87 protein-coding genes and 1 other RNA gene (1 of these 88 running past the window's edge) are annotated in these 115,343 nt (G+C 42.0%); 39 read left to right on the forward strand and 49 right to left on the reverse strand.

The features are described from left to right. Both C2869_RS22515 and C2869_RS18010 read right to left on the reverse strand, forming a co-directional pair. Positions 1-2,032, reverse strand: the 5' portion of a protein-coding gene (locus C2869_RS22515; protein ID WP_159084226.1) for a PKD domain-containing protein. 734 nt of this gene lie to the left of the window's left edge; the window shows 2,032 of its 2,766 coding nt (coding positions 1-2,032); its start codon is at positions 2,030-2,032; its stop codon lies beyond the left edge, outside the window. A gap of 23 nt (positions 2,033-2,055) precedes the next feature. Then, positions 2,056-2,313, reverse strand: coding sequence for a YheU family protein (locus tag C2869_RS18010; RefSeq protein ID WP_108604253.1), 258 nt, complete (start codon positions 2,311-2,313; stop codon positions 2,056-2,058). Positions 2,314-2,573: 260 nt separating this feature from the next. Here C2869_RS18010 and C2869_RS18015 point away from each other — a divergent pair, with 260 nt between their 5' ends. Beyond that, positions 2,574-3,182 carry a protein-methionine-sulfoxide reductase heme-binding subunit MsrQ gene (locus tag C2869_RS18015; RefSeq protein WP_108604254.1) on the forward strand — a complete coding sequence of 203 codons (609 nt, stop codon included), beginning with the start codon at positions 2,574-2,576 and terminating at the stop codon, positions 3,180-3,182. 184 nt (positions 3,183-3,366) lie between these two features. Here C2869_RS18015 and C2869_RS18020 read toward each other — a convergent pair whose 3' ends face one another. The 4 genes from C2869_RS18020 to hrcA form a co-directional block, all read right to left on the reverse strand. Continuing rightward, positions 3,367-3,609, reverse strand: coding sequence for a hypothetical protein (locus tag C2869_RS18020; RefSeq protein ID WP_108604255.1), 243 nt, complete (start codon positions 3,607-3,609; stop codon positions 3,367-3,369). A 168-nt stretch (positions 3,610-3,777) separates the two neighbouring features. After that, entirely contained in the window at positions 3,778-4,425 is a 648-nt protein-coding gene (pdxH, locus tag C2869_RS18025) for a pyridoxamine 5'-phosphate oxidase (RefSeq protein ID WP_108604256.1), read from the reverse strand. A 315-nt stretch (positions 4,426-4,740) separates the two neighbouring features. Next, positions 4,741-5,367, reverse strand: coding sequence for a nucleotide exchange factor GrpE (gene grpE / locus C2869_RS18030; protein WP_108604257.1), 627 nt, complete (start codon positions 5,365-5,367; stop codon positions 4,741-4,743). An 80-nt stretch (positions 5,368-5,447) separates the two neighbouring features. Then, positions 5,448-6,455 carry a heat-inducible transcriptional repressor HrcA gene (hrcA, locus tag C2869_RS18035; RefSeq protein WP_108604258.1) on the reverse strand — a complete coding sequence of 336 codons (1,008 nt, stop codon included), beginning with the start codon at positions 6,453-6,455 and terminating at the stop codon, positions 5,448-5,450. 125 nt (positions 6,456-6,580) lie between these two features. On the opposite strand from hrcA, the gene nadK reads away from it, so the two are divergent. From nadK to C2869_RS18055, 4 genes are all read left to right on the forward strand, one after another. After that, complete coding sequence (gene nadK, locus C2869_RS18040) at positions 6,581-7,447, forward strand: NAD(+) kinase (RefSeq protein ID WP_108604259.1); 867 nt, start codon at positions 6,581-6,583, stop codon at positions 7,445-7,447. 156 nt (positions 7,448-7,603) lie between these two features. Beyond that, positions 7,604-9,268 (forward strand): DNA repair protein RecN, encoded by a 1,665-nt coding sequence (recN, locus tag C2869_RS18045; RefSeq protein WP_108604260.1) that lies wholly within the window; start codon positions 7,604-7,606, stop codon positions 9,266-9,268. 312 nt (positions 9,269-9,580) lie between these two features. Further along, positions 9,581-10,357, forward strand: a complete 777-nt coding sequence (yaaA, locus tag C2869_RS18050; RefSeq protein WP_108604261.1) for a peroxide stress protein YaaA — start codon at positions 9,581-9,583, stop codon at positions 10,355-10,357. 354 nt (positions 10,358-10,711) lie between these two features. Continuing rightward, positions 10,712-11,086 (forward strand): response regulator, encoded by a 375-nt coding sequence (locus tag C2869_RS18055; RefSeq protein ID WP_108604262.1) that lies wholly within the window; start codon positions 10,712-10,714, stop codon positions 11,084-11,086. 38 nt (positions 11,087-11,124) lie between these two features. Here C2869_RS18055 and srmB read toward each other — a convergent pair whose 3' ends face one another. The 3 genes from srmB to tal form a co-directional block, all read right to left on the reverse strand. After that, positions 11,125-12,378, reverse strand: coding sequence for an ATP-dependent RNA helicase SrmB (srmB, locus tag C2869_RS18060; RefSeq protein WP_108604263.1), 1,254 nt, complete (start codon positions 12,376-12,378; stop codon positions 11,125-11,127). A gap of 119 nt (positions 12,379-12,497) precedes the next feature. Then, positions 12,498-14,135, reverse strand: coding sequence for a glucose-6-phosphate isomerase (gene pgi, locus C2869_RS18065; protein ID WP_108604264.1), 1,638 nt, complete (start codon positions 14,133-14,135; stop codon positions 12,498-12,500). Between the two features lie 194 nt (positions 14,136-14,329). Then, complete coding sequence (gene tal, locus C2869_RS18070) at positions 14,330-15,286, reverse strand: transaldolase (RefSeq protein WP_108604265.1); 957 nt, start codon at positions 15,284-15,286, stop codon at positions 14,330-14,332. Between the two features lie 400 nt (positions 15,287-15,686). Here tal and C2869_RS18075 point away from each other — a divergent pair, with 400 nt between their 5' ends. The 5 genes from C2869_RS18075 to C2869_RS18095 all read left to right on the forward strand — a co-directional run bounded on the left by C2869_RS18075 (position 15,687) and on the right by C2869_RS18095 (position 20,141). Continuing rightward, positions 15,687-17,336 (forward strand): response regulator, encoded by a 1,650-nt coding sequence (locus C2869_RS18075; protein ID WP_108604266.1) that lies wholly within the window; start codon positions 15,687-15,689, stop codon positions 17,334-17,336. A gap of 84 nt (positions 17,337-17,420) precedes the next feature. Beyond that, positions 17,421-17,978 carry an elongation factor P hydroxylase gene (locus tag C2869_RS18080; RefSeq protein WP_199915593.1) on the forward strand — a complete coding sequence of 186 codons (558 nt, stop codon included), beginning with the start codon at positions 17,421-17,423 and terminating at the stop codon, positions 17,976-17,978. Beyond that, positions 17,978-19,117 (forward strand): ATP-NAD kinase family protein, encoded by a 1,140-nt coding sequence (locus tag C2869_RS18085; RefSeq protein ID WP_108604268.1) that lies wholly within the window; start codon positions 17,978-17,980, stop codon positions 19,115-19,117. The genes C2869_RS18080 and C2869_RS18085 overlap by 1 nt, the downstream gene beginning before the upstream one ends. A gap of 19 nt (positions 19,118-19,136) precedes the next feature. Then, complete coding sequence (locus C2869_RS18090; RefSeq protein WP_108604269.1) at positions 19,137-19,403, forward strand: YfcL family protein; 267 nt, start codon at positions 19,137-19,139, stop codon at positions 19,401-19,403. Positions 19,404-19,670: 267 nt separating this feature from the next. Next, positions 19,671-20,141 (forward strand): hypothetical protein, encoded by a 471-nt coding sequence (locus tag C2869_RS18095; RefSeq protein WP_159084228.1) that lies wholly within the window; start codon positions 19,671-19,673, stop codon positions 20,139-20,141. Between the two features lie 163 nt (positions 20,142-20,304). Here the strand turns inward: C2869_RS18095 and ffs are convergent. After that, positions 20,305-20,401: signal recognition particle sRNA small type (gene ffs, locus C2869_RS18100), an RNA gene on the reverse strand. Between the two features lie 226 nt (positions 20,402-20,627). Between ffs and aroA the strand changes: the two genes are divergently transcribed. Next, on the forward strand, positions 20,628-21,914 hold the full coding sequence (gene aroA, locus C2869_RS18105; protein ID WP_108604271.1) for a 3-phosphoshikimate 1-carboxyvinyltransferase: 1,287 nt from the start codon (positions 20,628-20,630) through the stop codon (positions 21,912-21,914). A gap of 80 nt (positions 21,915-21,994) precedes the next feature. Here aroA and C2869_RS18110 read toward each other — a convergent pair whose 3' ends face one another. The 5 genes from C2869_RS18110 to C2869_RS18130 form a co-directional block, all read right to left on the reverse strand. Beyond that, the gene (locus C2869_RS18110) at positions 21,995-22,291 is read right to left on the reverse strand and encodes a DUF6482 family protein (RefSeq protein ID WP_108604272.1); all 297 of its coding nucleotides are present in this window, start codon (positions 22,289-22,291) and stop codon (positions 21,995-21,997) included. A gap of 346 nt (positions 22,292-22,637) precedes the next feature. Further along, complete coding sequence (gene der / locus C2869_RS18115) at positions 22,638-24,137, reverse strand: ribosome biogenesis GTPase Der (RefSeq protein ID WP_108604273.1); 1,500 nt, start codon at positions 24,135-24,137, stop codon at positions 22,638-22,640. A gap of 154 nt (positions 24,138-24,291) precedes the next feature. After that, positions 24,292-25,692 (reverse strand): S41 family peptidase, encoded by a 1,401-nt coding sequence (locus C2869_RS18120; RefSeq protein WP_108604274.1) that lies wholly within the window; start codon positions 25,690-25,692, stop codon positions 24,292-24,294. A gap of 148 nt (positions 25,693-25,840) precedes the next feature. Beyond that, the gene (locus tag C2869_RS18125) at positions 25,841-31,474 is read right to left on the reverse strand and encodes a hypothetical protein (RefSeq protein ID WP_108604275.1); all 5,634 of its coding nucleotides are present in this window, start codon (positions 31,472-31,474) and stop codon (positions 25,841-25,843) included. Positions 31,475-31,499: 25 nt separating this feature from the next. Further along, positions 31,500-36,188 carry a carboxypeptidase regulatory-like domain-containing protein gene (locus C2869_RS18130; protein WP_108604276.1) on the reverse strand — a complete coding sequence of 1,563 codons (4,689 nt, stop codon included), beginning with the start codon at positions 36,186-36,188 and terminating at the stop codon, positions 31,500-31,502. A 680-nt stretch (positions 36,189-36,868) separates the two neighbouring features. Between C2869_RS18130 and C2869_RS18135 the strand changes: the two genes are divergently transcribed. Continuing rightward, positions 36,869-37,858, forward strand: a complete 990-nt coding sequence (locus C2869_RS18135; RefSeq protein WP_108604277.1) for a hypothetical protein — start codon at positions 36,869-36,871, stop codon at positions 37,856-37,858. Between the two features lie 78 nt (positions 37,859-37,936). Here the strand turns inward: C2869_RS18135 and bamB are convergent, their stop codons facing one another. The 8 genes from bamB to ndk all read right to left on the reverse strand — a co-directional run bounded on the left by bamB (position 37,937) and on the right by ndk (position 45,915). Beyond that, positions 37,937-39,250, reverse strand: coding sequence for an outer membrane protein assembly factor BamB (bamB, locus tag C2869_RS18140; RefSeq protein ID WP_108604278.1), 1,314 nt, complete (start codon positions 39,248-39,250; stop codon positions 37,937-37,939). Beyond that, positions 39,250-39,882, reverse strand: coding sequence for a YfgM family protein (locus C2869_RS18145; protein WP_108604279.1), 633 nt, complete (start codon positions 39,880-39,882; stop codon positions 39,250-39,252). The genes bamB and C2869_RS18145 overlap by 1 nt, the downstream gene beginning before the upstream one ends. A gap of 3 nt (positions 39,883-39,885) precedes the next feature. After that, positions 39,886-41,166 (reverse strand): histidine--tRNA ligase, encoded by a 1,281-nt coding sequence (gene hisS, locus C2869_RS18150; protein ID WP_108605117.1) that lies wholly within the window; start codon positions 41,164-41,166, stop codon positions 39,886-39,888. 105 nt (positions 41,167-41,271) lie between these two features. Further along, positions 41,272-42,387 (reverse strand): flavodoxin-dependent (E)-4-hydroxy-3-methylbut-2-enyl-diphosphate synthase, encoded by a 1,116-nt coding sequence (gene ispG, locus C2869_RS18155; protein WP_108604280.1) that lies wholly within the window; start codon positions 42,385-42,387, stop codon positions 41,272-41,274. A gap of 41 nt (positions 42,388-42,428) precedes the next feature. Continuing rightward, positions 42,429-43,427 (reverse strand): RodZ domain-containing protein, encoded by a 999-nt coding sequence (locus C2869_RS18160; RefSeq protein ID WP_108604281.1) that lies wholly within the window; start codon positions 43,425-43,427, stop codon positions 42,429-42,431. Then, on the reverse strand, positions 43,424-44,209 hold the full coding sequence (gene pilW, locus C2869_RS18165; RefSeq protein ID WP_108604282.1) for a type IV pilus biogenesis/stability protein PilW: 786 nt from the start codon (positions 44,207-44,209) through the stop codon (positions 43,424-43,426). The genes C2869_RS18160 and pilW overlap by 4 nt, the downstream gene beginning before the upstream one ends. Before the next feature lie 11 nt (positions 44,210-44,220). Then, positions 44,221-45,345: a bifunctional tRNA (adenosine(37)-C2)-methyltransferase TrmG/ribosomal RNA large subunit methyltransferase RlmN gene (locus tag C2869_RS18170; RefSeq protein WP_108604283.1), complete on the reverse strand. Its 1,125-nt coding sequence runs from the start codon at positions 45,343-45,345 to the stop codon at positions 44,221-44,223. Between the two features lie 132 nt (positions 45,346-45,477). Continuing rightward, the gene (gene ndk / locus C2869_RS18175; protein WP_108604284.1) at positions 45,478-45,915 is read right to left on the reverse strand and encodes a nucleoside-diphosphate kinase; all 438 of its coding nucleotides are present in this window, start codon (positions 45,913-45,915) and stop codon (positions 45,478-45,480) included. 525 nt (positions 45,916-46,440) lie between these two features. On the opposite strand from ndk, the gene C2869_RS18180 reads away from it, so the two are divergent. Next, positions 46,441-47,259: a mechanosensitive ion channel family protein gene (locus C2869_RS18180; protein WP_108604285.1), complete on the forward strand. Its 819-nt coding sequence runs from the start codon at positions 46,441-46,443 to the stop codon at positions 47,257-47,259. Positions 47,260-47,357: 98 nt separating this feature from the next. Then, positions 47,358-48,131, forward strand: coding sequence for a DUF481 domain-containing protein (locus C2869_RS18185; protein WP_108604286.1), 774 nt, complete (start codon positions 47,358-47,360; stop codon positions 48,129-48,131). Between the two features lie 346 nt (positions 48,132-48,477). Here the strand turns inward: C2869_RS18185 and C2869_RS18190 are convergent, their stop codons facing one another. The 3 genes from C2869_RS18190 to C2869_RS18200 form a co-directional block, all read right to left on the reverse strand. Beyond that, positions 48,478-49,167, reverse strand: a complete 690-nt coding sequence (locus C2869_RS18190; protein ID WP_108604287.1) for a hypothetical protein — start codon at positions 49,165-49,167, stop codon at positions 48,478-48,480. 63 nt (positions 49,168-49,230) lie between these two features. Beyond that, positions 49,231-51,384 (reverse strand): phosphate acetyltransferase, encoded by a 2,154-nt coding sequence (pta, locus tag C2869_RS18195; RefSeq protein WP_108604288.1) that lies wholly within the window; start codon positions 51,382-51,384, stop codon positions 49,231-49,233. A gap of 12 nt (positions 51,385-51,396) precedes the next feature. Then, a complete protein-coding gene (locus tag C2869_RS18200) occupies positions 51,397-52,656 on the reverse strand; it encodes an acetate kinase (protein ID WP_108604289.1) in 1,260 nt (419 codons plus the stop codon). 272 nt (positions 52,657-52,928) lie between these two features. Here C2869_RS18200 and C2869_RS18205 point away from each other — a divergent pair, with 272 nt between their 5' ends. Further along, the gene (locus C2869_RS18205) at positions 52,929-54,008 is read left to right on the forward strand and encodes a peptidylprolyl isomerase (RefSeq protein WP_159084229.1); all 1,080 of its coding nucleotides are present in this window, start codon (positions 52,929-52,931) and stop codon (positions 54,006-54,008) included. Between the two features lie 161 nt (positions 54,009-54,169). On the opposite strand, the gene C2869_RS18210 is transcribed toward C2869_RS18205, so the two are convergent. Next, a complete protein-coding gene (locus C2869_RS18210; protein WP_108604291.1) occupies positions 54,170-54,697 on the reverse strand; it encodes a protease complex subunit PrcB family protein in 528 nt (175 codons plus the stop codon). 185 nt (positions 54,698-54,882) lie between these two features. Between C2869_RS18210 and C2869_RS18215 the strand changes: the two genes are divergently transcribed. Beyond that, positions 54,883-55,569 carry a glycine-rich domain-containing protein gene (locus tag C2869_RS18215; protein ID WP_108604292.1) on the forward strand — a complete coding sequence of 229 codons (687 nt, stop codon included), beginning with the start codon at positions 54,883-54,885 and terminating at the stop codon, positions 55,567-55,569. A gap of 74 nt (positions 55,570-55,643) precedes the next feature. On the opposite strand, the gene C2869_RS18220 is transcribed toward C2869_RS18215, so the two are convergent. Beyond that, complete coding sequence (locus tag C2869_RS18220; protein ID WP_108604293.1) at positions 55,644-58,592, reverse strand: TolB family protein; 2,949 nt, start codon at positions 58,590-58,592, stop codon at positions 55,644-55,646. Positions 58,593-58,788: 196 nt separating this feature from the next. Here C2869_RS18220 and htpX point away from each other — a divergent pair, with 196 nt between their 5' ends. Then, positions 58,789-59,664: a protease HtpX gene (gene htpX / locus C2869_RS18225; protein WP_108604294.1), complete on the forward strand. Its 876-nt coding sequence runs from the start codon at positions 58,789-58,791 to the stop codon at positions 59,662-59,664. Positions 59,665-59,708: 44 nt separating this feature from the next. On the opposite strand, the gene C2869_RS18230 is transcribed toward htpX, so the two are convergent. Continuing rightward, on the reverse strand, positions 59,709-59,969 hold the full coding sequence (locus C2869_RS18230) for a DUF5062 family protein (RefSeq protein WP_108604295.1): 261 nt from the start codon (positions 59,967-59,969) through the stop codon (positions 59,709-59,711). Positions 59,970-59,988: 19 nt separating this feature from the next. Continuing rightward, positions 59,989-60,435 carry an FKBP-type peptidyl-prolyl cis-trans isomerase gene (locus tag C2869_RS18235; protein WP_329604278.1) on the reverse strand — a complete coding sequence of 149 codons (447 nt, stop codon included), beginning with the start codon at positions 60,433-60,435 and terminating at the stop codon, positions 59,989-59,991. Between the two features lie 185 nt (positions 60,436-60,620). Between C2869_RS18235 and C2869_RS18240 the strand changes: the two genes are divergently transcribed. Further along, the gene (locus tag C2869_RS18240) at positions 60,621-61,619 is read left to right on the forward strand and encodes an aldo/keto reductase (protein ID WP_108604296.1); all 999 of its coding nucleotides are present in this window, start codon (positions 60,621-60,623) and stop codon (positions 61,617-61,619) included. Between the two features lie 70 nt (positions 61,620-61,689). Here the strand turns inward: C2869_RS18240 and C2869_RS18245 are convergent, their stop codons facing one another. Then, positions 61,690-62,937 carry a glycoside hydrolase family 117 protein gene (locus tag C2869_RS18245; protein WP_108604297.1) on the reverse strand — a complete coding sequence of 416 codons (1,248 nt, stop codon included), beginning with the start codon at positions 62,935-62,937 and terminating at the stop codon, positions 61,690-61,692. 271 nt (positions 62,938-63,208) lie between these two features. On the opposite strand from C2869_RS18245, the gene C2869_RS18250 reads away from it, so the two are divergent. From C2869_RS18250 to C2869_RS18275, 6 genes are all read left to right on the forward strand, one after another. After that, a complete protein-coding gene (locus C2869_RS18250) occupies positions 63,209-65,827 on the forward strand; it encodes a glycoside hydrolase family 2 TIM barrel-domain containing protein (RefSeq protein ID WP_108604298.1) in 2,619 nt (872 codons plus the stop codon). Between the two features lie 103 nt (positions 65,828-65,930). Next, a complete protein-coding gene (locus tag C2869_RS18255; RefSeq protein WP_108604299.1) occupies positions 65,931-68,240 on the forward strand; it encodes a hypothetical protein in 2,310 nt (769 codons plus the stop codon). A 271-nt stretch (positions 68,241-68,511) separates the two neighbouring features. Beyond that, positions 68,512-69,168, forward strand: coding sequence for a hypothetical protein (locus tag C2869_RS18260; protein WP_108604300.1), 657 nt, complete (start codon positions 68,512-68,514; stop codon positions 69,166-69,168). 686 nt (positions 69,169-69,854) lie between these two features. Continuing rightward, entirely contained in the window at positions 69,855-71,804 is a 1,950-nt protein-coding gene (locus C2869_RS18265) for a flavin monoamine oxidase family protein (protein WP_108604301.1), read from the forward strand. Between the two features lie 61 nt (positions 71,805-71,865). Further along, positions 71,866-73,662: an alpha-keto acid decarboxylase family protein gene (locus tag C2869_RS18270; protein WP_108604302.1), complete on the forward strand. Its 1,797-nt coding sequence runs from the start codon at positions 71,866-71,868 to the stop codon at positions 73,660-73,662. Positions 73,663-74,209: 547 nt separating this feature from the next. After that, positions 74,210-75,076, forward strand: a complete 867-nt coding sequence (locus C2869_RS18275; RefSeq protein WP_228710702.1) for a family 16 glycosylhydrolase — start codon at positions 74,210-74,212, stop codon at positions 75,074-75,076. Between the two features lie 106 nt (positions 75,077-75,182). Here the strand turns inward: C2869_RS18275 and C2869_RS18280 are convergent, their stop codons facing one another. Then, a complete protein-coding gene (locus C2869_RS18280) occupies positions 75,183-76,703 on the reverse strand; it encodes a sulfatase family protein (protein WP_108604303.1) in 1,521 nt (506 codons plus the stop codon). A gap of 384 nt (positions 76,704-77,087) precedes the next feature. Here C2869_RS18280 and C2869_RS18285 point away from each other — a divergent pair, with 384 nt between their 5' ends. The 3 genes from C2869_RS18285 to C2869_RS18295 all read left to right on the forward strand — a co-directional run bounded on the left by C2869_RS18285 (position 77,088) and on the right by C2869_RS18295 (position 81,213). Then, a complete protein-coding gene (locus C2869_RS18285; RefSeq protein ID WP_108604304.1) occupies positions 77,088-77,741 on the forward strand; it encodes a hypothetical protein in 654 nt (217 codons plus the stop codon). 317 nt (positions 77,742-78,058) lie between these two features. Beyond that, a complete protein-coding gene (locus C2869_RS18290; RefSeq protein WP_108604305.1) occupies positions 78,059-79,951 on the forward strand; it encodes a carbohydrate binding domain-containing protein in 1,893 nt (630 codons plus the stop codon). 32 nt (positions 79,952-79,983) lie between these two features. Further along, a complete protein-coding gene (locus C2869_RS18295; RefSeq protein WP_108605120.1) occupies positions 79,984-81,213 on the forward strand; it encodes a nucleoside recognition domain-containing protein in 1,230 nt (409 codons plus the stop codon). 71 nt (positions 81,214-81,284) lie between these two features. Here C2869_RS18295 and lptG read toward each other — a convergent pair whose 3' ends face one another. Both lptG and lptF read right to left on the reverse strand, forming a co-directional pair. Further along, positions 81,285-82,343, reverse strand: coding sequence for an LPS export ABC transporter permease LptG (gene lptG, locus C2869_RS18300; RefSeq protein ID WP_199915697.1), 1,059 nt, complete (start codon positions 82,341-82,343; stop codon positions 81,285-81,287). Further along, positions 82,343-83,461: an LPS export ABC transporter permease LptF gene (gene lptF, locus C2869_RS18305; protein ID WP_108604307.1), complete on the reverse strand. Its 1,119-nt coding sequence runs from the start codon at positions 83,459-83,461 to the stop codon at positions 82,343-82,345. Before lptF ends, lptG begins: the two co-directional genes overlap by 1 nt. A 303-nt stretch (positions 83,462-83,764) precedes the next feature. Between lptF and pepA the strand changes: the two genes are divergently transcribed. Genes pepA through C2869_RS18320 form a run of 3 tightly spaced genes read left to right on the forward strand, consistent with a single transcriptional unit; the run spans position 83,765 to position 88,641 of the window. Next, entirely contained in the window at positions 83,765-85,270 is a 1,506-nt protein-coding gene (gene pepA, locus C2869_RS18310) for a leucyl aminopeptidase (protein WP_108604308.1), read from the forward strand. Next, positions 85,270-85,731: a DNA polymerase III subunit chi gene (locus C2869_RS18315; RefSeq protein ID WP_108604309.1), complete on the forward strand. Its 462-nt coding sequence runs from the start codon at positions 85,270-85,272 to the stop codon at positions 85,729-85,731. The genes pepA and C2869_RS18315 overlap by 1 nt, the downstream gene beginning before the upstream one ends. Positions 85,732-85,770: 39 nt before the next feature. After that, positions 85,771-88,641, forward strand: a complete 2,871-nt coding sequence (locus tag C2869_RS18320; RefSeq protein WP_108604310.1) for a valine--tRNA ligase — start codon at positions 85,771-85,773, stop codon at positions 88,639-88,641. Between the two features lie 392 nt (positions 88,642-89,033). On the opposite strand, the gene C2869_RS18325 is transcribed toward C2869_RS18320, so the two are convergent. After that, positions 89,034-89,243, reverse strand: coding sequence for a hypothetical protein (locus C2869_RS18325; RefSeq protein WP_108604311.1), 210 nt, complete (start codon positions 89,241-89,243; stop codon positions 89,034-89,036). A 296-nt stretch (positions 89,244-89,539) separates the two neighbouring features. Here C2869_RS18325 and C2869_RS18330 point away from each other — a divergent pair, with 296 nt between their 5' ends. Beyond that, positions 89,540-90,217, forward strand: coding sequence for a 2OG-Fe(II) oxygenase (locus tag C2869_RS18330; protein WP_408011900.1), 678 nt, complete (start codon positions 89,540-89,542; stop codon positions 90,215-90,217). A gap of 65 nt (positions 90,218-90,282) precedes the next feature. Here C2869_RS18330 and C2869_RS18335 read toward each other — a convergent pair whose 3' ends face one another. Then, positions 90,283-90,984, reverse strand: a complete 702-nt coding sequence (locus C2869_RS18335) for a hypothetical protein (RefSeq protein WP_108604313.1) — start codon at positions 90,982-90,984, stop codon at positions 90,283-90,285. 249 nt (positions 90,985-91,233) lie between these two features. Between C2869_RS18335 and dbpA the strand changes: the two genes are divergently transcribed. The 3 genes from dbpA to C2869_RS18350 all read left to right on the forward strand — a co-directional run bounded on the left by dbpA (position 91,234) and on the right by C2869_RS18350 (position 95,619). After that, positions 91,234-92,619 carry an ATP-dependent RNA helicase DbpA gene (dbpA, locus tag C2869_RS18340; protein WP_108604314.1) on the forward strand — a complete coding sequence of 462 codons (1,386 nt, stop codon included), beginning with the start codon at positions 91,234-91,236 and terminating at the stop codon, positions 92,617-92,619. 264 nt (positions 92,620-92,883) lie between these two features. Next, the gene (locus C2869_RS18345) at positions 92,884-93,756 is read left to right on the forward strand and encodes a hypothetical protein (RefSeq protein ID WP_108604315.1); all 873 of its coding nucleotides are present in this window, start codon (positions 92,884-92,886) and stop codon (positions 93,754-93,756) included. 420 nt (positions 93,757-94,176) lie between these two features. Then, positions 94,177-95,619 carry a DUF4403 family protein gene (locus C2869_RS18350; protein WP_159084230.1) on the forward strand — a complete coding sequence of 481 codons (1,443 nt, stop codon included), beginning with the start codon at positions 94,177-94,179 and terminating at the stop codon, positions 95,617-95,619. Positions 95,620-95,709: 90 nt separating this feature from the next. On the opposite strand, the gene C2869_RS18355 is transcribed toward C2869_RS18350, so the two are convergent. The 5 genes from C2869_RS18355 to C2869_RS18375 form a co-directional block, all read right to left on the reverse strand. Then, entirely contained in the window at positions 95,710-96,972 is a 1,263-nt protein-coding gene (locus C2869_RS18355; RefSeq protein ID WP_108604317.1) for a hypothetical protein, read from the reverse strand. Between the two features lie 462 nt (positions 96,973-97,434). Further along, entirely contained in the window at positions 97,435-98,196 is a 762-nt protein-coding gene (locus C2869_RS18360) for a glycosyltransferase family 2 protein (RefSeq protein ID WP_108604318.1), read from the reverse strand. Between the two features lie 2 nt (positions 98,197-98,198). Beyond that, positions 98,199-98,987: a glycosyltransferase family 2 protein gene (locus C2869_RS18365; protein WP_108604319.1), complete on the reverse strand. Its 789-nt coding sequence runs from the start codon at positions 98,985-98,987 to the stop codon at positions 98,199-98,201. Between the two features lie 235 nt (positions 98,988-99,222). Beyond that, a complete protein-coding gene (locus tag C2869_RS18370; protein WP_108604320.1) occupies positions 99,223-100,335 on the reverse strand; it encodes a glycosyltransferase in 1,113 nt (370 codons plus the stop codon). Positions 100,336-100,337: 2 nt separating this feature from the next. Further along, positions 100,338-101,393: a glycosyltransferase family 9 protein gene (locus C2869_RS18375; protein WP_159084231.1), complete on the reverse strand. Its 1,056-nt coding sequence runs from the start codon at positions 101,391-101,393 to the stop codon at positions 100,338-100,340. A gap of 170 nt (positions 101,394-101,563) precedes the next feature. Between C2869_RS18375 and waaA the strand changes: the two genes are divergently transcribed. Continuing rightward, positions 101,564-102,898, forward strand: a complete 1,335-nt coding sequence (gene waaA / locus C2869_RS18380; protein WP_108604322.1) for a lipid IV(A) 3-deoxy-D-manno-octulosonic acid transferase — start codon at positions 101,564-101,566, stop codon at positions 102,896-102,898. Here waaA and C2869_RS18385 read toward each other — a convergent pair. Continuing rightward, the gene (locus C2869_RS18385) at positions 102,845-103,732 is read right to left on the reverse strand and encodes a LysR family transcriptional regulator (protein ID WP_108604323.1); all 888 of its coding nucleotides are present in this window, start codon (positions 103,730-103,732) and stop codon (positions 102,845-102,847) included. The genes waaA and C2869_RS18385 overlap by 54 nt on opposite strands. Before the next feature lie 131 nt (positions 103,733-103,863). Further along, positions 103,864-105,354 (reverse strand): glycosyl hydrolase family 79 N-terminal domain-containing protein, encoded by a 1,491-nt coding sequence (locus C2869_RS18390; protein ID WP_108604324.1) that lies wholly within the window; start codon positions 105,352-105,354, stop codon positions 103,864-103,866. Between the two features lie 182 nt (positions 105,355-105,536). On the opposite strand from C2869_RS18390, the gene C2869_RS18395 reads away from it, so the two are divergent. Beyond that, complete coding sequence (locus C2869_RS18395; RefSeq protein ID WP_108604325.1) at positions 105,537-106,655, forward strand: lactonase family protein; 1,119 nt, start codon at positions 105,537-105,539, stop codon at positions 106,653-106,655. Between the two features lie 12 nt (positions 106,656-106,667). Here C2869_RS18395 and C2869_RS18400 read toward each other — a convergent pair whose 3' ends face one another. Beyond that, positions 106,668-107,555 (reverse strand): WYL domain-containing protein, encoded by an 888-nt coding sequence (locus tag C2869_RS18400; RefSeq protein ID WP_108604326.1) that lies wholly within the window; start codon positions 107,553-107,555, stop codon positions 106,668-106,670. Between the two features lie 210 nt (positions 107,556-107,765). Here C2869_RS18400 and C2869_RS18405 point away from each other — a divergent pair, with 210 nt between their 5' ends. Next, positions 107,766-108,263 (forward strand): hypothetical protein, encoded by a 498-nt coding sequence (locus C2869_RS18405; RefSeq protein ID WP_108604327.1) that lies wholly within the window; start codon positions 107,766-107,768, stop codon positions 108,261-108,263. 34 nt (positions 108,264-108,297) lie between these two features. On the opposite strand, the gene C2869_RS18410 is transcribed toward C2869_RS18405, so the two are convergent. After that, positions 108,298-108,864 carry a hypothetical protein gene (locus C2869_RS18410; protein ID WP_108604328.1) on the reverse strand — a complete coding sequence of 189 codons (567 nt, stop codon included), beginning with the start codon at positions 108,862-108,864 and terminating at the stop codon, positions 108,298-108,300. Between the two features lie 261 nt (positions 108,865-109,125). On the opposite strand from C2869_RS18410, the gene C2869_RS18415 reads away from it, so the two are divergent. Then, on the forward strand, positions 109,126-110,295 hold the full coding sequence (locus C2869_RS18415) for a conjugal transfer protein TraF (RefSeq protein WP_108604329.1): 1,170 nt from the start codon (positions 109,126-109,128) through the stop codon (positions 110,293-110,295). A 75-nt stretch (positions 110,296-110,370) separates the two neighbouring features. Here C2869_RS18415 and C2869_RS18420 read toward each other — a convergent pair whose 3' ends face one another. The 3 genes from C2869_RS18420 to C2869_RS18430 are packed head-to-tail and all read right to left on the reverse strand — an operon-like array spanning position 110,371 to position 112,193. Then, positions 110,371-110,940, reverse strand: coding sequence for a CC0125/CC1285 family lipoprotein (locus tag C2869_RS18420; RefSeq protein WP_108604330.1), 570 nt, complete (start codon positions 110,938-110,940; stop codon positions 110,371-110,373). A 28-nt stretch (positions 110,941-110,968) separates the two neighbouring features. Further along, on the reverse strand, positions 110,969-111,706 hold the full coding sequence (locus C2869_RS18425) for a hypothetical protein (protein WP_108604331.1): 738 nt from the start codon (positions 111,704-111,706) through the stop codon (positions 110,969-110,971). Next, positions 111,699-112,193 carry an RNA polymerase sigma factor gene (locus C2869_RS18430; RefSeq protein WP_108604332.1) on the reverse strand — a complete coding sequence of 165 codons (495 nt, stop codon included), beginning with the start codon at positions 112,191-112,193 and terminating at the stop codon, positions 111,699-111,701. Before C2869_RS18430 ends, C2869_RS18425 begins: the two co-directional genes overlap by 8 nt. A 136-nt stretch (positions 112,194-112,329) precedes the next feature. Between C2869_RS18430 and C2869_RS18435 the strand changes: the two genes are divergently transcribed. After that, positions 112,330-113,679, forward strand: coding sequence for a S8 family serine peptidase (locus C2869_RS18435; protein WP_108604333.1), 1,350 nt, complete (start codon positions 112,330-112,332; stop codon positions 113,677-113,679). A gap of 665 nt (positions 113,680-114,344) precedes the next feature. Here C2869_RS18435 and C2869_RS18440 read toward each other — a convergent pair. Beyond that, complete coding sequence (locus tag C2869_RS18440) at positions 114,345-115,253, reverse strand: surface lipoprotein assembly modifier (RefSeq protein ID WP_108604334.1); 909 nt, start codon at positions 115,251-115,253, stop codon at positions 114,345-114,347. Between the last annotated feature and the right edge of the window lie 90 nt (positions 115,254-115,343).

The following is a 115,343-nucleotide window of genomic DNA, read 5'->3' on the forward strand; positions in this document are numbered from 1 at the left end:
CGCCGTTGGCAAAGGTGGCTGAGTTGTCATTAAAATTATGATTGGGAATGGCGTTTGACTCGATCACACAAGAATCTGCGTTTTCTGTCATCGTTACGTGTCCAGCGAAGTCAAGATTACGTTGCTCATCTTTAACATTTGAAGAAAAGCTACCCAAATAATCAACACAGCTCACACTGCGGTTAACAAAGGTCATATTGGTAATATCGACAGCCCCATTACTAGCCACCACTGAAACAACGGCCGCATCGCTCACCAATTCACCGTCACTAACGGCTAGGCTAATTTGATACGTACCCGCCATGTCAGGATTAAACTGCGATGTCTCGCTGGTACTCGAACGTAATTCGACTTGGCTAAACTCAGGCCGTTCAATAATTTGCCAGTGATAAATTAAGGTGTCATTTTCCGGATCAAAACTTGCACTACCATCCAGTAATACTGTTGCTCCTGTATTAACGGTTTGATTGCTTCCCGCGTTAGCAACGGGTGGCTGATTGATCACCACGGCAACCGCGGTTACCTTAATACGTGTGGTTGGGCTATTCGCTTTGCCATCATTGACTTGCAACCACACTTGGTAGTCTCCCACTATATCAGTGGTGAACTGACTAGTAACACTCTGCGTTTGACTAAGCACGGCTTGGCTATTATTCGGTGGCGTCAAACGCCAAGAATAAGATAATGAGTCGTTATTGCGATCATAACTTGCAGCACCGTCGACAAGGACAACATCCCCCACGGTAACTTGGCTTACGCTAGTGATCACTGCCGTTGGCAAAATATTGCGAGCATTGATAATGGCTTGAGCCGTGGCGCTGTTGTCGATACCGTCGCTCACCATTAAGCTTATTGTATAATCACCATCCACATCTGGCGTAAACTGCGGATTAACTATATTCGCATCAGATAACTCGGCTGAGCTGCCATTTGGGGCGCTCAAAAGCCAAGAGTAACTCAAAGGCTGCTGATCCAAATCGACACTTTGACTACCATCAAGTTGCACGACATGCCCTGTTAACACATTTCGATCTTCGCCCACATCGGCTATCGGTTTATTATTTACGGTAGCTGGGGTAACCGAAATACGCAGCGAATCAACAGAGCTAGTATTAACACCATCGCTCACGCTTAAACTAATGTCATAGTCTCCAACAACATCTGGCAAAAACGTAGTTGTTACTTGTGAATCGTTAGATAACACAGCTTGGCTGCCACTCGGTGAGGTTAATTGCCAAAGGTAAGTGAGTTTATCGCCTTCAGGATCTGAACTTTTTCCCGCATCCAACTGCACGGTTTGCCCTAATGTAACTAACGTATTAGTAACGCGATCTAAACCCACAACCGCTGTCGGCGCTTGGTTTACCGAACTGGCAATGGCCGTTACCAGCAGAGTATCGACAGCTTGTTGTCCATTACTGTCAATCACTGTTAGCTTAAGTTGATAAATACCGCTAACGTCAGGTGTAAAAACGCAACTGATTTCCTTGCTACTCGATAACCTCGCTTGACTACCCTGTGGCACGGTTAACGACCATAAATAGCTAACCTGTGTATTAGAACCAGACTCGGCTGACAGTGTCACAAGCTCACCGACTCGCACAGTCTGGTCAAGTCCCAAATTAGCCACCGGCTTTTGATTAGGGCTTAATACCTCAATGTTTAAACTATCAACATCACTTGTTAGTAAGCCATCACTTACTGTTAAACTCACTTGATAAATACCAGCAACATCAGGTGTAAATTGACTAAGCATTTGCGTAAAGCGTGTAGTGGCAAGTTGACTCGACGGCGGTGGCGTAACTAACCAAGTGTAAGTGCTAATAGTACCGTCGCTGTCATAACTCGAGCTGGCATTAAGTGTAACGGCCTGACCTAAATCAAGCGTTTGTGAACTACCCGCAACCGCAACTGGAGCTCGATTAAGCTCAGGGGTACTATCTTCACCTGAACCACCACAAGCTAACAGCAAAAAAGCGCCAGCTAAAAACCAGTAACGCCACAAACCAAAAACAAAGCCGCTACAACTCACAACACCCCCTAGATCACAAACGGTTAAACAGAAAAGTTAATTTGCCGAGGAGTAAGATTAAAATCACCACATGGGCGAATATCGAGTCGCGCCTCTTGATCCATCTCATCATCGTTAGAAAATGTGATAACTAGCTCTTTGTTAAATAATGCCTGAACAACCTGCTCGGCTTGTTCGGTTTGGTTAGTGTAAGAAGAATCAAAATCATGGCGGCGACTTAACCATTCTTTCGCCATGTTAATTAGGGTATCGCGATCAATAAGTTTAGGATCGATAAACATATAAATAGTGGAATAATTGCAAGCTAATTTCGCCTATGGTACTAAATCAACAAGCAGTCAGTTATTATAGTTTCTTCCACTACATTCGATAATACGCTTAAAGCACTATAGATATAGTCAAAGCGATCAGGTTTTAGGGGAAGCCGTCAAGCTTCGAGACCCCATGAGCATATGCTCTACTATGTGATTGGGGTGAGTAAGCGCTGACAATGAACCATAAGGCCTGAGCGAGAAGACTATAGAATGACAAAAAATACAGCATGAAAGATAACCACAAGATATTACTGACAAAATTCTTAATCCATTGTTTAGCCTTAATCCCTTTTATTCAAACTTATTATCTAGCTATAACGGATTTGTCTATTACCGATCCTGTCGAAATGGTTATCCACTTCACAGGCGAAGGCGCAATACAACTACTTATTTACACTCTGTGTATCGCTCCTGCGGCCAAAAAATTTAAACTCAGTTGGCTTATGCAAACCCGTCGCTTAATCGGGTTATATGTTTTCTTTTATGCCTTAGCTCATATTCTCAGTTTTTGGTGGTTTGAGTTAAACATGCAAGTCAGCTTATTTATACAAGAGTTGCTAGAGCGCCCTTATATTTGGGTGGGCTTAGGCGCATTTATTATATTAACCGCCTTAGCTGTCACCTCGCCCAATAGCATTCGCGCCAAAATGGGCAGAAAGTGGCAATCCTTACATAACTGGGTTTATTTAAGTTTAGTGCTGGCTTGGGTTCACTTTTATTGGGCGGTAAAAGCCACACCCAGCGAGCCCTTAGCTTTTTTAGCTGGCGTAATATTTGTATTTGCCATTCGTTGGCCAATGCTTAAAAAATGGCTGAAGGGTTTAAGAAAATTTTAGCGGTTACAGAAAAGAAAAAGCCTCAGCGACGACAAATCTGCTGAGGCAAACAGGTGCAAGTTAAGTCCATTTAATGAAACACAACAACACTAACAACAAAGAGACAACACACATTTAAACTCTAAGTCAGCCCACACACTAAGCCACTCCGAGGTCAAATTCTTTACATTAATAAGCTTTACGCTTACTTGACATTAAGACCCGTTAAATGCCCCGCTTTTACGGCTTGCTTTAACTTATCTAAATCAGTATTTAACTCGTCTAACGTCTGTTTTAGTTGCGGTAGCTGGCCTAAATCTTGTTCAGTCGCCGCTAACGCATCTTCAAATTTATGAGCGATACTCGCTAAGTTTGGTGGATTTAACGCATCATCTTCCATCGCACAAAAACCTTTATTTAAGCTTGATTTGTACTGCTGGTACTCCATGTTTTGTACCAACTCGCCAAGCTCTTTAACATGGTTTTAGTATCGTCAATAGATTGAAATTTCGCTAGGTTGTTAACGCCTTATTTACTGTGAGATATAACGTACAATCGTTAACAATTCACCACAAGAAATGACATTTTTATTACAGTTAGTTATAAAAACGTTTTTCTATGGCTGCAAGCGAGTGATTTGCCAGCGCTGTGCTTGAGGGTCAAGCTCATAAATAAACCGATCATGAATGCGATTTTCACCACCTTGCCAAAACTCAATTGACGTTGGCTTGACTCGGTACCCTCCCCAATGTGGCGGACGCGGCACGGGCTTGTCTTGATAAAACGCCATCAACTCATGAAATTTGGCTTCTAACGTTTCGCGGCTATCAACAGGTTGTGATTGTTGCGAAACAACGGCAGCGACTTGACTACTAATAGGGCGCGAAGCAAAGTAATTGTCGCTTTCATCATCACTGACCTTTTCAGCAACACCATTAACAATAATTTGCCGCTCCATAGCAAGCCAAGGAAACATCAAACACACCTGATTATTGTTGGCTATGTGTTGGCCTTTACGACTATGTTGGTTGGTGTAAAACACAAAACCTTGTTCATCGAACGATTTCATCAATACTGTGCGCTGATAAGGTTTATGTTGCTGATCAACCGTTGCGACAATCATGGCTGTGGTATCTTTAACAACCTTAGCTGCGACTAATTCATCGTACCAAAGTTGAAACAATCCGTAGGGCGACTCGGTTAGTGCCTGCTCGTTTAAGTGAGTTAGATCATACTCACGACGCACTTCATAAAAAATAGACATAATGGTTCACGAATTAAAAAAATCACTATATAGTCTTCTCGCTCAGGTCTTATGGTTCATTGTCAGCGCTTACTCGCCCCAATCACATAATAGAGCATATGCTCATGGGGTCTCGAAGCTTGACGGCTTTGCTTACATGGATGTAAGTACTTAGGTTTCGTCTGGAACTAGAAACCTGCCCCTAAAACCAGATCGCTTTGACTATAGATAATTGCGGTTTAGGTTAATTTTACCCTTTAAAATACAATTAACGAAAAAATACCCAAAAAAAAGCCCAGCAATATATAGCTGGGCTTTTTAACAATAACTGTAAAATTAGGCTTGCGTATCTACACTCGCGGCTGTCGAAACCATAACCATGGCCGGACGAATTAAACGCCCATTTAACTCGTAACCTTTTTGCATTACCGCAATGACCGTATTCGGCGCCACATCTGGGTTAGGCACCATAGACATCGCTTGATGAAACTCGGGATTAAAGGGTTCGCCCTCTGGGTTTACCTCCTTAACACCATGCTTTTCAAGTGCGCCTGTTAAACTTTTCAGTGTTAGCTCAACCCCTTCAATCATAGGTTTAAGCACTTCATTGTCTTTATCAGCGGCTTGCAAAGCACGTTCTAGGTTATCCGCAACATCAAGTAAATCTGAGCTGAATTTTTCTAACGCAAATTTACGGGCTTTTTCAACATCTTGAGCCGCACGGCGACGCATGTTGTCGACTTCCGCTTTTGCACGTAATACTGAATCTTGTTGATCAGCCACTTTGCGCTCGCTTGCTGCTAATTGCTCACTTAACTCTTTAATTTTCGCCTGCTCTTCCGTTAATACGTCTTCGCTATTTTCTACTTCAGGCGTTGTTTGGCCTTCAGCGCTTTCAACAGTTTGCTCTTTTTGTTCTTCTGCCGGAACTTCGCTATTGATATCTTGCTGATTGTCACTCATTTAAAAAAACTCCACTCAAATTCAATTCGCAAATACAGGGTAACCAAGCTTAAACTCAGTATTTTAGCTCTATGTGGGGATTAATCTGTTTGATTCAAGGCAGAACTTAACATTCTTGCCGTAATATCCACAATTGGGATCACCTTGTTGTAATTCATCCTAGTTGGGCCTATTACTGCTAAGCGACCGACCACTTCACCTTTGTTATGATAAGGCGCACTGATCACACTGCAATCTTGTAGTAAATCGATACCTGACTCTTCACCTATAAAAATTTTAACACCATCGGCACCTGAGCATTTTTCCATGATATCCATCACCAAATGTTTATCAGAAACCGCTTCAAACAGCGCTCTTAGTCGTTGCAACTCAGAACTAATATTCTCATCCAATAAGCGACTTTGCCCTGTGAGTAATACTTGATTTTCATCTTGACTGGTAAATGACAACGCAGCGGATGAAAGTTGAGCAACGTCTTTATTGGTTTGCTGAATGAGTTCGCGCATTTTTTGTAAGCCAGCATCCAAAGACTTGCCAACCATAGCTAAATTCATCACCTGAATTGTTTGCTGTAAAACCGTATCTGAAACGTTTTGTCGAGTTTCGATCACTCTATTTTGCACTTCACCGTCATGCATAACGATGACACAAATCAGTCGAGTTGGGGTTAACTTAAATAATTCAATTTTATCAATTTTGACTTTATTCAGTTTGGGTACGGTCACAATCCCTGTCATCGCAGTTAATTCTGACAGTAAACCTGAAGCATGCGCACATAATTCGGTTGATGAGGCTTGACAGCCTAACGCCTGCTGCATTTGTTGTTGAATATGTTGTTCAATGGGTGAGACTGTTAGTAACTGTTCAACAAAAAAACGTAAACCCGAAGCCGTTGGGATCCGCCCTGCCGACGTATGAGGAGACGCCAACAACCCCATTTTTTCAAGGTTCATCATCACATTACGCACTGTCGCAGGACTAGCACCAATTGCCGCTGAATGAGCCAAATACTTCGACGATACCGGTTGGCCGTCTCGTAAATAATGCTCTACTAACATTTTCATAATTTGAAGGTTGCGATCATTCATATATTGCGTAAATTTTGACCCTACTCAAATGAGTTATATGTTTAAAAATATAAAATTCAATGATTTAAAAAAATTACTGTACACTTGCTGTACACTTGCAATATCAATGTCATTTGTGAATATTCATGAACTCTAAATTTTCCACTGTCGGCCTCGTTGGCAAAGCAAATCAAGCCAGCTCAGAAACCTATATGCGCTTGCGTGAATTTTTGACGCAACGCGGTATCGAAGTGAAGGTTGCTCCCGGTCGTCAGTGTGATGACGAGCAAGCACGTCAGGAACAACTTATCGAATTAGGTCAGGCTTGTGATTTAGTCATTGTCGTTGGCGGCGATGGCAATATGTTGGGCGCAGCCCGCGCATTCTCTAAGTCACAAACCCCAGTTATTGGTGTTAATCGTGGTAACCTAGGTTTTTTAACTGATCTCAATCCCGATGCATTTGAAACCACATTAAGTCGAGTTTTGATGGGCGACTATCGCTCAGAAAAACGTTTCTTATTAGATGTCACCTGTAAAAGTGCCAACGGCTTTGTTAGCAGTAGCGCTGTCAACGAAGCTGTTTTGCATTCTGGTCAAGTTGCACAGATGATTGAGTTCGAAGTCTATATAAATGACAACTTTATGTTTAGCCAACGGGCTGACGGCTTAATAGTATGTACACCAACAGGTTCAACCGCCTATTCATTATCGGCTGGTGGTCCAATACTCACGCCAGACCTTGAAGTACTGTGTTTACAACCTATGTTTCCGCATTCGTTGTCTCACCGACCGATTGTCGTAGATGCGAACTCTTGCATTCGCCTAGTTATTTCCAAGCCGCAAAACTCAATGACAGTAACCTGTGACGGCCATAACGCCATGCCGTTGGCAAAAGGTGATGAGATCCGAATTAAAAAGCAAGAAGAGAAACTCACGTTACTGCACCCTAAAGATTACAGTTACTACAATGTTATCCGCCGTAAACTGAACTGGGGCAGCAAACTTTATTAACTTGTATTTACGTTGGCATCCTTAATTTTAAAAGATGCCAACTTTCCTCTAATTCTTGTCGATATTTCCTTTTTACGCTCTTGACCATACAGTATTTATACAGTATAAAACAACTGTAATTTCAACCAGTATAACTAAACACAAAGGCGCTTGAGAATGTTAACGCAACTGTTTGTTAAAGACTTTGCTATCGTTGAGAACCTTGATATTGAATTTCAACCTGGCATGACCACCATTACAGGAGAAACCGGAGCCGGTAAATCCATCTCTATCGATGCTTTAGGTTTATGCTTAGGCGACAGAGCCGAAGCCGGCATGGTACGCAATGGCGCAAATAAAACAGAAATAGCCGCCACTTTTAATATTCAAAATATCAGCGCAGCCCAACAGTGGCTGGTTGAAAATGAACTACTGGATGAAGGCGAGTACGAATGTATTATTCGCCGCACCGTGAGTGCTGAAGGCCGTTCGCGCGCTTATGTCAATGGTGCGCCAGTTGCCGCCCAACAACTTAAAAGTTTAGCTCGCCACTTGGTGAATATTCATGGTCAACATGCCCATCAACTACTGGTTAAACCTGAATACCAACTCAGTTTACTTGATGATTTTTCGGGGCATACTCAATTATTAGAAAACAGCCTTAACAGCTATCAGTATTGGGCCATGCAACGTAATGAGTTAGCCAAATTAAAAGAGCAAGAACAGCAACGAGCAGACAGATTGCAGCTTATTGAATATCAAGTAGCAGAACTCGATGAATTTGCCTTAGTGGAAGGTGAGTTTGAACAAATTGAAGCTGAGCATAAACGCTTATCCAATGCGGTCAATTTACTTAATGAAAGTCAAATGGCCATGACCATGCTCTATGATAGTGATGAACACAGTGCGTGTGGCTTGGTGCAAAGTATCGCCAACAAATTGAGTAACCTAGCGTCAACAGACGCGGCGATTAATGGCGTTGTGTCTATGCTCAGTGAAGCCAGTATCAACCTGCAAGAAGCCAGCAACGAATTACGCCACTATGTAGACGGTATTGAACCTGATCCAGAGCGCTTAATGCAGCTAGAAGATCGCATGTCTACCGCCATGGAATTATCACGTAAACACAGGATCGCCCCTGAACTACTTTATCAAGAACATGAAAAACTCAGTGCAGAATTACTAGAGCTAAAATCATTTGGTGAACTAGGTGAAACGTTAGCGCTAGAAGTCGAAAAAGCCGAACAACGCTATTGGCAAGCGGCGGATGAATTACATGCGAGTCGCTGTGCCGCTGCACAAAAGCTATCTAGCCTGATCACTGCCAGTATGCAAGAGCTCAATATGGCACAGGCAGAATTTAAAATCCAAGTCGATAAAACCACAACGCCCAGTAAACTTGGCTCAGACAATATCGAGTTTTTAGTTTGCGCTAATTTAGGTCAAAGCCTGCAACCTATTAGTAAAGTTGCCTCAGGTGGTGAACTATCGCGCATAAGTTTAGCTATTCAAGTGATAACCGCTGAAAAAGTCGATACCCCTACCTTAATATTTGACGAGGTCGATGTCGGGATAAGTGGTGCAACGGCCGCTGTTGTTGGTCAAATGCTACGCCGTATTGGTGATAATACCCAAGTGGTTTGTGTCACTCATTTACCGCAAGTTGCCGCTTGTGGTCATAACCAAATGCAAGTGAGCAAACATAACGAAGCCGACCGCACCCATACTAAAATGTTTACCTTAGATAATGATTCCCGAGTGGTTGAACTGGCTAGGTTACTTGGTGGTGACAAATTAACCGACACCGCCATTGCCAATGCGAGAGATTTATTGGCCGGTTAAGACTTAATAATGTCTATTTGATAGGGTTAACGCAGTAACATGGTCGGGTTGTGGTTTGCAGCTTCAAGACGACCGACGGCAAATTTATTTCAAGTTCTGTAATGTCTATTTGATCGGCTTAAACCTGCAATAGGGTCGTGTTGCGATTCGCTGCGCTCAAGGCAACCTACGGGTAACTTTTTCAAATCAGTTTATGTCCGCTCTTTAACCGATTAACTATATTCCCTAGCGAGTTGAGGTTTTATCCTTTTCCGGCTTTCGGTATAGTTTCGGCCATTGTGATTAAAACTCGACTTTTTGGACACTCACCCTATGTTAATGCTTGTTTCTCCAGCCAAAAACCTTGATTTCGATACCCCTGCACCAACCCAAGTTTTCAGCCAACCTGAATTACTTGAGCATAGCCAAGAGCTAATTGAGGTGTGTAAGCAACTTGCTCCGCAAGAAATAGGTTCGCTAATGAAAATTAGCGACAAACTAGCCGGATTAAACGCAGCACGGTTTGCTGAATGGTCACAACCATTTAATCAAGACAATGCCAAGCAAGCGGTATTTGCCTTTAACGGCGATGTTTATACTGGGTTAGATGCTAATAGTCTTTCTGCCACTAAAATTGAATTTTGCCAACAGCATTTGCGCATTTTGTCGGGGCTATATGGTTTATTAAAACCACTTGATTTAATGCAAGCCTATCGTTTAGAAATGGGTACTAAGTTGGCAAACGACCGTGGTGCAAACTTGTACCAATTTTGGGGTGAAGAGATCACCAATAAACTTAACCAAACTTTGACTGAACTTAACAGTGAAACGCTAATTAACTTGGCTTCGAATGAATACTTTAAGTCAGTAAAACCTAAATTACTCAACGCAAAAATTATCACGCCACAATTTAAAGATTGGAAAAATGGCCAATATAAGATGATTAGCTTTTTTGCCAAAAAAGCCCGTGGCATGATGGTGCGTTATATTATCGATAATCAAATCACAGATATCGAGGGTATATTAAAATTTGATATTGCTGGCTATCAATATAATGCCGAGCTATCAAAGCCTGACGCGCCTGTATTTACAAGGAAAGAAGCCGAGTAACTCTGGCCATGCTAAGGGCTACCTAAAAGAAGGGTAGTCCGACAACTTAACCCTCTGCTCTTTATCTTTGCACTCCCCACTACAAAAATCACCAACACAAAAACCAAGCATATAAATAGTTAGATCGATAATTAATAAAAACCACTTATTTAATACAAAAATAACTAACAATTTCTGCCATTCTTCTATTAATTATAGATTTAATTTAAATTATGCGATAAAAAGCTAGTTTACCCTTGATTGTAAACACAAATTATTTTCAGTCGGCCAAAAATTATTTGGCAATTTTGCGTAATGTCATGTTTTAAACAATAATTAATTAAATGCGCCCGCAAACCTAGTAGGAGTAGTGTAATGGCAAAAATCTTAGCAGTAGACGACCAACTTGTTATGCGACAAATGGTGAGTGTGGTACTTGAAAAAGCAGGCCATACGGTGACTACGGCTGAAGATGGTGTGCAAGGATTAGCTGCGGCAAGAAAAGAACATTTTGATTTAATTATTAGCGACGTCAATATGCCAAACATGGGTGGCATTAGTTTTGTTGGTAAAATTAAACGTATGGAAGCATACCAATACGTACCAATTTTAATGTTAACCACAGAAAGCAGTCAGTACCGTAAAGACAAGGCTCGACAAAGTGGGGCTAGTGGCTGGTTAACTAAACCTTTTGATCCACCTAGATTAGAAAATGCGGTTAATCGACTCATCTCGAAAACCGCGCATTAATAGTTCATCCCTTAAGGCAGCTATTTGAGCTAATTGTATTAGCGTCTTTTAGCTGCTTTTTTTTGCTTGCCTTTAATCACTCGATTACGTGTAACGCCTGGTTTAGATTTAGGCTTTTTCTTCTTGGCTGGGGGTTTAGCTTCTTTATTTTTTGGCTCCAACCCTTCAACAGCACGACGCTTTAATTTTTGTTGAGTATAGCGCTCTACTTTGCCAAGGATTTCAGCTTCGTGAGCTTCAACAAAAGAAATAGCCGTGCCTTTTTTCCCTGCTCGCCCTGTTCGGCCAATCCGATGAACATAAACATCAGCGGTTCGTGGCATATCAAAATTGAACACATGGCTAATATCATCAACATCAATCCCGCGCGCTGCCACATCGGTCGCTACTAAGGTTTTAACTTTATTGTTATTAAACTTATCAATTGATTGTAAGCGTTTATCCTGCGGCATATCACCTTGCAACCAACAGCAAGACAATTGAGCTGCACCAAGTAAACCCACCAATTCATTTACCCGTTCACGGGTTTTAACAAATACAACTGCCTTAGTTACGTTAGGATCGCGTAACCAATGCGTTAAAATAGCTAGCTTATGCTCACGACTATCGGCAAGGTGGATCCATTGATGAATTTTATTACTTTCTTTACGCGGAGGCTTGGCTTCTAGTTTAATCGGATCATTTAATACATCATTTGCAAACTTGATAACCCCACCACCTTCTAACGTCGCAGAAAACAGCATAGTTTGTTTACGATTAATCGACTCATCTGCCACACGCTGCATAGTGCCACGAAAGCCCATATCTAACATGCGATCGGCTTCGTCTAAAATTAACCATTCAATGTCACGGCAGTCAAATTTTTCTTCTTCAATATATTCCAGTAACCTGCCAGGAGTCGCGACTAATAAATCGACCTTAGTTTCCAGCAATTCTTTATGCGAACCATAGTTGATCCCACCGGTTACTAAGCCACATTTGAACTCGGTATATTTACTATACAGCAAGGCGTTATCGTATATTTGCACCGCCAGTTCACGAGTGGGTGCCATAATTAACACTCTAACACCCAAGGCATTTTTACTGCGTGGAAAATCTAGCAAGTGCTGCAATGCAGGTAATAAAAAAGCGGCTGTTTTTCCAGTTCCTGTCGGCGCACTACCCAGTATATCCTGTGCTTCCATGGCATGTGGGATCACCATTTTTTGAATTGTGGTTGGTGCTTTATACCCAGCTTCAGATACTGCTTGAATGATGGATTCATCTAATTCTAATTGTTCGAAACTGGTCATGTTTATCTCCTACAGAAAAGTGCGCGTATTCTAACGATAAGCCAGATACAAAAAAAGCCCGATGGCATCAACCAACGAGCTTTTTATCATTTATCTGCTTATTCACGCAGATTAGCTGGTTATCTATTGCGGAATTTCTCAATTAACGCATTAGTTGAGCTGTCACCATCTAAAGCAATAGAGCTGTCTTCAAGTTTAGCTAGTACATCATTACCTAATACTTTGCCTAACTCTACACCCCATTGGTCAAATGAGTTTATGCCCCAAACAATACCTTGTACAAACACTTTATGCTCATAAAGCGCAATTAAGTTACCTAAGGTTTTAGGCGTTAACTTGCTGAACAATAATGTATTGCTTGGCTTGTTACCTTCAAACACACGCTGAGGAATTTCTTTAGCAATCGCCTCTTCGCTAACGCCTTTAGCTAATAATTCGGCGCGCACTTCGTCTTCTGTCTTACCTTGCATTAACGCTTGAGTTTGACCAAAGCAGTTTGATGCTAACATAGCATGATGATTTGAGACTTCATGTTGCGAATGCAATGGCAACATAAAGTCGGCAGGAATAAGTACTTTACCTTGATGAATTAACTGATGGAAAGCATGCTGACCATTAGTCCCTTCGCCACCCCAAATAACAGGGCCAGTTTCATAATCTAAGTACTCACCGCTTGGCGTTGCTGACTTACCATTAGATTCCATATCTAACTGCTGAACATAAGCAGGGAATGCACGTAAATAATGGTCGTATGGCAACAATACGTGGCTTTGCGCACCAAAGAAGTTAATGTACCAAACGCCTAACAAGCCAAGAATAGCAGGCAAGTTTTCTTCTAATGGCGCGGTTTTAAAGTGGACATCCATTTCATAAGCACCTGATAACAATTCTTCAAAGTTATCAAAACCTAATGACAAGGCGATTGGTAAACCAATGGCTGACCATAATGAATAACGACCGCCAACCCAGTCCCACATAGGAAAGATGTTGTCTTCTGCAATACCAAACTCTGTTGCTTTAGCAATGTTTGAAGACACACAGACGAAATGCTTAGCGATATCATCAAATTTACCGCCGCTTTGTAAAAACCACTCACGGGCTGTTTCGGTATTTTTTAATGTCTCTTGTGTACCAAACGACTTAGATGACATAACCACTAAAGTACTTTCAGCCGGTAACGTTGCTAACACGTCATGAATGTGCGCACCATCCACGTTTGCCACAAAGTGAACTTTAATACCCGCTTGACGATAGGGTTTAAGCGCCTCGGTCATCACTTTAGGACCAAGGAAGGAACCACCAATACCAATGGCTAATACGTCGGTAAACGCTTTGCCCGTATAACCTTTACGCGTACCATCGTGTATTTCATTAACGAAAGACTTAATCTTAGCTAAAGTTGCTTTAACTTCAGGCATTACGTCTTGGCCTTCAACCATAACTGGCTCGCCAGATAAATTACGTAACGCTGTGTGCAATACTGCACGGTCTTCACTGGTGTTAATACGATCGCCAGCGAACATACCATCACGCTTAGCTTCTACTTGCGCTTCGCGGGCTAAGTCAAATAACTTAACCATGGTTTGTTCAGTAATACGGTTTTTTGAATAATCTAACTCAATATCACATGCTTTGGCAGAGAACTTATTAAAGCGCTCAGGATCTTGTGCAAACAGATCACGCATATGTAACGATTCGACTTCAGAGTAGTGTGTTTGTAAAGCTTGGTAGCTTTTGCTTTTATTAAATAGAGCCATAAAATATCTGCTTTGTTTATGTGGTCGGGGGGAACGAGCTGATTCTTGTTTTTAGTATGCTCAGCACTATTAAATTTTCAAATTGTTGAAAAAGGATGACAACAGGGAAAAAATATGTCTTTTTCTCAACAATCACTGCCCTTGTTGCAGCAACATAAAGAACATCAGGCCGCGAGAGCGGCCTGATAAAACCATTAAGCTAATTGAGCGCGTAAAGTCGCTTCAAGCTTAAGTTGGTCTTTAGCGAAGTTGCGAATACCTTCAGCTAACTTTTCAGTCGCCATTGCATCTTCGTTGTGCTCCCAACGGAACTCAGCTTCAGTCATTGGCTCTGGGCGAGCTTTAACTTCACCGTTGAATGCCAATTTAACAGGCACTTCACCTTGGGTATCAGCTAATTGGTCTAATAAACCAGGGCCAATCGTTAAACGGTCACAACCGGCTAACTCTGTAATTTCATCTGTATTACGGAAGCTTGCGCCCATAACAACAGTTTCGTAACCGTGCTCTTTGTAGTAGTTGTAAATTTTAGTCACAGACACAACACCTGGATCTTCAGACGGAGCGTAAGCGTCTTTACCTTCTGCTTTTTTGTACCAATCTAAAATACGGCCAACAAAAGGAGAAATTAAGTAAGCACCCGCTTCAGCACACGCACGAGCTTGAGCAAAGCTAAATAATAGAGTTAGGTTACAGTTGATACCTTCTTTTTCAAGGATCTCAGCTGCACGAATACCTTCCCAAGTTGAAGCTAATTTGATTAATACACGATCATTACTGATACCTGCATCGTTATATAACTTCATTAATTTACGCGCTTTAGCTAAAGAACCTTCTTTATCAAAAGATAAACGCGCATCAACTTCAGTTGAGATACGGCCTGGGACAATTTTTAAAATTTCTAAACCGATGTTAACAGAAAGCTTATCACCTGCATCAATCACTTGCTGCTCAAGGTCATCTGATTGGGTTTTAGCCCAAGCAATAGCTTCATCGATAAGTGGTTGGTATTCAGGAATTTCAGATGCTTTTAATAAAAGACTAGGGTTAGTCGTTGCATCTTGAGGTTGAAATTTTTTGATCGCTTCAATATCGCCAGTATCAGCTACAACTGTCGTTACAGCGCGTAATTGTTCTAATTGAGTTGTCATGTTTACTTACAATCCCGATTGTTAGTGTGTTTAGTTTCGACTAGAAATGTAGGCGCATTATACAGGAAACAAGCGAAAAATCAGTCTTGTGCATAGAATCGATTTTTATTAAATAGCGCATTTATTTTAATTAAATTTACAGTTAGGTGTAACATTTACTATTTTGCATATACAAATATCTAAATTGTCGGCCGACATTCAAAAAGACACTTACACTATAGATTAGTGCCCTGTTCACTTAGTATTGTGAACACTTAATTCTTGGTTGAATTTGGGTTGTCGATGATTAAAAAGCCACGACTTTTCTTGCTGCGATATTTCCCTTTTGTGAAATAAATGTTAACTTGTTTAAAAAGCAGGCAGGGTAGCCTGGATGTCGCCATATACACAGTAAACGCCTATGATTTTGCAAAGCAAATTTTATGCAAAGAAGAAAGTACTAGTTGTTGATGACTGCGAGCCAATTCGCTCTGCGGTTAAAGGTATGCTGCAAAAAATTGGCTTTGTTAATATTCAATCGGCGATCAATGGCCCTCAAGCACTGCAAAAAGCACAAGAAGTTCGCTGGGATTTTATCCTTGTTGATTTTAACTTAGGCGATGGCAAGGACGGTTACCAACTCTTTGAAGAGCTTAAGTTTAAAAATTACCTAGCACCTCATTGCTGTTTCTTTATTATTTCAGCTGAAAACCGTCGCCCCCATGTACACGGCTTAGTTGAATTACAACCCGATGATTTTTTGCTTAAACCATTTACCTATCAAGGTATCGAAAAACGTTTTGCGCGCGCTCTTGCCAAAAAACGCACACTAACTCGGGTTTATGAAGCCATTGGCGAAAAAGATTTACAAAAAGCCATTTCAGCATGCAATGATATAATCAAAAACGATCCCAAAAACTCCATGGTGGCGTTGCGAGCTAAAGCAGAACTGCTAATTCAAGCCAATGAATTCCCTAAAGCCTTAAAAATTTACGAGAGTGTTTTAGAAAAGCGTACAACGACTTGGGCATTACTAGGCAGAGCAATCTGTAAAGTTAAACTGGAAGACTACTTTGAAGCTGAAGCGCAATTATTTGAATTGCTCGAAAGGCCAGACACCCAGCTAGAAGCATACGATTGGCTGGGTCGCATGAATATATACCGCAAAGACACAGTCACTGCTTTTGAAATGTTTATTGAAGCTGGCAAAGTTTCACCGCGTAATATTAATCGCCAACGCGCCATTGCCAATTTAGCGATTGCCAATGGCGAAACTGATGAAGCCGTAAGAGCCTACGGGCGAATTTTAGCCAACAGCCGCTATTCTGTTTTTGATACGCCTGAAAACTACTTAAATTTTGCTCGCTGTCTGTTAGATTTGTGTAGTGATGCCAATAAATTAGATGTTGCCAAGCAAATATCAAAATGCACTGAGTTAATGCAAGATATTGATAAGCGCTTTTATATAGACACGGTGCAATCGCAAGAACATGTTTTACGCGCGCGAATAGACGTATTGCGTGGCAATATGGAAAACGCACGAAAACTACTCGAAGAAAGCGAAAAGCATGATTCCCCCTACGACAGTGTTGACGATAGATTAGATAAAGCCAAAGCTTATTTCGCGACAGGAAACCTATCACGCAGTGATGAGATTATGGAATCGCTGAGCGATGTCGCCGATAAAGACGATATTGTATCGGCGACCTTACAAGTGCTAATCGATAAAGAAAAAGAGGGGCATGAAGAGTTACGAGAGCGCATTCGAGTACTCAATAGCGAAGGTCTTAAAATGTACCAAGAAGGCCAATACCCCCAAGCAGTTGAGCAATTCGTTGAGGCCTATAGTTATATGCCAAGCAATGCCAGTTTAGCGCTCAACTTAGTCCAGTCGATAACTAAAGTCGGCACCTTTTTGACCCAAGGTCATAGCCCAAAAGAAATGAAAAGCATGTGTAATAATTGCGTAAGTATTATTGAGCAGTCAGACCTGTCAGAAAACAATATGCGCCGTTACCATTCATTAAAGCCTGAACTCATGCAATTGTTATCTGCTAAAGAAGTCGCCTAAGCAAAAAAGTCAAACTCAAGGCGGCTGACATCGACCCCGCAATGCCTTACAATACGCCACTTTTTCAGCCTTTAATTTATTGCCGTGCATCGTTATCAAGATCTTATCAAACTCTTCGATTCAACCTTTTATCAAACTTATAACACGCGTCTAATTAAAGGTGATGAAGAGCCAATTTACATTCCCGCAAACCAAACTTGTGACTACAACCAAATAGTTTTCGCTCATGGTTATTTTGCCAGTGGTTTACATGAAATTGCCCACTGGTGTGTTGCAGGCAAACAACGACGTCAATTAGAAGATTATGGTTATTGGTACCTTCCTGACGGGCGCGACAATCAACAGCAGGCCGATTTCGAAAAAGTCGAGATCCGCCCACAAGCCTACGAATGGATTTTAAGCGAAGCCGCGCAATTTAATTACCGTGTTAGCTGCGACAACTTAAATGGTAGTGCTGAACCTGATCGCCATGCATTTAGACAGAAAATAAGAAACGAAGTGGCAATCATACTTGAACAAGGCTTACCGCCACGAGTTGCAGCATTGGTCGACAGCTTGGCTAAGTTTTATAACACTCAATTACCACTAAAAATAGAACAGTTTGCTAAACAAGAAAGTACAATGAATAGTAAGGCAGCCTAATGGTTAATTTAAGAATAGGATTAATCATAAACCCCTACGCAGGTATTGGCGGAGCAGTCGCATTAAAAGGCAGCGATGGTGAACAAACACGCGACAAAGCGTTAGCCAGCGGTGCAATACCCCAGGCACAAAATAGAGTCCTAACCGCATTACAGAACTTAACCCAGTTTAGCCAACATTTGCATTTTATCACCGCAAGTGGCGACATGGGTGAAAGCTGCTTACAAACACTAGGATTGAGTTACAATGTTGCGTATCAAGTGACTAATCACCCCAGCCTAGCAGAAGATACAGAAAACGCGGTTACAGCCATTTTAGCGCAACAAGTGGATATTCTGGTATTTGCTGGCGGCGATGGCACAGCTCGCAATATATATAACCAGCTTGACGAGTCTACTCCTGTTTTAGGGATCCCAGCTGGGTGTAAAATTCACTCTGGCGTTTACACCATAACACCAAAAGCTGCAGGCCAATTATTAGAAAAAATGCTGCAAGGACAAGTTATCTCGCTTGGCGAAGCTGACGTAATGGACATTGACGAAGCCTTATTTCGCCAAGGCCGAGTCAATGCTAAACGATATGGCGAAATGCAAATTCCTATGGATTTACGCTACGTGCAAGCGGTTAAATCAGGTGGAAAAGAAAACGAAGAACTGGTGCTCGACGACATAGCCGCTGAAATAATTGACCAAATGGCAGACAATCCTGATACGCTTTACTTAATCGGCTCAGGCTCTACTACCCAAGCCATAATGCAAAATTTAGGGCAAGCCAATACCTTACTCGGTGTTGATGCGGTAGTGGATCAGGCCGTAATAAACACAGATTTAACCGCCAATGACATTACACAACTGTTAAGCCAATATGATAAAGTTAAACTGGTTATCACCTTAATTGGTGGGCAAGGGCATCTCTTTGGCCGAGGTAATCAGCAATTAAATGCCGAAAATATCAAAAAGATTGGCCGAGATAACATTATTGTGGTTGCAACCAAAAGCAAAATCTCTAAACTGAATGGTCAACCACTTATTGTCGATACCAATGATACTCATTTGGATCAACAATTAGCTGGGCCTATAAAAATAATAACTGGGTATCACGACACTGTAATTTATCCGATTGCAGAACCAATTCGCTAACACATATTACGGAACACTTATGTCAGAACCTATCTATGTACAAAAAATTTTAGATCAATTAGACACCATGATGGAGTCAGAAGACGCTGACGCCCTATTTATTAGCGGTTATTTACGCGGTCAAGTGACTTACGTTGTCGGCCAGCTAGAAATCAATCAGCAACTGACAGAAAATACATTTATTAAAGAAGTAAATAAAGCGTTAGTCACGGCAAGACAATCGGGAGAGTTATCATCGCAAGATGCCGAGTTTGTCGAACAGGCTTGGGCGACACTACTAAAGTAAAACAACACAAAAGTTTCCTCTTAATACCTTCTAGCCAATCGAACAATACAGACAGAGTTGTGATCGAGGTCTAACCTCGCCAATCTCGTCTGGACTCAGGGCACAAAAATCGTTATCGTTGATTCGTGATTGAGTCAATGAAGACAAAAAGTTTTGGGTCAAATAAAAATCAATACCTACACCGCAACCATGGCCGCTATCATAGCTTGCATTATGTTAGCTACCCCCTCACCTGTTCTTGCAAAAAATAAATCGAGCCAATGTAAAATGGCTGAATCGCAATTAAAGCGCGTACAAGCCTTGCTAAAAGAAGGCACGCAAACAAAATGGGGACGCGACCTAGTTACCTACCAATCAGAGTTATTTGAACAAGTCGATTTACACTGTTACCCACAAACAGGTGTTAATGCCCATAACAAAACGCGAAAAGTGATTCGAAAAGGCAGTCAAGACAAACACCTTCTCACCTCTAGACCACAAGTTAAAAAAAATTTAGCCTCGATAAAAAAGCATGAACTGCAAGAACATCAAATTGCAGAAATTGGCCCAGCACGCAAACTAGAGCGAATATTAAAAAAATCGAAAACCTCCAAAAAATCTAAAGCTTGGCAAGCTTGGTATTCAGCACCACCTGAGTGTAAAGGCAAACTAGATATGGATATGTTTGTTTGGTGTAATAAAGTTGAACGGGCCAACAAAGCAAAATTCGACAAACTGTGGGATAAACGAAGTCAGTAAAATTAAATCACTGAACTGCACTTGCCTTGAGCGTAAAAATGGTTTGTTACAAGGTATTATATTGGCAGATAGTTAAGTTTGAAATCAATAACCCATAGACTGCTATAGTTTATAAGTTCTGGGTAACAATGAAGAACAAAAAGAAAGTAAATTTAGGTGGCAACCTCGCCAGCTACACCCCGGCACATGAGTCACTTGCTGTGGCTGCTCCCTTCCGGGCCTGACCAGATTAACAAGCTATCATTGCGAGAGAACCGACAAGGTCACCATAACGCGAAAAGCGGCGGCATTATCCATAAACCTTTAGAGATTATCAAGCCATAAATCCAAATTGTTGCGGGTTTATGGCAACAATTTAAATCCTTGCTCAAAAAACCATCGATATTAGGTTTTATATAGCTTAGCAGCGATTTTTATAGGCTAAGTTGCCGCAATTCTGCTACCCTTAGCGCCAATTAATTTTGACCTAATTTTGTTGAAGATCTGATGGAAAGCTTAACTATTCAGCCGATCACTTCTTGTGCTGGTGAAGTGACTATTCCAGGTTCTAAAAGCCTGTCTAACCGCATTTTATTGCTTGCTACGCTAGCGCAAGGCGAGACTCATGTAACCAACTTGCTTGATAGCGATGATATTCGCCATATGCTAACAGCGTTAAAGCAAATGGGGGTTGAATACTCTCTATCAGACGATAAAACCGAGTGTAAAGTACAAGGTTTAGGTGGTGCGATTAATGTTGCTGAACCTCAGGAATTATTTTTAGGTAATGCCGGTACAGCAATGCGTCCGTTGGCGGCAGCGCTTTGTTTAGGCGAAGGTGAGTTCACATTAACCGGTGAGCCACGTATGTTTGAACGCCCTATTGGTCACTTAGTTAACGCTTTACGTCAAGTCGGTGCTGATATTGAGTACTTGAAAGACGAAGACTTCCCGCCATTAAAAATCTCAGGTAAAGGTTTAACTGGTGGTCGTGTTGAAATTCAAGGCAGTATCTCTAGTCAGTTTTTAACCGCATTGTTAATGGCAGCACCATTAGCTAAAGACGATATGGAAATCGTGGTTATCGATGAGTTGGTATCTAAGCCTTATATCGAAATCACTTTACACTTAATGAAATTATTTGGTGTTGAAGTTGAAAACGATAACTTTGAAGTGTTCCGCGTAAAAGGTAACCAAACTTATGTTTCACCTGGTCGTGTATTAGTTGAAGGTGACGCCTCTTCTGCGAGTTACTTCTTGGCTGCTGCGGCAATCAAAGGCGGTACTATTCGTGTAAACGGTGTTGGCACTAAAAGTGTTCAAGGGGATGCGCGCTTCGCGGAAGTGCTTGAGCAAATGGGAGCTACGGTTAACTGGCAAGACGAATATATTGAAGTAACAGGTAACGGCAAATTAAACGCGGTTGACGTTGATCTTAACCATATTCCAGACGCAGCCATGACAATTGCCACTGCTGCATTATTTGCTGAAGGTACAACGGCCATTCGTAATATTTATAACTGGCGTGTAAAAGAGACTGATCGTTTATATGCGATGGCGACAGAACTACGTAAAGTCGGAGCAACAGTTGAAGAAGGTGAAGATTATATTGTTGTAGAGCCACCTGCTGAGTTAACTCACGCGGCAATTGATACTTACAACGATCACCGTATTGCGATGTGTTTCTCGTTGGCGGCTATGGGTAACACAGCCATTACGATTAACGACCCTAAGTGTACGGCTAAAACCTTCCCAACTTATTTTGAATTGTTTGAATCGGTGGTAGAGCACTAATTATCGAGCTATTTTGACGGTGAGCTTTAGCGTTTGCAATGCAAGACTAAAGTCTCACCCACAATAACTACCCACAATAACTAGTTTATCTGGATAGGGATCTGACTTGGTTCTTGCGCCTCTTGACTTAAGCCAATCATTTCATCGTAAGCAGTCTCGTATATCAGCACAGCGTTTGAAACATCACAACTGTGAAAACCATCTTTGATTTCTTGAATACTTCTAAAGTGCACAGGCCGTTGATGGTTATCAACCACATAACCTGACTCTCCAGCGATAATGGCTTCAACCAATAATGTGCCTCCCTCGTAAGAGTGAGCGATTAGTTGTTGAATGTTCAGTTGCTGACTGGTAATTGACTCTAATTCAAAACTCATATTTTAGCCTCGTTTGATTCGATTGCTTGATAAAGCAGGTAGCAATCAAAGTTACGTATTAAGTGTAGGCCAAGATCAAAAAAGCCGCGTTTAATCCGCGGCTTTTTGGTGAGTATTGCTAGTAGTGTTTCCAGAAAGAAATGATCAGTTGAATCACTCACATAATTTACTATCACTCGTGATGTTTTTAACCATATTTAGATTAAATAAACAACTTCAGGCTGAGCTTGTCGAAGTCTTATTACTTTCTAATTTACCGACACTTCGACTGCTTCGCGCTCAGTGTGAAAGTGATCACCAATGCTTTTAACTAATCAAAATTCAATTGAAAAGGTACTAATTAAAACTATTTATTGCGCTCTTTACTCTGATGAAATTGCATTAACTTTCTGCGCTTGCGCTGCTCACTCAAGGTCATTTTATTTGAGCGGTTTGCAAATGGGTTATCACCCTCTTTAAAGTCAATTCGAATAGGTGTGCCCATCATATCTAACGAACGACGATAATAGTTCATTATGTAGCGCTTATATGAGTCTGGCAGATCCGTTACTTGCGTACCATGAATAATAATAGTCGGTGGGTTATGTCCACCTGCATGAGCATATTTTAATTTAACACGACGGCCGCGTACCATTGGCGGCTGATGGTCGTCTACCGCCATTTTCATAATACGTGTAACAAGCGAGGTTGTGATCTTTTTATTGGCTGACACATAGGCTTCATCTATCGACTCATATAAATGGCCTACGCCCGTTCCATGTAAAGCGGAAATAAAGTGTAAGCGCGCGAAATCGATAAAACCTAAACGGCGATCAATTTCTGATTTAATATGTTCTTTGACATCATTGTCTAAGCCATCCCATTTGTTGACAACCACAACAATCGAGCGGCCAGCGTTAAGCGCAAAACCAATTAAGCTTAAGTCTTGATCACCAATACCTTCTCGGGCATCGATAACCACCAAAACAACATGGGCATCTTCAATGGCTTTTAAGGTTTTAATAACCGAAAATTTTTCGACCGTTTCGTTTACTTTTTTACGTTTACGTACACCAGCAGTATCAATAATCACATATTGTTTATCTTCCCGCTCCATCGGAATATAGATACTATCGCGCGTCGTGCCCGGCATGTCGTAAACGATAACTCTGTCTTCACCTAATATGCGGTTAGTTAGTGTTGACTTACCCACATTAGGACGACCCACAATAGCGAACTTAATTGCTCGCTTCATGAGTACTTGTTCTGCTTCTTCCTCTGGTGAAAGCACTTCATCTGGTGCGCTTTCATCTTCAGCTAACTGACTTTCTGGCTCAAATTCATCTTGCTCTGGCGGATAAATATCTGGGAATGTTTCAAGCAGGGGATCTAAAATAGTTTCAACTAAACCACTCACACCTCGGCCATGTGCCGCGGCTATTTGATAGCAATCACCTAGTGATAATGAATAAAAGTCTGCCGCATAGGAATCAGCGTCTATGCCATCGGTTTTATTAACAACTAAATAAACAGGCTTTTCTATTTTACGTAAGTGATGGGCCATCGCCTCATCACCCGTTGTGACACCCGCACGTGCATCAACCAAAAACAAAACAACATCCGCTTCTTCAATCGCCTGCAACGATTGTTGGGCCATTTTAGCATCTATGCCTTGTTCATCACCTGTGATACCACCCGTGTCAATCACAATGAAGTTGTAACCATTATATTCCGCTTGGCCATATTTGCGATCGCGCGTTAAGCCAGGAAAATTAGCCACTAAAGCATCACGGCTACGTGTTAAGCGGTTAAATAATGTAGATTTTCCGACATTCGGACGACCCACCAACGCAATAACCGGAACCATACATACCTCTCATAGCAAAACGAAACAATACCAAACCTCAATTATACGAGGCGGCTAAAAAATGGACGCGGATTATAGCAGAGGATGAACAGCAAGTAACGCCATTAACAAATCAGGGCACAAAAAAACCAGCTAAAGCTGGTTTTTTCAATTTTTAATCAAATAGATTAACCGGTGGTTGATGAAACAAGTAGGGTTCATCATTTGAAGCACTGCTTACCGTATTGCACGTGCCATCACGAATGTAATCAACTGCGCTTTGAAATAACGCATCGGTTGAGCTTGTCCAATCGCCAGCAAAGTCATGTGGGTTGGCATAACAATTAGGCATAATGCCATTTGCAAATCCACCTTCACCATCGGCATTTAAACCTTGAAAGTTAAGAGCAAATAACACAGTGTCACAAATAGGCTCTGGCACCATACCGTATGGCTTGCCACAAGTTTTGTCACCAATCAACACAACATCCATATAAGGTTTTAACCCGTTAATCACCCCTTCACTTGCCGAGCAAGTCGCATTAGATGACAATACAATAACCCGTTGTATTGAAAGTGTTTCGTTTAAAGTCGGAAAATAAAATGTTTTATCATATTCGCGAGTATGATTATTGCCGACTAATTGCTGATAAATTTGATTCTCTACTTTGCTGCCACCTATATGTGATGCCATTTGGGCTGAGGTACTCACATAGCCACCACCATTGTATCTTAAGTCTAAAATCAACTCCTGCACCTGATGTGTGGACAGCTCTGCAAAAACGGCCGGCATTTGCTCAGTTAATAACTGATTAAAGTCACTTACGGCAAGATAACCCACTTTCTTTTGGCCAGAAGCTGTCGCTACATTAACCACGCGGCTATCGTAAACCGGCTCTATCGAAATCGACTGCAAAGGTATATTTGTGAAGGAGGCAATATCACCATCAAGCTCGTAAAGCTCCATGTTATAGGACAACATTTCAGCACTGGTGCGAACAAAAGAATCTGGAATTAAAATCTGCCCTGGCCTTTTGTCCGCCATATAAGCTAACAAGCCTGCTTCACTAATACCATTGACTAGCTTAAACCGCATGCCTCGTTTAATACCGGCTTGATAAGCCGGTGATCCTTTGCGCACTGAAGCTACCCGGATCTGATTCTGTATTTTATTGATTGAAAAAGTTATTCCGGTGGACAACTCTTCTTGTTGAACAAAAACTTTTTCAAACTGTTCTTGAGAAAAAGCAACACTAAAATTATCTTCTGGTGCTTTTACCGCATCCATAACCTGACTTATGCTTGTATAGTCTTCTTTATTAAAAGTGGAAGGTAAGGCTTCAGGCCACAAATAATTCGTCTTTAAAAAGTCAAATGCCATCTGATTTTCATCAAACGGTTCATCACAAGATAAAGGCTTTTCTACCGTCGTTGGTGTTTCTGTAGCCCCTGGTGATTCAGATCCGCTTTGAGAAAGTTGATCCGTAAGACTCGTTGTTTGTTCAGGCGCTGAGCTGCCTCCACCACAAGCGGTTAACGCAAACAATAGCGAAGCAACAAGAAATGTTTTTTTCATTTAAAATCCATTTTTTACAATTAATTAATGCGGCATACTAACTCGCGTAATAACAAGATGCAATACACTAATGAAAGCCATAAAAAAACCAGCCGAAGCTGGTTTTTTACGATCCATTAAATAAGCTAATTGTATACGATGACGAAAACTAATTAGCTCCAGTTGTACCGCCAGTGCCGCCCATAGGGTCTGAACTATCACCCAGCGCCATATACCAAGCAGTCCAATCTGTTGTACCATCGAATGCCCCAATATAGTCGGTTGCCATAAACCAACTATCTACAGTAGACATATCAGTACCTGCGCCTAACAATGGCGAATCAGCCATCGGCTGATAGCCGTCTAACATCAAATTAGAGCCATCTGTAGCAAGGCTATTCATGCTGCCAGCAGTAAACCAATCACGAGCCGACTGACTACCAATATCCGTAGGCGCCCAAATCGGCGCATCTAACTCACTCGATACAGCTGTAGAAGTAAACGAAACTTCACCACTGTCAGCCCATGCTACCACTGCGTCATCATCTAAATGGATAGCTGCCCAACCATTCGAATTATTAGCCGCAATAGCAGTATTAACAAAAGTTGACTGCGTGCCATCATACAGACCAATAGCGTTACCATCATCACTGTCAGTGATAATGGTAGCATTAACAAAAGTCGGAGCACTGGTTAAGTTAACCGCATCGGTATATTCACCACTCCAACCAGAAATGGCCTGATCCATAGAACGATTGGGGGATTCGATTAAAATGTTTTGTACGCGACCATTCCAACCGTTATTCCAAGAAACCCCTTGGTTATTAACATCAGAAATCACAACATTCATTAAATCGACTGTACCACCATCTACCTGAATACCACTGCCGTTAGTATCATCAATATAGAGATTATTAATCTGAGTTGAGTCACCAACACTATACAGTTGCACACCAACACGTGAATTAGTCAATGCTAAGTAATTGATAACACCACTATTATCATCAGGATTATCACCACCGTGAACATCACCCCAGATATTACAAATCTCATTGGCTGGACATTGACTGTTAGGAGCTGCGCCATACAGATTAAAGCCATTAATATTGTCCATCACTACTGGGTTATCAGCGGTACCGTTAATATTAATTGAACTACCGCGGCGCACCTCAAAGTTATTCCAGATACTGGATGAAGTAATATAAGTCCCAGCTTCAATGGTTAATTGCGGACCTGTAGGAATAAAACCATCAATTGCTACAAAATGCGAACCAACTAAAAAGTCAGAATCAAACTCATACAGGTTATCGCTGCTTAACATCAGGTCGTCTTGTAACTCAGTCCAACCAAAACGATATTTAGGTTTAAACTCGTCATCGCGAGGGTCTTGTGCATAGCCTTCAAAATTAGCGCCAGCTAATGCTAGTGGCCCTTCAATGCGTACCCAATCATCACGTTCGTATACAAACAATCCAGTGCCGGTAAACAACGAATCTTGAACCGGTAGTTTTGTCCAAATACGATACTCAGCAGCATCAATTAAGGTTTCGGATAAGCTTAACGCGACACGCACATGGCCAATATCAGGGTCATTAAGTATTTCAACATCAGTAATCGCTGGCCCAGCAGCACCCGTTTTATCATCAGAAATACGATAAAACGCGGCATTCTCAATTTCTACCATGTCGCCTTCACCGCCATCAAGCCACGTATCATAGAAGTCGATAACAATAGTCGGTGTACCATTGTCTCCCAATGGATCATAAGCCATATGCTCTGTATTGAAATCAGGGCTAAGGCCTTCTTCACCATAATGGAATCGTTCTTCAATATAAAGCATGCCTGGCGCTAACATGTCAGCGCCCATATCATTGACTAGGCTATCTATTTCAAGTGCAAAGCGATCATGCCAATTATATATAATGAAAGATTCTTCAGATGATATATCAAAATCGATACGCACCGCTTTGTTATCGTCACTAAAAGTCGCCCGTGCAACAACTGTAAAGTTAATCCAATCTTGATCTGGCAAACTTACAGCAAATGTTGAAGGGTCAAACCCATCTACATCAAACGGCACATCACTGCGCAGCAATATCGCTTTCCAAGTATTGTAGGTATGAATATTGGTATCTGGATCTGTGTACTCCCAAGAAAAACCTACATGATGACTGTATTCCACACTGCCTTTTGTCGCCATAAATGAGCGCGTGCTGTCAGCTTCAATGGTATATAAACCACCCCACTCAGTTAGGTTATTAACGGTTAACGCACATTCGGTTTGACCATCATACGGCAAGGTTTCTACATCCAAATACAAGGTACGTTCAGCAAAGTCTTCACTGCCCATGTAATGAACATTTAGCACATCGTAATCAACTGCTGCGGCATCACCACTGACACAACTTAAAGCATAGTTACTGACATCAGATGCAAGTGTGGCATCAAGTAACACGTCGTTAAATAACACACGTAACTGCTCTGGGCCTTCTGGTGTCACTAATAACAATTTAGGTTGTTCTAAGTTCGCATCAACTCCGGCTTCCCAAGACTCTTCACTGCTGCCAAATTCAATGTTTAATCCATCAGCATCAACCGCTGGTACAAAGGTAACTTGGCTAACTGTACCTTCACCTGTGCCTGCATCAACTTCATCCACTTGCATGCGGTATGCCGTTAACTGTGGAATTTGTACTTGAATATTGGCGAACGGCTCTGGCTTATACACGATATAATCCATATTGGCATATACTTCACCGGATACATCGTCTACATATCCAAAATCATCCATGTCTGATTGACGGCGCACAATGTCAAGCATAGGGTCAAAACTTAGCCCAGCTAACTCACTCACTTTATAGTAGTAATTAGATTGGGTGCTAATTTCCACTCGGCCTTGTTCATTATCAAACCAAACCCAAAACCCTGGCTCTGAGGTTTCTAGGTTGGCAATCGTGATAGGTTCATTTTGCTCAGGAAGAATAATCTCGGCATCCAGCACATCTTGGCAACTATAGAACAGGCCATTAAGACCGATACCATTCCAAGGATGCAACTCACAATAACGCTGAACATCCATTGGCATGACGGGTGCCAACTTCAGTGTATATTGACTAGACGGTGCTAAATCAAGGTTAACCATTCCCCAATTGAACGTAATATACGAACAATATTCTTGGTTATCTAAAGAGTCACAGTTACTAGAATACGCTTGGTCAATTGGCAATGGTGTGACTGTGCCATCTTCAGCTTCTACATAGAAATTAACCGAATCGACGTGAACAGGGAAGTTAAACCACTGCTCATAATTAAAGTGCGACGGGTTAAATTCAAATGCAGGAACATCATCTTCTGGTTCAATGTCCTGATTGTCAAAGCGACCAAAGCTCAACACTTCATCCACTTGAATATCACCGTTATCCAAGTCTAGCTCAGACATAGTGCTAAATGCAGCAATGCGGTAAGCTTTAATATCAGTCGTGACTGTGCTGTCACCATCTTGATAAATAATATTTTTATCCGCGTCGGTAGCAAAATACAGCTTGTAATGTGTATCAGGCTTAAATTCAAAGTTAACAATCAAACAATTGTTAATACCCTGCTCCTGCCAAATCATATTCACAGGACGTTCGCTATCTAACGGTTCAATAACCAATGCGCTTTCTAAGCCCATTCGCTCATCGTCATGGATCATTGAGTTAAAACACATATTCACTCTATGATCTAAATATTTATTAGCTGAATCCCAATGATTTTTATTCGGCGATACCCAACCCAATTGACGAGGTGAGGTCGAGAAATCTTCTGTGCCATCAGTTATTGCATAACCATCTGCGGTAATACCACTCCAAGTAATGGTATAAGCCGTTTCTGGCTCAAAATCGTCTGAATTGATTCTAACTTGGGTGTCATTCCAATTATCAACTTCGGCATCAACATCAAGGGTTGCACCACTATCGTCAACTATCACAAACGACGCATTACCAATATGCACAGGCACATTAAATCTCAAACGAATATCGCTCGCGGCATCAATCGGTGTACGCGTTTCGCCCACTGAACTCCAAGTTAAGCGAGGTTCAAGTGTGACAAAATTTACGCTATGCATATCGCCAACATCACCCAGTGAAGTACCTGCGATCGTTTTCGCTTTATCTAAATCAATTTTAACTACGTATTCTGTGTTGTAATCTTTTTCAAAAAAGACTTGGAAGCCTTCTTTTTTAGACCATGCATCACCATTGCCAATGTAATCAAGCTCATCGTTTGAACCACGATCGTACCAACGGATATAAAAATCAGTGATATCGTTTAATGTTTCGTCTGCATTAACAGACATAACACTAACAGCATTTTCGACCGCTGCTCGGTCAACATTAGCATTGAAATAAAACTCAGGAACGGTTTCAGGGTCAACATCCATCGCACCGGATGAAGGATAAGCATCCGAGACAAAGGCCTCGACTGACTTAAATTGATAACTATGAGGCAATTGCGAAAGTGCTACCCCACCAGTTGTATTAACAGCCGTAATTTCAAGGCTATATTCAGTACCTTTAGTGAATAGTCCACCAATATTCAAACCTCTTCTGTCTTCGGTCCACTCCAACTGCAGGCCTGGTAAGGTCGGGGTTATTGTAAACGCTAAAGAGTCTGGATCGACTGGCGTGGAAAATGTCACCCTAAAACCATCTGAATCATCATCATCAAAATAGCGAGTATCTACATCCTCGTCTTCTGAATTATTAGGCGCTAGTACTAATTCGCCAATCACAATATCCCAGAACGAGGGCTCTGCTAACGCCACGCCATTAATATTAGTTGCAGTGTTAGCTAAACTAATGGTATCGCTACCTAAAGCGGGAGCATCATCGGCAATCAACACATCAACCTGCGTATCACCGTTATACCAGTTAAAGCTTAATGTCCGACCTTGGCTAGAGGAGATCGCGCTCTCCGTTAAATCAGTGTCCATTTCTTGACTAAAATCAATCGTAAGCACGGGGGCATCATACATGGTAATAAAGCGCGGCGGCATAACATCCATGTGAACATAACTGTCAACAACCACTGGCGCTTTAGTTAAGGCATCGGTTGATCCCACTTCATTACGACCTGTATCAACCGTAATTGAGGTTTGCGACGTTGAACCATCGTCATATTCCACCATGAGTTGATAATTACCAATAGGCACATTGGTAATTTCATAGTTACCGTCTTCATCCGGCACAGCCATGTAGCTAGTACCCGGAATAAAGACAAAATACCCAGGTTTTTCATCGCCCGTGTTACCAAAAACAGAACCTGTAGCGGTCAACACAAAATCAAGCGTCGTTGTCGAGCTTGCCGCGACAACGGCTTTGGCCATGGCTTTTAACGTAGAACCACCCTGCGCTTCTATGTTGTAGGTACCTTCGGGTAAATCAAGCGCAAACTGCCCAGATGAATCTGTTGTCGTGGTAAAGACACTAGGCGTTGTACTCTCAGACGCAGCCTGCACTTGACTAGACGTTGCGTCAAACGTCGAATCACTAATTTTGGTAGCACGAACGGCCACCCCAGTGCGTGAAGCTGATTGTACGTTACCGATTTTAATTTGCCCTAGTAAGCGCCCAGTGGTGATGGTTTGCTCATTGCCGCCACTCGGCGGTGTCACCACCACTGGAGTATCGGAACTAGGATCATTTACCGCTGGTGTTTGTGTATTATCACTCCCACCATCAAAGCAGCCGCTAACTGATAGTAAAAGCGAAACCAGCAGTGCCGTTTTCGTCTGTTTAAACCTATTGTTGGCTAACATCATCTTCTCCTTTTTATTAGCTAACTACTTATTCTTGAGCTTGCTCTTGAATTTGAACTCGACTTGAACTTAACGTAAATCCGTCTCGGGTCACGACTACAAAGTAATCCCCAGCTGGAATGTCAAAGAATTGATAAAATCCGGTTACATCTGATGCGGTTTGCACATCAACACTGCGATCAACATTGTAAATCTCGATTAATGCACCCGCGATAGGTGTGCCGGATGGATCTGTTACAAAACCAGATAAACTCGCCTCTTCTTCTGGCTCGGTTGGCTGGTTATCAGCTACTGGTTCAACAATAACCGCAACACTTTGCGTGGTCTGTTTTTCACCGTCAGACACTGTGAGTTTATAAATCACGACTATTTCTGCCGTCACATCAGGCGCGACGAATTCTAGCGTTCTCGTTGTGCTCACCGTTTCATCATTAGCGTTTTGCCATAGGTAAGAAACCGTATTGCCATCAGGGTCGGAAGCGACAGCGTTTAATCGAACCTCAGTACCGCTAGTAACAGTCGTTGCAGGCGTTGTGAAGACACCTGTAATTATCGGCGCACGATTTGACTGAACAAAGTAAGTGAAACTTAAACTGTTGAAATTGGCATCGTGCTTAGCATCTTCCACTGTTAAAGTCGCTGTATATTCGCCATCAGCGGTATCAACTGGCACAACAAAGAAATAGTTATTTGAATCAGTTACCACAGTATTGCCTTGGCCGTCTTGCCAGCGATAACTAATCACATCACCGTCAATATCATAAGCTTTAGCAGATAATGTTAGCCCCTCACCCGGACGTAAAGTTTTAACATCACCGATTAACTCAATCACTGCCGGAACACTGTTAGCTTTAACAATCAATTGCACATTACGAGTCGCGCTTGGTGATGGGTCGGTAACATCTTCAGTCGCAGTGACTTTAAAGGTTTGCGTACCTTGAGTCGCTTGAGAAGTTAAGGTGACTGTCGCTTTCATTGAACCATCAGCTTGCAGTGTTTGTGACGCATGCGGAACAACCTGACCGGCAATGTTAATGGTTAATGGATCACCATCTGGGTCTTTAGCAAATACTGACACTTCAACCGATTCGTTAGTACTGACCACTTTAGGATTCAAAGCCACTGACAAAATTGAAGGCGGGTTACTGACTAAATCTAACAGCAAGTTTTTGGTGGTAGTCGAGCCGGAAGCACCTGTAGCGACGCTATCACTGCCTGCACCAAATCTTGCTTGCTGACCATTATCATCGGCATAGTCAAAGCTATAATCCAAACCGATGTTCGATGCGACAGGTGCACGTAATGTGTAAACCCCACGCTCGTTGGTCACAACGGTTTCACCTAGGCTAGTGACTATAGTGACACCGGCCAATGGCGTACTAGTATCTTTTTCACGCACGGTACCTGTCACCGTGGCTGGCAAGGTATTTTTAAAGCGTAAATTAGATAACAGTACCTCAGTCGCATCAGATGGGATCACGACTGTTGCTGTGGTTACCGTTTCTTCAACATTAATGTAGGTGTCTCTATATGTTGCACTGACATTGATTTGCTGACCAGCTGGTACACTGATCCGATATTCACCATTGTTATCTGTAGTAGCACCAATCGACAGACTTGAAACCACGTCGATACCACGCAAAGGCTTACCATTAGGATCTAATACTTTACCGATAACCGTCACCACTTGATCGACAAAGGTGATACTCCCTAAATCAATATCTTGATTAGATGGTGTTAAATCAAAACTGCGTTTAGCAACTAGGCCAGAAGGTAACGTCGCATTCACTTCAACTACAAATGCAGAAGCGGCTTCTTTACTTGGCGTAGTCACAACAAAACTGCCATCTGTAGCAGCTTTAACCACTTGACCATTTTGCGCGGTGATAACGGCATTACTTAATGGGCTTACTGTACCAAGTACATCAACACTGATAACCCCAGTAATTTCGACTGGATCCGTGATCACAGTAATATCATGGGTCACATCGATATCTTGCACGACAACTTCGGTCGACGTTGAATGACGTAACTCATTTTTAATGATACTGGCTTTAATTTTTAAGGTTAAATCAGTAGCCGTATTAACCGAGTATTTACCTTCGCTATCGGTAAATACAGTTGTACCGTTACTAAATAGTAATTTAACCCCTTCAAGCGCTTGGTCATTTTGGTCACGAACAGTACCTGATACCTCGACTGTCGCGATTTCGATATCAACTTGATTTTGGCATCCTTGGTTAACACCTTGATTTGTCACACTAACATTAATTGAACGCGTAATATCAGCAAATGTAGCCGCAACCGAAATGGTTGAAAGCTTCTTAACGCGCATCGAATAACCGCCGCTGGCATCGGTCACATCGTTGCTATTACCATTGTATGAAATACCATTTGCGATAACGTCAGCACCCAAAATAGGATTACCACTGCCATCAACAACTCGGCCACAAATTTCAGCATGAGTACTAATTGGCTTATCGACATTCCACCAACTGAAATGGGTTAAAACCGCTTCTGCGTATAATGTGCCATTAACATCAAGTAAAGTGGCTTCCGATTCCCACACCCACTCACCTGTCACTTCGTTATATGACCACCAAGGTATGGTACGAATACCGGCTTCAAACTCGGCACGGTACTGAGTTTGTAATGTCGCGGGAATTTCTAAACGAGCGGTTATTGTTTCACCATCAGGCATGGCTAACTCGTTGCCATTTTCGTCTCGCAGCGTAAAGTCAGATAACACCACCGACTCTAGGGTAATCGGCGCTTGCTCTTCATTCGCAGCTGATACATCTGATAAGTCGCGAGCTTCAAAGTTACCAGGGAAAATATCGCGTTCGTTGGTAGGGTCAATCGAGGTAATATCTAATGATATATTGCTGGCGTTAGCCGATTCAGAAGCAGCAAGTACGCCACCGCGTGCAGCACGACGTTGCTTATTCGTTGCCTGTAATACTTTATCGACAAAGCTCGGCGAAACTAACAAGCTCACACTTTGATCATTGGTTGCCACCCGCAGTTGCTCTTTACCATCTTCACTGGCGACTACCACCCCACCTAGGGTAATTTTACTCAAAGGAATCGATGATTGAACGGGCTTCAACTTCACTTTTATCGAGGTTGAAGTGGTTAAATCTGTATCATCAAACTCGATAATTTTCTGGTTCGGCGCATAATGTTGGCTAGTAAAGGTAACCGCTAAACGCTTACCAACAGGTACGTTACGTAAAATGAACTGACCATCAATATCAGATGTCGTGGCGTTGATCTCTCCTTCAATAAACACGTTAACACCAGAAACAGGCTTCTTAGTGGTTTGCTCTGTAATAACCCCCGAAATAACACCGCTAAAGCCAGGTTTTTGTTCAACTTTATTTTTCAACGCCGTTGTTACAGCCGAAGTTTGGGTTAATTGCGTCTTAAGATCAGCACTACCGGCAAATATTTTATCTAATGAAAAGTGGCCAAAATCAAAATTGGGGGAGACTTGCTTGATTTCTTCAATAACAGTAGATAACTCAAGAAAACTTCTTTGCTTTAAGTCAGAAACGCCATTAGCCAGCACGCTAGCAAAGCGGCTTTCTACTGATTGACCTACTTTAGTGCCCTCGAAGATATTTTTAGCGACAACCGAGGTTAAATCAGAAACCGTTACTGATTTACCCGACTCAAATACAAAAGAATAAGTATCTTTAGTACCTGCTGCTTTAACTAAAAGTGGGTATGTCACATCTTGCTTGGCAAAAAAGGTAAATAATCCACTGGCGTCGGTTTGCGTTGTATCATTGGCTGCACTCACTGCTGCAGCCGATTGGCTAACTAACGAAACTTCAGCACCTTGTTTGTCCCAAAATGTAATTGTCGCGTTAGCTTGTCCATAGGCGTCACCGGTAAATTGTTGGTTGACTGTGTCGGGTGCCGTTCCTAACTGATGCTCCTGAATATTGGTTAAGCCATCGTTGTCTTTATCTTGATTCGCGTCATTAACTAATGGATCAAGTTGATACTGAGTTTCAAACGTATCAGGCATGCCATCACCGTCATCGTCAGTATCGGCGACATTACCTATGCCATCTTTATCTGTATCTGTCGTCTCGTTTTTATCATCAGGAAAATCATCAAGATCGTTATTAACACCATCACCGTCACGATCAGGGTCGGCGTTATCTCCTACGCCGTCGCCATCAGTATCCTTGCTCTCATTTTTATCTTCCGGAAACGCATCTACATCGTTATTAACACCGTCGCCGTCTTTATCTGGATCACTATTATCACCTACACCGTCATTATCTAAATCATGGGTTTCGGTTGCGTCAGTTGGGAATTTATCAGCATTGTCACCAACGCCGTCGCTATCGGTATCTTTGGTTTCGGTAGGATCATCAGGAAAGGCATCAGCGTTATCATCTACGCCATCGTTATCTCGGTCTTTATCAGCATTATCGCCAATACCATCGCCATCACTGTCTTTGGTTTCATTGGGATCATCGGGAAATTTATCCGCATTGTCACCAACACCATCAGAATCGGAATCTTTTGTTTCTGTAGGGTCGTTCGGAAAAGCGTCCTGATTATCAGGTACACCATCTTTGTCCGAGTCTACTTCTGTTTGAGGGGGTTCACCGGAGCCACCGCCACCACAGCTCGCTAGCCCTAAAGCTAACACAATTGCCAGCAGTCGCATCCACCGCAAGTTATTAGAAAAGTACATTGCTTCTCCTTAGTCCTTATAGCAAATAGTGCATAGATAAGTCTATGCAGCACAACCAAATACCGATTCGGTTTAATTCCGTAACAAAGGAAGCGTGCATAAAAATCAACCTCCTTGTTACAATTAACTAACAAAACTGTATGTTAAATATCCAGATATTCAAGAAAATAAAAATAATTGTCTAAAAAGTTGATGCTTTATAATTTAAAGCCATTTAAAGCCCAATTTCCCAATGCCCTTAGCCAGAGCGAGACAAAAAAAGTGTAGGGTAACGGGCAATTTAGTAAATACACCAAATGGGGTATTTTATTGATAATCGGCTTTACCTATTCTGTGATTACCTGAATATAGTCAAAGCGAGCGGGTTTTAGGGGAAGCCGTCAAAGCTACCGCATCCGTGCTCACGCTCCTTACCTACATCCATGTAGGCAAGCTTCGAGACCCCATGAGCATATGCTCTATTATGTGATTAGGGCTGCCTAAAGGGATTTAGGTAGTAGGACGACGCAGGAGCCAAAGTCGAGAGTAAGCGCAGACAATGAACCATAAAATCTGAGCGAGAAGACTATAAAACTCGATTTTATTGAGACTTTGAGTTAGGGTTTAGTACACCCTCATTGGAATTTTTTCAACAAGCGTACGCTTGCTAAGAATCAAAAGATAAAAATAAAGGGAATCAAATGACCTTCAAACAAACCAGTATCGCAATTGCATTAGCCTGCGTTGCATCCACAGGCCTTGCTGCAAAAGAGAAAAAAAAATTACCTAATTTCAGTATGGTTGGTATCGGCTTTGAACACGTCGGCTACCAAGAATCCGTAAACAACTTTTTACAGTCTGTTGGCAAAGAAGGGGCTAACTTAAAAACGGATAGTGTGGTTATTAACCCAATCCATCGCGCTGTATCCTTTAGTAGCATTTCAGAAGACTATGGATTTTATATAGCCACATCGTCGACCTTGATTAATAACTTAGTCGACGAAGAATGGAATTTAACTGACTTTGGCGCGGTACAAAATAACCAGCTACAAGTAAGTACGGCAGAACTGGAATTAAAATTGGCTTATAATTTAGATGCCGGAAGCCAATTACTAATAGGTGGTGGTTTTAATACTTATGATTTTAGTCGCTTTGGCTTTAAGTTTGCGGGTGATGAGGCAAAAAATACTGGTGGCTACAAGTTAGATAACTTTTTAAAGGATTTTACTCGCGACCGATTAATCAATGAAGGCAAACTTACCATTCCACAAATTAATGAAGAAGTGGAAAAATCAGGCTTAAAATTAGCCCCCGGTGCAGTATCAGAATCCAATGATAATATTGAGATTTCCATCGGCTATCGCTACGACACTGAACTTGCTAACGAAGCTGGCAAATTTCATTGGTTTGCAGGCGCTGAACTAAACTTCCCATTATTTTACCGCGTAATCAACTCTGAAAATGAAGAAGTCGAACACTCAGGTTCAATCGGCGATGGTTATGGCGTACAAGGTTATGGCGGTATTCGCTACTTAGTCACTAAAAAGGTCTCGTTAGATGTGGGACTAAGAGCACAAATGAGAAATCGCGCTCGAATTGATGAAAAGTTAGATAACGGTTTAACCCAAACCTTGCCAGAAATCACTTATACCAACGTGCAATACTTTTTAGGTATTAACTGGCGTCATTAATTTCCTTATTATAAATACTGAAAAAGGGCTTAATTAAGCCCTTTTTATTGCCTGATTTTCTATTTTTGAAAAACCAAATTAGAAACGATTGTGGCCGTCGTATTGGTCTTTAGTCGGTAATATTTCTTCATTACGGCGACTGCGGCGCGGCGTAATTTCATTACCCTCTTCGTCAGTGATTTTAGCGCCAGCAAACACTAATGCACTCAGCTTGCCTGATTTTCCTTGTACATATAAACGCTCACGCTCGATATAGGGTGAACTATTTAAACCATCAATGTCGGCTAAGTATTGCGCTTCGATTTTACCTGTTTCAGCATTAAACCAATGAATAAAACCTTCAAAATCACCCACGGCGAGTTTCCCTTCATGGATAACAGGAGCGGTAATTTCACGGTTAAGTAATTCAGAGCTACTCCACTTCTCTACCCCGTTACGGCGATCTAAAGCGTAAATATTACTTTGGTTATCAACGACAAATAACTCATTACCTGACGCGACCATATCAACAAAACCGGAGTAATCACGATCCCAGACAACACGGCCATTACGCATTTCCATAGCGGTTAATTTACCACCATAAGATACGCTATAAATTAACGAACCTAATACAATAGGCGTTGCATCAACATCAACCACACGCTCTAATTCAGTAGAGCCCGCAGGTTTAGCTACTGCTTGCTCCCACGCGAGCTGCCCAGTTTCGGCTAAATATACAGAAACTTTGCCGTTAGCACCGCCAACAATCACACCACCGTTGGCATAAACGGGGGAAGCCGTACCACGAATGGTTAACACAGGCACTTCTGATTCTGTCATCCATTTTTCTTCACCGGTTTCGGCGTCTAAGGCATAAACCAAACCTGAACCGGTCTGCACAAAAACTAAACCTTTATCAACCGCCGGTTTGGCTAATACTTCACCTTTAACTTTACTGCGCCAAACAACTTTACCTGTTGCTTCATCTAACGCTATTACTTCGCCATTTTCAGTACCGAAGAATACTTTTTTGTATGAAGCTACTATGCCGCCAGCAACTTTGGCAATCTCTTCATCATCAAAACCTAAAGTAACCCAGATGCTATTTTGTTGTTTGCGAATATCACTCGCCCAAACCCAGTCACCTGAAAATTTTTCGTATGCGTAGATATCGCCCGAACGAGAAGCAATAAATACTTTGTCATAACCAACAACGGGTCTTAATACAGAATAAAATTCGTCAGTACCATCCGCATCCGTACTTAGCCAAAGTTGGCCAACCGGTTGAGGATTTTTAACTACTGGAAGAGGAGCGGGTAAACTCGCAACATCATCGCTGCTAGAGCAACCTTGTAGCGTCATCGCTACGGCTGCTGTTAGCAAAATACTTTTAAGCTTCAATCGAAGTGTCATTATAAACCAACCACCTGGCTATTAACCGCTAAGTCATCAAGTTTCATTTGTAATGCTGGGTTACCTTGTAAACCGTCACTATCCGCAGCAGCTTGATATGACTCACGTGCTTTTTCTAAGTTCCCTTGTTTTAAATAAATATCGCCTTGCAGCTCACTAATTTGTGCTGAAAACGACTCAGGGAATGTTTGGTTAGTTAATGCAAGAGCTGCATCTAATTTTTCTTGTGCAACTTGAATACGCGCTAAACGATAGTTAGCTAACGCTTTAACTTCTGGTTTGCTGGCATTTTTAACAACCCACTCTAATTGAGAGGCGGCTTTATCTAACTCACCAGCTTCAACCAGTGTTTTCGCTAACATAAGCGAGGCTAATTCAGCATAACCTGAACCTGCATTATCTTTAATAAAGCTTTCAACCTGCGTTGTGTTATCCGCACTTAAGTCTTTAACGGCCGCATCATAAGCGGTTGACGCAGCTTCTTTTTTTGCAACGACTTCACCTTGATACCATTTATAGCCACCAACGCCACCTAGGCCTGCTACGATGCCGACAATAATAGAAACACCGTTTTCTTTCCAAAACTTTTTAATCGCTTCGACTTGTTGTTCTTCAGTAGTATAGGTTTCCATTATTTACCTCTGGAATTCATTGGCTAACTCTGCCGCAACAGAGTCAATTGAAATTGTTGTTTGTTGTTTTTGACCGCGAAGGTATTTAACCGTCACTTGTTTATTTGCCACTTCATCGTCGCCCAATATTAATGCCACTTGAGCGCCGCTTTGATCGGCTTTTTTAAATTGTTTTTTAAAGTTTCCGCCACCGCAATGCAATTGGATCCGACAATCCGGCATTGCATCACGTAACGCATCAGCAAACACAGGCGCTTGTAATTCAGCTTGTTGACCAGCAACAACAATATAAGCATCGACTGCGCCACGTATATCTTCAGTAAGGCCTAAAGTCTCTAAAATCAAGACTAAACGCTCTAATCCCATTGCAAAACCGACTGCTGGGGTTGCTTTACCGCCAAGTTCAGCGACTAAACCATCATAACGACCACCCGCACATACTGTACCTTGGGCGCCTAAACAGTCAGTAACCCATTCAAACACGGTTTTATTGTAGTAATCTAAACCACGGACTAATCGCTCGTTTACGCGGTACTGAATACCTAACGCATCTAAACGCGCGCGCAATTGGGCAAAGTGCTCAGCAGACTCTTCACTTAAATAGTCAGGTAAACGCGGAGCATCAACTAACATAGCTTGCACATCAGGATTTTTGCTATCAAGCACACGTAGTGGATTGGTTTCCATACGGCGTAAGCAATCTTCATCCAGCTTATCTTGATTAGCTTGTAAAAAGCTGACTAAGGCTTCGCGATGGGCTGCACGATCTTCGCTGTTACCTAACGAGTTGATTTCTAGTGTCACCTTGTCGGCAATACCAAACGCTTGCCAAAAACGCGCTGTCATGGCGATCACTTCAGCGTCGATATCTGGGCCATTTAAGCCAAATGTCTCGACACCAAATTGATGAAATTGACGATAACGGCCTTTTTGCGGACGCTCGTGGCGGAACATAGGTCCCATATACCATAACCGCTGAGTTTGGTTATAAAGCAAACCATGTTGGTTACCAGCGCGTACACAGCTAGCGGTGCCTTCTGGGCGCAAGGTTAAACTGTCTCCGTTGCGATCATCAAAGGTATACATCTCTTTTTCAACAATATCGGTCACTTCGCCGATAGAGCGCTTAAATAACTCGGTTGCCTCAACCACAGGCATGCGAATTTCGCTATAGCCATAGCTGGCTACAACATTACGTAATACTGACTCTACCTTCTGCCAAACTGGAGTTTGACTTGGTAAACAATCGTTCATGCCGCGAATGGCTTGAATATTTTTCGACACTGAAAATAACTCTTCGCTTAAACGCAAACTCTGCTATTTACAGCAGAGTTTGAAAAAATGGGAACAAAAAAGTAGCGGGATTATAGGGTGTTTAACTCTAGGTATCTAGACCTGTTCGATATCAATACGCTTAGATTCATCTAATTTACTGGCTTTTGCCCGAATATGACGCTCTAACGTATCAACAATATCATTGTTATCGATGCGCTCTTTTTGACGCTCACCACCTAAATAAAAGCCACTTTTGCTTTTAGCACCGGCAAGGCCAACATCAGATACTAAGGCTTCACCTGGGCCGTTGACTACGCAACCAATCACTGACACCGACATCGGGGTAGTAATATCTTCTAAACGCTCTTCAAGTGCGTTCATGGTACCAATGACATCAAACTCTTGACGAGAACAACTCGGACAAGCAATGAAATTAATGCCGCGTGAACGAATACGTAATGATTTTAAAATATCAAAACCAATTTTAATCTCTTCGACAGGATCAGCCGCTAAAGATACGCGCAATGTATCACCAATGCCCTCATTCAATAGCATACCTAAACCAATTGCCGATTTAACCGCCCCTGCTCTGGCACCACCAGCTTCAGTAATACCTAAATGCAAAGGATTATCAATTTGCGCTGACAATAAACGATAGGCACCTACGGCCAAAAACACATCCGATGCTTTTACACTCACTTTAAACTGATCAAAGTTTAATCTGTCTAGTATATCTACATGGCGCATAGCCGATTCAAGCAAAGCTTCCGCTGTTGGCTCGCCGTATTTTTCTTGAATGTCACGCTCTAGTGAACCGCCGTTAACCCCGATACGAATAGGGATGTTTTTATCGCGTGCACAATCAACAACTGAGCGAATTCGCTGCTCGTTACCTATATTGCCAGGATTAATACGCAAACAGTCCGCACCGTATTCAGCCACTTGTAACGCTATGCGATAATCAAAGTGAATATCTGTTACTAGTGGAACATCCACTCGTTGTTTAATCAATTTAAACGCTTCTGCTGCCTCCATTGTCGGTACAGAAACACGCACAATATCGGCACCGGCATCAGCAATACGCTGAATTTGCGCGACAGTTGCATCAACATCTGTCGTTTCTGTATTTGTCATTGACTGAACAGAAATCGGTGCATCACCACCGACTGGTACTTTACCAACCCAAATTTTCTTGGTGGGTTTACGCTTAATTGGAGACTCGTGAAACATGCTTAACTCACTAATAAATTGGGAAAATAACTTTTACACGCTTATTCATGATCAAACGGTAAACTAAATCGTGCAACGCGTCCGGCCTTAAACTGGGTCATATCAATCGTTTTACCATCAAATGTCATACTGACATTTTCAGGTGCACCCAATACAAAACTAACCGGCGCAACGCCAGAAACAGGCATAACGTAACCTTTTTTCTTAACACCATTGGCAATTTCTCGACCGGTTGCGTCCGTGATCACCAGCCAACAATCGTCAATAAAGGTTAATTCCATTGCGACGGCACCATCTGGTGTTGCAACGTTTAATAAAGCAGTTGACTGCTGCGAGCTGTCAGCTGCAATTGTTTTCGGTGTTGGATCTTGAACCAATGGTGCAGCGGAAATGGCTGTTGAACTAGCTTGCTCTTGATTAGCTAATTCTTGTTGTGGCGTCTCATCTAGCGCAACACTGTCTAATGGCTGAGCAAGCTCATCTGTACTTGGCTCATCTGCACTTGGCTCGCCTGCACTTAGTACTTTTTGCTCATCACTCGCAGATGAAGTGGGATCAGCAGCTTGAGTGTCACTCACTTGCTCATTAACAACGTCAACCAACGAGTTAAACGTTGGTGCTTGATCGCGCTGCCACCACCATAATACAAACGACAAAATGACTATCGCAATAATGATATAAGTTGCTAACATTAAGCGACTATCGTGCGCTTCACGCGAGGTACGGCGTGAAAAGCTAGTCATTTTAACCCGTTGAACTTGCGGCGCGTCAGACATGGCATCATACAAAGCCATGACGCTTTCTTCTTCAATACCGTATAGCTTGGCGCAAGACTTTAAATAGCCACGAACAAACAAAGGTGTGCCGATATCTTTGAATTGATTTTTCTCAATTTTTTCAATGATATCAATTTTTAAATTCAAGCTATCAGCCACATCTTGGCGAGACAATTTTTGTAACTCGCGTAACTCTTGCAGCATTTGTCCCGGCGTAGGCTGACTTTCTGTAAGTTGTTCTTGTTCTATTTTTTCAGTCATCATCGAGTAAGTTCAATATAAGCTTTAGTTTGAGAAGCATTTGGATAAAAGCGTACCAAGGTACGACCATATTGTTCAGCACCCATATTATTTTTAAGCTGGCTTTCAATTTGATAGCCCAACCATAAACTGCGGGCTGAACGGCCAGATCGGGTCGCTTTTTCGTAACGCTGCAAATAATTACGCGCTTCCTGTAATTGGCGCGCATCTAAGGATAATTCGGTTAATTCCATCAATGCTTTTACATTGTAGGGGTTATGTTCAAGTGCTTTTAATAAGTAACTGTGTGCTTTTTGTTTTTGTTTATTTTCCAGCAAACAGACGCCTAAATTAACATAAGTTTGCGACTCTCTTATGTACTCATCTTGCGCAACTGCTTTTAAAAAATATTGTTCAGCTTCGACAAACCGTTCTGTTTGACACAAAAATGTGCCGTAGTTATTTAAGGCATCGCCATTATCTGGATGCAGTTGTAACACTTTCAAATAAGCTTGATTGGCGTTGTCTAACTCGTTAACGGTTTGATAATAATAAGCTAAGCTAAAATGTACCTCAGGCATTTCAGGAGCATGTTTAAGCGCTGCATCTAAATTATATTTAGCCTGCGAATAGTTGCCAGCATTGATATAACGTAAAGCCAGCGCTAGGCGCGTTTGCGCGATCTCGGTCGGGTTTTGTTCCCGCTCTATTACAGGTTTTCCACTTTCAGCATAGGTTGTTTTTGTCACACAACCCGCTATGTGAGTTGCCATACCGACTAAAAGTAACGCGCCAATTATCCGCATAAAATAATAAATTAAATAGATTTAATGCTGATATTCTCGCCTTTTTCGCGTTTTTTCAACATTCGTTTTGTTCTATCTTTTACATCGCCGACTAATTGACCACAAGCTGCGTCAATATCATCACCTCGGGTGCGCCTAACTATCGTCACTAAACCATACTCCATTAACACTTTAGCAAAGCGATCAATTCGTGAATTACTTGAGCGCGAATAAGGGCTACCCGGATAAGGATTAAACGGGATCAGATTGATTTTTGAAGGTGTGCCTTTTAACACTTTGGCCAATTCATGGGCTTGGTCCATTGAATCATTAATGCCATTTAGCATGACATATTCAATAGTGACATTTTTATTGGCTTTTGAATCTTTAATATAACGACGCGAGGCCGCTAAAAACTCTTGAATATTGTACTTTTTATTAATAGGCACAATTTCATTACGTAATTCATCATTTGGTGCATGTAACGATATAGCTAATGCCACATCAATTTGCTCTTTTAACATGTCTAACGCTGGTACCACGCCTGACGTACTCACAGTGACCCGACGTTTTGACAAAGCAAAACCTAAATCATCCATCATCAACTCAAGCGCTGGCACAAGGTTTTTTAGATTAAGCAGTGGTTCACCCATGCCCATCATGACCACATTGGTAATGGGTCGTTCGTTGTTTTCTCTTACGACACCAATATCTTTGGCTACTCGCCAAACCTGACCAATAATTTCACTCACCGACAAATTACGATTAAAACCTTGTTGCGCTGTTGAGCAAAAAGTACATTCCAGTGCACAGCCTACTTGGCTTGATACACATAAGGTGGCGCGATCGCCATCAGGGATCCAAACGCTCTCGACTTCTTGACCACCTTCCAGCACCATGGCGTACTTAATAGTGCCGTCGCTCGCCACTTGCTTTTCGCTAATTTCTGGGCCTTTAATTTCACAAAGGTCAGTTAATTTCTGACGTAACGCTTTACTGAGATTATTCATCTCAGAAAAATCATCCATGCCGTTATGATATATCCATTTCATCACCTGCTCAGCTCTAAAGCCTTTTTCGCCAATACTGACAAAAAACTCTTTTAAACCCTTACGGTCAAGATCAAGTAAATTAACTTTAGAAACAGAAGCACTCATGAACAAAAACTACCTATATAAAAATCGCGGCGAATTGTACAGTTTTTAGCCAAAAATTCAATATTGGCTTTATACAAAAAAGGCCGCGCAGTATACAACTGCGCGGCCTTTTTATAAATGGTTAAATCTATTTTATACGACTTCGCGACGCGGACAAATTTCGCTATCGGTAAAAAAGAAGGCAATTTCACGTGACGCCGTTTCAGGCGCATCAGAACCGTGACAAATATTACGATTAGTAGCCGTTGCAAAATCAGCACGAATAGTGCCACGAGCCGCTTCATCTGGGTTGGTTGTACCCATAATTTCACGGTTAGCCGCTATTGCATTTTCACCTTCTAACACTTGTACCATAACAGGACCAGCTGTCATAAACGCAATTAAACCATCATAAAAAGGTTTGCCTTTGTGCTCAGCGTAAAAGCCCTCTGCTTGCTCCGTTGTTAACTGCAACATTTTAGCAGCAACAATTTTTAAGCCAGCTGTCTCAAATCGACTGTAAATAGTACCGATTAAGTCTTTTACTACTCCATCTGGTTTGATAATAGAAAGTGTGCGTTGAATAGCCATATGAATATTTTCCGATTAGTCAAAGTAAGTCGTGAAACGAAGCTGAGAATTTTTTTAACCTTCCCTGTTAAAACGAACATATTGAATGTTAAGAAGGATAGCGCGTTGCAAAATACGCCAACTCCGTTATTGTTATCCAAGAGCATGCCATGCTCCTAGGGAAATTAACAGCCTATACTTATAACGATTTGCACAATCCTTATCTCGCTAACATATTGTTTATCAAATCATAAATATAGTCTTCTCGCTCAGGTCTTATGGTTCATTGTCTGCGCTTACTCGCCCCAATCACATAATAAAGCATATGCTCATGGGGACTCGAAGCTTGACGGCTTCCCCTAAAACCTGATCGCTTTGACTATAATCTTTAACTCAATGTCGGCGTTATAGCGTTCCATAACGTGACTAAGCCTAAATTTCATAACAAATTCACTTGCTTTGACACGCATACCTAGTTAGTTTTATAACGTTTTCTCTCACATCAATATCACTTCACATCAATCAAATTTGCATAGGAACAAGGTTATGGATCAAATAAACCAATGGTTTTCTAACAACCAAGATATGGCGGCTGATTGGGCCATTAATATCGTTATTGCAATCGCCATTTTTGTTGTTGGCCGTATTATCGCTAAATCAGTCGGAACCTATACCGCTAAAGGGTTCGCTAAAAACAATGTCGACGCCGCTGTCGCCAGTTTTATTAGCAATATTGTTTACGCACTTATTCTTGCCGCCACCGTTTTAGTTGCTTTAGGGCAATTAGGTATTGAAACAACATCATTTGTCGCCATTCTCGGTGCGGCTGGTTTAGCCGTAGGTCTCGCGTTAAAAGACTCGTTATCTAACTTTGCCTCTGGCGTTTTAATTATCATGCTACGCCCTTTTAAAGCCGGTGATTATGTCGAAGCCGGCGGTGTCGCAGGCTCTGTGCAAAAAATTGAAGTTTTTTCAACCACGCTTAAAACGCCAGATAATAAAGTAGTGATCGTACCTAACGCATCTATTACGGGTGGTTCAATCACTAACTTTTCGCGCGAAGAAACCCGTCGCATTGACCTAGTAATCGGTGTGAGTTACGACGCGGATCTAAAGCAAACTAAGCAAGTATTAATTGAACAAATCGAAGCTCAACCGCTAGTATTAAAAGAGCCTGCTTATACCGTTGCCGTTTCTGAATTAGGTGACAGCTCGGTTAACTTTGTTGTACGCCCTTGGGTTAAAACCAGTGATTTTTGGAAAGTTAAATTCGCACTGGTTGAGAATATTAAAATTGCCCTAGACGATGCCGGTATTAATATTCCTTACCCGCAAATGGACGTTCATATCAAAAAAGAAGACTAATTCATTCGCTAAATTGGTGACGGCAATTGCGCCGCCACCTACATCTATTTTTATCTATATTTTTCAAACATTTGGAATCAATCAGTAAGGATCCTCAAATGAAATCAACATTAACAATGATTGCGTTATCTGTTGTCGCATTAAACGCGGTAGCAGAAGAAGAAAAAAGCTGGCAAGCCAGCGCTGAGCTAGGTGCTATTTTCACTTCAGGTAACACAGAAACGACTTCTATCAAAGGTAAAATTGATGTCAAACAAGAACTAGAATCTTGGTCAAATCAATACATTTTTGATGCATTATTAAAAGAAGACGAAATCGAAAGTAAAGACAGTAACAATAATACCGTCAAACAAACGCAAAAAACGGCTGAAAAATACTTTTTGTCAGCGCAAGGTAACTACAAGCTTAATACCAAAGGCTCATCACTATTTGTATACGGCTCGCACACTGACGACAAATTTGGTGGTGTGACCAAATACAGCACCATATCGGCTGGTTATGGCCAACATCTTTATAAAACTTCAACTAGCTTACTAAAAGCAGACATCGGTCCGGGTTATGTTTGGAGCAAACAAGCTGATAAAACGGACGGCACTGAAGGTAAAGAAGATAATTCAGGTATCATTCGTTTATCCGCTGACTACCGCTGGAAAATAAACGAATTCGCGACCTTTACCCAAGCTGTTAGTTTTGAAGTACCAACCGACAGTGATAAAAACCGTCGTAGTAAGTCTGTTACAGGTTTTGCCGCTAAAATCAGTGAGTCTATGCAAATGAAGTTAGGCTTAACGGCAATTAATAACTCAGAAGTCGTAGAAGGCCGCGAAAAAACCGATATTGAAACAACAGTGACTGTGGTTTACAACTTCTAATTAAAACTGTTTATCGACCTAAAAAGCAGGTCTTAGACCTGCTTTTTTGTTAACTATTTAGTATCTTAACCAGCGGGTTTCCAACCATTTAGAGCTTTGATGTAGATAAGATACAAGACGAGACTTGCCTTCTGAACCCTACTTTTGGATCCTGGATGAATTGCAGGTACTTAAGATTTGTCTGGAAGTAAATTTTTAGTTTTGCTCTTTCGGACAGAAAAATATGCAGGTTCTGCAAGCATAAATGCTCGCCCACCAAGGAATTTAATACTTTAATCAACCCAAGGGGTCCCCGCCTGTTTACAAATCCTTAGCGCTGAAAATGAATTACAGGCTAAGTAAAAGACTATAACTGACAAGCTTGCCAATAAATACTGGGCTGCCAGAATTGATTACCTACCTGTAATTGCAAATTAACAGCCGATGGCGCTTGCTTTAAATCGGCTAAGCGTCCAGTGAAAGTGGTATCGGCTGAGTGCCAGCTTTTTAGTTTTAATCCTAAGGTTTGTTTGTCTTGCGACACACTTTCAACCACGGCATGTAATTGCACGCTTGAGTAATAGCGCTTATTTTTAATTTGATAATCGACATCTACATTATCTCGGCAAACTAAATCACCTAAGCTGTAGTCAGCATCCAACACCGCGGCTTGCATCACATGCGGGTTTGGTTTTACATCCGTCCCATCCGTTGTGATTGAAGTTTCTATCTCTGGCTGTTTCTCTGCCTCATTCTCGGACTTGTGTGGTTTAGCTGAAGATTGTGTTGTGGCTAACGAAGCTATTTCTGCCGGTTTAGGGCTGGCGCCTGCTAACCAACGCGGTTTATTAACCACAGCCACTTGCTCACTAAATTGCTGTTTAGCGCCTATCGGCGACACTTGCACAGTGGCGTTTTTCGCTTGAATAATTTTCGGTACGGGCTTTTGAATTTCGGACTGAGCTACCGCGTTAACTGGGGCTGGCTGTTGTGCCTGAGGAAGTAATTGACAAGCAGAAAGCGTAAAACAAGATAATAGTAAAACAGGACGAAACATCGAAGTTAACAAGCTTAAAAATGAATTTAGCTATGTTAACCCCGATTTATCAGTGCAACAAGATTAACCTTGCGTCGCTTGAATAGCCGTAAGGGCAATCGTGTAGACAATATCATCGACCAAAGCGCCGCGAGACAAGTCATTAACCGGTTTAGCAATACCTTGCAGCATAGGGCCAATACTGACTAAATTTGCACTTCTTTGCACAGCTTTATATGTGGTGTTACCCGTGTTCAGATCAGGAAAGACTAACACATTAGCTTGGCCCGCCACTTGACTGTCCGGTGCCTTTTTAGCCGCGACACTCGGCATCACTGCCGCGTCATACTGCAAAGGACCATCAATCGTTAAATCTGGACGTTTTTGCTGTGCAAGGTGGGTCGCCAAGGCAACTTTTTCTACATCAGCCCCTGCACCTGAGCTACCTGTACTATAACTCACCATTGCCACCTTAGGTTGAATGCCAAAGGCCGCTGCTGAATCAGCTGACTGGATAGCAATATCAGCCAATTGCTCAGCACTGGGATCAGGATTAATTGCACAATCACCATAAACCAATACTTGATCAGGCAACAACATAAAGAATATTGAAGAAACAAGACTAGCGTCTTTCGCCGTTTTCACTATCTGTAAAGGCGGGCGGATGGTATCCGCTGTAGAGTGCACCGCGCCAGAGACTAATCCATCCACTTTATTAGCGGCTAACATCATAGTCCCTAGCATTACATTGTCTTGTAATTGTTGGCTGGCTAATTCTGGTGTCATCCCTTTATGCTGACGCGCATCAACTAACGCTTGAATATAATCATCAGCTATCGCTTGTGGATCTACAATATCGACATAACCATTTAGCTCTACACCTTGCTGCAACGCAATGCGCTCAATCTCTTGTTGGTCGCCTAATAGCACACAACGGGCAATGCCACGTTTGCCACAAATAGCAGCCGCTTTGATTGTTCTTGGTTCATTACCTTCGGGTAACACAATGGTTTTACTCGCTTGGCGCGCTCGTTCAGTAAGCAAATAACGAAATGCCGCAGGAGATAATTTATTGCGCTGTAACCCAGATTTATTAGCCAATCCCTGCAACCAGTTTTTATCAAAACAAGATGCCAAATGGTTGTTGACCTTTTCAATGCGCTGCTCATCATCAATTGGCACTTCAAAATTAAACTGCTGTAAATTAATCGCAGTTTGCCAAGTATCTAACTCAGTTAACAGTAAAGGTAACCCTGCTTGCAAAGCTTGATCGCACAGCGACATAATTTCAGGTTGTGGCTTGATACCACCAGTTAATAATATAGCGCCAATTTTAGTCCCGTTCATCGCAGCTAAGCAGGCGGCAACAATAACGTCATTGCGATCCCCAGGGGTCACCAATAAGGTATTGGCATTAAAATGGGTCACCATATTAGCAACCGTACGCGCACAAAAGTTAATAGAGCGTAAACGTCGGTATTCCATATCGCCTTGATTAAGCACCTCGACTGGTAAGCTCGCGAGTAAATCTTTCACCCTTGGCGCAACCAAATCGAATTGCCAACCAATCGTTGCCAAAATCGGCAAACCTTTATTTTTAAACAAAGGTAACTCGCGGATGGTTTGGCTAACTTGCTGGTATTTTTCGCGAGCCTGCGCTTTCGTTTTGGCACTGTTGTCTAAAGCCAAACGCCCTTGCTGATCATCTGGCATACCGACTTTATTAAACACACACCCTAAAACGTGCTCAGCACCAACCCCACCGTAATTGCCGATGGCAATATCTATCATGTCCTGCAAATGGCAATAACTATGCTCATTTGGCGCCGCAACAAAAATGACATCCGCCCCTAATGCCGTCGCGATAAGACGATTGATACGGCTTGCATAGGCCTGACCACGTGTATGCACTAAGCCTTCGAGTACAACTAACTCATTACCTTGAAACTGCGACTCATAACGCCCGACTATTTGTTCCAGCAGTTCGTCATCATTACCCGAACTTAACCACTGCTCAGCTTGCAAAATATCAAATGGTTGGGCGGTTTTAACGACACCGCTCGCGTTAATAATAGCCGTCGACTTTTCCGGCCCCGCATCATCATCTCGAGGCTGAGCTATTGGTTTAAAAAAGCCGACATTCAGTCCTTGCTGCTCCATAGCCCGCACTAAGCCCATACTCACCGACGTTAAGCCGACATCCATTCCAACCGGCACCAACATAATTGCATGTGACATAAGAAACTCCTTTTAGTTAATTTGGCTAACACTATTTTGACGAACATTATTTTGATGAGCATTAACCTGACTAACGCGTAATGCATCACCCGCGATCACGCGTTCTTCATTGGTTGGGATCACTAAGGCAGTGGTAGACTGAGCAAGGGTAATTTGTCCAGCTTGCCCAGCCACTGTGTCTTGGTTGGCAGTTTCGTCCAGTACAAAACCCAGTAAGCAAAGTTGGTCTAATACCCGTGCGCGAATAGGTGCGGCATTTTCACCAATGCCGCCGGTAAATACCAAGGCATCTAAACGCCCTAAAGGTACGGCATGAGCCGCGATTGATTTAGCTAATTGATAACAAAACACATCCAAGGCCAGTTTGGCTAATTCATCTCCTTGCTGTTCGGCATGTAATAAAGCTCGGCAATCATTACTGTGCTGCGACAATCCTAATAAGCCACTTTTCTTATTAAGTAACTCATTAACTTGTTGGCTAGTTAACCCCAAGTTATCCGTCATAAAATGTAAAATCCCTGGGTCTATGTCGCCACAACGTGTGCCCATCACTAATCCGGCTAAAGGGGTTAACCCCATACTGGTATCAACACTCTTGCCTTCTTTAACCGAAGCCAGTGAACAGCCGTTGCCCAAATGCGCTGTCACTAAACAAAGCTTATTAGCGGGTTGCTGCAATAAATTAGCGGCTTGCTGAGCAACATATTGATGACTCGTGCCATGAAAACCATACTTACGAACTCCATGATCAGTATAGAAATTGCGGGGTAAAGCGTAAGTAAAGGCTTGCTTAGGCATGGTTTGATGAAATGCCGTGTCAAAAACGGCTACCTGAGGTAAATGCGGAAACGCCGCTTGCGCCGCATTAATACCAACCAAATTTGCCGGATTGTGTAAAGGCGCGAGTGGGTTTAACGCTTCTATTTTTAATTTAACCGCCTCATCAACTAACACAGAATCGACAAATGCTTCACCACCATGCACCACTCTATGCCCCACCGCCTTAATACTTGAACCTAGCTGTTGCTTTTCAATAATGGCGACCAATTTATCGATAGCCTTTTGATGATCCGCCACTTGATGATCAGTCACTTGGGACAAGGAACACTGGTGTTTATCACCTTGTTGACGATAAATAAAACGAGCTTCGTCAGTTAATAAACATTCAGCGAGTCCTGACAAAATCTCATTCCCCGTTTGTGGGTCGATTATTGCAAATTTGAGCGATGAGCTACCGCAATTAAGTACCAATGCATAGTTGGCGTTTAACATATTGTGTCCTATGTGTGAGAGGATTTGTTACTTTAAGTATGTTAGTAGGCTATAAGTAAAAGATGCTGATACAGATCAAGTGCGGTGATGAGAAAGTCAAATAAACCAATTTGGAAAATGTGAAAAATTGTTAACGGCAGACATATAGCACTAGTAATTTCACCATGTCTACACTAATCTAACGCCTCTTTACATTTTTGAAGTAGTTTTTACCTATGATTTACAACTCGATATCTAAATTTTTAAAATTTTCTGCTGTAGCAACAGCTGTTATGTGTGCGTCTGCCCAAGCCACTATTGTAAAAATAGAAACCAATATGGGCGATATCGAGGTTAACCTCTTTGATGAGACCACTCCGAAAACAGTGAAAAATTTTTTATGGTATGTAAACAACGGGGATTACGACAATGCCTACTTTCATCGCTCTGTGCGAGATTTTATTATTCAAACAGGTAGTTTTAGATTCAGTCAAGAGAATGATCAAACAGAGGAAAGAACGAACCCTATCGCTACCAACGATCCTGTAGAAAATGAACCTATATATTCTAATATTGAAGGGACTATTGCGATGGCCAAAATAGGAGGCCAAGAAAACAGTGCAACCGCAGGCTGGTTCTTTAATCTTGATGATGATAACGACGATATTTTGGACACTCAAAATGGCGGCTTTACCGTATTTGGTCAAGTCGTATCCGGTTTAGATATTGTGCAAAACATGGGCGACGTCGATATTTATAAAGCTGGTGGGGCTTTCGATGAACTGCCTTTGCAAAACTACGACTCAAACGAAGCTGCCACTCGCGAAAACTTAGTGATAATTAATAAAATTAGCATTATTGACCCCAGTGAAGACAGTGCTAAAAATTTATCACCAGTAGTAAACACCGAAATATACGAATTAAATAAAGAATTAATCACTAATACTAAATCTGAGATAGAAAAATTTATTACAGAAGTCGAGGGTTATAAAACAGCTGCTGAAACAGCTAAAACAGCAGCAAGCTCTATATCATCTGAGAAAGCTGAAATTGCAGATACCGCACTCACAAAAATAGAAGAAACCATAACGGAGCTAAATACTTATCTCGCACCTGCTGAACAGTACATTGCAGATTTGCAGGCTGCTGAAAACAACAACGAAAATGTATTGTCACTAATACCCATTCGAGTAGAAGCTATGTCTACATACAGTGATGCTTTCGATGCAAAAACAGTGGCAAAGAATCAATTGGAGATTGCCCAAAACGCGGCTAAACAAGAAGATTCAGGTGGCGGTTCACTATCAGCATTACTGATCGCCGCTTTTGGTCTGTTAATTGGTCGTCGTCGCTTATCTAAGCAACCGAGATAAGTAACTTAACCAAGGCAAGATAACTAATAAGTAAAAAGCCGGACAAGTCCGGCTTTTTTAACAAGCTCTGCAAGCATACAAGATTTTGTTCCCGACAAATCTTAAGTACCTGCATCCCTGCAGGCAAATGCTCACCTACCCGACTTTAATAAACAGTCGCGCTATCTCGAACACTGTTGCTTGTCGGATTTAAAAAATTCGATATTGGTAAACTGGTTATTTACTGCTATTAAGCAATAAGGGTAAGTAATAGCTTGTGTTACATCACATAAAATGGGAGGAGATACCTCGGTATAATATATATTCAGTGTACTGGCTTTAACCACAAAATTATCAAATTCTAGCTTGTAACCGGATGATGGTTTTAGCCCTAGATGCAAGGCAACAACCTGCTGTTGCGTGAAGTCGATGGTCGGCGGTGTTTCATCTAAATTTAAGTCACTATTGGCAAATACATGTAAATAATTATTCTCATCAGTTATCACCTGCTTGGTTTCAACTTCCATCGTTGTATAACCAGCCACTGCAGGGCATTTGATAACTTGTATCAATCCTTGTTTAACCGCGGTTTCTAAAGCATTAGGTATTTCTTCATTCTCTTTGGCTTTTTCTTTATTACGTCCGTTGTCGTTCGAATGACAAGCTACAACTAAGAAAGCCAATAGTGTCGCTAAGATTTTATGTGTCATGTTCAATTTCCTTTTGCTATGTTAACTGTATTGACTCATGTTTTTAGAGTCGACTAGTAATATACCCCTTAAAAATAAAATAACCCCCCTAAAACGATGACACTAACGTTCGATTAGGTTATTCGTTAGCATTTCGCCCTAACTCAAGTACACTCATTAAAGGCTTATGTAACGGAAGATAATCAATGAGTATTAGTCAAATAATAATAGGCTTAATGGTGCTATTAATTGTTGGTTTAATTATAAAAGGGGTTAAAAATCACCGGCGCTACCACAGCATTAAACAACGTAAAGACTTTATTAATAGCTATTCATTTCCCGACGCAATTAACAGCAAGCTGAAAAGCAAATACTCGTTTTTAAGCGAAAAAGACTTAAGCCAAGTGCAACAAGGGTTACGAGACTGGTTTTATGTGTGTAATGCAGCTTGTAACAAGCCAGTGTCTATGCCGTCTCAAGTAGTGGATGATGCGTGGCACGAGTTTATTCTGTATACCAAACTATATGCAAAGTTTTGCCAAGGGGCATTTGGTCAATTTTTACATCACACTCCCGCCGAAGCGATGCTATCGCCAACCAAAGCACAACAAGGGATCAAACGCGCTTGGCGTATTGCCTGTAAACGCGACAAAATCAACCCACATAAGCCAAGTCGCTTACCCTTATTGTTCGCGATTGATAAACAATTAAATATTCCTAACGGCTTTTACTACAGCAAAAACTGCACGCGCAGCAAAAACAACGAACAGTGCGCTAACAGCATCAGTTGTAGTAGTTGCAATACAGGTTGCGATGGCTATATGGATAGCGCAGATAGTAGCAGTACTAGCGATAGTGGCAGTGGCTGTAGCAGTTGTGGTGGCGGAGACTAACCCGCTGTATTGATAGCACTACATGGAAATCCCTACATGAAAAGCTCAGCCACTAGATGATCAATTCACGCGCTTTACCAGCGGTGAAAAAAGCTTAACCACAATTGGTTTTCATCTTGCCCAATTTGCGGTAATACCCGCGCCAATCCATAGTTGATATTCAAGCCAACTAAGCTCGGTAAACCAAAATTAAACTGCTTATTACCGGCTAAACCAAAACTGTCTATAACATGTGTTAGCTTATGTCTTTGACTAAAAGCCGATATTTCGCCAAGCGCGACCGTTAATTTTAGGTTTTGATATTTATTGCCTTGTAAACTCATAAAAGGCAACTCTGGGGCTAATATTCGGTTTAACTGCTGGTGAGGCGCAATTAAGTTAGAGGCTGCACCACCTAAGCTGAGTAAGGTTAAGTCGTCATCCGGTGAACGATATTGCTGTTGATAACTTAAGTGGGTTTTTACTCGACGCCACTGGCCAAACAAACTCAAGTTAGCGTCATAACCTTGCCAGTCGACACTGTCTGTGTTGCCTTGATACACAGCCAATTCGCTGCGCTGTCTTATACGCCATGTATTCGCTCGATAATGCCATGCATAGTTGCCAGAAACACGCGCCGCTTGTGTATCCCTATTGGTGGTATCTTGCTCAAATTGCTGCCAAAAGTATTTAGCCTGCCAACCATAATCATGCTGACCATTAATAATCTGCTGACTTGCAGATACAACAACCCCAGTCTCTGTTATCTGACCAGCTATTGCACTCGTATTCGAGTTAGCTCTCACTAATTCTGAGCCTTGGTTATCTGGGTGCATCTGCCAGTAATAGCCATGAGCATTAATATCAACCGGCATAGTCCGCCACTTCAAGTTGCCGCTCACACCTTGTAAACCTTGCTGTTTACTACTTTGTGTCGCGTTGATCTGCCAGTCTAATCGTTGCAATAAATCAACATTGCGATAACCAATTTCGCTTAAATGATAGCTTGCCCAATTAACCGTAGCCGCTAACATGACACTGCCTTCTCTAACCCCTAAACCGTAATCCTGAATATTGCCTTCTATTGCTGTAGCGCTAGCCATGGCCTTAGGCATGACATGCTGCCTATCAACATTGGCTAATTCAACGCCCTGCTCTGCTTTGCCAAGTACGCTGGTGACAGCGAGCGTTGGTAGGTCAAGTGCGACTATGTCTTGCCCTGTACTCTTGCGAGCAAAAGCCAGTAGCGTATTGTCATTTAACTGTGTTGGCCAATGTAAATCTAAATCGCCACTGGTTAATTGCTCTACCTGCTGGCTTTGCACATTCACTCGAAACAATTTGGTTAAGCTTTGCTGACTGGCTGTAAAGTAAATTGCTTGGCCGTCTAAACTCCACTGCGGATAAGATAAAAACTGACTACTGTGCGGCAAAGGTATTGCGGCGTGCTGATTGGTGACTCGATCAAACCAATACAATTGCCATTTATTGTTTAGTTCAAACTTTAAGTAAGCCAATTTTGTGTTATCTGGGCTTAACTGAGGAAAATCATACACGCGCCCTAGCTGTTTATCTGTAATAACACTGACCCTAGTTGATGCAAGATCTGTCACTGAGTTAGCGTGTAAATCAATATTAAACGCTATGATCTGCGAATAGCCTTGTGTCGCTTGCTCAGCAAATAGGGTTATTGAATGCGGCTCTTTCTCATCTTCATTAGCTGAATTAATCACATCAAACCGTCGAATATTAAACCCTAACGTATGCTGCTTTACCTCGTCGGTGTTGATATTCCAAGAATATATATCCGTCGTATTATGCGCTTTTTTAACTCGTGACAGGGCGGTAAATAATAATGTTTGGTTATCTAACCATACGGGGTTAGATATTCCCCAATAGCTAACACTGGGTAAACTCGCCTTTTGTTGGCGTTTAAACACTTCGGGCGCCACGTCTGCTATATCAAGTGGGTCTCGCTTTAATAATTGTTCTTGTTGTTTAGCAAATTTTTCTTGCGCTTGCTGGTTGTCTTTAGTGTGAAAGACACTAAGTTGCCAAGTCTTTTTAACTCGGTTTAGCAAGGCAATAAACTCACCACTAGGGCTAATAGCGGGGGAATGTGCCGCTTGATTTAAATCTAACCACAACTTAGCTGGTGTTTTATCTAACTCTTGATGACGAGCCAACGTTTTTTGCGTATAAGCCACAACAAATTTACGATATAACTGTTGGGCAGATGCGTTATAAACACCTTTAAAGGCTTGATCAAAATTACGCTTTTTAACTGCTACGGAACGCGTCCAAACATGATCTAGCTTATCAGCGCCATATTCTTGCTCTAGCCAATACATAAACCGCGCCCCAACAATATAAGCAAACGATCCTGCCATGTAGCGGTGATCTCGAGCATTTAACTCGCGATACTGTGGAAAAGCTCCCTCTACGGTTAATTGGCTTAAAAAAGCGTCCATATTGTCATCAAATAAACGTCCGCGTCCTGTCAATTTAGATTCCATCAAGGTCGCATAACCTTCGGCAACCCAACGCGGCATGCCAGACTGACTGACATCAAATAAATCCCAAGCTCGGCGTAACTTATCTAACCATTTATTGCGACTTGGTTGACCTAGATGCACCAAGTGCACATATTCATGAACAGTTAATAATTGTTGCCAGCTTGGTGCATTAGACAAGGAATTCGATTGAGGTGGCGTAACAAATAATGTCATTAAAGGGCGATAAGAAGGTGAAATAGCAAAGCCATTCGCTTGGTTATTGTTCTCGATTACCAGCACTTGCACCTTGGGAGTTAACTGCCTATTTTGTTGTTTTAATAGCAAAGCGTGAGCAGACTCTAATTCTTTGCCCGCAATGATCGCCCAATCACGCAGTGGAGCAGTAAAATGAATAATAAAATGAGAAGTTTCATAGGTTTGCCACTGGTTATCTTCATTTAATGCTAGTTGAGTGGCGCTAACATTGGCGCTAAAAAAACAGGCAAACAAAAGCAAAAAAACAATACGCAGTTGGCGATAAAGAAACATATATAAGCATCCTATTTAAATTATTATGGTTCCGACGCTGCTATATAGGCTTTATACGAATAGGCTGTCAATCCAATACGACAAATTGATTCTATGAATAGATGAATTTGTGCCAAAAAATTCATCAACTGCCTATTGAATCGCCGGCAATTAGACATATTATGTCGATAATAAAGATGATTTTTGCGGAGCAAATATGAAACGTGTCATTTTATTTCTATTAACCAATATCGCGGTGATGGTCACCTTAAGTATTGTGTTGAGTATTTTGTTTGCTGTTTTGGGCATAAATAACCAAAGTACGGGTGGCTTGTTATTAATGGCCGGCGTATTTGGTTTTGGTGGCGCTTTTATCTCGTTACTCATGTCTAAATGGATAGCAAAACGTTCAACTGGGGCTTATGTTATTGAGCAGCCACGTAACGCGACCGAACGCTGGTTGGTTGATACGGTGCGTCGTCAAGCGCAGCGCGCCGAAATCGGCATGCCAGAAGTGGCGATCTTTGACTCGCCAGAAATGAATGCGTTTGCCACAGGTGCTAATAAAAACAATGCCTTAGTTGCCGTTAGTACTGGCCTACTAGACAATATGGATCAAGACGAAGCCGAAGCCGTGCTTGGTCACGAAGTTAGCCATATTGCCAATGGTGACATGGTAACCTTAACCCTGATCCAAGGCGTGGTTAATACCTTTGTTATCTTTTTAGCCAGAATAGTAGCCGGCATTATTAGCAACGCAACGCGTGGTAATAATAGTGATAACTCAGCCGTTGGTGGTTTTGCTTACTATGCGATTGTATTTGTGCTGGAAATTCTGTTCGGCATTTTAGCCAGCATGGTAGTGGCTTGGTTTTCGCGCCAGCGTGAATACCGTGCCGATGTTGGCGGCGCAAACTTGGCCAGTCGTCAAGGTATGATAGGCGCACTGGAAAAACTCAAGTACTCACAGGAAAGCCGCTTAGAAGGTTCCATGATGGCGTTTGGCATTAATAACCGCTCGCGTTTAGCCAGTTTATTTGCCAGCCACCCGCCGCTAGATGAGCGCATTCGCGCATTAAAAAGTGATAGTTAACTTGAAGCAACATAGCCTGCAAGGATGCAGGCTATGTAGTTAGGCTATTTTAAAAGCGGATGATCAGCTGGTAGCTTTTTCATGATCCATGCGACTAGGCGCTTTTTAATATTTAAGGTGTTTTCTTGATCTTCCGGCAATGCCACAATCAACTTATCTTGCACAAATAAACGATAAATACATTCAATTTTTTGGTCGGCTGAATCAGTCGGGCCAAAGGCTTTATAACCACGATTAGCGGCGTAAGATTGCCCAACCTGTAGGGCTTTTTTGAGTAATTCCTTTTCATTTTTGACTTTTTTCATCTTGTTCCCGACCTTGTTATTATTGGGTTATTTTCATTAAACGTAAATCAATTTGCATTACCGCATTAGGGCCTATCTTACTGCCATTACCTTTTTTACCCCAAGCTAATTCTGGCGGGATCACAAACTCATAACGACTACCCAACGCCATCAGCAACAAACCTTCTTGTAAACCTGGAATAGCCTCAGCAATAGTAAATTCATCGGGTAATCCGGCTTTATAGGTATCGGCAATACAAGTGCCATCAGCTAATAATATGCGCTGATTGACCACAACCGTGTCATCAAATGTCGCAAATTGTCCATCGGCGTCTTCAATTATCCGATACATTAACCCAGAGTCTAAGGTGACAACATCATTTTTATTTTGGTAACGAGTTAAAAACTCTTCGGTATTTTTACGATTAGCTCCTGCTGATCCCTTTGATGTTTTTTTGGTTTTGCCTTTTGCCATAGTCATCTTCATTTGTTTTTGCTAAGTAGCAATTATACCAATAAAGCCAAGTAAATCAGAACCCAAGACACCGCCAGCAACAAACTAATGATTGCTCATCAGTGAAATTACAAGTATGATTCTTATAATTTATATATACAAAATGTCATTTTCAATTACGGAATTGGCTAAATAACCATCACAGAATTAGTTGAATTATGCGTGTCGAACTTCCCAAAATTATCTTTGGTACCAGTAGTTTAGGTAACTTATTTGTCGAGCTTGAAAGCGATGTTAAGAATGAATTAGTCAAAGCGGCTGTTGAAAATAGTCCGGGCGAAACCTTGTTCGATAGTGCGGGTAAGTACGGTGCCGGCTTAGCATTAGAGTCGTTAGCTGCGGGGTTAAAGGCATTAAATGTTGCGCCCGATCAAGTAAAAATCAGTAATAAACTAGGCTGGAAGCGCGTACCATTAACAACGGATGAACCCACCTTTGAACCCGGAGCTTGGATAAACCTCAAACACGATGCGGTGCAAGATATTTCCTATCAAGGTATTTTAGATTGCTATGAACAAGGCAACGAACTCCTTGGCGAATATCAAGCGCAGATTGTCTCTGTGCATGATCCTGATGAATATTTAGCCGCAGCAACAGACGACGCCGATTTAGCTAAACGCAAACAAGACGTTTTAGATGCTTATAAAGCATTAATGGCATTACGTGATGCCGGTAAAGTTGAGTCTGTTGGTGTAGGTGCCAAAGATGTCAGTGTTATTGACTTTATTAGTGATCATGTGCAACTAGACTGGGCTATGTTTGCCTGTTCGGTCACGCCATACACTCATGCTCAATCAACGTTAGACTTACTCAAAAAGCTTAAATCACAAGGTGTCGTGGTGATTAATTCTGCTGTATTTAACGCAGGATTTTTATTGGGCAGCGACAACTTTGATTACAAAAAAGTTAGTCGTGCTAGCCATGCAGATTTGTATATCTGGCGTGATAAATTTCATGCCCTGTGTGACGAATTTAATATTACCCCTGCTCAAGCTTGTGTGCAGTTCTCGTTTCAATTTGAGCCTATCGTCGCCATTGCTTTAAGCTCAAGCTCGCCAAAACGGGTCAAAAGCAATATCGATTTAGCTGAAGCGCAAGTGCCAGCAGAGTTTTGGCAAGCGATGAAAAATGCCAGGTTAATCAGCTGCGGCCTGTGATTTTATCAAGCACTTCTTAATAAAATGGCCGCATATAGCGGCCATTTTTAGTTTTTTACCACATTTTAAATCACTTTTTCTTTTTAACAAACTCGCCGTTGTTAGTTTTCGCTCTAAATGAAAAACGCGTAATGTAGTTGTCGCCTTGCAACCAAGATTGCCCCGGTTTTACCACGTACTGATGCGATAATCCCCACTGTAGCGCCGCGGTTGGCGAATCATCCGACTCTAATGTTTCAACTAAGCCGAGTGCACTTGGTACATTATCCACATAAGACATAATCTCAAAATTGATACCGTCTTTGGCGTACTGTAATGTTTCTTTTTCAGGGCCATCTTTACAAGAAACCATGGCGATCCCGCCCTTATAATGCCATACCGCAAGCTCATGGCCACTATGGGTAATCGGATTATACGGCGACTTTATGTAAGGTCCTTCTGGTTTGTCAGCAATGGCGACACCCCAACGAATTTCACGACCGCCCATAGTCACTTTTTCACCTTTACGCTCACCCTTGTAATACAGGTAAAACTTGTCGTTAAAATACATTAATGTCGGATCATGTACTTTGTGACTGTCCCATTCGCCTTGCGATTTAATCATAAAGCGATTGTCTTCTTCACCTAACCATTCGCCGGTATCACTCGGGCTTAAAATGGGTTTATCAAGTTTTTGCCATGGGCCATGCGGGTTATCCGCAATTGCCATCCCGACTTCATTGTATGTGCGGTTTAAATAAGGCGCTTTGATAGTTTGATAAACCAAGTAATACTTACCTTGATGGCGTAATATTTCTGGCGTGAAAACGGATCTGTCATCATATTCACCTGGCTCACCTCGCCCTACTGCTAAGCCTTGTTCTTCCCAATGCCAACCATCTTTAGAGGTGGCATACCAAACTTCTGATTTATCCCACGGGAATACCTTTAATTCGGGATCGCCAGTACCGAAACCATGACCTGGACCATGCGTTTTGGTATACCAAGTGTAATACAAGCCATCGATAAATAAGACTTTGGTTGGATCACGACGAATAACACCTGGCTCGTATTCAAAATCTCCGGTTAACTTTTGTACCGAAAACAAGCCAAACCATTCCGCATTTTTATGATAGTTGCGCTGTAACGCGCGTTTAGATGCGGCACTTAAATACTGCGGATCTTTAATACCTAAGTAGTCAAAATCAGCTTGGGTAAAATTGGATAAATCCAATTCGTCATTACTGGCATTGTTATCTGGCGAACTGGGTTGCTGACAGCCAGCAAGAACACCTGCTAGTACTGCCAACACAAGCGTGTTTTTTGTTTTTAATGTCATTCTCTTTCCATCTCGTATTTGTGTATTCATACCTATAATAATTTTTTACTTAACAGCTCACTCACCGCCATAAGTTAACCATTAACAATAAAACATAAGATTGTATTTTTTTGTTTACAATCAACAGTAAATATCATTTAATATTTGAATATTCAAGTTTATATACACATATTAACATAATAGTGCAATTAATCAGCACATTGTTAACATTTTCCTTTAGATATAATCGTTAACATTTAATTGAGTTCAAAAATAGACAGGAACAATTTAAGTGCGATCACTCATTATAGTTACGCTTATTACAACCGTTATTTTCGGTTGTTCAAAACAACAGCCGAGTCACGATGTTGTTAATGACAAAGTGCAAAGCAAAGCTTTAGCTCGCCAATCACCCCAACAGATAGGGAATTTTAATCAGGCTTGGTTATTTAACTTAGCAGACGATAAAGCCTATTCGACAGTTCAGCTAGATGATAAAAATTGGCGAGCATTATCACTACCGCACGACTGGTCAATAGAACAAGACTTCGATCAAAAGTGGAACGGTGCAACAGGTTATTTACCGGGCGGTATAGCATGGTATCGCAAACACTTTAAAACCCCAGGCGACCTTCAAGAGCAACTGTTTGTGCTTAACTTTGATGGTATTTATAACCATTCCACTATTTGGTTAAACGGCGTTAAAATAGGTGGCGAAGTTAATGGCTACACACCATTTAATCTTGAACTCAATCCGCATTTAAAGCCTGAAGGACAAAACAACGTACTCGCTATTCGGGTCGATCACAGTCGTTATATTGATAGTCGTTGGTATACTGGTTCTGGGATCTATCGTGATGTCACCCTTTACCGCTTTAATAAATTGCATATTCCCGTTTGGGGCACCTATGTCACCACACCTAAAGTCACTCACGATACGGCGGATATCAATCTAGCCATTGAGCTCAGTAACCAGCACAACCTAGCGCAATCGTTTAAAGTGATAACGGATATTATCGATCCCAATCAGCAAGTTGTCGCGACACAAAGCCAAGTTTTAACCTTGCAGCCAAAACAACAACAAACCATTGAGCAACATTTTACCTTAAGCACAGTGCAACTATGGGATACCAGCACCCCAAATCTTTACACCGCACACAGCCGCATTGTTAAAGATCAGCAAACAATCGGCAGCCGAGATACCCGTTTTGGTTTACGGTTTTTAGAATTTAATCCTGATAAAGGCTTTTTCTTAAACGGCCAACACACGTTAATTAAAGGCGTTAATTTGCATCACGATGCAGGTTTAGTCGGTGTGGCCGTTCCTGACGATGTTTGGCGCCGCCGCTTAACACGACTCAAACAAGCTGGGGTTAATGCCATTCGTACTGCACATAACCCCGCCTCGGCGCGTTTTCTGGAATTATGCGACGAGATGGGCTTGCTGGTTCAAGCTGAAATATTTGATGAATGGGATAACCCAAAAGATAAGCGCTTAAATCAGCAAGAAAGGCACGACGATTATATCAGCCGCGGCTATGCCGATTGGTTTCAAACTCATGCCGAAGCTGACCTAAAAGCAGCCATGAAACGCGACCGTAATCACCCGTCCATTATTATGTGGAGTATAGGTAATGAAATTGAATGGACCTATCCACGTTATAAGCAGGCTACGGGTTATTTTGACATGAACGCTGCGGGTAACTACTTTTTCAATCCTCCATTTATCAGCCCAGAAGAAATCAAACAACGCTTTCACAATAGTGAAGAAGGCCAATATGTTTTAGCCAAAACCGCGAAAAAACTATCCAATTGGGTAAAACAAATGGATACAACGCGACCTGTCACCGCCAACCTTATTTTACCTTCTGTCAGCCATATATCCGGTTATACCGATGCCCTCGATATTATTGGCTACAGTTATCGCCGCGTTATTTATGACTATGGTTACAAACTGTTCCCCGGCAAAATGGTAATGGGCCATGAAAACGTTCCGCAATGGCATGAATGGCAAGCCGTTATCGAGCGTCCGTTCGTGGCGGGTACATTTTTATGGACAGGCACGGATTATTTAGGTGAATCACATAAGCGCTGGCCAACAAAAGCAGTGCGCAGTGGCTTATTAAACCTAGCCGGATTTGAAAACCCCAGCTATCACATGTTTAAAAGCTTGTGGAATAATGAACCCCATATCCACCTCACTACTCAAACGCTTGACAAGTCTCCCTATAAATTAGAGGCCAACAAAGTCGTCGAGAAAAAACCGGGCGCATGGCAGCAATATGTTTGGTATTGGTACGATGTCAATCAGCATTGGAATTACCAAGCGCAACAAATGACAGTGGTAGAAGCTTATACAAATTGTCAACAGGTTGAGCTATTTAGCAATGGTCAATCGCTAGGCGTTCAAACGTTACAAGACAACGCAGACCATATTCTTAAATGGGCTGTGCCCTATCAAGCCGGTCAACTCACCGCGAAAGGCTTAGGCAACTGCCAAACTACCACTGAATTGCACACTGCCAGCGAAGTTAGCACAACCCGTGTTCAATTAGACAAAAATCAAATTGCAGTCGATCAAAACCAAGTGGTTCACATTGATATGCAACTGGTTGACGCCAAAGGCCATGCGGTAACACATAAAGAGCACGAGCTAACTGTCACTGTATCGCCAGAACTGCACTTATTAGGCACTGACAATGGCCGGCCCGACGCTATCACTAATTACAAAGCTAATACATTACCAACCTATCAAGGTCGTGCATTAGCGATTGTCACGGGTATTAAACCGGGAACGGCAACGGTCAAGATCTCGGGGCCAAACATAGCAACACAAATGGTAAAAATTAATGTGATTTCCTCCTCGGCAAGCCAAGGAAATTCACAACAAGCAAGGCTAGGAAGCCACTAATAAGATCCGCGGCGATGCAACTTGCCGATGGGCACTCGCCCATAGGCAACTATGCTGGTACGGGATCACTCAAACATCAACATAAACGAGAGAATTAAGAGAAATGTCCAAATCCAGTATTCAGCACTTTGCCTTATCCGCAAGTGCATTTGCCTTACTCATCGCCTGCGGCGGTGGGGGATCAACAACAGCGCCAGATACCAACAACCCACCGGCGCAAAAAGACACAACGCCTAATAGTTTTAAATTTACCGATCAAGTCGATGTGCCTATTGGCCAAGCGATTGAGTCGAATACCCTGACGATTGGCGGCATCAATAGTGCAACAGCGATTAGTGTTAGCGGTGGTGAATTTAAAATTGACAATGGTAGCTACCAAACCAGTGCGGCTACCATTGAGTCGGGTAGCAAGGTGACTGTGCGCGGTATATCTAGCAATCAATATCAAACTAGCAGCAAAGTGACGCTGACGATTGGCGGCGTGAGTGATAGTTTTGATTTAACCACAATAGCAAAACCACCCTCAGCGTTAACGGTCGATGTCAATTTAGACATACGCCATATTAAAGGCGGGCAATCAGAATTTGATCGCAGTAAATTTATCACCATCCATGCGCAAAATGATGATAGAGAATGGCCTGATCACGCCACTCGAGACAAATTTTTGGAAGACTACGACGTTTATTTTGGCCGCACCAATGGCGCGTTACCTTGGCAATTAACTCGCTTAAAAGCCAAGGCCACCAATGGTATTCCGTTGCAAGATGACATCATTAAATATGGCAACGAAATGCGCTCTTGGTATAAAAATCGCCCAGACGCCCACAAACATGAGCACCGCATGGCCAATATGATGTATGGCGGCCAACCCAGTATGTACCCAATAAAAGAGCATGGCTTAACCTGTAAAGCAGACTGTAAAGCCAACGACTGGTTAGCTGGTTATGAAGCATTAGGAGATTATTATTCCGACTTTTTAACTCATTATTTTGGTCAAGGCGGAACATCTGGCCACCTTAAACCGAAAATCATTGAAGTATTAAACGAACCTTTTGTGCATTCTGGCGATGTACAATCGACCAATGCCAATATCTCGCGATTACATTCTGTTGTGGCTAAAGCTATTCATGAAGATCACCCTGATGTCAAAGTCGGCGGTTTTACTGCGGCTTATCCTCAGCATGAAGCAGGTAATTTTGCCCAGTGGGATAATACATGGAAAACCTTCATTGATATTGCAGGTGATGATATGGATTTTTACTCTATCCATATTTACGACAACGCCGACGCAAACGGCGTGCACAAATATCGTGTTGGTGCGAATGCCGAAGCTATTCTGGATATGATTGAGCATTATAGCTATCTAAAAATTGGCGAAGTCAAACCTTGGGTAATCTCTGAGTTTGGTTATTTTAGCCCGCACGACACCAACAAGCGCCCCTACTCTAAACAAATAGACTGGTACAATGTGCGCTCATTTTCCACCTTTATGCTGAGTTTAATGGAACGCCAAGATCAAATCATCAGCGCGATCCCTTTTCATATTTTAAAAGCACTATGGTATGACGGCGATGGCATAGACGAGACAGGATATCGTTACGGCACGCGCTTATTTATTTTGCAAGAAGAGCTAGATGGCAGTAAAAATGTCGCCGATTCCGGCAACTGGATTTACTCTGAGATCCTAAAATTTTATCAATTATGGGCCGATGTTAAAGGTACGCGGGTCGACAGTCAGCCAAATGATATTGATATACTTGCCGATGCCTATGTCGATCAAGATACCTTGTATCTCGCCATGGCAAATTTAGATACAACCAACGCGCAAACTATTGCCTTAAATTTGGTCGGTGCCAACGGTGCTAACATTCAAGCAATCCAAGCGCGCCAAGTTTACTGGGACGCTAGCAACGAAACGCCAGTGTTTGACGAAAAAGCCTTAGACAAAAACAGCAAAAGCTATCAAGTCGAAGCCAACGCGACCGCCATCATTGCCGTTACATTTGATAAAAATATCGAAATAAATCAAACCAGTACTGAAAGCCGCTATTATGCTGACAAGTATAAACAAGCGATTACCAAGAACACGCCAATCAAATTTAATATCGATGCGGTGAGTAAAACAACATCACAGGGTGAAGCCGTATTGCGTATCGGCTTAGGTCGTGCCCATAACTTGTCACTGACCCCAACACTCATGGTAAATGGTACAACTGTCACTGTGCCAGATGATTTTCGCGGTTACGACCAAAAAGTCAGAGATAGCTTTTTTGGTGTTATAGAAGTCCCAGTGAGTTATGAGCTACTGCAACAAAACAACGAAATTGAGCTAACGTTTGATGATGCTTCAGGGTTTGTTACGAGTATGGTGTTACAGGTTTTTGAGCAATCAAAAACACCCACTCGTAGCTAGCATTTAATTTCACCCATTACAGGTAAACGGTTACAAAGCCTGCTGCATGTTGGCTTTGTAGCCTTTTCAAATTGGGCTCTCCCTTTGTTCTCTTCTCCAACTGTTCTCCTCTCCCTCCGTTCTCTATGGCTATAAATCGTCTCACTAATAGCGTCAAATAACTTTAAAAAATAGCAAATACCGAACTTTCATTAACAAATTTAAAACTTTACCAATACAATGTAATTTTATATTGTCAACAATATAACTATTAAGCTATTGGAAACTAAATATGTCTCAATTTAAAACATCCACTCTTATTGCTACTCTCGCTTGTGCTTTAATGACTGGCTGTAGCTCTACAGCTGACACTCAAGCCAACAAACAAACCGTTAATAAGCAACAAAAACAACAAGCAAAAAACAAAGCAGACAACAAGAAAAAGCAAGTTGCGAAAAAACAACAAAACAACAAAAAGGCTAAAAATTTACTGGCCTATGCTAACCCAGGGTTTGAACAAGCTATTGATCCTAAAATTCTGATCACCCGTAAAGATAAAGGTCAAGAAAATAAAGCAGAATTCGGTTTAATGAAAGAAGCCGCTAAAAGTGGCAAACAAGGTTTAGCCATCAGCCTCGAAGCTGGCAGCATGAAATTACAATACGGCATTTGGCGTTTACGTAATCAAATTGACCCAAGCAAAAAATACCGCTTTGCGATCGATGCAAACTTAGTAAAAGGTCATGCCGTTATGTTTAACCAAGCTGCCGGCTCACATTGGAAGCGTGCAGAAATAAAAAATCAAGACGGTTGGCAAGTTGTTAGCACCGTCATTGAAGGCGAGCACCTTAAAAAAGGTAAGCCGTTAGCTTTTCATATCGATACCATAAAAGGCAAAGAGCCAGGTGTTGTGTTGGTAGACAACGTTCGTTTGTTTGAGATCCAATAATTGATTTTAATAGCTAGTCACTGTTAGTGACTAGCTTTGGTTACTTATTAAATAAACTCCGCGTTTCATGAAGTCGATTATATATCGACAAACCTTGTGTTAGCCGAAATAAATTCGGCCCTACAATGAAATGGGTCTTTTATCTCGCACGCTTTTCTACTTAGATTGCTAATAAAAACGATCTGAACATGTCATAGCTTTTGTGTCGTAGTACTAGTCACTCTTAGTGACTAGCTTTGGTTATCACCGCCTTCGCCCTAAAGACGAAGATAAATTCCTAGGCTTCGCTGTAAAGCTGAAATCACACTAAATAAACCTTATCCCCACCTTAAAACCCCTTGATATAAGAGAAATAAATTATTCATAAAATAATTAGGGGATTATTTGGATTTTTAGCCATAAGTCGTATACGTTTTGTATTCCAAAGGTTAGACAAGCACTAAATCTAGTCAAAGCGATCAGGTTTTAGGGGAAGCCGTCAAGCTTCGAGACCCCATGAGCATATGCTCTACTATGTGATTGGGGCTGCCTAAAGGGATTTAGGTAGTAGGACGACGCAGGAGCCAAAGTCGAGAGTAAGCGCTGACAATGAACCGTAAGACCTGAGCGAGAAGACTATAAACGTATCGCTAAGCCCCTTTGGTCTCATTGTCTAGCTGGCTTGGCAAATAACAAGGACTAAAAACATGCCACATCTTACCCAAGAACAATTGAATAATAATTGCCCTATTCCTGACTACGCCAAAATTGTCGTCGTTGGTGCGGGTATGTCAGGTTTATATAGCACTTGGCGTCTTTTAAACGAAACCCAAGGTAACGACGATATTGTTATTTTGGAACGCTCTGGCCGCACAGGTGGACGTTTAGATTCAGATCTCGTCGAATTTAGCGATGGCGATATTGTTAAAGAAGAAGAAGGCGGTATGCGCTTTTTATTTGAAGGCATGGACGATTTAATGTCGCTATTTATGACATTAGATTTACAAGATCAAATTGTGCCGTTTCCTATGAACAGCGGCGGCAACAACCGCTTGTACTTTCGAGGCCATAGCTTTGATGTCGCGAGCGCCTCACAAGACGATTACGCTATTTGGTCTGAGTTATACAACCTAGATCCGCAAGAGCAAGGCGTAAACCCTAAAGACATTATTAATGTGGTATTTAACCGCATATTGGCAGCCAACCCAGACTTTAACCAGCGCCCTGAAGTACGCGGACCTGAATTTTGGCAAGCGTTTCGACTCGACTGTCAATGGAATGGCGTGCCCTTAAACGAATGGTCACTATGGGACTTATTTACCGAGATGGGCTATTCCAACGAATGCATTACCATGCTCTATCGTCTATTGGGTTTTAACGGTACTTTCTTGTCTAAGATGAATGCAGGGGTCGCTTATCAACTACTTGAAGATTTCCCTGCCGACGTTAAATTCCGCACCTTTAAAGATGGCTTTAGCACCCTTCCTAACAAATTGGTTGCCGAAATCGGCTCGCAGCGTATTTTTTTAAACACCTCTGTCGAAAACATTGACCAACATGAAGGAGACTCTTGCTATACCCTAACCTATAGCCAAATCAATCAACAAGGTGAGCAAGAGTTTAAAACCATTAAAGCGGAAAAGGTGATCTTAGGCCTACCGCGTTTGGCACTTGAAAAACTGTTTGTAAAATCGAATGCCTTTAACCGCTTACCACTGCAACAATCGCAACAACTATGGGACACCTTGCAAACCACATCTAACCAACCGCTATTAAAAATAAACCTATATTACGATTCAGCTTGGTGGGGCAATAAAATTAGTGGTCGAGCGCCTGTCGAGTTTGGCCCTAACTTTGCTGATTTACCCACAGGTTCCGTTTATCCGTTCTATGCCATCAGTGACGAAGTTGTCGCCGGTTTAGAATATGCCGAGCGAGTTGAAAACCCTAGCCCAGAGATAGAAGCCAAATTAAAAGTGATCAGCGAAAGTAAATACAAGAAAGCAGCTGCACTGACCATTTACTGTGACTATCTCAATATTAATTATTGGAGTGGCCTGCAAAATAACGGCGAGTTATTTACCTCAACCATGCAAGAGAGATACAACGAGGCTGATCCGCAAACTGTATTCCCAGCCTCGCAAGCGGTTGTACGCGAAGCCACCAAGTATTTTAAAAAGATCTTCAACACTCATTATGTACCCGAGCCAGTTATGACAAGTGCGCGTATTTGGGAAGGCAGTGTCGACTTTAACGCCAAACCCAGCCAACAATTCGGCTATGGTGTACACCAGTGGGCCATAGGCGCTAACGATCGCGAAGTGATGGCACAACTCACCGAGCCATTACCTAATTTATACACCTGTGGTGAAGCATTTTCTGACTATCAAGGCTGGGTTGAAGGGGCGCTACGCTCTACCGATTTGGTACTGAATAAAGCCTTTGGTTTAGCTGCGTTTAGTCAAGTATTTGAAAGACAACATGGCAAACCGGCATCTGTCGCTATCTCAGAAGCCTATTACAAAAACGTAACGGCGATGATCCAAGAATACATTGACCCGAATTACCAACCTAACTTTGAAAAAGACCAACAGGTCAAAACACAATCTCAAGAGACTTGCCTAGGCGTTGACTTAACTTACCTAGACCAAGAGTAACTTAACAAAAGGCGCTGCATTTTCATCAGCGCCATCTGCAAATTGTTTAGAGATCCTGTTTATGAACACTCCACAAAATAATACTTATACCGTCGCTGACTACCTCAAACAGCGACTTGAAGAAATTGGCTTAGAACAAATGTTTGGCGTAGCGGGTAACTATACTGCCGCCTTTTTAGACACTATTTTAGCCGACAAAGCATCGCCAATTAAAATATCAGGCAATTCAAATGAATTATGCGCCGGTTTCGCTGCCGACGCATATGCGCGCTTAAAAGGCGTTAGCGCTTTGTATGTCACCTATAGTGTTGGCGCTTTTACTTTGCTTAACACCATAGCCGGATCATTTGTTGAACAATCGCCAGTCATTTTAATTAATGGCGCGCCAACCAATAAAGAAAACGCGGTCGAGAAAAATGCCGGTTTACTCTATTCACACACCACGGGCTACCAATTTGTCGACATTCACATGTTCCGCCCAATTACAGTGGCCGCTGAGCGGATAACTAATGCCAAACAAGCTATTCACCAAATTGACTCAGCGCTAACCGCCTTAATTACCCAAAAGCGTCCGGTTTACCTTGAAGTCACTGAGGATACGTGGCGCGCAGCCTGTAGCCGCCCCGAAGGCACACTAAGCTCAGGTGTCGACGCAACCATCACGGTAAGTGATGTAGATGCCGCCGTTAAAGCCACTGTAAAAATGATGATGCGCCAACCGAAAAGTATTTTTTGGGCAGGTATTGAGATCCAGCGTTATGGTTTACAAAAAGAGTTTTTAGCCTTACTAGAAACCTTAAACCAAGAACACGTATTACCCGACAACCAAATTAAATTTGTTACTTCAGCCTTGAGTAAATCAGTGATTGCAGAAACGCACCCTTGGTTTGAAGGTTGCGTAACCTTAAATAAAGAAGAAGTTGCCAGTTTAGTGGGCGATGATGGGGTATTGGTTGGTATTGGTGCTTGGACAACAGGTAAAGATACCGGCAATCAAGATATTCGCAGCAGTCATACTATTTTAGCCGCTCACGATGGCGTATTTGTTGGGGCTGAATATTACCCAGCTGTACAGCTCAAAGACTATATAGAAAAACTCACTGCCGCCTTTGCGGCATTGGCTGGCCAACAATCACCTTGGTTGCATGGATTAACCTTTCCCAAACCACAACAACTTTGTGTTACCGCCCCAGCAAGTCATTTAGGCTACGACAGCTTTTTTAAAGCCATGGGTAACTGGCTAACCGAAGACGACATTATGGTTGTGGATGCCGGTTTTCCATTAATCGGTTCGCAATCTGTGCCTATTCCTGCGCAAAATGGCTTTGTCGCCCAAGCAGCATGGCTTGCCATTGGTTATTCGGTTCCTGCGGGGACTGGCGTTAAATGTGCGTTTCCAGATAAACGCGCTGTTGTCGTGGTTGGAGATGGCGCTTTCCATGAAACCTGTCAAGCCGTGGCCGACCAACATGCTTACGGTCAAAATACCGTGGTATTTGTATTGGCTAATGGCATATACGGTATCGAGCAATATTTGGTTAACCCCAACCCTTTTAGAAAACCACCCGTTGATTACAGCGACGAGCTACTAGATACGGTTTACCCTTACAACGATTTACCGCAATGGCAAATCAGTAAAGTAACCGAAGCTTTTGGCGGACAAGGTCGTAAAGTCGTTAACTTAGAGGAGCTAATTGGGGTTATGGAAGAAATTAGATGTACGCCAGATCAAAACTTTGTGGTTGAAGTTGTGATCCCAACAACGGATGTTCCCGCAACCATTCAGCGCGAAGCCGCCTCTAAAGTCGGTGAAGACGAAATCGAAAACCCTAACTGGCCACCCGCTGGGATTTTCTAAGCGTTTAAAGCCAACCTAACGAGCCAAGGTGTTTCGATAAACCTTGGCTCGTTTTATACAAATCAAATGATTTCAACAAAGCAAAACTAAAAACCACAAATAAATATACAAATTTATATTGAAACCAACGCTAGTAATCATTAGCTAAATAACAATACAAAACACCGTCATAAATTCAATAAATAATCATTTATTACAAATAGATATAAAAATATTTCAACCCAACTCCGCATATCGCAAATATATATTATTAAATTCAACAAACCACTCTACAACCCGTATAAAACTATATTCACCAATGGAAATATCATTCAACATCGACATATTTTTGATATTAACTGCAAAACGCTGATCAGCCCACCCTCACTAACCCCTGTTAAAAAGACAAGTACATAATATTTAATCGCAATTAATTTATTAAATTTACACAAGTTAAAATTAGGGTGTTTTACTTTATTCAAATTAGATCATAAATTAAAAACGATATTTACATTTAATTAAATATCATCATAAAAACACCAACAAAGCACTAAAAGGTAAACAAAATATGAAAACAATATCTCTGGTAAAACACGCCTGTAAATTAAGCCTATTTGGCTTGATGGCAATCAGCGCGACTCAAGCTTATGCAAATCCAACACCTTGGCTAGACGGCACAGGCAATTGGATTAAAAATCAACACAACTGGCAATTTAACTCAAGCGCGAGCGATGAATTTAATCAAGCTGGCAATTGGCAAACGCCCGACACCAGCAAGTGGAATCGTTATCATCCAACCGGTTGGTTAGGTAACAATAGCTTTACCTATAATGGTAACTTTGCCTATACCCATAACGGTAACTTAGTGTTAGAAGCTCGCCCTGGTAATCAAATTGGCGATAAACACTCTTGCGGCATAGTGTCGTCTACCGATCGCACCTTTAAATATGGTTATTTTGAAGTTCGAGCCAAGGCGGCTAACAATAATATCGCCAGCAGCTTTTGGTTTTTTAATCGCAACGCTGCCAATGGCGAACAATTTGAAATAGATGTTTACGAGCATTTCCCGTATCAAGCTTGGAATAGCCATAAAAAAATGAAAAGCAATATTCACCACTTTGTTTGGAGCCAATCAACCGGTAACGTTGATCAAATTCCTTACTACGAGGCTCCGGCCGATATGCCAAATAATGGCGTGGTGACCGATTGGCATACTTACGGCGTATTACGTGAGCCGGGAGGCATTCATTTTTATGTTGATGGCGTAAATGTTCGCACCATTTGGAAAAGCTCTGTGCCGGCAGCCAGTTACCCAGGTGACGTTGAAATGCCGCTTATCTTAGACATTTTAGTTTATGATTGGCAAACGGGCGCCAACGAACCTGCGCAAGCACGATCATTCTATTATGTTGATTATATTCGCATTTGGAATTAATCAGTCGCTAACTTAAAGAAGCATTAAAAAGCCGAGTTTAGCTCGGCTTTTTCTATCTGCATGACTTCGGTCTGTGATCAACAATCACTCAATATGAAGGAATTAATTACATTGCCGGAGCCGTACGTTGACCCGATTCGCGGATCTGCCAATAACGCTTAAACATATCATCGGCTCGGGCTTTAAACTCGGGGTTGTTTATTAAATTGGTTTTTTCTGACAGGTCATCTTGCAAATTAAATAACGCAAAAGGCTCGCGCTTAGTCACTTTATAGTTACTTTTGATAATCAGCTTCCACGGCCCTTCACGCAAAATTAACTCATTTTTACTACCAGCTTGCGCCATTAATAATTGACGCGCTTGATAAGGTTGACCCAATAATGTTGGTAAAATATTCCATGAGTCTTTAGCTTGCTGGGCATTAAGCTTAACCCCCATCAAATTGGCCAAGGTTGCAACAATATCGGTGCCGTTGACTAAGGTGTCGTTAGTGGTATTGGCTTTTATTTTACCCGGCCATACAGCAATAAAAGGCACTCTGTGTCCGCCCTCAAATGCCGTATTTTTGTTACCTCGGAATTGAGCCGGTGAATTATGGCCAAATTTATTGGCTTTTCGGTCAGATAACCCCCCATTGTCAGAGGTAAAGATAATTAAGGTATCTTGATATTCCCCTGTGGCTTTTAAGGCATCAATAATTCGCTTAACTTCAATATCCAACACTCTGTTCATATCCAAATGATGGGTTGGCGTTGTCCCGGCAATAGCCTTGCCATCAATCTGCTTAGGCGGTGTGTGCGGAATATGCACCGCTGGGCTCCAATAATTTAACAAGAAGGGTTTATCACCCGCGCTACGCTTTATAAAGTCGACTGCTTTGTCGGCAAGCTGCATGTTGAGTTTACGTGCATCCCAAGCTGAATCACCCATGCCCGGCCCTTTGTCTGAAACAAATTTAGGGTCCAGCGCCGTGTCTTTATCAACAAAAATAATTTTAGAGTCTTTGCTTAATGGTGCCCATTGACTATTTTCATAAGCAAAATATAACGGTCCTTGTACTCCTGTCGGCACGGTATAGTCATAATCAAAACCCAACTCAGCTGGGTTGCCGGCTACCCACTTTGTAAAGTCTATATTTTTGGTTTTAGGGCCGGTTTTAGGCCCTTGATACACTTTACCTTGCTTTGTATGAAACGTACCCCCTAAGTGCCATTTACCAACAAATGCTGTTTGATAACCGGCCTGTTGAGCAACTCGGCCAATGGTGGCATCCTCTGGCGTTACTGCTGTTTTGGCAAATGAGCTCCATACGCCCCAAGGCGTATAACCGCGATACGTCGAATTACCCGTCATCACCGAATAGCGGCTTGGAGCACATAGTGCTGTTGGTGAATGAGCATCAGTAAACGACATACCCTCTGCCACTAATTGATCAATATTCGGCGTCGGTGCTTGTACAGGTTTGTTACTGTAGCGTTTATGAAAAGCACTGACATCACCAGGGCCTAAATCATCTGCCATAATAACGACAACATTAGGTAGCGACTGAGCTTGCGATGCATTAACAAATGCGATTGCACTGCAACAGCCAATTATTAATTTTTTCAGGTTGGTTTTCAGTTTCATATTTTCCTCTTCAATCTTGGCTTTTAATAAGTCAAGAAAACGCTTAATGCTTATCTGTCAACTTTTGCAGAATGTATAACAACTCAGTAACATGATAAAGCACATACGAAACTATATTTTTATATTCAAACATAAATTATATTTATGTAAAAATACCTAAAGAGACATAACTCTATGTTTTAAAAAGATTTAATCATTTCACTATTAATATTCCGTGTATGGGAACATGGCAAAATATTAATTTGATTGCAGCAGTAAAGATTTGTAAAGGATAGTCAAAAACAAAACTTAGCTCAGATTAGCAGATGATTAGCGCTGTTTGCTGCTTAATTCTATTTTCTTGCTATAGTTAAAGAATTAATTAGATCCAGAGCCATTCGCGATATGTACGATATTAGCTTCATCCACACTGGTGAAATTCACAAACTGACATTTGAAAACCTCATTCGAGAGTATGACCACAAGTTAACCACCCAACATATCGTACGAGAAGATTTACTCGACCATGCTCGAAAACAAGGCCAAGACGCCGTTTTACAACAAAAACTACAAGAATTAGTCACACACTTGTCGCAAGAGTCACGTTTAATTATTTGTACTTGTTCATCTATTGCCGAATTTGCTGAGCAGTTAGACGGTATTAATCAATGCGCGGTACAGCGTATTGACCGTGAAATGGCCGATATAGCCGTGCAAAGCGGTAAAAAAATTCTTATTGCTGCGGCATTGGCCAGTACAATAGAACCGACATTAGAATTACTAGGCAATTCGGCTGATAACCTCAAGCAGGATTGCCATTATCAATCTTTAGTCATTGAACAAGCTTGGCCTCTATTTGAACAAGGTGATCTCGCTCAATACCACACCATAATTGCCCAAGCCTTACAAACAGTTGATAAATCAATAGACTTAATTGTATTAGCGCAAGCATCTATGGCAGGCGCCAGCAACCTACTAAAACTACCATTTCCTGTGTTATCCAGCCCGCGCCTTGGCATTGAACGAGCACTGGCTACATTAGGCTGCTTAGAGGTTTGAAGCTTAACTATTGCACTGGCAATATAGGCGGATCATATGAGTCGAGAAAACATTTTATAGACGAATATGTACTTCCCCAATATAATCGCGCCAGCGCAAGACAATAACAGAGCCGTTACAAGTCATTACCGCACTCGTAACCTTTAGCAATAACTGTTAACCTTGCGAACCGGTTAGCGCAAATATCACCAACATGTCGCGCATAGTCAGCAATTTGTTAAACGGAGCCCGACTTGCAAACAAGTGGCAGTCACGAACCTAAACTAAATATCTGGATAATTGGCAGCATAGTATCCAGCCTGATACTGCTGGGTATCATGTTTAGCTATTGGTATCAGGCTCAACAAAAAAGTACTCCTGCGGCAGAGCAACCCGAGCACTATGCTTTTCTCACCGCGCTCTACGAACAAGACAAAGCCAAACCATTACCTAGATTAGAATCTGTTCGTAAAAACACAGCATTAAAAAGTGGCCCCTTTGAGTTAACCTCAGGCTATGCGGAAATGATGCTAGGCAACGGTGCTACCATTCAACTTAATGCACCGGTAAAAATTGAGCTTTTAGCCGGTGATCACATCTTATTGCATGAAGGTAATATTCGAGTCACCATGCCGGTCACCAAGCGTGGCCTAAATATTAGTACGGCTAAAAAAGGCTTATTTATCGCTAATACCCTGAATAAAAATAGCCAGCTTAACCGCCTCGATCATAAAAGAACCTTAACCAATATATACTGGAACACACCCAGTGCAGCCACATTTGACATCAACGCCAAAGGCCAAGTACAACCAACCAATCAACCTATAGTCAAAATTACTGAAGACTATTACCCCGTTGTTGAGCACGCAGACTATCAGCAAAACACCATAAGTCATATTGCTCGCAACTCGATCACAATTGACAGGTTACGTTTACCCAGTGTCGATTCCCCAAAACTGGTTGCCAGTATTATTTATCACTCAGATGTAGCAGCAGAGATTTATTTAGACTTAGGCATAGAACTTGGTGAACCCATCAGTGAAATGAAAGTGAACGTTTCTAGTGGTAGTGGTGTCATCAATCTCGATATTCCAGTTAATAGTGACACCTTAATCAATGATAAAATGGTGGTTGATGCCACCATGTTTGATACTAGAGATTTATCGCCAATTGATGTTGATCAGATGGCCATAGTAGATGCGGCTCGGCCAGTAAAAGAAGACATAGATCTGCTAACTAACGTCAACACTGGGTTTGAAACCGGTGATTTCAGTGATTGGCAGCTCAGTTGGCAAAGCAAAGGCAGTATTGACGTTACCAAAGATGCGGCGAAAGATGGTAATTATGGTTTACAAATCAATACCCATAGTGGCCCAGCAGACTTTAACTTAGCTCCAAGTTTATTACCCACTGGCTTTATGCACCCCAATAAACGCTACAAATTATCATTTGATTTGAAGCGCGTTGATGGCCATAACAGTTGGGCGGGCGGTTATGCCCATTTGAGCAGTTATATTAATGGCCAATACCAACAAACACCGCAAGGACCATGGCTAGGCGGCTCCAGTTATTATCAATGGATGCATATAGAAAAAGAAATATTAGGTAAAAACTGGCCTGCTGAGGGCACTAATTTACACTTCGCTTTTCGCACACCTGGGCAAGAATGGTATATGGATAATATACGTTTTGTGCAAGTTAGACCGAAACCTAATCTTCTCAATCAATGGTATATGAACTTTGAACCCGGCGTTATGCCACCTAATTTACAAGTTCACTTGGGCAATGAAAAGAAGCCCTCACGAGCTTATGTCAGTAAAGAGGCTGCTTTGCGCGGTAAATTTGGTTTAGTTGCCGATGCGATCCAAGGCGAGTTACGTTTTACTATTACACCAGCTGCGTTTAAACAACAACAGCTTAAAATCAATACCGACTATCAATTATCCTATGATCTTAAAGTGATTGAAGGCCAAGCATCTCTTTTTCATCAACCCAATACGGGCGGTTGGTTTCCTACCACAGGTTGGATATCGGGCACACCAGCAAATGGTTCAACCGTTATGATTGATAAAAATGGGGTTAAATCAACTTCATCAGCCAATAAAAAGCGAGTCAAAGTCATTATTCCGGCTGCCAAAATAAGTCATAACGAAGACTTCAGTCTGACCTTTATTCTTGCTGAAGGCGCATTGGCTTATATTGATTTTATCACCTTCGCCCCTGTTAAATAATCTGTAAACCTAATGCTAATGGCTTGAACACTGTGCTAAATAAAATCTGGCTGACTTTTTTTACTTTGTCATTTGCTTGGGCGCTAGTGCAAGGCTTTGTGTTTGACGATGGCCTGATTTTTCAACGCATGATGCAATCTGTGTTTGACATGGCCAAACTTACGGTTGAACTCGCAATAGGTTTAATTGGTGTAATGGCATTTTGGTTGGGGATCAGCCGAATTGCCGAACAAAACGGCATGATTGAAAAGCTATCTCAATGGTTAGCCCCTTTCTTTCAAAGAGTCATGCCAGAGATACCCAGTCAACACCCTGCAACAGGTCATGTCACCATGAATATGGCGGCCAATATGTTAGGGTTAGACAACGCCGCCACGCCGCTGGGCTTAAAAGCCATGCGTTCATTGCAAGAGCTTAACCCAAATAAAGACACCGCCAGTAACGCGCAGGTTTTATTTCTCGTACTCAATACTTCTTCAATTACCTTGTTTCCCATTACAGTGTTTATGTATCGAGCTCAGCAAGGCGCTGCCAATCCAACCGATGTGTTTTTACCTATCTTGTTAGCTACGTGCGCCTCTACCTTAGTTGGCTTTTTTGCAGTTTGCCTAATACAGCGGATCAATATATGGCAAGGTAAGTTTTTGGCTGGCATGGCATTGATTTTTGCCTGTTTTGCAGCTTTTCTCGTATGGCTAATCAGCTTACCCATCACCACACTTGAATATCAATCTAGCGTTTGGGCTAACCTATTGTTATTAAGCTTTATCGTTGGTGTACTCATTGTCGGCCACTTTAAGAAGATCGCCGTCTATCAAGAGTTTGTAGAAGGGGCTAAAGAGGGCTTTCAAGTCGCGATCACCATTATCCCATTCTTGTTAGCTATGTTAGTTGCTATAGGTTTGTTGCGCGCTTCGGGTGTACTTGAGGGCCTATTACAACTTATTACCTTATTTATTGCGGTTATTAATGGTGATACCCGCTTTGTGGATGCCCTGCCTGTGGCATTTCTAAAACCGTTGTCGGGCTCTGGGGCGCGAGCCATGATGGTAGAAGTGATGAACAATCAAGGTGCCGACTCATTCGCAGGGCGCCTTGCATCCATCATGCAAGGCTCAACCGAAACCACGTTTTATGTACTAGCGGTATATTTTGGTAGCGTGGGTATTCGCTATACACGCCACGCTATTAGTTGTGGCTTATTAGCCGATTTAGCTGGAATTAGTGCGGCAATTGGTGCGACTTACTGGTTTTATGGGTAGCAGTAGTACGATTAGTGATTTTTGGGGCCGTGTTTGGTCGATATAAAATCGACCCTACATGCCTTGTAAATTTAGGTTTTACGATTAATCAAATAAGCGGCCAAACCAACAAACACCACACTCGGCATCAAGGCGCCAATGACAGCAGGCAATTCGTAAACCAAAGCAACAGGACCAAAAATGCGGTTGGCAATGTGGAATCCAAAGCCAATTACAACCCCCATTAAAATGCGAGCGCCCATTGATGTGCTGCGTAATGGACCAAAAATAAACGACAGCGCCATCAACATCATTACGGCTACAGTTACAGGTTGTAACAGCTTGCGCCAAAATGCCAATTGATAACGGCTATCGTCTTGCTCATTAGCATTTAAATATTCTAAATAACCTTGAAGATCATAAAGTGATAAGGCTTCGGGCTTTACTGAAACAATACTTAACTTATCTGGCGTTAAACTCGACTGCCAACTGGTATCTTGCACTTGCTCAGCGACAATTGCGCTATCGGTTAAATAAGTACGGCTATAACCGTCAACTAACCAACTATCGCCTTGAAATTTAGCTTGTTTAATATGGCTAACTTTTTGTAATTGTAATTGATCATCAAAATCAAAAATGGTCAGCCCTTTTAGCAGGCCATTTTCGGCTATGGTTTTGATATGAATAAAATCATCACCATCTTTTGCCCACACCCCTTGTTTATTCACGACATTGGCATAAATTTCACTGCTACGCAGGTTTTTCGCTTTAGCTTCAGATTGCGGCGCAACAAATTCGCCCAGTAACAACACAGCGACTACCAAAATCGTCGTGGTTTTCATGGCGGATTTAATAATATCGAGTTTTGATAAGCCCGATGCCATCATGACAATTAATTCGCTATTGCTTGCTAACGCCCCCATGCCCAATAGGCCACCTAATAACGCTGCCATAGGGAAAAACACCTCAATGTCACGTGGTACGGTATACAAAACAAACAAGCAAGCATCCATGATGTCGTATGTACCGCGGCCAATACTGCGTAGCTGCTCTACAAACCGTATTAAGCCACTTAAGCTTGTCAGCACAAACAAGGAGACAAATGTCGACTGCATGATAGCGCGACCAATGTGAAAATCGACTATCTTAATCATGCGGTTTTCCTTGTTAAATTACTGAACCAAGAGCGTAAATATCGACCTGAAGTGCGCTCACCTGCCAATAGAAATAAGCCATAAATTAAAGCTAAGGTATGGATCCACCACAAGCCAATTGTCGGAGGGATTTTGCCATCGGCCAACGCCGATTTACCCGCCATTAATAACAAAAAGTAACCTAAGTAAACTAAAAATGCCGGTGCCATTTTTGCCATGCGCCCTTGTCTGGGTCTAGTGCGAGCCATAGGCACAGCGACCAGTGCAACAATAGGCACAGATAACGGCAAAGCAATACGCCATTGCCATTCTGCAATAGCCTCAAAGTCATCTCGTTCCATTAACTCTTTGGTCGACACAGCGGATAATTTACGACGACGCTCTTCTATTTGCTGCTCTTTAATTTTGACTGAATAAGCGCCAAAGCTGGCGATTTGATAATTCAGTTGATCATGCCCGCCTTCATAACGCCGGCCATTGTTGAGCACCAAACTTTGTTCATCTGCATTTTCCTCTATCACTCTGCCTTTCTCAGCATAGACAACGTTAAAGCGTTGTTTTCTGTCCTCTTCATGCGGCATTTGTGCAACGAAGACTTTGTTAAATGCAGAATTATCTTGTTGAGTTTCATGAACAAAAATCACCGCTTTATTATTGGCAGCTTGCTGAAATTGCCCAGGTATTAACGTCGACAAGCCAATATCGGCTTTGAGTTGGTCTTGAATTTCTTCTTTTTTCGCAGCCGAATACGGTCCCCACCAAATGGTATTTAAACCGGTAAACACAGCAATCACTAACGCCACGACAATGGTAATACGGGTAACGTACCACTCACTAACCCCACAGGCTTTTAATACCGACATTTCGTTATCTTCATAAAAGCGACCGTGAGCTAAGAAGATACCAATAAACATACTCAGCGGCAGAATTAAACCTGCTAACGGCGGTATATTAAGTAGCAGCATCCAAGCCACTAAATCAGTAGGAAGTTGGCCTTCCATTGCGTCGTCTAACACACGCACTAATGCGTTAGAACTAAATATCACTAACATGATAAAAAATACGGCGAACTGTGACTTTATTGTTTCACCGAACAAATAGCGGAAAATAATCAATTGCTGTCCCTGAAATTAGGCATTTTGCTGCAATAGAGTAAAATTTTAAGTAAACTCAGCATTTTTACAAGACAATACGATAAAAACTTAGTAAAACAGGCGTAATTATCTCTCAATTTTGATAGCCTGTTCTACAATTATCGAATAACGCAAATATACCAGTTAAACACCAATTTTTGTCTATTTATGTGTGTTTAACCTCGCGGTAAACTCAATTAAAAGTGGCCGCTACAAGCATTTGCATTCGATAAAGCTAGCTAACTAGCTAAAAAATAAACAAAAGCTAAGTTATTAGGAGCAACAATGGAATTTAGCGTTAAAAGCGGCAGTCCTGAAAAACAACGCAGTGCGTGTATCGTTGTCGGTGTATTTGAACCTAGACGACTCACCTCAATTGCAGAGCAGTTGGACAAAATTAGTGAAGGTTATATCAGCAACCTATTACGTCGCGGTGACTTAGAAGGCAAAAGTGGCCAAATGTTGTTGTTACACCATGTTCCTAACGTATTAAGTGAACGTGTGTTGTTAGTCGGCTGTGGTAAAGAGCGTGAATTAGACGAGCGTCAATACAAGCAAATTATTGCCAAAACCATAAATACGCTAAATGAAACCGGCTCTATGGAAGCGGTATGCTTTTTATCTGAATTACATGTTAAAGGTCGCGATAATTACTGGAAAGTTCGCCACGCAGTAGAAGCAACTCAAGATTGCCTATACACCTTTGACCAATTAAAAAGTAAACGTGAAGAGCCTCGTCGCCCATTACGCAAAATTGTTTTCAACGTGCCGACGCGTCGCGAATTACCGACGGGTGAAAAAGCCATTAGCGATGGCTTAGCGGTTGCAGCGGGTAGCAAGCTATGTAAAGACGTAGCTAATATGCCACCTAACATTTGTAATCCAGCTTATTTAGCCGAACAAGCTAAATTACTAGCCGACAATTACGACACCCTCTCGGTTGATGTTTTAGGCGAAAAACAAATGGCTGAGTTAGGCATGAACTCCTACTTAGCTGTTGGCCGTGGCTCAGATAATGAATCCATGATGTCTATCATTAGCTATAAAGGCGCTGATGATGAGCAAGCTCCGATTGTTTTAGTTGGTAAAGGCTTAACCTTTGATTCAGGTGGTATTTCGATTAAACCAGGCCAAGGCATGGATGAAATGAAATACGACATGGGCGGTGCCGCAGGTGTCATTGGCACCATGCAATCACTAGCTGAACTTAACTTACCGTTAAATGTTATTGGTGTATTAGCCGGTTGTGAAAACATGCCAGATGCTAACGCTTATCGCCCTGGTGATATTCTGACGACTATGTCAGGCCAAACAGTGGAAGTGTTAAATACCGATGCCGAAGGCCGTTTAGTCTTGTGCGACGCCCTTACCTATGTTGAGCGTTTTAATCCTGCATTGGTTATTGATTTAGCCACTCTTACGGGTGCATGTGTAATTGCTTTAGGTGCTCATGCAACTGGGGTAATGAGTAACCATAACCCACTGGCCCATGATTTAATTAGCGCTTCCGACCAATCCGGTGATCGCGCTTGGCGTTTACCTTTATGGGATGAATATCAAGAGCAGTTAGAAAGCCCGTTTGCCGATATGGCAAACATTGGTGGCCGCCCTGCGGGTGCCATTACTGCGGGCTGTTTCTTGTCGCGCTTTACCAAAAAGTATAACTGGGCACATATGGATATCGCTGGCACGGCTTGGCGTTCAGGCAAAAACAAAGGCTCAACCGGTCGCCCTGTGCCTATGCTAACTCAGTTTTTACTTAACTATGCTGAGGAGCAAGCGAGCGAGTAATGTCGCAAGTTACTTTTTATCTTCTGCCAGAAGAAACTCAACCCAACAATACTGAGTCGCCAGCGGAATCCCCGATCGCGGCTCATATTGATTTTGCGTGCCGCTTAACCGCGCAGTTGTATCGTGAAAATAAAAAAGTCTTTATTTTTACCGATAACCAACAACAAGCCGAAGCGGTAGACGAGCATCTATGGCAATTTGAACCCGACAGTTTTGTTGCCCATAACCTACAAGGCGAAGGCCCTAAATTTGGCACACCAGTCGAAATTGGCTGTCAAGCGCCACGTTCGGGGCGGCCAATTCTGATTAATTTAAGCCAACACATGCCCGACTTTGTTGGCCGCTTTAACCAAACATTCGATTTTGTTCCTGCAGAAGAAAAGCTAAAGCAACAAGCTCGCGAACGCTACAAGCAATATCGTGCAGCCGGTCATCAGCTTTCTACCCAACCTGCAGCGTGACCATTACTTTTATTTTAAAAACGACATTTAGATACGACGATGGAAAAAACATTTAATCCTAATACCGTTGAACAGGCTTTATACAAAGCGTGGGAAGAAAAAGGCTACTTTAAACCGTCAGGCCAAGGTGATGCCTACTCAATCATGATCCCACCACCGAATGTAACCGGTAGTCTGCATATGGGTCATGCATTCCAAGACACCATTATGGATACCCTAATTCGCTACAAGCGTATGTCGGGTAACAACACCTTATGGCAAGTTGGTACTGATCACGCCGGTATCGCAACGCAAATGGTTGTCGAACGCAAACTTGCTGCAGAAGAAGATAAAACCCGTCACGATTTAGGCCGCGAAGCTTTTGTTGATCGTATCTGGGATTGGAAAAAACAATCAGGCGGCACCATTACTCAACAATTACGTCGTTTAGGCGCATCCGTTGATTGGGATCGCGAACGCTTCACCATGGATGAAGGCTTATCAAACGCAGTTAAAGAAGTTTTCGTGCGTTTATACAAAGAAGACCTAATCTATCGTGGTAAGCGCCTAGTCAACTGGGATCCAAAATTACACACCGCCATCTCTGATCTTGAAGTCGAGAACAAAGATAAAAAAGGCCATATGTGGAACTTCCGCTACCCACTAGCGGATGGCGTAAAAACCAAAGACGGTAAAGACTACATTGTGGTTGCTACCACACGACCAGAAACCATGTTAGGTGACACTGGCGTTGCGGTTAACCCAGACGATGAGCGTTACCAAGACCTAATAGGTAAAGACATTATTCTTCCTATCGTTAATCGTCGCATTACCATTGTGGGTGATGAACACGCCGATATGGAAAAAGGCACAGGTTGTGTAAAGATCACCCCTGCGCATGACTTTAACGATAACGAAGTCGGTAAGCGTCATCAGCTACCTATGATCAACATCTTTGATAAAGATGCAGCCATCTTAAGCGAAGGCCAAACGTATACCTTTGACGGTAAAGAATTAGACATGGACGCGCCATTACCAGAGCGCTTCCATGGTTTAGATCGCTTTGCAGCGCGTAAAGCTATCGTTGCAGAATTCGAAGAGTTAGGTTTATTAGAAGTGATTGAAGATCACTCACTCACCGTGCCTTACGGCGACCGTTCTGGCGTAGTTATCGAGCCACTATTAACCGACCAATGGTATGTACGTGCCGCACCATTAGCCGAACCAGCTAAAGAAGCGGTTAAAAATGGTGATATCCAGTTCGTACCACAACAATACGAGAACATGTACTTCTCGTGGATGAACGATATTCAAGACTGGTGTATTTCACGTCAGTTATGGTGGGGGCACCGTATTCCAGCTTGGTACGACGCCAAAGGCAACGTATACGTTGGTCGTGACGAAGCTGAAGTTCGCGCCAATAACAACATCGCCGACGATGTGGTTTTAAGCCAAGACGAAGATGTATTAGACACTTGGTTCTCATCTGCGCTTTGGACTTTCTCAACTCTAGGTTGGCCAGACAATACTGAAGATTTAAAAACCTTCCACCCGACTGATGTATTGGTAACGGGTTTCGATATTATTTTCTTCTGGGTGGCGCGTATGATCATGATGACCATGCACTTCATCAAAGATGAAGACGGCAAGCCGCAAGTACCATTTAAAACCGTTTACGTGACGGGTCTTATCCGTGACGAGAACGGCGATAAAATGTCGAAATCGAAAGGTAACGTACTTGATCCTATCGATATGATCGACGGTATCGATTTAGAAAGCCTAGTCACCAAGCGTACTAGCAACTTGATGCAAGACAAACTGGCCAAGAAGATTGAAAAGAACACGCGTAAAACCTTTGAAAACGGTATCGAAGCCCACGGTACTGACGCCCTGCGCTTTACCCTAGCCGCCATGGCCTCTACCGGTCGTGATATCAACTGGGATATGAGCCGCTTAGAAGGTTATCGTAACTTCTGTAATAAGCTTTGGAATGCCAGCCGTTACGTATTAATGAATACTGAAGAGCATGACTGTGGTTTCGCTGAAGATGGATCTGCTACTGGCGAGATGCAAACTTCATTAGCCGACCGTTGGATCTTAGGACAGTTCCAACAAACGGTTAAAGCCTATACCGAGCATTTAGATAATTATCGTTTCGACTTAGCTGCTAATACTATTTACGAATTCACTTGGAACCAATTCTGTGACTGGTACTTAGAATTAACTAAGCCGGTATTATTTAAAGGTAGCGAGGCAGAACAACGTGCCACGCGTCATACCTTGGTAACAGTGCTAGAAGCCCTATTACGTTTAATGCACCCATTAATGCCTTATATCACGGAAACGATTTGGCAGAGTGTGGCTCCGTTAGCTGCAGTTGATAAGAGCAAAGCCGATACGATCATGCTGCAAAGCTTCCCACAATTTGACGCTAGCCAAGTTGATAAACAAGCCATGGCGGATCTCGATTGGGTAAAACAATTTATCGTCGGAATTCGTAATATCCGTGGTGAAATGGATATCTCTCCGAACAAACCACTTAATGCTTATATCAAAAATGCCGGTACAGAAGACGTACGCCGTTTAACGGCTAACCAAAGCTTTTTACAAGGCCTAGCTAAGCTTGAGTCTATCGACGTATTAGGAGAAGGCGACGAAGCCCCAGCCTCTGCTACCGCTTTAATCGGTGAAATGGCGATCATGATCCCAATGGCGGGTCTAATCGACGTTGAAGCTGAACTAGCGCGTATCGATAAAAACATCGAAAAAATCAGCAAAGATTTAGCCCGTGTTGAAGGTAAACTGAAAAACGAAAACTTCGTTAGCAAAGCCCCAGCCGCGGTTATCGATAAAGAAAAAGCTAAACTAGCTGAAATGCAAACTGCGATCAGTAAATTGGAAGAGCAGAAAGCGACGATTGAAGCTTTGTAGGTTTTGATTGTTAGATGGAGGGAGTCGCATGGCTCCCGCCATTACCCAATCATCGCCATACGGAAAATGACGCACGAACACAGATTTCGTTCCTTAAATTTTTCTTCTTGGCATTACAAAGCAAAATATCTAAACAAATGTCGCTCAAACCTGATACCTTGCACGGTGCGACTCGCTTCGCTCGGGGCACCCTACATCCAGTTAATCTATAAACCTAACCTCATCGTAGGGTGGCCGGAGTCGTACGACTCCCACCATAACAAGGTAAAACGGCTTAAGAACCATTCAATGGTTAAATATTTAAACCACAATAAAACAAAAATCATCGGGTTGCGCACGCAACCCGAATAGGATTGTGGCTTTGCACCACAAGTGCCAAATTGAACGTTAAATTAAGCGTTAAATTTGGCTTTGATGCATTTGCCCATATACGCTTGACGGGCTTTTTTATCTTTTAAGTCGATACCTTGTTCTTTGGCTTCGGCTTTACATTCTTTCGCCAGCGCTTTGCGCTCTTCTTTGCTTGGCTTTTTGTCACCTGCCCACGCAAATTGACTACAAGCTAACACCATAGATACGACTGCAATTGCGATTTTTTTCATTATTTTTTTACCTTCAAAAGTGTATAAATTATTGTTGTTACACCATGGGTATCTGCATTGAGAATACTGCCGCTGGCTGATGCTGATAATGCGCTTTTTTTAAAATTAGAAAAGCCTATTTACACAATCCTTACATTCTTAAAACATCTTGAAATTCGCTGAGATATTGCAGATGTTTTTTAAGTTGCGTTAAGTTTTTAACGACGTAAATTCCATTAAATAAATTGACTAATTAACAAAATAAGATTATCTAGCAGGCTAATTTTTTATGCTACCCTCAGCAATTTGAGAACACCATTTTGGCACTTGCAAAACTGAATTTATTGTCCGATGAAGGTCATTTTTTTAATGAAACACTATTTGGATTGATCGCTAATGATATTGAGCAACAAGGTTTTAGTATTCGCCCCAATGCACTACCTGAAACAATAGCCAATAGTTTGTACCAGCACCAACAGCACATGCATACCCACCAGTACGATAACGCTGGCATAGGTCGCGGTGATGATTTTTTGCATAACGACTTTGTTAGAACCGACGAAATTTGTTGGATCAATGGCGACTCAGATGCCGGACAAGCTTGGCTAAACTGGACAGCACAATTAAAGGACTTTTTAAATCGGCGCTTATATTTAGGATTATTTTCTTTTGAAAGTCACTTTGCTCATTATGCACCAAACGATTATTACAAACGTCATTATGATGCGTTTAGAGGCGAGGCTAATCGAGTACTGTCAATTGTGACTTACTTAAATCCAGGATGGTTGCCAACAGATGGCGGCGAGCTTGTTATTTATCAAAATGATCATGATCGACAAGGCACAAAAGTCGTCCCTTTATTTGGTACGCTTGCCGTGTTTTTAAGTGAAGAATTTCCGCATGAAGTTTTGCCAGCAACCCGTGATAGATACTCAATTGCTGGCTGGTATCGAGTCAATACCTCAACCGACAATCGAGTAGATCCGCCTAGGTAAATAGACTTAATTTAAATGGTGCCAAAGCTATGTGTTTTAGATGCAAAGCGGCGCCATAAAAATCTTTATTTACGCAAAATCTGCAAATTTTTCGTCACCCCTTCAGCTAACGGCACTAAAAATATTTGCGACTCTTGTAAACGCTCTGTCGGAATGCCCAGAACATAACTGTCACCAAATTTAAACGATTTATGCGAGGCATAGCGACTCGTCTGCCGCCAGAACAACTCGCCTTTTTCATTGTAACCGTCAATTTGTAAACTAATTTCAGGTTTAAGCTCGATCATATTGGTATTCAGTGCCTCTCCCCCAAAAGACAGCTCAGTACGTTCGGTATAATAAATATTTACAAAGATATCTAAATACGCGCCATCAAGCCTAGGGTATTCAAATTCAATTTGGGTTAACTCGCTGTTATCACCATATTTCATGCTAACACCAGAGTCATCTGCCACCTTAACTGGCACGCCAGACTTAGCTTTAATACCCTTTGCCAACGTTGATTCAAATGTATGAAGTTGCTCAATTAAATTCGCTTGCTGTTCAGGGTCGAACATATCAAGCACTTCTTGTACGCCTTTAATCACTTTAGTAATTTTTGAGTATTTACCAGATTCGCCCTGTGTTGGTTCACGGATCGGATCCAAATAAACCTGTAAGGTTCTAATAGTGACATCGCCTTGATAATTATGTACCAAGGGTTGATTGGCACAGCTAGCCAGACAGCACACCGCCAACAATAAAAAGAAGTTTAATAAGGTTTTCATTAATAATTAGGTACCAAGTTTGATTAACACAGCTAACTAGACGGCAAACCGCTAACAATAAAATGAAATTTAATAATTTTATTACGCACTCAGCTAAATTATGCAATGAGTATGGCGTAAATTAAGCCGCAAGCAAAGTTATAGTCAAATCAAAGTTATAGAATAAAAGAACCATAAAAACCTAAGCGAGCTGACTATATTAACTGATACAATGCCGCGGTTATTTTTTACCTAACCCTAGGACATGCTGTGAGCCAACTTGCCTTTTCCAATACTCAACTCAAAACCGAACTTGTCAGTAATTTAGATACCCTAGGTTATAAAGAAATGACAGCGATCCAAGCGCAAAGTTTACCCGCTATTTTACAAGGTAAAGATGTGATCGCCCAAGGTAAAACGGGTTCAGGTAAAACTGCTGCTTTTGGCTTAGGTTTGCTAAACAAACTAGACGTAAAACGCTTTCGTATTCAAACCTTAATTCTCTGCCCCACCCGAGAATTAGCCGACCAAGTCGCAGTTGAGATACGAAAACTGGCGCGCGCTATTCATAATATTAAAGTGCTCACCTTAACTGGTGGTATGCCATTCGCTAAGCAGCAAGATTCGCTATACCACGGCGCGCATATCATTGTCGGCACACCTGGGCGTATAGACGATCATTTAAACCGCGGCACCTTAAACCTAAATGATGTTGATACCTTGGTCTTAGATGAAGCCGATCGCATGTTAGAAATGGGCTTTCAGGATACATTAACCGCCATTGTGGAGCGCACACCTATTGATCGACAAACCCTGTTATTTAGTGCCACCTACCCAGATGCCATTAAAACGATTGCAAATAATATGATGCGGGATGCCGTCATGGTTCAAGTCGAAGATACACATGACGATACCAGTATCGCCCAACACTTTTATCAAACAGCAGATAGCGAAGCTAAGTTACACGCTCTGCGCTTGTTATTATTACAGCACCAACCAGAATCAAGTGTGGTATTTTGTAACACCAAACGCGACACCTTAGTAGTCTGTGATGAGCTTAACCGCTATGGCTTTCATGCATTAGCGCTTAACGGCGATTTGGAACAGCGCGAGCGAGACCAAACACTCGTGCAATTTGCTAACAAAAGCGCATCTATCTTAGTTGCAACCGATGTCGCGGCGCGCGGCTTAGATGTCGAAAATTTGGATGCGGTATTTAATTACGATTTTGCTCATGATACCGACACGCATACCCATCGTGTTGGCCGCACTGGGCGCGCTGGCAATAAAGGTTTAGCCTGTACCTTTTTTACTGAAAAAGACGCGTATAAAATCGAAATGTTAGCCGAGCTATTACAGCGAGATATTAATGCCGAAGCTTTGCCACGCGAAAGTGTGTTAGACAATCGTCCCAATCCCGCCCCTATGGTTACGCTACAAATAGACAGTGGTAAAAAACAGAAGATCCGTAAAGGTGACATTCTCGGCGCTTTAACCGGAGAAAACGGTATTGAAGGCAAACAAGTCGGTAAGATCCAAGTTAACGATACTTGGTCGTTTGTCGCGGTTGAACGCGCTGTCGCTAAACGCGCTATTAACAAACTAAGCCAAGGCAAAATGAAGGGCCGTAATCGCCGCGTAAGACAACTGAGTTAGTCACTTATCAATTGTTAAACCCACACACTCTCTCTGTGGCAATCCCTCCAAGATTGCCACTCGCCTTTAATTTTAAAAGAATTCACATTAGCTTCACCCTTTTTGTTTGATTTTGCTCTATTATTAAAGAGTCAAAAAAAGCAAATAAGACTTTTACGGCACAACACACAAGCAACGCACAGTAAATATCTATTCCGTAAGAAAAAGGCAACACAGCTTTTTTCAAACAGAATATGCAATTTGATTAACGTCAAAGAGACTACTATGCAAAAAACTTTGAGCTCCATTGCACTCCTAATTTCAATCCTATTGTTATCGACTAACGCTAACGCGGAAACGCGCTTAACCCTGCAAGCCAGTTACGATATAGAGACCACAGAAACCTATGAGTATCAGGTATTACAACTCGCGCTAAATAAAACTCAATCCAGCTATGGAAAATATCAATTAAGTGTCACACCCAAAGCGGTTCCGCCTAGTCGTTTAATCGTAGAAGCGAATTCGAGTCGTTACGAAAATTTTATATTTCTTAATTCCGCCAGCCAAGAAGCTGCCGACGCCTTAGCTTACGCCCGCTTCCCTGCCTTGCTTGGCATTATTGGTTACCGAGTGGCGTTTGTATCTAACGGCTTGAAGCAACAGGGTTACTCCATCGATTCACGTGAAGAGCTAATGAGGTTCACCATGCTGCAAGGTCGTGGCTGGTTAGATGGTGATATTTTGAAGGATAATGGCTTTACCCTGAAAACTGGGCGCAATATTTTAGGTTTGTATCATATGGTGGCTAACGACAGAGCAAACTTTTTCCCGATTGGCGCTAACCAAATTCAAGGCGCATGGCAGCATTTTAATCATGTTGAAGGACTGGCTATCGACGACAAAGTGGTGATGTATTATCCCCTACCGCGCTTCTTTTTTATGAGTAAACAGAATCAAGCCATTATAAACCGTATAGAGCGCGGTTTAATTGCTGCTTACGACGATGGCAGTTTACAAACATTGTGGCAAAAACATTTTAAGCCTGCACTCGATTTTGTGAACCTGAAAGAGCGCAAGCTATTTAAGTTTAAAAATAACTATATCAGTGGCATAGATAGCAGCTACGAAAAGTATATTTTTGATCCCTTTGCTAACTAACCATTAGCACAAGGCTTGTGTGCTAAATATAGCCACAGCGTTCAGGTGTTAAACAACTCGAGTCAAGTTGGTAACCTATCTACTGCTACATTTACCAAAAAATAAGAATCTATGCGCTGTGATGTACAACAGCGCAACAGCATAAAGCAATAAAGCTAAAAAATTACGCCACTGTACTTTTAATTACCCTCGGCGTATCCTGCCCACAAAATGCTATAGTCTTCTCGCTAAGGTCTTATGGTTCATTGTCAGCGCTTACTCACCCCAATCACATAATAGAGCATATGCTCATGGGGATTCGAAGCTTGACGGCTTTGCTTACATGGATGTAAGTACTTAGGTTTCGTCTGGAACTAGAAACCTGCCCCTAAAACCTGATCGCTTTGACTATATAACTCATTTAAATATAAGGAAATTCTGTTGTTAGGCTTATCAAACGGACTGACGCGTCATTCGTCGAGTTACATCGTCACTTGTTCCACCTTGCTTGTTGTATTTTTATTGTTTTTTCCCACTCATGCTGTCGCACAAAAATCTGAGTTTTCTCAACCCGAGTCTTTCATCAATGTGCCAATCGAGATCCGTTACCAAACTCTGCAAAATAAACTAAACCAAAGTCTGCCGGAAACTCTGGCAAACATTTACGACAAAAACCGCGTTTGCGTTAAAACCCGATTTGGCAAAATTAGATGTGATGTGAAAGGTTGGGTGAAGCGTAATGGTGCTATAGGTGTTAGCGCCAAACAAAAATGGCTAGAGTTTACTGTGCCAATTAAAGCCAAAGTATCAGCCAAAGCAGGTATTCGCGAAACGGTAGAAGCCGCAGCGACCTTAATAATTAAAGCCAAACCGCAAATCAAACCAGACTGGACATTGGCTTTACAAGTGTTTCCCGACTATCGCTGGGATAAAGAGCCCAGTATCGAACTTTTCGATATTGTCAGTATTAATTTAGCCCGTTTTGTTGAACCGCAAATCGCCAAGCAAATGGATAAATTCGTTAAAAAAGTGCCACACATGCTAAGTCAGTTAGAGGTGAAAAAGAAAATGGCAAGTGTTTGGCGCAAACTACATGAACCCAAACAAATAAATAAAGACTTGGATGCTTATCTCTATTTTTCACCGAAGCATGTCGCCTTTACTGGACTAAACATAGGTCAACAAGCGCTCAACACCACAGTTTATATTGCGGGCAATACCAGTATTGAGGTCAGTAATAAACGGAAAATCTCCGCCTCTTCTTTGCCTGTACTTAATACGCAAACCCAAGCGCCAAGCCAAGGCCAATTCAACATCAATTTACCTATTACATTGTCACTACAAGAAATAAGTCATTCGTTTGCTACAAAGCTCGAGCAAGATAATCAGAAAAAACAAAAAGAATTAACTTTGCTCAACCCTGAACTTCGCGGTGATAACAAAGGCGAAATTTTCCTCGATATTGACATTAAATATGCTAACCAAAACGCCGTATTGCAGTTTTTTAATATAACCGATTGGTTCAGCGTAAACGGTCGACTAGCCTTTTCGGGTACACCGATATTAGACAAAGATAGCCAAACATTATCTATCAGCAATTTAGAATATGTCGCCAACACTAACAGCGGTATTGTTGATGGTGCAATCGATTTAGCAGGATTAGAAATGATCCGCCAACGCATAGAAGACAAAGCTCATTTTCCGTTAGCGGAAAAAATTGATACGGCTATCGCCAAAGCTAACTTATCTTTGCAGCAGCAGAAAACTAAAGGTATTGCGGTAAACGCCGCATTAACCAAAGTGTCGCTTAATTCACTCAAAGTAAAGCAAAGCACGATTGACTTAACAACTCATATCGCGGGCAATGTTAGTGTTAGCTTCTAACAAATTGTGATGAGTCGAGCAAAGCTAATTACATTGTATTTAAAACAAACCTAGCCTTGCGCTAGGTTTGTTAAGCTAATTGTGCTCAGGCTATTCAGAAATCACCACTCGGACTGATTTAATATCAACCCAGCCGGCTTCACCTAGCTGATCATCTAAAACATCTTGATAGACAACACCGTTGCCAAGGTCGACAAATCCTGAGTCAGGGTAGATATCACTGTGAATACCTTTTACCGTACTCCAATTCCACGGCCCATCATCATCCGATGAATTGGTACCAAATACAGGTTCACTATCGATAGAATAGTTTAATTGGGCGAAAACAGTCATCGGCGTATCGGCAGCCAATAAAGCCATTAGCGGATGCTTCTCTTCATTTACCGTCATGATCAACTTATTAGCGTCAACTGTTAAGTCAACTTTTTTCGATGCGTAGCTACTAAAGCGACCAATTGATGTGCTAGTACGATCCCAAGGCGTAAATATTTGCGAACGTAGAGAACCCAAATCAACAATACTGCCAGAAGCCCCAAAATCACTGACTTGCATGCTGATATCTCCGGTATCAATTTTATTATTTTTATTTAAATCAAAGTCGACACGCCACATATAGGTAGCAGATTCCACATTAATCTGTTTAGGTAATGCATCAAATTCCAATTCCACTTTTATTTGCCGGGTAGTTGAACACCCCTTCGAGGTAACTACCTCAGTATGTCGACTATCCCAAGTCAACTCAGTGCTCATAGTTGCACCCGGCAAAGTAAAGTCCATTTGGTTATTCGACTTAAGCACTAAATCATAATCTTGAACACCGCCATTTGCCACGTCAGCTAATTTGATGGTACGCAGTGCTCGGCTGTTTATTCGATAATTTTTCGCTTGTAAACAACCTGAATCCTGCATCTTATATAGGGTTAACGCTTGCTTACCAAATAAAATGTAGTCGCCTGTCACTTCGTTTTTCCAAGTACCAAATTGGATATCTGCGTCCAAGGCAGGTGTTTCAGGCTGCTCTGGTTCAGTTGGCGGTTCAGGTTCCGTTGGTGGTTCAGGTTCCGTTGGCGTAACAGGCGGATCAATCGGTTTATTTTGCTCACCAATACCTAACGCGGCAAAAATCGAATCAATATCATCAGTACTAAAATTGTATTGCTTTAAACCTTGCTCAATTTTATTGATATCACTTGCCTGTAAATTTGAAAAATCGCTATAGCCCATTTGGCTTAAAGTCGCTTTAATGGTTTGTAAATCTTGGGCGGACACTTTTGGTTGGTCGTCAGAGCCACCACCGCCGCCACAAGCCACTAAACCAACAGACAAGAGTAACGGAAGCGCTTTTTTAAACATGTGAATATCCTTATTAATTGGAATGAATATTATTATTTGAAATTAATTTACATATGAAATAATAAACTTAAATACAATTCAATCAAGTTAATTTAAGTAAAGTTGTTAACAAAAATGAAATGCTATATGCAGTAGAACAAGCCGCTAACGGCTGGCCATAAAGGAAAGTATCAGTCACGACTCTGTTTGCAGAGTGTCTGGAAAAGGGTGGTTTTTACTAGTGCTTAAACTCAAACGCTTTGAACAATTGAATTTCTAACTATTTACTAAATTGTAGGGTTGACTTTACATCGACAAATCTTGAGCTAGCCGAAATAAATTCGGCCCTACAGTGATTCTGATATTTTATATCTTGTGTGCTTTCTATTTAAAACAATATATAGATTGGTAACAGTAACAAGTTCAAGAAGTCAAAACCTTTGTTTCGCAATACTCTCCTGTTAACACTCAAGCGCTGAGGGGTTAAGGCTTATTTTTGGTTTTGTGTAATTCGTAAAGCTTAGCTTCTTTTAAAAATGCGTACATGGTGTCGATGACAGCTTGCACAAAGCCACGACCACCCGATAAAAAACGTTTACGTACTATGTATTCTTTAAAAAACATAATGGGTAGCATCAAGCTTAATTTCAGCCATGAATGACGTTTACCCTTGTTAAACTTTTCTTGGGCACCCAGGGATGAGTATTTATTTTGCTTAGCCATTAAGGTTTCCGCATCGGCATATCCATAATGTAAAACGCAGCCTTTTACGTCTTGCACTTTGCCATTAACTTTGACATTTTCATGTACCAGTTTGTTGGTAGGGTATTCAACATTTTGCTTTTTAAATACCCGAACAATCGAACGTTTATGGGAACTAGGGTGCATAGCCGCTCCCATAAACACGTCTTCAAAATAGATGCGCAGCGCATCACAGTTATCTGCATCGACTTGTTGCTGGATCTGCCGTGCCACATCGTCTGGCACCACTTCATCACCATCCAAATTAAAACACCAATCATGTTGGCACAGACTTAACGCATATTGTTTCTGTTTGGCAAAACCGAGCCAATCTTGATGTACGACTTTGGCACCTAAGTTAGTCGCAATCTGCTGAGTCCCGTCAGTGGAACCAGAATCAACAACGATGATCTCAGCAAACCCTTGGACTGATTGGATCGCTTGCGCAATCGTAGCTGCCTCGTTTAAAGTCACAAAATAAACGCTAATCGGGGTGTTAGACATGGTTACTTCTCGTTATCTTGCTGACAGGCTTGTTCCATTTGCAACGCGGCTAACGCTGCGTATTTATGAAAGGCATATTGCGCTAATACTAACGCCATAAAGAACCCTCGCTTACCATCAAGAAAACCGCCGCGCAAAATGTATTGCTGAATAAAGTCGGTAAAAAAGCGCATAACGGCAAAACCGAGTGAGCCTTTCTTGCCTTTTTGCTGTTTTTCTTCTGCCAGAATACATGCGTATTTAAGATGTTTTTCTTGCATGTGTTGATAAGTTCGCCAGCTAAAATGCAATAAAGGCGACTTTAACACTAAAGGTTTAACATCTGGGATCTGTAATGCTTCATGCACTTGCGAATGTTTAAAATGCACACCTTCATGATTTAAAAACAATTTACCTTGCGGGGTTGAATAGCGACCACGACGCATAGGCTTGCCAAATAAATAGGTATGCCAAGGAATTTTGACAAAATTAACGTCGAGTTTTTCTTGGCTCAATAACGCGTCGATTTCATCGCGCAATTCTGGCGTAACTTTTTCATCGGCGTCGAGGTTAAGTACCCACTCATGCTTACACAACTTTAACGCGCGATTACGCTGCGGCCCATAACCCGGCCAATCGGTTTGATGAACTTCGTCAGTGTATTTTTGACAAATTTCGACTGTACCATCGGTACTGCCTGAATCAAGAATAATAAGCTGGTCAACCCAACCGGCTAACTCTTTAATACAATCTTCGATCCTATCCGCTTCATCGCGAACAATTAAAAAACAAGAGAGAGGTCGTCTTTTCATAATGGCGTTAAACTAACAGCAAGCGCTACTTTAGTTAGTGGCCGCCAGTTGGCAGCCAACGTAGTATAGTCTTCTCGCTCAGGTCTTATGGTTCATTGTCAGCGCTTACTCGCCCCAATCACATAGTAGAGCATATGCTCATGGGGTCTCGAAGCTTGACGGCTTCCCCTAAAACCTGATCGCTTTGACTATAATTAATTTTATTGGCTGCGACTATACCAGTAATTCAGAAAAATTACGCGTTTGAGGTTTGGTTTAAATAAGGGTTTAACAAATTTTGATACACTTCATGATAACGATTGGCCATCACGCTAATTGCGTAATCTCGTTCCATCAATTGCCGACCGGCCATTGCTATTTGTTGTCTTAAGTTATTATCCGCTAACAAACATTGCAACTTATCACGCAACGCATTGACCTCGCCAGGCTCAACTAAAAAACCATTTACACCATCAATCACAGCTTCGGGGATCCCCCCCGCGCGACTCGCGATAATCGGCACTCCACAAGCGCTCGCTTGCAGCAAAGAAACCCCAAGGCCTTCGGCAAAGGCAGGATGCACGACAATGTCTAAATTTGGCAATACGCGAGGCAAATCATTGCGAAAACCAGCAAAAATAATTTGTTGGTGCAGATTGCGTTGTTTAACTTTTTGCTCTAGCTCTTCTCGCAGTGGCCCTTGTCCTAACACCAAAACTTTTAAATTAGGGTTAGCCGCTAATAAAGGCTCCACGGCCTCAAACAATACCGCATGGCCTTTACGCTTAATTAATTGAGCCACAATGGCAATCACCTTATCCTGCGCTGAAAAATTAAACTCGGCACAAAACCAGTCCTTTTGCGGTGTAACCTGATAAGTGTCAACATCGACTGCACTGCGAATAACCTCGACTTGACTCGCATTTGCTACGCTTTGCAGCATGACATGTTTAATACCTTGCGAGATCGCGGCGACAAAATCAAAACGACGGTATTTAAAGGATGCCAGCCAGTTTGGCTCTTTGTTATCCACGCGGCGGGTTAAAACAGTCTGGCAACCCGCCCACTTAGCAGCCAATAACCCCCAAATATCAGCACCACGCCGTGAATGGATATGACATATATCCACCTCATAACGGAGTAGCGCCTTACGAATTCGAGCTGTCATGGCCAAGTCGAGATCGCCTTTCATCTCGATTTCAACAACCTGACACAAACCAGCGCATTTTTGTCCAATTTCAGAACCAACTGGGCAAATCAACACCTGCTTATACTGTTTACTTTTCGCTAGTTCAGCAATTAAATAATAAACTTGTAAAGCGCCGCCATATAAATGCCGACCCGCTTCAATATGTGCAATAACAGGCATAATTAACCTCCTATTTTTAGCCACTGCTCAGTCAGAGCAAAAACATCTTGGGGTTGAATTGCGCGCATACAATCAAACTTGGCACCACAAGTTGGATGACGACGACAAGGTGAACATGGCATTTTATGGTGAAGCACATGCGCATTAGGCTGACTGGTATCAGAATAAGGTAAGGTTGAACCAAATATTGCAATAGTCGGTGTTTTTTGCGAAATACCTAAATGCGTCAACCCCGTATCAACGCCAATTAACACACTCGCCTGTTGAATAATCGCTGCCGCTTGTAACAAGCGAGTTTGTCCGGCCAAGTTAACCGTAGACTTCGGCATCTGCTTTAGCATAGCCTCAGCTTGTTGTTTGTCTTGCGGCCCACCTAAAATCACGATCGGCAAAACATATTTTTGATGTAAAAACTGCGCCAGTTCAAACCAATATTGGGTAATCCAATGTTTTTGCGCTCGAGTGGTAAACGGGCTAATCGCAATATAGCGCCCTTTTACACCGGCTGCGCTCAACATGGTTTGAGCGCTTTGCTGGGTATCTCGATTAAAAGGCACAGACATGGAAAAATCAGCGACTTTTAGATCAACGTAATGTGCTAAATCCAAATACTCAGAGCCAATGCGTGGGGCATCTGCAATGCGGGGCACAACCTCATTCACCAACAAGTGGCTACCTTCCTTACCCCCCAAACTAATACGGCGCTCGGCGCGGCAAACTTTGGCCCAAATACCACTTTTAACCAATCCCTGCATGTCGAGTACCCAATCAAACTTATGCTCTCTGAGTCGTTTAGCAAAAACCAATTGCGACTTTAAATACGGGATATATTGACGTTGTTTACGCAAGGTTCGCCATTCGTTACGTGGTAGATGAATAATGTTGTCGATGAGCGGGTTTTCTGCCAATAAATCAGCGGCGACTGGTTCAACCAACCAACTGATTTTAGCTTGTGGATAGGTACGTTTAATGGCGGGAATGATGGCTGATGCCATAATCACGTCACCAATAGCACTAAGACGAATAATGAGAATATGCTGCGGGGCCTTAGTACTCACAACCACGATAACCTAATCTAATAACTAATCTGAAACTGGCAGCACGTTAACTGAAATTAAGGTCACTTTTATGACAATGTCACAGTTTAACTGAAGCGTAATAATGCCGACATGATTTAATCATGTTTAATTGCGACCCTGTTTGACGTACTAAGCAAGGTTAACTGATCATGGTTCATTTTCTATATAATCAACTACTGCGTGTTTTACTGCCGTTAATCATTTTAAAACTAAAACGCAAAGCCAAAAAATCTCCGGCATATGGCGCAAGATTAGATGAACGCAAAGGTAATGGGGTTATAGACATTCCTAAAGGCTGCGTTATTTTCCATTTAGCTTCTTTGGGCGAAACCATTTCAGCAACACCATTAATCAAAGCCTTTCAACAAGCCAATCCCACTACACCAGTATTACTGACCAGCACAACGCCAACCGGCTCTGAACAAATCCAAAAAACCTTTGGCAACCGTGTTTACCATTGCTATTTACCCTATGACTTACCCATTATTCAACGCCGCTTTATTTGTAAGTTAGAACCCGCTATGTTGGTGCTAATGGAAACCGAACTGTGGCCCAATTTAATCTTCAACGTCAAACGGTACGGCGGTCAGGTTGTTGTCATCAATGCCAGAATGTCTGACAAATCAGCTAAAGGCTATGCGCGCTTAGGGCCATTAACCCGCACCATGCTCAAACAAGTCGATTTAGTGTTGGCGCAATTCGATGCTGATGCAACACGCTTTATGGAATTAGGTTGCGATGCAGCAAGCATTAATGTGATCGGCAATTTAAAATTTGATACGCAATTTGCAACAAGCCAACAGCAAGCAGCCAAACAACTACAGCAAAAACTTAATATACAACGTCCTGTATGGTTAGCGGCAAGCACCCATAAAGGAGAAGAAGAACAGATCTTAGCTGCACACAAAACACTACTAAACAGCCACCCCAATGCGTTACTGGTTTTGGTGCCTCGCCACCCCGAGCGTTTCGGATCAGTTAGTCAATTAAGCCAACAAAGCTTTATCACTCAAGTTAAATCGTCACTTAAGGGAAGCCTTAACTTAAATACCCAAGTGCTAATTGGTGATACGCTGGGTGAAATGATGAGCTATATCTGCCTAGCCGATATGGTATTCATAGGCGGTAGTTTAGTAGAACGTGGCGGCCATAACCCATTTGAAGCTGCCTGTCAGCACAAAGTCATTTTAACCGGCACACACACCTTTAATTTTGCCGAAAGCTTTAACATTTTACAGCAAGCACAAGCACTGCTCCGTGTGCAGAATAGTCAGCAACTAGCCAATCAATTAAACAGCTTAATGGCTAACGAAACATTAAAAGCAACATACGCCCAAAATGCTTACTTGTGCCAACAGCAATGTAAAGGCGCACTTAACAGCACCCTAGATTTGTTAAATCAACACTACCAAAACGCGATTGCTCAGCAATCAAACCTGAGTGTGCCCTGTACTCAATTCAGTCTTAAAACGATTCATGAGTAATTTCACCCGCTCTGGACGTCGCAAGGCCTGCGGATAAAGTAAGTAAACGTCGCGCTGTTCGCCAGTATAATCCGCCAATACTTCCACAAGCCGGCCATCAACTAGTTCTTGCTCAATCATGTAGCGCGGCAATCGGCTAATGCCATGTGAAGCTAAAACACTCTGCTTTAGCAGTTCATTGTCGGAGAACTGTACACGGCTTTCTAATCTGACTTCGATTGCTTCTTGCTGATCAATAAACAGCCAGTTTTTCCAGTAAGGTAAAGAAATGCAAGGTAACTCAAGTAAATGATTAGGATGCGTGGGTAGCGAATAATGCGCAATAAACTCAGGTGTCGCGCAACAGGCATAATCAAAGGTAAGCAGCTTAACCGCGACCATATCTTGCGGTGGGGTATTAGTAATACGCACTGCAAAATCATAGGACGTATCAACTAAATTATGTGTTTGGTTACCGGTGTCGCTGACAACACCAATATCGGGATATTCCTTAAGCAATTGGTTAACGACAGGCAATAGCTTGTATTTCATCAAAGCAGTCGGTGCGGTAAATCGTACGATCCCTGACAAACAATCGTCTGACACATCCAATAGTTTTTTCGTGTCTTGCCAAAAGGTTGTTAACTTATTGGCTTGTTCAAATAACACCTCGCCGCTGGAGGTTAAACGCATATTTCGTGTATTACGAATAATAAGCTGGGTATTCAGCTCTTGCTCTAATTCCCGTATTTGCTTTGACAAAAAAGCTTTTGACACACCTAGCGATTCCGCCGTTTTAGTATAACTGCCGCGTTTAGCCAGTTCAGCAAAGAGTCGCAATCGCTCTAAACTCATTGTTTTGACCCGTTCCAATTAGCTACCTAACGTAAATATACACCATAGATTGTTTACGGGTATAAACAGTGTTTTAGGAACTGGACTATTTTTCAAGCGGTAATACAGGTAATGATTCAATTAACTTTAAGCTATGAAAAACACCAAAAATTAATACTTAACGCAGGTATTTCTGGGTTCGTTTGGGTCTTTACCTGAAAGTCTTCTAAACGCACTTTGCCTTTTTTAAATCTGGGTTTAATGCCGTTGATCAGGACTTTTTTGGAGGTAATTTTATTTGCTGTCACTGAAAAAGCTTGCTGTAACTCAGCAAACCCCGTTAGCTCAATCTCAACGGGACGATTAATTAAATTAATCAGCATTAGGGTTTTATGATTGCCATCTGGGTGTTGATGGCAATATACCCGCACGCGAGGCACATTGGTTTTAACCTCGAAAACTCCCTGCCCCATTAACCTTACCCATAACCAACTCACCCAATAATCCGGCCTTGGCTTAGTGGTTAGTCGATTGATCATGCCATAGTCGCCGCCAATTAAACTTTGGCGGATCATGACTTTTTGACCATGAGCCGCACCTCTACCTAATTGATCTGCCCACCAAAAGCATGAAGCAAATCGGTCTGATAATTGCGGTTGACCGCCACATTGCGCCGAGCCCGTTTCACCTGTCCAGAATTCTGCTTGTGGTTGATAAGTATCACGCCAAGCTTTCAGTTTAGCGCTGTATTTGTCGAAATCAGAAAATGACTTAGGCGATAGTAAAGTTCTTAAATTAGCTGTACGAGTACGAAGTGGTGAACGCTTACTTTGAAACGGGTAGTAATGCCAATCGATAATATCTATGTTAAAACTGAGCGCCGCGAGAAACTTTTTGGTTAAATTCGAAAGGGGTGCCAGCGTTTCACCCAATTTAGGCCAATAAGCACTGCCGGGGCCCATAATTTTCACTTGCGGGTAATAACACTTAATCTGCTCAGCAAAGGTTGCATAATCCTGCGCTAAATTTTTCCCACCCGGTTGTGAGCGAACGCCATGAAACGCCCAATATGCATTCAACTCATTGCCTAACTCACAAACATCAATTTGATAACCTTGATCAATAGAATACTGCAGTAACTGCTGCACTTCATCGCCCTGCCAATCTCCGTGTTCTTTGCGACTAAACAAACCATATTTGCAGGTAAATACGAACTTAAGCTGGTTACGCTGAATAAATTGATGTAGCTGGTCCCACATTGTTTTGGTCAGTACAAGCGCATGCTCATTATCCGTTGGCGAATTAAAATAAAAAATTTTATCGGCTTCCGAACCACCAACTCGCACATAAGATTGCCCCAAAGCTTGTACTAACCTGTCTAATTTTTTATTACGTAAATCCAGTGGTGGCACGCGCAAGGTCCCTAAGCCTTTTCGTACGCCTTGGCTGCCTTCCCACCAATAGCCACCGACAACAACAGATATATCAATAGCAAAAGATAAGTACTCAGGCGCCACCTGATGCACAACTTCATTGCTAACTAAAGTGACGTTAGCTTGGTGTAGTTTAGTTTTGTTTGTTGGCAATAAGCCCAAAATACGCAGGTGCGACGATAACTTTGCAAAAACAGGAGGTAAGCGCATTGATAAACAACAACTTGTCAGACTTTATTTTATCCATTCGCTCAGTCTAATCATTTAACAAGGCGAAAATATGACAGATAAAATCAGCAGGAAATTAACCGCAAAAAAATGTAAAAGTTCTTTGCGTTTCAAGGGATTTACTATCAGATAAGCCACAACTCAAAACACTTAAATAAACCTTTATGCAGAAACTCATCTTATCTTTGCTTTCAGCTTGGCTATTGCTAATCCAATTGCCAAGTGCCAGTGCGCAACAAAACGAATTTTATGTTGCATCAGGCGACAATGGCATATATCGACTTACCATTAATGGCCAAAAAAATCGCCTAGCAAAACCACAAAAGGTGGCAGATGTTAATCATGTCGGCTTTTTAACCCAGCATCCCACTAAAGCTATTTTATATGCAGTGGCCAATCACAACGAAGCCGTGGTTATGGGTTTTACCAAGCATAAAAATGGTCAACTCAGCATGCTAAACAGCCAAGCCATTAATGACGGGCAAACCGCAGGCACGCATTTGGCCGTACACCCTAGCGGAAAGTGGCTGACCACAGTGCAATATCGTACTGGCTCAGTTAGCGTGTTTCCATTAGCAGCAGATGGTCAAATCAAGCCGCGCAGCCAATTAATTCATCACCAAGCCGTTAAGCAACAAGGTAGTAAAAAAACCAAACCGGCTCGGCCACATTGGGTAGGTTATTCACCAGATGGCAGATTTGTTTTTATTCCCGACCTTGGCCAAGACCAAATTGTTATTTATCAAGTAACAGAACAAGGACAATTACAAGCGCATGGCTTTTCTCAAGTCAAAAAGGGCAGCGGCCCGCGCCACATGAAGTTTTCTAAGGATGGCAATTTTGTTTACTTGCTAAATGAGCTAGCCATGACAGTATCTGTTTTTGCCTATGACGCGCAACAAGGTACCTTGACCGCTATCCAGGATGACCAAGCAACAATAGATGAAGCAGATTGGCGTACCGCCAGCCGTCACTCCGCATCCGAGATCCGCGTACATGCTAATGGCCAATTAATCTACACCGCCAATCGCGGCCATGATTCAATCAGTATTTTTAAAGTCAGCGACAATGGTCAGATTAAGCGTATTGCAAACGAATCAGTCAGAGGAGCTGAACCACGTAATTTTGCATTAGATAACACGGGACAATGGTTGGTCAGTGCCGGTTTGGCGTCGAACAGCTTGTCACTATTTACAGTTGATCCCGTGTCTGGCTTATTGCAATTTCAACGCGGCCAAGTACAAGCTGTACCTAAACCGCTTTGTGTTTTATTTTGGCGCTAGTTTTTCCTTTTATCACCCATGACTTTTATAACCTGGAGCTATAGCTAAATTTTCAGCACCATATAAAGTTTGCTGATTACGTAACCAAAGTTGATACTCAGCGCCACGCAAGCTGGCGCTTTCAGTGCAATCGACATTCCAACGGCGCAGCAAGTAACCGGCGAGCGCCGCTCTTACATTTAACTCCAACACCCCATCCGTCATGCCATAATCCATTTCAATTGCCGTGGGGTGTTGCACGTTTTTCGGGTGGGCAACTAAGTGCATTGTCATCATACGCATCCATTGATGATCTTCGAGCTTATCTTCCTCACGCTGCGGCTCACTGTCGATCAGTGTCACTTTACTAATACGGGTTAAGACAAAATCACGAAACGATTGCGACTTGCGGTCAAAAGCACGAACGTGCCAACGCAAACCATTATCCACAATAGCATGCGGCACTAATTCACGCGTAGTCGAACCGCTAGAAAGCGAGGTATAAATAACATTAACCGCTTTGCCGTTTAAAATAGCTTGCACCAAACGAGCTACAACAAATATGTCAGGCACATTCAACAACGAAGGCGATTGCACCGGAAACTCAACATCGTTAATTGCGTCGTATCCATCAGAAATATCATTAGCTAATTTAATCAAGGTTTTACGCGGATCATGACTAAACAGCGGCGTAAACTGTTTGGTTTGTTCATAGATTTTTGCTGGGGTGTATTCGCAGTTATCGGGTCGAAATTGGCGGTATAAGGCTAAATCTCGGGTCGCATTGGCCAAGCCCATTTCAAAACGCTGGGTAATATCATGACGACTAACATAGCCTCTAAATAACAAACAAAAATCAATAAAGGCTAAGCGCTGTTTTTGCGGGTAACTCAATGAGTCAAGCTCGGGTGCTAATGGCATAAAGCAAACAAGAATAAGTAAGGATTGATGACATAATCTAATCAAATTGATTTAGCGAATCAATCAATTTAAGCGTATAAAACCAAGATTAATCCATGCAAATTACGAGGTACTTTTTGTTGGCGATTATTCAGGCCTAATATTTGCAGAGCAAAATAAAATAAATGAAAAGTGTCAATTTTTTGCGAGGTCCGTTTGCAAGTTTCCGATATGCTCGCTAATTACAGCCAGGTGTCACAGCATAAAAGTGCCGATAACCTTGCTGAGCAACAAAACCAAGCGATTGAAAAAACTCAGGCTAAAAAAAACAATCAGGCACAAGCCGAACAAAAAATTAATACGGCGAGTGTGGTTAATATTAGTTTTGAAGCCGAACTGATCCGCCAAAATGCCAGTGAAATCATGCAAGGCATTAACTTAACTAAAATTAGTCAAAATCAACTCGATTCATTAACTGAACATTTATATCAGCACAATGTCATTAATTCGCAGGAGTATGCGACCTTAAGCTTTTTTGGTGAGCAAGTTTTCAATGCACAGGACAGTACTAGCGAACAATTACGCATTGACGCCAACCAGCCGCAAGATATGATTGGCAAATGGCAAGACAAGCTGCAACAACTGCAAGACATGCGCGCCAAACCCATAGCGCAACAACAAGCCAAACGCATGGTAAATTTATTAATCAATTTACAAGCCAGCGCCTAATGAGATCAGAATTCCCGATCTGCCGCCCATAAAATTAAGGCTGCTTGGCCAGCTTTGCTTGAATAGTTGATAGATGCTTTTTCACCAATTGCCCATCAGCAGATAAAGGTTTTACTTGCGCTTGCTTTTGTGTCGCTGCAAATAACGACTCCATTTGCTTACGCAACATGGCTTTTTGTTGGGCAGTCAGCCCTTGCGTTTTTTCTAAGTCGACTATGTTCTCTGCAATATTGCGCTGTAAATCATTGGGTATAGCGCCGGCTGCCATTGCTTGCGTGACTTCCTTAATTGCCCGCGTCACCCGAATTTGTAAAACAAAAAACTCATCAACCGTCATTTTGCCCTGTAATGCCGATGTAAACTCATTGAGCAAGCCTTCTTTTTGTAAGATACCTTTGGCTTTTTGCCCTAACGCCTCTGCCTGTCCTTTGTCAAAATCCAAATCATAGTGAGCTAAACGTGCCTGATGTTTTTCAAAAGTTGCTTGCAACTGTGGTGCTACTTGCATCCAAGTTTGCAGGTCTTGCTCCGATAATGGCTTTGCGGTAACGGCCACGTTACTGCATAACAATAAAACAAAAAATAAAATTTTCGTTTTCATATATTTCAATCCTTAGTTGAAATTTAAATTTAACAAACTCGAGGCTAATTTCTGTTAGTTATGAGAATAAGTTAAAAAATTCTCAGCTAAAGTCTATTTTAGGCTTGGTTAGTGACAATTAACAGTTCTATACTCTTGATAATTCAGTGACTTAGCAAACACACACTGGACAGACCCAAGTGTCGCCTGCGGCCAAATGGCAATGAATAGCCAGACACCGCCTTCAACATATTAAAAATCACATTTAAGGATAACCAAAAAATGCGTTTACTAAAAACCAGTTTAGCCCTTGCCATATTGGCAGCTTCAGCCACGTCCTTTGCAACAGAAAGTTTCAACGCCAAAAGCTTAGCTATGTCAGGCTCTGGCTTAGCGGTTTCAGATTTCAGCTACGGCACTGCGCTTAACCCAGCCCTAGGTAGCAACTATGATGCGTCTGACGACTTTAACTTAAACTTGAATATTGGCGCCATTGGCAGTGATCCTGATGAATTAGTTGATCAAGCCGATGCGATTGTTGATTTAATCGACCGATTGGATGGACAAACCATAGATACACAACAAGAAATCGACTTAATTAAACAACTTGACCAACAATTAACCGATATGAGTGGCGACACCATGTTTGTCGACGCCGGTTTGTCAGTCGAGTTTGCTATCCCTAACAAATATGTGGCAACTAACTTATTTATTCGCGGTAACGCGGCCTTAACCTTAACACCTGAATACGAATCACTAGATAGTGAAGCGATCGATCGCATCGTGCAAAATAACGGTCAATTTAGTGAAGACGATTTAGACTCTCGCATGATCGCTACCGGCGCAGCTATCGCCGAAATCGGTTTAAATTTTGCGACTAAGTTTAAAGTCGGTACACAAGTGATTAGCGTCGGTATTGCACCTAAATACCAAACTGTTGAAACCATCATCTACAACGAGAGCATTAATAATTTTGATGAAGATGATTTTGACGCTGACCAATACACAGCGGAAGATAGCAACTTCAACTTAGATTTAGGCATACAAACTGCCTACAAACGCTGGAATTTTGGTGCCGTATTAAAGAATGCCATTGAAAGTGAGTATGAAGTGGTGGGTGACAAGCCAGTAACAATCGAACCTCAATTAAGCTTAGGTGTCGGTTATAAAAATAGCTGGGCGCAGCTATCGTTAGATGTTGATGCAACAGCCGCTCAAGACTTCTCAAGCCGTCAAGATGTGCAGTTTGCCCGTTTTGGTTTAGAGCTAGACGCATTTAACTTCTTACAGATCCGCGGTGGCTACCGTCACGATTTAGAAGGCACGTATGATGACACTGTGTCTGTTGGTTTAGGCTTATCGCCGTTTGATGTGTTTAATATTGATTTAGCGGTTGTCGCTGGCGATAACGATACATTAGGTGGTGCAGTACAAATTGGTTTTGGATTCTAACCACTTTGTTTTAACCATTTAAAAAGGGGGCTATCAGCCCCTTTTTCTTTATCACTGGCTGTATTACTGGCTACATCACTGAGGCTCACCAGCGATACCTTCAGATTGTATTGCGTATTGCTGATAAACATTACGCTTAACCTCTTGCGCATTGTAACTGTCTACATTTTCTGGCCTTACGCCTTTACCCATTTTAATTTCAATAATACTTTGCACTTCACTGTGTTCGTCACCAAAACTCATCCCTAACTCAGTTCGCGTCGTTGGGTGTGTCGTTGTTTTACAACCTAACAAGCCACAGCTACGCGTTGTTGTATACTCTCGGCTAGTGCCAAAACTAGTTTTAGCTTGATTGTTCGTGGTTTTATTAACCATGCTGTCACGCGAAACGATAATAAACCAATCATAGCCTTGCTGCTGGGTTAACTCAGCGGCACGTAAAGTCGCAAAATCCATAGCCATCATTTTTTTATCGCCGCGCGTTTTAAAACTAACGCGATATCTGTCTTCACTAATCACACTTTCTTGATAACCATAGCCACCGTGGCTAGCAGCACGATAGGCCGGCTTACTAGCACACCCAGCTAACAACACGGCGCTAACAATTAATAACAAAGTATATTTACGAGCTAATAAAATATTCATGATTAATTCCTCACTCACTTCAATTGCTTTAATGATTGTCTTGCCAAAGCTGCTCAATCGCCTGTTTTTCGTCCTGTTTATCTAAAAATTCACCCGATGCCATTTGCTCAATTTGTTGACGAATAACATTAGATGATGTGGCTGTTTGATAAACTTGACCCGCTTGCTGTGTTTGATAAGCGCTCGACATTAACTGCCATTTTTGATTAATATGACAAGCAATATGCTGTTCCAATACTTGAGTTTGTAAATCGTATTGACGGCAATAGTCGCCTTGATGATTAATAAAACTCAGCTTAGCGACAAAACTATCACCATTATTTAAAGCCACTTGCTCACCACTCAGTTGCTTGTGTAACAATTGCTCCACTTGCGCCCACTGGCTAGTCTGGGCTGGCATCATGACATTGGCTAAACCTATACCTGCCACTAATGCCACACTCGCAGCAATTGCCATGGGTTGTTTCAATTGGCGCTGGGCTTTTTGCCATAAACTTAACTGCACGACATTGTTTGATGACTGCTCTTGTTGATTTGTCTCAGCTTGGTCTAACAACGCTTGCACACCACTTGACAACGGCCGTTGATTGATCTTGTTGTACTGTTCAACAATAAGCTCATCCACCATAGATAAATCAGCCAAGCGCATCGCTAATTCATCATCTTCTGCTAATCGGTCACGCACTTGTTGCATTTGTTCTTCAGGTAATTCGGCATCAAGAAAAGCCGATAACACCTCGTCATTTATTTCAAATTGCTTATTCATAACTGGCTTCTCCTAATTGATGCTTTAAATATTGGCTTAAGCTGGCACGTGCCCGCGCAAGACGACTCATCACAGTGCCCACCGGTACTGACAAGGTACTAGCCACTTCTTTATACGACATGCCTTGTATTGCCACTAAGGAAATAATTGAGCGCTGATCAGCGGGTAATACATCCATCGCCGCATGGATCTGTTTCACATTCGCTGAACTTTGATGTGTTTGCTCTGGCGCTAAATCAGTCGAATCGACCTCGGTTTCTTCTATTTGATCGTGCTGGCGAATTTTGCGAGCTCTGAATTCATCAATCCACAAATTACGACAAATACGAAACGCCCATTGGCTTAACTCAGCATCTTCAGGTACGGGTTTCGACAGGATTTTTTCTACAGTCGATTGCAATAAATCATCCGCATCGGCGTAACTACCGGTCAATGAATAAGCAAATCGCCTAATCATTGGTACTATACGGGTTAGCTCTTGTTTCATATAAATCTCTCTCAATTTTGTCTGTTATTAGGTTAACGATTGAGTTAGTCATTTATTCCATAAAAAGTTAAAAAAATTTAAGGAATGATTAAGTTGGCGGATCGTTATTATAATAAAGGTATAATAGGGGACTAAAATGCGTACCAACCACTTAATTTTTTCCATTTTGTTAATACTAAGCGCTATCCAGACTGCGCTTGGCCTGCCGACAAACTTAAATGGCACATTAACTGATATAATCAGTCAGGATATTGAACCCACCCTAGATAAAATTAGCCAACAAGTATCAAAACCAACCGAACTTGATAACCAGTTAAATTTGCTTGAACCCATTAAAAGTGTAATAACGCCCGTTACTTCCCTACCGCAAAAAATAGACGTAAAAAACACCTTAGGCAAAACCTTATGGACTGAGGTCGAGGTTGAGAACGGTTGGCATGCAATACAAAGACAGTGGTTAATTACACTCGCCGAGCACCAATTTAGTTTATTTCAACAGTGGGCTCAGCAACATAAAATCCAAGTGCTTGAACAGCAAGCCTTGTTATCCATTAAAATGCGAGTCATCACCATACAAGTTCCCGAGAAGTTGGACTCGTATGCTGCGCTGACTCAACACTTACCAACCGAGTTGAGTCATACCGTCGACCGCAATCATGTTTACTTTGCGCAATCAGCAGAGCCAGTTATCTCGCCACAAGCAAAAAAAACGCCGCAGACAAATACCGTTAAACCGCAAAAAAAATGTGCTCATTCAGTAAAAATAGGCATGTTAGATACCGCGGTAGATGTGTCACACCCAGCCTTTGAACACAGCCAAATACAAACTAAAAACTTTATACCAAACGATTTACCTCAACCTAAAGCGCATGGTACAGCAGTCGCCGCCATTTTAGTTAGCCAGCACCCGAATATTAATAGCTCGCTAAATAAAGCAAGGTTATACGCTGCCAGTGTGTTTTATCAACAAACCCAGTACCGCCAAGGTTCCAGTTTGATGCAACTCTTGGCAGGGTTGAATTGGGTCGCTGCTGAGCAGGTATCGGTTATCAATCTCAGTCTTGCCGGACCAGACAACCTATTGCTGCAACAAGCCATAGCCAATATTAATCAACAAGGTATAACTATTGTGGCAGCCGTTGGCAATGAAGGACCCAGTGCGCCCCCTATGTACCCCGCCGCCTACCCTGACGTTATTGGTGTTACCGCCATCGATCACTCAGGGGCTTTGTATCGTTGGGCAAATCGCGGCCCACAAGTGGACTTTGCAAGTTACGGGGTGAACACAATAACCGCTAGGCTACCTAATCATTTTGGCGCTGAAAGCGGTACATCAATTGCGACACCTTGGGTTAGTGCCCAAGTGGCTTGTGCCAAAGCCAACGATGGTCAACATTTTATGCAAACATTAATTCAATCAAGCCAAGACTTAGGTGCGGCTGGTTTCGATGAAAAATTTGGCCATGGCTTACTTTCCTTTGATTAAGCCATCGTTCTGCCTTTAAATCCTGTTCATAAACAAAATTTTGAGGGTGAGCATTTAAACTTGCAGAGCCTGCAAACCTTGTTGCCCAAAAAAGCAAGAACATGAAACCTGCGAATACGGGATCCATGACTATGTTTAGCAAACGCGATCTCCGTTTACTTTAATAAAAGCGCTAGATACCTGCATGGATGAAGTCTGTCTCTTCTACACAAATATTAATTATCACAAGCTAACCAAAAGTCGAATAAAATTGCGGATTAGTAAGCAGTATTTAATGGTTAAAAAAGTACCGTCTTCCCTGCGAAAGCAAAGCTACCGCGTCCATGCTGACACCCCAAATAGCAACTCTAAAACATGCTTTTGTTGGATCATACATACTTCGATCAACGCTTGCTGTCAAATTCAGTTATTGAACATCACATTTGGCAGTAAGATATATTTTGGAACAACCTCTAGTTTTTGCCGGTATAAAACCGGCCCTACAAAGGCTTGAACCAGAGCATACACTTTAACTCGACAACACTAAAAACTATTAAAGTACACAACGATGAAGCACAACAGATTCAATGGCAAATATATTAGAACAAGTAACAAAGCCGCTAATTTAGCGGCTTTGTCTAGTCAAACAGGGAGGTAGTTTGAAAATAGAAGGATAAATATAGGCACTAGCGATATGAATAATGCAACATTACAGATGTCAGGGTTTCATCATAGTCAGCAACCGTAAAGTTAGACTGATTATCTTTATAGCTAATGTCGGTTTTTATCGACCATTCGGGATTAAAATCATGCTGCCAATTCACACCTACTGAGTAGAGTGTATCTTCACGCAAGCCCGACTCCTGGATCGTAAACTGGTCATAATCCCTTTGTTTCGCTTGTAATTTCAATTGCACTTGATTAGCGCCAAACCATTGCCATTTTTGCGAAAAATTAGCTTGAATGTGCTGCTGCTCGTATTGGTAAAGCGCATTTTGGCTGTCTTCCCATTCTTGGCCAACACCAAGCATAACAAAGCGTTCAGCATTATCAAAAAAGACAAAAGCTTGACCGTTGATATTGAGGTTATCGGCATTTCTGCCACTAAATAGCGCAAACTCTTTATCGGTAATATCCGTCGCGACTCGGAAAAAGTAGCGATTGTTGATTAAATTAGACCAATACACGCTTACTTGGTTTAAGGCTAAAAAATCTTGACCATCAAGGTCCGCCGATACATTTAAGTAATTAACTCCTAGGTTAAATCCTGAAAACTTGCGTTCAACGCCCATATTTAATTGCTGAGTAAACAGGTCATATTCATCAAAGTCTTGATAATTTTTTTGATCAAGACCATAGCTCAGCTTGACGTTCCAATCTGCATTAGGCTGCCAATTCATACCCGCTTTTACCCCTGAGCTTAAAGCAACATCCGCTTGATTAGAAACTTGGTCTAATTCAGCAATGGTAAGACGGCTATCATTTAACAAACCGGCATTTACTGAAACGTTAAACTTAACCTCGTTGGCTTGGCTAATAGTAGAAAAAAATAAAGTAAAAGAAATAGCAGCTAATTTTGAATAAGTACGGCACATAATAATATTCCAAGGTTAAAGGAGAAAAAGAGAGCTATCCACACCAAGGGCAGTATTACCCTTGGTGTGAGTGGGTTACTAAGCGTGGGT

This window comes from Saccharobesus litoralis, from assembly GCF_003063625.1.
GTDB classification, from domain to species: Bacteria; Pseudomonadota; Gammaproteobacteria; order Enterobacterales; family Alteromonadaceae; genus Saccharobesus; species Saccharobesus litoralis.

Excerpts from the sequence above, each read along its gene's own strand:
- C2869_RS18010 (WP_108604253.1), bottom strand. The coding sequence starts at position 2,313 with ATGTTTATCGATCCTAAACTTATTGATCGCGATACCCTAATTAACATG.
- C2869_RS18015 (WP_108604254.1), top strand. The coding sequence starts at position 2,574 with ATGAAAGATAACCACAAGATATTACTGACAAAATTCTTAATCCATTGT.
- C2869_RS18020 (WP_108604255.1), bottom strand. The coding sequence starts at position 3,609 with ATGGAGTACCAGCAGTACAAATCAAGCTTAAATAAAGGTTTTTGTGCG.
- pdxH (WP_108604256.1), bottom strand. The coding sequence starts at position 4,425 with ATGTCTATTTTTTATGAAGTGCGTCGTGAGTATGATCTAACTCACTTA.
- grpE (WP_108604257.1), bottom strand. The coding sequence starts at position 5,367 with ATGAGTGACAATCAGCAAGATATCAATAGCGAAGTTCCGGCAGAAGAA.
- hrcA (WP_108604258.1), bottom strand. The coding sequence starts at position 6,455 with ATGAATGATCGCAACCTTCAAATTATGAAAATGTTAGTAGAGCATTAT.
- nadK (WP_108604259.1), top strand. The coding sequence starts at position 6,581 with ATGAACTCTAAATTTTCCACTGTCGGCCTCGTTGGCAAAGCAAATCAA.
- recN (WP_108604260.1), top strand. The coding sequence starts at position 7,604 with ATGTTAACGCAACTGTTTGTTAAAGACTTTGCTATCGTTGAGAACCTT.
- yaaA (WP_108604261.1), top strand. The coding sequence starts at position 9,581 with ATGTTAATGCTTGTTTCTCCAGCCAAAAACCTTGATTTCGATACCCCT.
- C2869_RS18055 (WP_108604262.1), top strand. The coding sequence starts at position 10,712 with ATGGCAAAAATCTTAGCAGTAGACGACCAACTTGTTATGCGACAAATG.
- srmB (WP_108604263.1), bottom strand. The coding sequence starts at position 12,378 with ATGACCAGTTTCGAACAATTAGAATTAGATGAATCCATCATTCAAGCA.
- pgi (WP_108604264.1), bottom strand. The coding sequence starts at position 14,135 with ATGGCTCTATTTAATAAAAGCAAAAGCTACCAAGCTTTACAAACACAC.
- tal (WP_108604265.1), bottom strand. The coding sequence starts at position 15,286 with ATGACAACTCAATTAGAACAATTACGCGCTGTAACGACAGTTGTAGCT.
- C2869_RS18075 (WP_108604266.1), top strand. The coding sequence starts at position 15,687 with ATGATTTTGCAAAGCAAATTTTATGCAAAGAAGAAAGTACTAGTTGTT.
- C2869_RS18085 (WP_108604268.1), top strand. The coding sequence starts at position 17,978 with ATGGTTAATTTAAGAATAGGATTAATCATAAACCCCTACGCAGGTATT.
- C2869_RS18090 (WP_108604269.1), top strand. The coding sequence starts at position 19,137 with ATGTCAGAACCTATCTATGTACAAAAAATTTTAGATCAATTAGACACC.
- C2869_RS18095 (WP_159084228.1), top strand. The coding sequence starts at position 19,671 with ATGGCTGAATCGCAATTAAAGCGCGTACAAGCCTTGCTAAAAGAAGGC.
- aroA (WP_108604271.1), top strand. The coding sequence starts at position 20,628 with ATGGAAAGCTTAACTATTCAGCCGATCACTTCTTGTGCTGGTGAAGTG.
- C2869_RS18110 (WP_108604272.1), bottom strand. The coding sequence starts at position 22,291 with ATGAGTTTTGAATTAGAGTCAATTACCAGTCAGCAACTGAACATTCAA.
- der (WP_108604273.1), bottom strand. The coding sequence starts at position 24,137 with ATGGTTCCGGTTATTGCGTTGGTGGGTCGTCCGAATGTCGGAAAATCT.
- C2869_RS18120 (WP_108604274.1), bottom strand. The coding sequence starts at position 25,692 with ATGAAAAAAACATTTCTTGTTGCTTCGCTATTGTTTGCGTTAACCGCT.
- C2869_RS18125 (WP_108604275.1), bottom strand. The coding sequence starts at position 31,474 with ATGATGTTAGCCAACAATAGGTTTAAACAGACGAAAACGGCACTGCTG.
- C2869_RS18130 (WP_108604276.1), bottom strand. The coding sequence starts at position 36,188 with ATGTACTTTTCTAATAACTTGCGGTGGATGCGACTGCTGGCAATTGTG.
- C2869_RS18135 (WP_108604277.1), top strand. The coding sequence starts at position 36,869 with ATGACCTTCAAACAAACCAGTATCGCAATTGCATTAGCCTGCGTTGCA.
- bamB (WP_108604278.1), bottom strand. The coding sequence starts at position 39,250 with ATGACACTTCGATTGAAGCTTAAAAGTATTTTGCTAACAGCAGCCGTA.
- C2869_RS18145 (WP_108604279.1), bottom strand. The coding sequence starts at position 39,882 with ATGGAAACCTATACTACTGAAGAACAACAAGTCGAAGCGATTAAAAAG.
- ispG (WP_108604280.1), bottom strand. The coding sequence starts at position 42,387 with ATGTTTCACGAGTCTCCAATTAAGCGTAAACCCACCAAGAAAATTTGG.
- C2869_RS18160 (WP_108604281.1), bottom strand. The coding sequence starts at position 43,427 with ATGATGACTGAAAAAATAGAACAAGAACAACTTACAGAAAGTCAGCCT.
- pilW (WP_108604282.1), bottom strand. The coding sequence starts at position 44,209 with ATGCGGATAATTGGCGCGTTACTTTTAGTCGGTATGGCAACTCACATA.
- C2869_RS18170 (WP_108604283.1), bottom strand. The coding sequence starts at position 45,345 with ATGAGTGCTTCTGTTTCTAAAGTTAATTTACTTGATCTTGACCGTAAG.
- ndk (WP_108604284.1), bottom strand. The coding sequence starts at position 45,915 with ATGGCTATTCAACGCACACTTTCTATTATCAAACCAGATGGAGTAGTA.
- C2869_RS18180 (WP_108604285.1), top strand. The coding sequence starts at position 46,441 with ATGGATCAAATAAACCAATGGTTTTCTAACAACCAAGATATGGCGGCT.
- C2869_RS18185 (WP_108604286.1), top strand. The coding sequence starts at position 47,358 with ATGAAATCAACATTAACAATGATTGCGTTATCTGTTGTCGCATTAAAC.
- C2869_RS18190 (WP_108604287.1), bottom strand. The coding sequence starts at position 49,167 with ATGTTTCGTCCTGTTTTACTATTATCTTGTTTTACGCTTTCTGCTTGT.
- pta (WP_108604288.1), bottom strand. The coding sequence starts at position 51,384 with ATGTCACATGCAATTATGTTGGTGCCGGTTGGAATGGATGTCGGCTTA.
- C2869_RS18200 (WP_108604289.1), bottom strand. The coding sequence starts at position 52,656 with ATGTTAAACGCCAACTATGCATTGGTACTTAATTGCGGTAGCTCATCG.
- C2869_RS18205 (WP_159084229.1), top strand. The coding sequence starts at position 52,929 with ATGTGTGCGTCTGCCCAAGCCACTATTGTAAAAATAGAAACCAATATG.
- C2869_RS18210 (WP_108604291.1), bottom strand. The coding sequence starts at position 54,697 with ATGACACATAAAATCTTAGCGACACTATTGGCTTTCTTAGTTGTAGCT.
- C2869_RS18215 (WP_108604292.1), top strand. The coding sequence starts at position 54,883 with ATGAGTATTAGTCAAATAATAATAGGCTTAATGGTGCTATTAATTGTT.
- C2869_RS18220 (WP_108604293.1), bottom strand. The coding sequence starts at position 58,592 with ATGTTTCTTTATCGCCAACTGCGTATTGTTTTTTTGCTTTTGTTTGCC.
- htpX (WP_108604294.1), top strand. The coding sequence starts at position 58,789 with ATGAAACGTGTCATTTTATTTCTATTAACCAATATCGCGGTGATGGTC.
- C2869_RS18230 (WP_108604295.1), bottom strand. The coding sequence starts at position 59,969 with ATGAAAAAAGTCAAAAATGAAAAGGAATTACTCAAAAAAGCCCTACAG.
- C2869_RS18235 (WP_329604278.1), bottom strand. The coding sequence starts at position 60,435 with ATGAAGATGACTATGGCAAAAGGCAAAACCAAAAAAACATCAAAGGGA.
- C2869_RS18240 (WP_108604296.1), top strand. The coding sequence starts at position 60,621 with ATGCGTGTCGAACTTCCCAAAATTATCTTTGGTACCAGTAGTTTAGGT.
- C2869_RS18245 (WP_108604297.1), bottom strand. The coding sequence starts at position 62,937 with ATGACATTAAAAACAAAAAACACGCTTGTGTTGGCAGTACTAGCAGGT.
- C2869_RS18255 (WP_108604299.1), top strand. The coding sequence starts at position 65,931 with ATGTCCAAATCCAGTATTCAGCACTTTGCCTTATCCGCAAGTGCATTT.
- C2869_RS18260 (WP_108604300.1), top strand. The coding sequence starts at position 68,512 with ATGTCTCAATTTAAAACATCCACTCTTATTGCTACTCTCGCTTGTGCT.
- C2869_RS18265 (WP_108604301.1), top strand. The coding sequence starts at position 69,855 with ATGCCACATCTTACCCAAGAACAATTGAATAATAATTGCCCTATTCCT.
- C2869_RS18270 (WP_108604302.1), top strand. The coding sequence starts at position 71,866 with ATGAACACTCCACAAAATAATACTTATACCGTCGCTGACTACCTCAAA.
- C2869_RS18275 (WP_228710702.1), top strand. The coding sequence starts at position 74,210 with ATGAAAACAATATCTCTGGTAAAACACGCCTGTAAATTAAGCCTATTT.
- C2869_RS18280 (WP_108604303.1), bottom strand. The coding sequence starts at position 76,703 with ATGAAACTGAAAACCAACCTGAAAAAATTAATAATTGGCTGTTGCAGT.
- C2869_RS18285 (WP_108604304.1), top strand. The coding sequence starts at position 77,088 with ATGTACGATATTAGCTTCATCCACACTGGTGAAATTCACAAACTGACA.
- C2869_RS18290 (WP_108604305.1), top strand. The coding sequence starts at position 78,059 with ATGTTTAGCTATTGGTATCAGGCTCAACAAAAAAGTACTCCTGCGGCA.
- pepA (WP_108604308.1), top strand. The coding sequence starts at position 83,765 with ATGGAATTTAGCGTTAAAAGCGGCAGTCCTGAAAAACAACGCAGTGCG.
- C2869_RS18315 (WP_108604309.1), top strand. The coding sequence starts at position 85,270 with ATGTCGCAAGTTACTTTTTATCTTCTGCCAGAAGAAACTCAACCCAAC.
- C2869_RS18320 (WP_108604310.1), top strand. The coding sequence starts at position 85,771 with ATGGAAAAAACATTTAATCCTAATACCGTTGAACAGGCTTTATACAAA.
- C2869_RS18325 (WP_108604311.1), bottom strand. The coding sequence starts at position 89,243 with ATGAAAAAAATCGCAATTGCAGTCGTATCTATGGTGTTAGCTTGTAGT.
- C2869_RS18335 (WP_108604313.1), bottom strand. The coding sequence starts at position 90,984 with ATGAAAACCTTATTAAACTTCTTTTTATTGTTGGCGGTGTGCTGTCTG.
- C2869_RS18345 (WP_108604315.1), top strand. The coding sequence starts at position 92,884 with ATGCAAAAAACTTTGAGCTCCATTGCACTCCTAATTTCAATCCTATTG.
- C2869_RS18355 (WP_108604317.1), bottom strand. The coding sequence starts at position 96,972 with ATGTTTAAAAAAGCGCTTCCGTTACTCTTGTCTGTTGGTTTAGTGGCT.
- C2869_RS18360 (WP_108604318.1), bottom strand. The coding sequence starts at position 98,196 with ATGTCTAACACCCCGATTAGCGTTTATTTTGTGACTTTAAACGAGGCA.
- C2869_RS18365 (WP_108604319.1), bottom strand. The coding sequence starts at position 98,987 with ATGAAAAGACGACCTCTCTCTTGTTTTTTAATTGTTCGCGATGAAGCG.
- C2869_RS18370 (WP_108604320.1), bottom strand. The coding sequence starts at position 100,335 with ATGCCTGTTATTGCACATATTGAAGCGGGTCGGCATTTATATGGCGGC.
- waaA (WP_108604322.1), top strand. The coding sequence starts at position 101,564 with ATGGTTCATTTTCTATATAATCAACTACTGCGTGTTTTACTGCCGTTA.
- C2869_RS18385 (WP_108604323.1), bottom strand. The coding sequence starts at position 103,732 with ATGAGTTTAGAGCGATTGCGACTCTTTGCTGAACTGGCTAAACGCGGC.
- C2869_RS18390 (WP_108604324.1), bottom strand. The coding sequence starts at position 105,354 with ATGCGCTTACCTCCTGTTTTTGCAAAGTTATCGTCGCACCTGCGTATT.
- C2869_RS18395 (WP_108604325.1), top strand. The coding sequence starts at position 105,537 with ATGCAGAAACTCATCTTATCTTTGCTTTCAGCTTGGCTATTGCTAATC.
- C2869_RS18400 (WP_108604326.1), bottom strand. The coding sequence starts at position 107,555 with ATGCCATTAGCACCCGAGCTTGACTCATTGAGTTACCCGCAAAAACAG.
- C2869_RS18405 (WP_108604327.1), top strand. The coding sequence starts at position 107,766 with ATGCTCGCTAATTACAGCCAGGTGTCACAGCATAAAAGTGCCGATAAC.
- C2869_RS18410 (WP_108604328.1), bottom strand. The coding sequence starts at position 108,864 with ATGAAAACGAAAATTTTATTTTTTGTTTTATTGTTATGCAGTAACGTG.
- C2869_RS18415 (WP_108604329.1), top strand. The coding sequence starts at position 109,126 with ATGCGTTTACTAAAAACCAGTTTAGCCCTTGCCATATTGGCAGCTTCA.
- C2869_RS18420 (WP_108604330.1), bottom strand. The coding sequence starts at position 110,940 with ATGAATATTTTATTAGCTCGTAAATATACTTTGTTATTAATTGTTAGC.
- C2869_RS18425 (WP_108604331.1), bottom strand. The coding sequence starts at position 111,706 with ATGAATAAGCAATTTGAAATAAATGACGAGGTGTTATCGGCTTTTCTT.
- C2869_RS18430 (WP_108604332.1), bottom strand. The coding sequence starts at position 112,193 with ATGAAACAAGAGCTAACCCGTATAGTACCAATGATTAGGCGATTTGCT.
- C2869_RS18435 (WP_108604333.1), top strand. The coding sequence starts at position 112,330 with ATGCGTACCAACCACTTAATTTTTTCCATTTTGTTAATACTAAGCGCT.
- C2869_RS18440 (WP_108604334.1), bottom strand. The coding sequence starts at position 115,253 with ATGTGCCGTACTTATTCAAAATTAGCTGCTATTTCTTTTACTTTATTT.